The organism is Luteimonas sp. GW821-FHT14E02, assembly GCF_058803905.1.
In genome coordinates this window covers 1-113,396 of record NZ_JBXAPK010000006.1, presented here as the reverse complement: position 1 = coordinate 113,396, position 113,396 = coordinate 1, and the positions used below count along the sequence as shown (strand labels likewise).

The following is a 113,396-nucleotide window of genomic DNA, read 5'->3' as shown; positions in this document are numbered from 1 at the left end:
CGCGCTGGCTGCGATCATGTTCCTGATCTTCCAGGCGGTGTATGCCTGGGCCACGCCGGTGATGGACCTGATCGATGCCGGCACCGCCGCGCTCGGTGCCTGGGTAAGCAGCACGCTACCGGAAGGGCCGCTTTCCAGTTTGCTCAGTAAGGGCATCATCGCCGGCCTTGGCAGCGTGATCGTGTTCCTGCCGCAGATCCTGATCCTGTTCGCCTTCATCCTCGCGCTCGAGGAATCGGGCTACCTGCCGCGGGCAGCATTTCTGCTCGATCGCATGATGTCTTCGGCCGGTTTGTCCGGGCGTTCCTTCATCCCGCTGCTGTCGAGCTTTGCTTGCGCGATCCCGGGCATCATGGCCACGCGCTCGATCCAGGACCCGCGCGACCGCATCGCCACGATAGTAGTTGCGCCGCTCATGACCTGTTCGGCGCGACTACCGGTGTATGCGCTGCTGATCGGTGCCTTCATTCCACAACGCACGATATGGGGCGCGTTCAATCTGCAGGGGCTGGTGCTGTTCGCGCTGTACATGGCCGGCATCCTCAGCGCGCTGATGGTGTCGTTCGTGATGAAGAAGTGGCGCCGCGACAAGAGCGAGCATGCGCTGCTGCTGGAGCTGCCCTCGTACCGCATGCCGCATCCGCGCGATCTGCTGATCGGCCTGTACGAGCGCGCCGCGATCTTTCTCAAGCGCGTCGGCGGCATCATCCTGGCGCTGACGATCCTGCTGTGGGTGCTGCTGTCGTTCCCCGGCGCGCCGGAAGGCGCGACCGGCCCCGCGATCGACTACAGCTTCGCCGGCCGCATCGGCCATGCGATGACGGCGATCTTCGCACCGCTCGGCTTCAACTGGCAGATCTGCATCGCGCTGATCCCGGGACTGGCCGCGCGCGAGGTCGCCGTGTCTTCGCTGGCGACCGTGTACGCCTTGTCGGCAGCCGACGACGATGCCGCCACGCAGGCGCTGACGCCGATCATCACCGATGGCTGGTCGCTGGCGACGGCGCTGTCACTGCTGGTCTGGTACATCTATGCACCGCAGTGCATTTCCACCTGGGCGACGATCAAGCGCGAGACCAATTCGTGGAAGACGATGGTGCTGACGGCGGGGTATCTGTTCGCGCTGGCTTATCTGGCGTCGTTGGTGACGTATCAGGTTGCGGTTGCGTTGGGTGGTGGCTGAGGAGGCTTTGCCGATGACCGTCTCGCTCGCGTTGCAGTATGTCGTGATCGCGCTTGTCACGCTGGTGAGCGTGTGGGGGGTGATGAAGAAGCAGTTTCCGGGTGCTGCGCGGCGGGTGCGGGTGGCGGTTGCGGTGCCGATGGTGAGGGAAGGGCGGCCGGGCTGGATGCGAGCGCTTGGGCAGCGGATTGCGCCGCCGGTGGTTGGCGGCTCTGATGGGGCGTGTGGCGGCTGCGATAGTTGTGCGCCGTCGGGGCGGAAGTAGTTTGGTTTTTTGAAGATCAAGAGCGTTTCGTCCGCTACGCGGCCGAGTTCATTTCTTTTGATAAGCGTCACTGCACGCGCAGGAGCGCGTGCGAACGGCGCAGCCGGCCCCGAAGGGGTGAGCGCCATGGATGGCGCGAATCAAAGAAACGAACCAAAGAAAAACGCTTTTCCCGACGAAGCAGCCCCAGGGCTTCATTGCTATCAGGATTTTTCGACTCGCCATCCATGGCTCGGTCGAAAAACGGCGCACATCCCTGTGCGCCGCCCTCCGGGTCTCCGGGGGCTAAGAGCGCTCAAGCATTTTTAGAAGCGAGAGGCGGAGCAAAGCCGAGCAAAGCCGAGCAAAGCCTTTGCTCTTGGCTGCTAAACCTTGCGAGCCGCGATTCCATCTAGACCCGAAGGGCGGCGGGCAGGATGCCCGCCGTTTTCCGACCGAGCCATGGATGGCGAGTCGGAAAATCCTGAGGTGCTCTCCGCCATGGGATTGCTGTGTCGAGAAAAGCGTTTTTCTTTGGTTCGTTTCTTTTGGGGCTTACCAAAAGAAATGAACTCGGCCGCGTAGCGGACGAAACGCTTTTGCTTTCAACGGAATGACCAAAGGCCAGAAACAAAGGTCAATGTCGCCGCCCCCCCTTAACAGCAGGCGCAAACATCTCCACCGCCAACGAAAACGTCCGCTGCTCATTCGGATGCAGCGCACCAACCCCAACAACATGCCGTGACACTTCGTCACCACGCTCATCCCGCACGGTGATCACAACCTGATATTCCCAGGACCCGCCATCCGCGGGATGTCGAATGATCCCCTCCACCTTGAGCGGTGAAGGCATCGGCTGTGCAAGCGGCGAGTTGGGCGAGTCGATCCGCAGGTAATGCTTGCATGCGGGACACACGGCCGCGCTTTCGAGGATGCGGGTCTTGCAATGCGGGCAGGTGCGCGTGGCACCTGCCGTGCCCGGACGGGCGTTGCTCATTGAGCTGGGCTCACTGAATCGAAGCGGCTTCTTCCGACTTGGCGGCGGCCGACGCCTTGCCATTGCTCTTCGTGTTCGCGGCCGTGTCCTTCTCGCTCCAGCCGCATTCGACGTTGCCGCGGATGCGCGAGCCGGCGGCGACGGTGAGCGAACCGGCCTTGAGGTCGCCGATCAACAGCGAGGAGGGCAGCAGTTCGACGTTGGAGGCCGATTCGATGTTGCCTTCGAGCTCACCGGCCACGGTGACTTTCTTCGCGCGCACGCCGCCGTTGAGCTTGGCGCCGTTCTCGATGGTGAGGTCGCCCTGGACGTTGACGTCGCCCTTGAACTTGCCGGCGATGCGGACATGGCCGGTACCTTCGATCTTGCCTTCGATGGTGAGATCGGCGGCGATCACCGATTCCTTGGCTTCCGGCTGCGGCGCCGGACGCGGCGCGGCGGGCTGCGCGGTCGGCGGCGTGAAATCGGCGAAGTCGGCGACGGCAGGCGTGGCCTCGCGCACGGGCTGTGCCGGTGGCGTGGACTGTTCGCCGAAGGACAGGGTGTTCTTGGCAGGGTTCGGCTGGAAAATAGCCATGACGCGACTTCCTCGAATTGAAGGGACAGGAACGACGGGGCGAAAGACCAGACTAGCACGGCCTCGATGTGAGGATGGTGTGACGACCCTCACCAAAACCGCTATCGCTCAACGGTTTGCGGGGCGATTACCAACCTGTACGCGAGGTTCCCCGAGGATGATGACGAGGGCGTGGCAATCGGCGACGTCTTCGCGTCATCTCCGCTCTTCTTCGCCTCATCATTTCTGTGGCTCGCAGCGGACCTCGGACTCTACAGGCCGACTGCCGCGAACGGGCCTGCCTAGAGCTAGAGGTCCCCGGACGTCGCGCTGGTGCTCTGGCGACGCGCCAGCCAAGTGAAGGCGAATTGCAGGGCTCTGGGAAATACGCCGAACGTCAGAGTACAGAAGCCGACGGACGCGGCGAAAAGAACCGCCGCATCGCGAGCGTAGAACACCCAATGCACCGGGCCATGACCAAGCGCAATGGCTCTGCCCTGGTCCATGTAGGCGAGAAAGCTGCCGGCCACGAACAGGAGGCCAAAGAGGGCGCCCGCGGCGCCTGTGCTGATGAGCGTCTGCTTGAACTGGGTCATTGACTGGAATGCCGCCAGCTACATCCGGAACACACCAAAGCGCGCCGGCTCGATCGGCGCGTTGAGCGAGGCGGAGATCGCCAGTCCAAGCACGCGGCGCGTGTCGGCGGGATCGATGATGCCATCGTCCCACAAACGCGCGGTGGCGTAGTAGGGATTGCCCTGGGATTCGTACTGGGCGCGGATCGGCGCCTTGAAAGCGTCTTCCTCTTCCGCCGGCCAGCTGCCGCCCCTGGCCTCGATGCCGTCGCGCTTTACCGTCGCCAGCACGCTCGCGGCCTGTTCGCCGCCCATCACGCTGATGCGCGCGTTCGGCCACATCCACAGGAAGCGTGCCCCATAAGCCCTGCCGCACATGGCGTAGTTGCCGGCGCCGAAGCTGCCGCCGATCACCACGGTGAATTTCGGCACGCTGGAGCAGGCCACCGCGGTGACCATCTTCGCCCCGTCCTTGGCGATGCCGGCGTTCTCGTATTTCTTGCCGACCATGAAGCCGGTGATGTTCTGCAGGAACACCAGCGGGATGCCGCGCTGGTTGCACAGTTCGATGAAGTGCGCGCCCTTGAGCGCGCTTTCCGAAAACAGGATCCCGTTGTTGGCGACAATGCCGACCGGATAGCCGTGGATGTGGGCGAAGCCGGTGACGAGCGTCTTGGCGTAGCGCGCCTTGAACTCGTCGAATTCGCTGCCGTCGACGATACGGGCGATCACTTCCTTGATGTCGAAGGGACGGCGCGTGTCCTTCGGCACGATGCCGTACAGCTCCTCGGCCACGTACAGCGGTTCGCGCGCCTCGCGCACGGCGAGCGGCAGCACTTTCCTGCGGTTGAGATTGCCGACGAGGCTGCGCGCGATCTGCAGCGCGTGGCGATCGTCCTCGGCGAAGTGGTCGGCCACGCCGGAGACCGAGGTGTGCACGTCGGCGCCGCCCAGCGCTTCGGCATCGACGACTTCGCCGGTGGCCGCCTTCACCAGCGGCGGGCCGCCGAGGAAGATCGTGCCTTGTTCCTTGACGATGATCGACTCGTCGCACATCGCCGGCACGTAGGCGCCACCGGCGGTGCAGCTGCCCATGACGACGGCGATCTGCGGGATGTTCTCCGCGCTCAGCCGTGCCTGGTTGTAGAAGATGCGGCCGAAGTGTTCCTTGTCCGGGAATACCTCGTCCTGCAACGGCAGGAAGGCGCCGCCGGAGTCGACGAGATAGACGCAGGGCAGGCGGTTCTCACGCGCGATCTCCTGCGCGCGCAGGTGCTTCTTCACCGTCATCGGGAAATAGGTGCCGCCCTTGACGGTGGCGTCGTTGGCGACGATGACGACTTCCTGTCCCATCACGCGGCCGATGCCGCAAACGATGCCGGCGGCGGGCGCGGCCTCGTCGTACATGCCTTCGGCGGCGAGCGGCGCGATTTCGAGGAAAGGCGAACCCGGATCGAGCAGGGCGGTGATGCGATCGCGCGCGAGCAGCTTGCCGCGTTCGGTGTGCTTGGTGCGGGCCTTCTCGCCACCGCCGTCGGCGGCGCGCGCGAGGCGGGCTTCGAGTTCCTGCGTCAGCGCGCGGTGGTAGGCGGCGTTGTCGCCGAACTCCTGTGAGCGCGGGTCGAGTTGCGAAGTCAGTTCAACCATGCCGACGGCACCGAAAACGAAAGTGCAAGGATACCTGTCGCGGCCTGCGTCGATGCGCTCGGCGAAGCGCCGTCGTCATCGACCGGAGCGAAGCATTCCTGGAAAACGACAAACTCCGGACACAAAAAAGCCCGCTTGCGCGGGCTTTTTTGCATCGTGCGAGACGATATTACTTCTTGGCGGCCTCTTCGACCTTCTCGGCGCCTTCCTTCACGGCACCAGCGGCAGCAGCCGTGGCGTCCTTGGCGGCGTCGGCGGTAGCAGCGGCGGCGTCCTTGGCGGCATCGCCAGCGGCAGCAGCGGCGTCGCCCGTGGCGGCGGCGGCGTCGGCAGCGGTCGCAGCGGCGGCGTCGCCGGCAGCGGCAGCGGCCTCACCGGTCGCAGCGGCGGCATCGGCGGTGGCGTCAGCAGCAGCGGCGGTGGCATCGGCAGCCTGGTTGGCGGCGTCGGCGGTGGCGTCGGCAGCGGCGGCGGTGGCATCGGCAGCCTGGTTGGCGGCGTCAGCGGCCTGGTCGGCCTGCTTCTGGCAGGCGGCGAGGGCGAAAACGCTGGCGGCGAGCAGAACGAGGAACTTGCTGTTCATTGGGGCACTCCGTTAATCGAGGGTGATGTTACGTTGAAGGGATCGTTGTTCTTACACTTATTTGTAGCACACATCGGTGAAGCTAGGTCTGCAGCCGTCTGTCACAACGGAAAAAGTCGCCGGCGAACCAGCGACTTCTCCTTTTGCAACTTTTGCTTGAAGCCTGATTACTGCTTGGGAGCTTCTTCTTTCGCTGCGTCCTGCGCGGCGTCCTTCGCCTGCTCGGCGGAGTCGGCGGCCTTGTCGGCAGCAGTGGCGGCGGCGTCGGCAGCGGCGTCGGTCGCGGAAGCAGCAGCAGCGGCGTCGGCAGCGGCCGGAGCAGCGGCAGCGGCGTCGGCGGCGGTGTCGGCAGCCTGCTGAGCAGCGTCGGCCGAAGCGTCAGCAGCGGGAGCGGCGGCCTGGGCATCAGCAGCCGCGTCGGCGGTGGCAGCCGCGTCTTCGGCCTGCTTCTGGTTGCTGCAAGCAGCCAGGGCAAAACCCAGAGCCAGGGCCAGCAGCGCCTTGTTGATCGTCATGTCAATCTTCCTCGTCGTTAAAGTTTGGCAACGCGCATAAATGCGCGCGGATACCATGATGACAAGCCCTTTTCGGCTGTCAAGCGGTTAGCCGGCTTTTTTTGTAAAGAACTTATTAAAGCATAGCAATCATTCAACTTGATGCTCAAGTCAGTTCATCAAGTCGACTCTGCCCTTGAGACGTCTGAGACGTCGGCGCTCAAACCAGTTCGATCGCGATCGCGGTGGCTTCGCCGCCGCCGATGCACAGCGACGCGACGCCACGCTTGCCGCCACGATCGCGCAGGGCATGGATCAGCGTCACCACCAGACGCGCGCCGCTGGCGCCGATCGGGTGGCCGAGCGCGCAGGCGCCGCCGTTGACGTTGAGCTTTTCGTGCGGCACGCCGAGGTCCTTCATCGGTGCCATGGCAACGCAGGCGAAGGCTTCATTGACCTCGAACAGATCGACGTCGGCGACTGACCAGCCCGCTTTCTCGAGCACGTTTGAAATCGCTTTCACCGGCGCGGTGGTGAACCATTCCGGCGCCTGCGCATGGCCGGCATGCGCGACGATCCTGGCCAGCGGCTTGAGGCCGCGCCTGGCCGCTTCGTCGGCGGACATCAGCACGGTGGCGGCGGCGCCGTCGGAGATCGGCGAAGACGAGGCGGCGGTGAGCACGCCCTCCTTGCCGAAGGAGGGGCGCAGGGTCGGAATCTTCGCGGTGTCGATCCTGCCGGGCTGTTCGTCGGTGTCGACCACGACCTCACCCTTGCGTGTAACCACTGTCACCGGAACGATTTCGTTCTTGAACTTGCCGTCGGCGATGGCCTGTTGCGCACGACGGGCGCTTTCGGCCGCATAGGCATCGGTCTGCTCGCGAGTGAAGCCGTACTTGGCGCAGGTGGCATCGCCGAACACGCCCATCGCCTTGCCGTCGTAGGGGTTGGTGAGGCCGTCCCAGGCCATGTGGTCGAGCATTTCGGTGCTGCCGTATTTGATGCCGGTGCGCGAACCGTTGAGCAGGTGCGGGGCGTTGGTCATCGATTCCATGCCACCGGCGACCACGACTTCGGCCGAGCCGGCCTTGATCAGGTCATGGGCGAACATGATCGCCTTCATGCCGGAGCCGCAGACCTTGTTGATGGTGGTGCAGCCGACGGCGTCGGGGATGCCGGCCCCGCGCGAGGCCTGGCGGGCGGGCGCCTGGCCGAGGCCGGCCGGCAGCACGCAGCCCATGATCACTTCGCCGACCTGGTCCGGTGCGACGCCGGCGTGTTCCAGCGCGCCGCTGATCGCGGTGGTGCCGAGGGTGGGCGTGGGGACGCCGGTGAACTGACCGAGGAAGGAGCCGATGCCGGTGCGCTTGGCGCCGACGATGACGATGTCGCTCATGAGATTGGGAACTCCGAAGGCGGGCCAGAAACGGCGCCAGGAAAACCCGAATTATGCGACTCGTGCTGCGCTGCGGCAAACTTGGGCCGACTTAGGGCGCGGCGCCCGCAGAGGGCGCATGATCGCTGGCTTGCGGGATTTTGCTTCGGGTAGATGCGGGCTGCCGTCCCTGGCGTGGCCTACTGGCTTCGGAACGTCCCGCCCGACCATCCTTGGCCGGGCGCTCGCCTAAGCATGACCCGCTTGTGGCGGGTCATAAGCGCTTAGGCTCGCCCTTCGAACAGCTCCCGCCCGATCAGCATGCGCCGGATCTCGTTGGTGCCGGCGCCGATGGCGTAGAGCTTGGCATCGCGCAGGATGCGGCCGGTGGGATATTCATTGATGTAACCGTTTCCGCCGAGTGCCTGCACCGCTTCCAGCGCCACCTGCACGGCGGCTTCGGAGGCGTGCAGCAGGCAGGAGGCCGCGTCCATGCGCGACTTGTGCCCGGCGTCGTAGTCGCGCGCCACCTGATAGGCGAAGGCGCGGCTGGACTGCAGGGCGGTGTACATGTCGGCGATCTTGGCCTGCATGATGCCGAAGGTGCCGATGGCGGCGTTGAACTGCTTGCGCTCGCGCACGTAGGGCAGGGCGGCATCGAGCGCGGCCTGCATCAGGCCGATCGGGCCGCCGCTGAGCACCAGGCGTTCGGTATTGAGGCCGGACATCAGCACCTTGACGCCGCGATTGACGTCTCCTAGCACGTTCTCGGCCGGAATCTCGCAATTCTCGAACACGAGTTCGCAGGTGTTGGAACCGCGCATGCCGAGCTTGTCGAGCTTCTGCGCGGTGTGGAATCCCTTCATGCCGCGCTCGACGATGAAGGCGGTCATGCACTTGCTGCCGGCATCCTTGTTGGCGGTGCGCATGTAGACCACCAGCACGTCGGCCTCGGGGCCGTTGGTGATCCACATCTTGTTGCCGTTGGCGATCCACACGCCGTCGTGGAGTTCGGCGCGGCAGGACATCGAGCCGACCACGTCGGAACCGGCGCCCGGCTCGCTCATCGCCAGCGCGCCCTTCCATTCGCCGCTGCACAGCTTCGGCAGGTACTTCTCATGCTGCGCCTGCGTGCCGTTGGCGTAGAGGTTGGACACGCACAGGTTGGAGTGCGCGCCGTAGCTCAGGCCGACCGAGCCGGACGCGCGCGAGATTTCCTCCATCGCGACGAGATGGGCGAGGTAGCCCATCTCGCTGCCGCCGAACTCGCCTGGCACGGTCATGCCGAGCAGGCCCATCTCGCCGAGCTTCGGCCACAGGTCCTGGGGGAAGGCGTTGTCGTGATCGATCCGCGCGGCGCGCGGCGCGATCTCGGCGGCGGCGAAGCGCTGGACCGCCTCGCGCAGTGCGTCGATCTCTTCACCCAGGGGAAAACTGCGCATATCAGCCCTCGTAACGAATCAGTGGCCGCCCGTTGAGCGGTTGGATCTGGCGGTTGTTGTGGCGGTAGTGGCTCAGGAAGGCGTCGATCTGCGTCTTCGACATCGACACCGGCTCGGGCAGCACGTACCACTCGACATTCTCCGTCAACGGCGGCGTGGTAAGCGAGCCCAGGTAGTGGTAGTAGCCGAGTTTGTGCGGGAGCAGGGCGGCGATGTCGATCTGCGGCTGCGGCAGCTTGCCGCCGGCGGCGGCAAGGTCGTCGAGCAGCACCTGCACCGCCGGATTGGCGGCACCTTCGCGGTACATCACGCCGATCACGGCCAGGCGGCCGTCCTGCGCCTTGAACACGAAATGGCCTTCCAGCGGGAAGTGCTTGCCGTCGAGCGTGTGCTCGCTCTCGGCGTGGAAGTGAAACTGGTTGAGCGTGAAGTGACGGCCGCGGATGTCCGCCTCGGTGGCGTGCGAATCCACCTGCACGGCATGGCCGTTGTCCTCGACCTTGTCGACCTGCGCGCCGGTGAGGTGCTGCAGCTGCAGCGCGAGCGGCTCGTTGAGAGCTGCTTTCTGCGCGTCCGTGGTGACGATGTCGATCGGCGATTGCGCGTGATCGAGCGTGCCTTTCCAGGTGCTCTGATGGTCGTAGTCGAGGTGCCCTTCCTGGTGGGCTTCCTTGACCTGCGCGCCGGCGACGAGGCTCAGCGTGACGGCGGTGGCGAGGAGTGTGGCGATGACGGTCGTGCGCACGGGGGAATCTCCGGTGTTTCTGCAAGGCAATGGGGGAAGTGCGCGAAGCGGCTTTCGCTTCCGCGACCCCCGTATACAACAACGGGGCTCCTCGCCCCGTCGTCGTGCCATGTCAGTGGTTGCGGATCCGGCCCTTGAAGCGCGGCGTGTTGCGGCCCATCGGCAGCTTGAGCTTGCCGATGGCGGCGATGCGCTCCTCGGCGAGGCGGTCGGCGGCCTGGTAGGTGGGGATGCCGTCGCGCTCGGAGATTTCGTAGATGCGCGCCAGGTTGTGGTAGATCGTGCGCATCATGCGCATGGCGCGTTCGCGGTTGTAGCCGTCCAGCTCCAGCGCCACGTTCATCACGCCGCCGGCGTTCACCGCGTAGTCGGGCGCGTACAGGATGCCGCGCTTGACCACCTCGTCGCCGATGGCGTTGTTGGCGAGCTGGTTGTTGGCCGCGCCGCAGATCACCTTGGCCTTCAGGCGCGGCAGGGTGTGTTCGTTGACGGTGCCTCCCAGCGCGCACGGGGAGTAGACGTCGGCGTTGACATCGTAGATCTCGTCCGCGCCCACGGCTTCGGCGCCGTATTCGGTGACGGCCTTGTCGATCAGCTGCTTGTTGATGTCGGTGACGAAAATCTTGGCGCCGCGTTCCTTCAGCAGCTTCACGAATTCCATGCCGACGTGGCCCAGGCCCTGCACGGCATAGCTATATTTGCCGACTTCCTCGTCGCCGAACTTGCGGTTGAGCGTGGCCATCAGGCCCTGCAGCGTGCCGTAGGCGGTGAACGGCGAGGGATCGCCGGAGCCGCCGTGCACCTGGTGCACGCCGGTGACGTATTCGGTTTCACGGAACACGTATTCCATGTCGTTGACATCGATGCCGACATCCTCGGCGGTGATGTAGCGGCCACCCAGCGATTCGACGAACTGGCCGAACGCGCGGAACAGCGCTTCCGACTTGTCGGCGGCGGGATCGCCGATGATCACGGCCTTGCCGCCCCCGATGTTCAGGCCGGCAACCGCGTTCTTGTAGGTCATGCCGCGCGAGAGACGCAGCACGTCGTTGAGCGCGTCCTGCTCGGTCTTGTACGGCCACATGCGCGTGCCCCCCAAGGCCGGACCGAGCACCGTGTTGTGGATCGCGATGATGGCCTTCAGGCCCGCGTCCTTGTTGTGGCAGAACACGACCTGCTCGTGGCCGTAGGTGTCGAGGTGTTCGAAGATCATCGAAAAACTCCGTGCATGGCACCGGCCGCGCTGGCGGGCGACGCTTGCGATGTGAAAGAGGTGTATGTGGTAAGTGATTGACTTATCTGGCTTCAACGCGCGGAGCGGGGGCGTGCCGGCGTCGAAGGCGCGGTATTTTACGCGTCCCTTCCCCTAAAAGCCCGTACAGCACAGTAGGGCTCTGTAGAGCGCCGCAATGCGACTTGTGCGGCAGCGCGGCGTGCGGGCTCGGGGCTGGCATGGCGCGAGCCGCGCAGAAGGGGGGCTCTGCTCGCGCCCGCGGTCGCCCAGAATCCGTGCCCGGAGTGCTGGGAACGCGAACGTCAGTGCCTGGCCAACGGCACCGATCCGGCGGTGTGCGAATACCGCCTCAATCAATGCCTGAAGCAACACAACTGTCCGTTCTGAGGATGGCATCCCTCGCATGGGCGACACGAAAGGCGGCCACTGGCCGCCTTTTCAACGACAGTCGACGTGTCAGGCCCGTGCCGTCCTTCACGTTACATAGAACATGTGTCCGCCGGTCGCTGTCGGCGAGACGCTTCCCGGGCATCCTATCGTTTCCACACCGTTTCGTCGTCCGCATTTCGGACGCGCCACCCAAGCTCCAGGAGCATCGCCATGGCAGCCGCCAAGAAGAAGACGTCCGACGCACCGCTATCGTCGCGCCTGCTCGACGCACGCCCCGACACCGCGGACTTCCGTGACCGCATGTTCGAGCCGACGCTCGTGGACGTGCCCACGACCATGCCGCTGGAGCGCCACATGGCGCTCAAGGTGCCGGTGTTGAACCAGGGCAACGAAGGCGCGTGCACCGCGTTCGGCCTGGCGACGGTGGCGCACACGCTGATGCGCACGCGCGGCTCCGGCGCCGAGAAGGAACGCGTCAGCACGCGCATGCTCTACGACATGGCGCGCCGCTACGATGAGTGGCGCGGCGAAAGCTATTCCGGCTCGAGCTGCCGCGGCGCGATGAAGGGTTGGCATCGCCACGGCGTGTGTTCGGAAAAACTGTGGCCGTACAAGCCGGGCGAGAAACTGGAGCCCTACACCGACGAACGCGCGAAGGATGCGCTGCGCCGTCCGCTCGGCGCGTACTTCCGCGTCAACCACAAGGATCTGGTTGCCATGCACGCGGCCTTCGCCGAAGTCGGCGTGCTGTTCGCCTCGGGCTCCGTGCATGAAGGTTGGTGGGATCCACCGTCCGACGGCAAGATCATCTGGCGCGGGCAGGACGAGGTCGGCGGCCACGCCTTCGCCATCGTCGGCTATGACGAGGATGGTTTCTGGATCCAGAATTCCTGGGGCCCCTCCTGGGGCCATCGCGGCTACGGCCACATCAGCTACGACGAATGGCTGCAATATGGCGACGACGTCTGGGTGGCGCGGCTCGCGGTGCCCGTGCATCTGCAGCGCGCGGAATCGGCGGCGGTCAGCACCTCGCCGCTGGGACGCCAGTCGGCCGGCTACGCGCAGGCCAGCTTGCGCCCGCACATCATCAGCCTCGGCAACAACGGACGGTTGCGCGAGAGCGGCCGTTTCGGCACCACCGCCGACGATGTGCGCAACTTCATCCGCGAAGACATGCGCCAGACCATGCAGGGTTGGAAGAAGAAGCGCGTACTGCTGTACGCGCATGGCGGCCTGGTGCCGGAGGATTCGGCGATCCAGCGCGTCGCCGATTACCGCGACGCCTTCCTGCGCCAGGAAATCTATCCGCTGTGTTTCGTCTGGAAGACCGACTTCTGGACCACGCTCGGCAACATCCTGCGCGACAGCGCGCGTCCGCGCAGCGAGGGCGCCTTCGATCGCGTGCGCGACCTGCTGCTCGACCGTCTCGACGACACGCTCGAACCGCTCGCCCGCGCCGCCGGCGGCAAGGCGTTGTGGGACGAGATGAAGGAGAACGCACTGCTCGCCACCACCGCCGTGCAGCGCAATGCCGAGGGCGGCATGCAGGAGGCGGGCGGGGCGTCGCAGGTGGCGCGGCTGCTGCACGAATGGATGCAGCAGGATTCGTCCGTGGAACTGCATCTGGCCGGGCACAGCGCCGGCTCGATCCTGCTGGCGCCGCTGGTGCAACTGTTCACCGCGCAAGGGCAGGTGATCGGCGGACCGGCGCACGGCATGCAGGGCATGGGCGCGAAGATCACCAGCGTGAACCTGTGGGCGCCGGCGATCGCCATGGACTTGTTCATGATGACCTATGTGCCGGCGATCGAATCCGGCGCCATCGAACGCGCCGGCCTGTTCACGCTCACCGACAAGGCCGAGAACGACGACCATTGCGCGCGCATCTACAACAAGTCGCTGCTGTACCTGGTCGCGCACGCCTTCGAGACGCAACCGCGCAGCTGGATCGACCGCCGGCTCAGCCAGGGCACGCCGCTCGCCGGCATGGCGCGCTTCATCGCCGCGAAGAACACCGAGGATCAGGCCTTCGGTTACGAGCGCGTGCACAAGCTGATCAAGAGCGGGCGCCTCGACTGGATCCTGTCGCCGACCTCCGACCAGTCGCAGGGTTCGGCGCATGCGGCCAACGCCACCACGCACGGCGGCTTCGACGACGATCGCGCAACGCTGGAGGCCACCGCCGCCCGCATCCTCGACAGGAAGCAGGCGTCCGAGCGGTTCGACATCCATCGCTCCAAGGCGGGATTGCGCGATCGTTGCGCGGAATTGATCAGTGCGCTTGATGCATAGGGCGCTCAAGCGCCTGCTGTTGGTCGCAGTCGTCGTTTTCGTCGCCGGCCTTCTGCTTCCGGAACGCGCCATCGTTCCGGTGCAAGACGCCGGTCCGAAGGATTGGAACAGGCAATCGTTCTGGTACGAACCCTGGGGCGTGTCCGGCGTGCACAAGGGCATCGATATCTTCGCGCCCGAAGGCAGGGCGGTGCTCGCGCCGGTGTCCGGGCTGGTCGTGTTTCGCGGCCGGCTGGGGATCGGCGGCAATGTCGTCGCCGTGCTCGGTCCGAAATGGCGATTGCATTACTTCGCGCATCTGCGTGCATCGCAGGTCGGCGCGCTGTCGTTCGTCTCGAAGGGGCGGCGAATCGGAGAGGTGGGTACTTCGGGCAATGCGGCGGGCAAGCCGCCGCATCTGCATTACGCCATCGTGTCGCTGTTCCCGCGCCCCTGGCGGTTCAGCACCGAAACACAGGGATGGAAGCGGATGTTCTTCGTGAATCCGGATGCGGTGCTCACGGAGGGCAGGGCGCGCTGAGCTGTGGCGGGCGACATGCGCTTCGATCAATTCGCGATGCCATCCATGGCGAAACATCGCCGGCATCGGATCGTCCGGTCCGGCCTTCCATGGCCGGTCGTTCGGAGCGCAATCGATGCCGATAGGGCATCGACTAAGCGCGCCCTTCACCCGCGTGCCCAGTACCCGCCATGGAAGCGCCAGTCCGGCCCATGTCGATACCACCGCGCCGGCCGATAGACATAGCCCGCGCGAACCGGCACGTAATAGCCGGCAACCCAGACGTGCCGGCGGCCGCTCCAGCGCCAATAACCGGGCGTCCACACATAGCCCGGACGGACCACGACACGCTCATAGCGCGGAGGCGGCGGCGCCACGCGCACGCTGACACCGATGAACCCGGCCGCCTGCGCCTCGCCGCTGTGCAGACCGCCGCCGAGCGCGGCCAGGCCGATCACCGCCGACAACACCAAAGGACGCAACATCATGACGCTCTCCTCGTATCCGGTGCCCATGCACCGTTCGAGGATGGAAACGTCACGGCCAGCTGCCTGTTGACCGGGGCATCGGCGATGTTCAGGCGCCGGCCATCCATCCGGTCGCGCACGGTCCGCCGGCCACGCCCACAAGCGCGGCAACGAGGGCACCACCGGCCGCACGCTACAATTGGCCCATTCCTGTAGCCGTCCGGAGCGCGCGATGAGCACGCCAGCCACAAACCTTCCCGAAGCCCAACTCGACGCCTCGCCGCTGCGTTTCGTCACCGCCGCCAGCCTGTTCGACGGCCATGACGCCGCCATCAACATCATGCGCCGGTTGATCCAGTCGCAGGGCGCGGAAGTCATCCACCTCGGCCACAACCGTTCGGTCGAGGACGTGGTGCGCGCCGCGCTGCAGGAAGACGCCGACGCCATCGCGCTCTCGTCCTACCAGGGCGGCCACGTCGAGTACTTCAAGTACATGGTCGACATGCTCAAGGAGCGCGGCGCCTCGCACATCCGCGTTTTCGGCGGTGGCGGCGGCACCATCACGCCGGAAGAAATCCGCGAACTCGAAGCCTACGGCGTCGAACGAATCTACCACCCCAACGACGGCATGAAGATGGGGCTGGTGGAAATGATCCAGGACGTCGTCAAGCGCGCCGCCGACGCGCGCGACGCCGCGGCGCGGGCCTCGGACAAGAACGACGCTCCGGGTATCGACGACGAGATCGCCATCGGCCGCGTCCTCAGTGCCATCGAGGACGGCAGCTATTCCGAAACCGAACTGTCCCGCCTGCGCAAGCAATGGCAGATCGCCAGCGGCAAGACGCCGGTCGTCGGCATCACCGGCACCGGCGGCGCCGGCAAATCGTCGGTGACCGACGAACTGCTCAACCGCTTCCTCGCCAGCTTCCCGAAGATGCGCATCGCCGTGATCTCGGTTGATCCCACGCGTCGCCGCACCGGCGGCGCGCTGCTCGGCGATCGCATCCGCATGAACTCGCTGCGCAGCCACCGCGTCTACATGCGCTCGATGGCCACGCGTCGCCAGAACGTCGCCACCAACGCCGTCCTCAAGGATTGCATCGGCTTCCTCAAGGGCTTGGGCTACGACCTCGTCATCGTCGAAACCGCCGGCATCGGCCAGAGCGATTCGGAGATCGTCGACCTCGTCGACTTCCCGATGTACGTGATGACCAGCGACTACGGCGCGGCCAGCCAGCTCGAAAAGATCGACATGATCGACTTCGCCGAACTCATCGTGCTCAACAAGTACGACAAGCGCGGCGCCGAGGACGCCCTGCGCGACGTGCGCAAGCAATGGAAGCGCAACCGCGTGGCGTTCAACGTCAAGGATGAGGACGTCCCGGTCTATCCCACCATCGCCAGCCAGTTCAACGACCCCGGCATCAGCTGGATGTTCACCAACCTGTGCCGCCTGCTGAGCGACAAGCTGCACCTGCCCAAGGACGCCTGGACGTCGCGCCTCGACACCACGCTGAAGGAACCGCGCGCCACCGTGCTGATTCCCGGCGCGCGCGTGCGCTACCTCGCCGAGATCGCGGAGCAGGGCAGACGCATCAATGCGTCCATCGAGAAGCAGGCCGAAGCCGCCGATCGCGCGCAATCCTTCTGGCAATCGCTGCACGAAATCGGCGACGCCAAACTGCCGAAGCAACTCGATCTCTACGACGCCGACGCCCTCGGCGAAGGCACCGACAACTCGCTCAAGACCCTGCGCCAGCGCTACAACGACGCCATCCAGTCGCTGACTTCCGAATCGCTGAAGCTCCTACGCGAATGGCCGCAGCGCCTGAAGTCGATCACCGACGCCGTCACCGAATACGAAGTGCGCGGCAAGGCGATCAAGGTCGAAAACTACCGCGAGTCGCTCAGCCATCAGCAGATCCCCAAGATCGCCGCGCCCACCTACAAGAGCTGGGGCGAACTGCTGACCTTCCTCGGCAAGGAAAACCTGCCCGGCAGCTATCCCTACACCGGCGGCGTCTACCCGTACCGTCGCACCGGCGAGGACCCGATCCGCATGTTCGCCGGCGAAGGCACGCCCGAGCGCACCAACCGCCGCTTCCATTACCTCAGCGTCGGCCAGCCGGCCGCGCGTCTGTCCACCGCCTTCGACAGCGTCACCCTGTACGGCGAGGACCCGGCGCCGCGCCCGGACATCTACGGCAAGATCGGTAACTCCGGTGTCAACATCCCGACGCTCGACGACATGAAGAAGCTGTACTCCGGCTTCGACCTGTGCGCGCCGACCACGTCCGTCTCGATGACCATCAACGGCCCCGCGCCGATCATCCTGGCGATGTTCATGAACACCGCCGTCGATCAGCAGGTAGAGAAATACCTCAAGGCCGATCCGCAGCGCTGGGCCGAAGCCGAAGCGAAGATCGCGGCTCTGTTCGAAGGCCGCGAGCGTCCGCGCTACCACGGCGACCTGCCGCCCACCAACGACGGCCTCGGTCTCGGCCTGCTCGGCGTCTCCGGCAATCAGCTCGTCGACGCCGACACCTACGCCCGCATCAAGGCCGACACCCTCGCCACCGTGCGCGGCACCGTGCAGGCCGACATCCTCAAGGAAGACCAGGCCCAGAACACCTGCATCTTCAGCACCGAGTTCGCCCTGCGCATGATGGGCGACATCCAGCAGTACTTCGTCGACAGCAAGGTGCGCAACTTCTACTCGGTGTCGATCTCCGGCTATCACATCGCCGAGGCCGGCGCGAATCCGATCTCGCAGCTCGCCTTCACCCTGTCGAACGGTTTCACCATCGTCGAGTACTACCTCGCCCGCGGCATGAAGATCGACGACTTCGCGCCCAACCTGTCGTTCTTCTTCAGCAACGGCATGGACCCCGAGTACACCGTCATCGGCCGCGTCGCCCGCCGCATCTGGGCGCGCGCCATGCGCGAGCGCTACGGCGCCAACGAGCGCAGCCAGATGATGAAGTACCACATCCAGACCAGCGGCCGCTCATTGCACGCGCAGGAAATCCAGTTCAACGACATCCGCACCACGCTGCAGGCCCTGTACGCCCTGTTCGACAACTGCAACAGCCTGCACACCAACGCCTACGACGAAGCCATCACCACGCCGACCGAAGAGAGCGTGCGCCGCGCCGTCGCCATCCAGATGATCATCAACAAGGAACTCGGCCTCAACTTCTGCGAGAACCCCTGGCAGGGCAGCTTCATCGTCGACAAGCTCACCGACATCGTCGAGGAAGCCGTCTACAAGGAGTTCGAAGCCATCAGCGAGCGCGGCGGCGTGCTCGGCGCCATGGACACCATGTACCAGCGCGGCAAGATCCAGGAAGAGTCGATGTACTACGAGCACAAGAAGCACGACGGCTCGCTGCCCCTGGTGGGCGTCAACACCTTCCTGCCCAAGGAACACGGCGGCGAGATCGCCACCGAGATCGAACTGATCCGCTCGACCGAGGAGGAGAAGGGGCAGCAGATCGCCAATGTGCAGGCGTGGCAGCAGTCACGGAATGTCCTGGCGCCGGTCGGGGAGACTGAGCATGGGCATCTGGCAGCTTCGGACGAGGAGCAGGATTTCGTCCATGATGGGCATGGGCTGGCCTACCTGCAGGCGACCGCCCGGGAGCGCCGGAATGTGTTTCAGGCGTTGATGGAGGCGGTGAAGACGCATAGTCTGGGGCAGATCAGTCATGCGTTGTATGACGTGGGTGGGGAGTATCGGCGGAATATGTAACTGCTCGTGCGTGCGCTCCGCGTGCCATGTTCACAGGGAATGTCTATGAAAGTTGCAGACCTTAACCACAGTAAATTCTCAAAAAACCACCTGAAGTATTACGAGAAGCGAGCGCCGGATTTCTCTGGCCGATTTCTCAGGTGGTTTTTGGAGCATATCTACCGCTTGGAAGAGGCTGATGCGGACGACGCCTGTGTCGATGCTAAACATGACAAAGGTGTTGATGCCATCTATGTAGATGATGTGTCAGAGACGGTTTTCATTCTTCAAGCGAAGACGAAAACTAAGGCTGATGCTGAATTTGGAGACAAGGACCTCAAAGAATTCTTCGGGACCCTTAAGCAGTTTGATAGCAAGAAGAAGATCGATGAGGTTCTCAAGGAGACAAAGAACGAAAAGCTAAAGCAGACCATTATTCGGACTGATTTGGCTGAAAAAGTTGACGCTGGCTACGAAGTGCGTGGTGTTTTCATTAGTAATGCAGCGGCAAACAAGGATGCGAAAGCGGTGCTTTCTAAGCTTCCGAAAATCGATCTATTTGACGCTGAGGCAATTGCCAATGAGTACGTCGATCTGGATGTTGATGGTGGAATAAAGGGCAGCTACTTCTTCGATGTTTCAGACTCTGATGTTATAGAGTATGAAGCGGGAGGGGCTGCGGCTAGGCTATTTTTAGCTCCCGCACTCAACCTCTTGAAGATGGATGGAATCAGTGATGGGCGTTTATTTGAACAGAACGTCCGATTGGCCTTGGGTAATACTAAAGTTAATAAGGGTTTAAGGGCTAGCATTCGTGAGAAGAGTGAACACAAGAATTTTCCACTCTATCACAATGGAATTAATGTCCTCTGCAGAAAGATCATTTCAGAGGGGGAGGGGCGAGTCGAGGTTGAGGACTATGTTGTTGTCAATGGGGCGCAAAGCCTCACCTCTCTCATGGCTGAGAAGCCAAAGATTACTGAGGATTTGAAGATTCTGGTTAAGCTGATTGAGACTAAAGGCGATATTGCTCTTTCTCAAAGAATTACGACAAACAGTAATAATCAGAATGCGATCAAGCCGCGAGATCTCAAATCTAATCACAACATCCAGCAGCGCCTAAAGGCTGAAGTTGCGTTTGCCAGTAAAAATACCGTTGCTTATGAGATCAAGCAAGGCGAGGTGAATAAAGGCAAGCAGATTCTTGCCAATGAATTAGCTGGCTTGATTTTGCTCGCCATGGACCTGGAGCAGCCGTGGAGCTGTCACCAGAAGTACAAGGTGATGGATGATCTTCATTCGGACATATTTGGTAGGCCCGATGTCACAGGTGCAAAGGTTCTCGGTTTCTGGAAGTGCTTCTGCGCTGTGGAGGCTGAGTTGGAGTCGATTGAAGACAAGCATTTCGCCTATTACAACCTGACGAAGTTCTTCTTGGCCTATTCGGTTGTTCGGTTGATGCGGACAGATGCCGCCGGAGCGAGAACGCTTGGGAATATCGAGGTGATTATGTCTTCTGGGAACTTGCCGAAATTAGAAGTGGTCTTTGGCAGTCTGGCAAGCTCACTCGCACTGGATCTGAATGCGGAGATCGTGGGTGGGGACGAGGATGAGGTTGCCTTTGACTACAAGAACGATCTTAAGAGCCCAGCTTGGTGTAAGAGGATTTCGGCAAGATTGGTTGCTCAATACGCAAAAGATGTGAAAAGAAAAAAGGCTGATTCAATCGAAAAGCTTTGCGCGAGCCTTGGCTAAGCCCGGCAAAACAGGGGTCAGAGTCGACTTTCCGCCTCTGACGCCTCGGGTTCTACGATCTTTCGTGGCCTACCGATCTTCCTTGGGCCCAACGAGCGCCCAAGTTGCGCTTCGATTGCCCGACGGAACCGGTCTGGTCCATAGAACTGTTGGCGCTGCAGGTACAGGCGGATGGCGTCGGTTTCTTCCGGCGCGACAGCCTCCAGGGCCAGGGCCCGGTAACGGCGTCTGCGTTCATCGGAATCGGGGGCCAGGCGCGTCAGCGCGGGATGGGTGGTGATAAGCGGGGCAGGGGTGCCGAAGGCGTGGTGTCGATGGCTGGACCACGGATAGTCGGCGGGGTCGGCCACCATCCGCGCGCGCATGGGATTGAGTTCGATGTAGCGATGACAGTGGAGGAGATACCGGTCATCGCCGACCAGGCATGCCTTGTAGCGTCCCTCCCAGAGCGTGCCCGTTCGATGATAGCGGTCGTTGACATAGCGGACGTAGCGTCGCCCCAACCCGTGTAAGGCGGGCCAAGGCCCGCCCTACGCTTTACCGCGATGTGCTGTTTTGTCGTAGGGCGGGCCCTGGCCCGCCGCTGGGCGGCCGCAGACCACCTATTCGGAATTGTCCGAAAGCACGATGCGGCATCCGCCGATTCCCGGCAACCGCGCGGGACGGCACGCTGGGCGCATGCCGAACTATCGACGTGTCTGGGTGCCGGGCGGCACCTATTTCTTTACCGTGAATCTGCTGGAACGCCGTCGTCGGCTTCTAGTAGATCGGGTCGATGCGCTGCGCAAGGCCTTCCATGCGACGCGGTCGGTACGGCCGTTCGTGCTGTTGGCGTATGTGGTGCTGCCCGATCACCTGCATTGCGTGTGGCGTTTGCCGGAAGGCGACGTGGATAACGCCAGTCGCTGGGCGCAGATCAAGGGTGGCTTCTGCCGGCAGGTGCCGGCCGACGAACGCCGATCCGCGCGCCGGCTCGCGCGGCGCGAACGTGGCATCTGGCAACGGCGCTACTGGGAGCATTTGATCCGGGATCCCCGCGACTTGCAGCAGCATGTCGATTACATCCACTGGAATCCGGTGAAGCACGGTCATGTCGCGCGGGTTGCGGATTGGCCGTATTCGTCGTTCCGGGATTGGGTTGGACGTGGGGCGTATGCGCTGGATTGGGCTGGGGAAGGGGGTTCGTTTTCAGGGCGGTAGGCTGGGGGCGGATAGGTTGGGATGGCGGGCTTGAGCCCGCCCTACGCCTTGCTAAGGCATGACGCGGCATCCGTCTGGGTGGCACCGGATGTCCCGTTATCCGCTGCCGCCCTGGATACGTTGCACGCGTTTGCGGTACTCACCCACGTTATCGCCATCGATCCGCGTCTCCCGCGTCCCGGTCACCGTGTCGACCTTCCTGTCCGAGCCGGTCACCGGCTTGGCCTCGACCGTTGTTTCGCGCTCGAACGCATGCGATTTGTCGGTATTGCGGTAATACCTGTACAGGGCCCAGTACAGCGCGGTCGCGCCGGCCGGACCGAGAGCAAGCAGCCAGAGTCCGCTGTCGTCGCTCATATCGAGTTCCCCACGATCAAGAGTGCAATGCCTTCGAGGAAGGTGCCGACAGTGATGGCGGCCAGCAGCAGCTTCCACTGCTGCACGGGCACGCTGCCCATGGTCTCGCCGGTGCGGCCGTTCACGGCGATGTAGTGCAACAGGCCGCCGTTGCGGCCCGGCTGGTGGTACGAGTAGAGCCAGACCGGCAGGTACATCGACACCCAGCGCGTCCCGTGCACGTCCAGGCGTTCCTGTTCCCAGCGGACGCCGCGATCGTAGCGATCCACCGATGGCTCGACCTGGGCGCGGGCGATCGACAGCAGCTGGTCCTCCAGGCGCGGGCGCAGGCGCTCGACGTCCTGGTCGCGCTTCTCCGAGGTGAAGCCCGACAGGTAGGACGCGTTCCATTTCACCGCGTTCTTGGTGTCGAACGGCAGGATGGTGTTGATGATGTTGTTGGTGTTGACGCGAGTGTCGAGGTTGCCGCGTTCGGTGGAGGATTCCAGCGGCAGGTCGTCGACGGTGAAATCCACGTGGCGCTGCACCTGGTACACGTCGGCGTCGTAGTAGGTCTTCTTGTCGTTGCCGCTGCCGCGCGTGTAGCGGCGCGTCTCGATCTCGCCATGGCCGGCGACATCGGCGCTCGCCTTGCCATCGACGATCATGTAGGGCAGATAGACGCCGACGACGTTCTCGGGCGTGAACTGTTCCTTGAATTCTTTCAGCGCGAACAATCGCCGCTTGTTCACGAACTGGCGGATGCGCGCGACGGCGTCGTCCTTCTTGATGTGGAAGGGCAGCAGCGCGTCGGGGACGGCGCCGTTGTCCACCTGCTCGTTGACGCCGAAGACATGGCGGCACCAGTGGCAGCGCGCGGTCATCGCGTTTTCGGTGTTGATCGTCACCTCGGCGCCGCAGCCGGTGCACTTGAAGGTCATCAGGCTGGCGGCGTCGGCGGCGATGTCGCGCGCGCCCGAGGCGATGATCGTGCCGCTGAGTTGATCGAGGCCTTCGCCGAGCCCGAATTCCTCCTCCACCCGCGCGCCGTGCCATTCGTTTCGGCAGTACAGGCAGATCAGCAGGTCGCTGCCCGGCTTGTGGCGGATGTCGGTCGACCCGCATTTCGGGCAGCGGTTGAGGCCGTCCTTGAGTTCGTCGGAGGACGTGTCGATGGCGACCGGGTCGGGCGCCTCCAGTTCGTCGCGAATGGGTTTGGGCAGCGTCGCCGGGTCGAGCGGCGAACTGCCGGGCAATGGCGGGACGTCCTGCGGCGATCCGGGGCGGGTGGGAGCCGCCGGCGGCAACGGCGGCGGAGTGTTGGCGTTGGACATCGTCGTCGTGCGATCCGCGGCTTACAGACCCAGCGCCTTCGCTTTCACCGCGTCGTAGTCCGCTTGCGTGATCAGGCCCTGGTCGAGCAGTTCCTTCGCCCGCTTCAGCTTGGCGACCGGATCGTCGGCGGCGGGCGCGGCCGGCGCAACGGGTTGCTGCAGGCTGCCGAGGCCGCCGACCATGCCCGACGCCATCCCCACGCCGACGAGGCCCGCCGCGCCGCCGTTTTCGCCGGCCGACTGGATGCCCGCCGCGACACTCGCCTGCAGGTTGGAATTGCCGCGCGAGCCGGACAGCGCGTCGGCACGCTGCACGGTCTTGAGCAGTTCACGCGTATTGGCGTCGTATTCGATCGACACGATGGCGGTCTTGACGATGGCCAGGCCGCGATCGGATTTCCACTGATAGGCGTTCTCCACCGCGTCGGACAGGCTCTTGGCGAAGCCGATCGAATCCTGCTGCAGCTTGGTGATGCGATTACCCTTGCCCGGATCGTTCGAGTACAGGCTGAAGGCCGGCGCGAGCGAGCCGACCACTTCGTTGAAGAGCTGGCCGGCGGCGGCGTTGTCGATGTCGGTGAAATCGAAGACCTGGCCGGGCTGGAGATACGAGGCCGGCACGAAGTTCTTCACAAACAGGATCGGGTCGACGATCTTCAGCGTGTAGGAGCCGCGCGTCACCGCGCCGACCTGTGTGTTGAGGAAGCCGTCATCCCAGTAGATTTCCGATTGCGTGCCGAACCGGTTGTCCGGCAGTTCCTTCAGCGAGACGAAGAAGGCGGCTTGCTGCGAGCCCGGCTGGCCGCCGAACTTGAAGCGCTCCCAGCTCTGCTTGATGAGCGAACTGACGAGGCCGTCGCCGGCGAAGACCGACTTCGAGTTGAGGTCGTCCGATCGCCATTCGTAACCGCCCGGCTCGGCGGCGAAGCCGGTGATCGCGCCGTCCTGGAACAGCAGCAGCCCGTAGCCTTCGGGGACGACGATCTTCGAACCGTTGGTGATGATGTTCGAGGAGCCCTTCGTATTCGAACCGCGCCCGGCATTGGTGCCGCGCGGCACGGCGGCGAACAGCGCCGCGGTCGCCGGCAAGCCGTCCGGCACCGTGTAGAAGTCCTTCCACTGATCGGCCAGCACACCGCCAACCGCACCCGCCACCGCCTGCACAAGACCCATGACATCACTCCGCGATTCGTGGCCGGATACCATTCCCGCCATGCGGGACGCACTATACATTCCCGGCGGCACGCCGAAGGCGGGGCGCCGGGAAAACATACAGAAAGGCGGAACAGAAACGGGCTCGGGCTCGCTTGCTCCATGGGGCGGGTTGGTGCGGCCTTTGCATACGCCCGCGTCGGAGAAGCGGGGTCTCTTGGCTTCGACATGTCGAGGAAGCCGTTTTGACCCAGGGGGCTGCGTCATGGACACAAGGGCCTGTCGCTGGCTGTCATCTACGTTTTATCTGTTTTTAACACTGCCTTCTTGGAAGGCTGGCAGGGTGCGGGTCTAACCCGAAGCATGGAGCATGCGATGAAAAAGTGGTGCCTTTCCGCCTCGTTGGTCCTGACCGTCGCCTACAGCGCCGCCGCGCTCGCCGACGTCCATACTTTCCAGGTCATCGGAGAGTCCTACGGACACACCAGCGAAGAAGCGATCGACAACGCCCTACGCGTGGCGGACGAGAAGTGCTACCTGAGTTGGGGACGTTCTTCGCAGGACTACACGGTCCTGGCCCAGTGGGTCGATCAGGAAAGCGGATATCCGGCCGCCCGGGTGTCGCTGGAGTGCACGACCGAGGACTGATCCGGCTCGGTTGCGATATCCGGTGCTGACAACCAGCCCGTTTCTTCGTTTTTGCTGGACCACGCCGGATTCACTTTCCAGTAGAACAAGTTCAAAGTAAGTCCCTGGAGCTTCACTCTCGGCGCCAGGGGCTAACATGGAGACGGATGGCCTAAAGCAGGTTAGGAATCGCCGCCACGATGCCTTGGCGAGGGTGCGTTGGGATCGATTGGAAGCGCTATTGGCGGACTATTACGCGGCGCACGGCTATCGCGTGGAGCATGTCGGTACCGGCGGTACCCGCCGCCGGTTCGATGGGGGCATCGACCTGAAGTTGCGCAAGGACGATGAATACATCCTCGTCCAGTGCAAAGGCTGGAATGCCTATCAGGTGCCTCATAACGAAGTGCATCAGCTGATCGGGTTGATGGTTAATGAAGGTGCAACGGGCGCCATTCTAGTGACGGCTGGCGAATTCACCCGCGCTGCCATCGAAGCAGCTGCGCGCGGTGGTCACGTACAGCTGGTGGATGGCGACGACTTGCGCGAGATGCTAGGTCCGCTACCAGAGGATGTACTTGAAACATTACCCTCGCTTGATGCGGGTAGAGGGCGATCGGAAACGAACGCGGTTCAGAGGATCGCGGCGACGGCGGGGGATCGTCTGCTGTCCGCTGCGGAAGATCGAATTCGTTATGGCCGTGGCAAGGCTGGTGGCGTGGGGCGCACCATTGCTTTCGGTTTAGGGATCAAGCTGATCATCCAATTTCTGGCGTTTCTGTTCTTTGTGTTGATCCTGTATTTCGCAGGTAGGGTTTTTCTCAGTGCGGTGAATTCATTGTCACTAGCAAAGGTGAGCCCACCCACACAACAGACGGCGAAGCCCCAACCCATCATTCCGGCGCCGAGCAGCGAGCTTCCTGCTTCCGCCGAGCCCCAAGTTGCGCTACCGCCGCCACGTGAGCCAACGCGTGAAGAGATTCGCCGTGCACAGAGCCAAGCGGATGATGCAATGAAAGTGATTCAGGACACCACACCGGAGATGTAGCAGATTCTGCGTTCGGCCTTACTTCTTCATCCGATATCCAGGACTACTCCGTTAGTGCAAATTCTTTTTTGGTGAGAAATTGCTATGAAGTCCGCCGTGGAAGGATGGCTTCCACGCGCCGGTTCTTGGCGCGGCCGTTAGGATTGTCGCTGCCGTCAGGCTGTTGGTTGGGCGCGACTGGATCGGCTTCACCGTGACCGGCGGCATCGAGGCGTTCGGCCGGTATACCGTTTGCCACCATCCATGCCTTCACCGCATCGGCACGACGCTTGGACAGGCCGAGGTTGTAGGCATCGTCGCCTTTTGCGTCCGTGTAGCCCTTGAGTAGCACCGTGCCGTGGGTTTTGCCGATCAGCTCCGCCAGCTTGCGCAGGTTCGCTTCCGCGGTGGGCAGGATGTCGGCTTTGTCGAACTCGAACAGCGTGTCGGCGGGCAGGGCGACATAGATTTCGTGATCGCGAATTTCGCCGCCGAGCGCGTCGACGAGACCTTGCAATCCCGAGACCTGGCCGGTCAGGCCGCTGACATTGCCGCTCAGGGCGGCCCCACTGTTCTGTGCCGGAGGCGCGGGCGCCGTTGCGGGAACGGCCGATGTGCTCGCTGCGGGCGGCGCATGCGGGGTCTGCTCCTGCGCCGCTGGCTGCTCACGCGCGCAGCCGAGGGCGAACATCACGCCGATGATGCCGGCGATGCGCTTCATCGCTGCACGGTCACGCCGTCGAACGGGCCCACCTCGGGAATGTTGATCGAGACGGTGGCGGAACTGGCCGGCGGCGCCGGGAACTTGAGCCAGACCACGCCTTGCGACCCGCGACCAATGTTCAGATGCAGCACTCTCCCTGTCGACGCGACCGGGGAAGCCATCGGTTTGCCGGTGTCGTCCTTGAGAACGCTGTAGCGCTGCGATGTGGTGTCGTCGACGACGCTGATGTCTTCGATCTTCTGGTCGATGAAGAACAGGTTCTTGTCGGCGGCGGGTTTCACCGCGAACTGCACGGTGAGCAGATTGCCGGTGACGGCGGCTTTGGTGAGATCCCATTGCGAGCCTTGAGGGCCGGGCTGACTGGCGATCGATGTCGATGCGGGAGCAGGCGCGGGAGCCGGCTGGGCAATTGTCGGATTCGCCGTTTCCGGCGCGGGACTGGCGGCCGTTGGTGCGGCCGGCGTATTCGCGGTTTCGGTGGGCGGAGTGGGCTGCGTGCACGATGCCAGCAGAATGATGGCGACAAACGATGCAGTACGGGCAATGATCATCGGACCGTATCCGGCTTCGGGAGCTTGATCGTAGGCGTTGCAAGCAAAGGACGGCAACCTGAGGTGTGCCCTAGGTCACGCTTGATTTGTTCGTTGATCGAGGCGTTCCGGCGCTGATAACCGACGATCCGGGCTGTTGGTGACAATCTGCCGATGGCGTGGAGTGGCGTGGAATAGTGGATATGCCCTCTATTTCACGACTGAATGGAGTTGGATTCGAATCGCGGCGACAGCAGGGAGGCACCAGATGAGCCTGCGCGATCGCGCGTGCTACGCCATAACACCTAGAATGGCGTTCACATTCCTCAGGCATCTCCATGGCACTCAAAGCCACCGTCCTCAAGGCCGAGTTGCAGATCAGCGATATGGATCGGCATTACTACGCCACTCATCCGCTGACGCTGGCGCAGCATCCGTCCGAAACCGATGAGCGGTTGATGGTGCGGTTGCTGGCATTCGCGCTGTACGCCGATGAGCGGCTGGAGTTCGGCCGTGGCCTGAGCAACGAGGAAGAGCCTGATCTGTGGCGACGCGATCGCGTCGGCGATATCGAGCAATGGATCGATCTGGGACAGCCGGACGAGAGCCGGATCCGCAAGGCGTGCGGGCGCTCGCGGCAGGTGATCGTGGTGAATTACGGCGGTCGCGCCGCTGATTTGTGGTGGAGCAAGATCGCCGCTTCGCTGAGTCGCCTGAAGAATCTGACCGTCGTCGACATCCCGGCGGATGCGGTGGAGGCGTCGGCTGCGCTGATTCAGCGCGGCATGCGTTTGAATGCGCTGATCCAGGATGGCGAGCTGCAACTGATGAGCGACACGGCCACCGTGACGCTGCGGCCCGTGCTGCGCATGGAGGCGGCCGGTGTTGCCGCCTGACAAAAACGGGGAAAGTTCAATTCCCCGATCGAAGCGTCAATCTGGCTTATTCGATGGCCGGGCTGGCTTTCGCGCCGCGAGCCAGCGGTCCAGCTGATTGGCGAAGGCCTGCCGGTCGCGCGCATGGAACACCGCCGGCCCGCCGGTCTGCACGCCGGCGCCGCGCAACTCATCCACGAAGTTGCGCATCGACAGGCGCTCGGCAATGGTGTCTTTGGTGTAGCGCTCGCCGCGTGGATTGACGGCTTCCGCGCCGCGTTCGAGCACGCGTGCGGCCAGCGGAATGTCCTGGGTGACCACCAGATCGCCGGGCCGGACCCGCTCGACAATCGCGTCGTCGGCGGCATCAAAGCCGCCTTGCACCTGCAGGGCGCGTACATGGGGCAATGTCGGAGTGCGCAGCCATTGGTTGGCGACCAGGGTGATTGCGACCTGCGTCCGTTCGGCGGCGCGGAACAAGATGTCCTTGATCACCGCAGGGCAGGCATCGGCGTCCACCCAGATTTGCGGGTTCGGCTCCGCGTCGTTCATTTAACTGTGTCTGGCGGCGGCGTGGCCGCTGCCTTCGCCGCTTCGCGCTCGGCGCGCTTCTTGGCGTCTTTCTCGTCCTGTTTCTTCTTCTTGGCGATTTCGCGCTGGCGTTTTTCGAATGAATAGTTGGGCTTGGCCATGGAGGAGGAGTGGGGGGCGGCTGTGTAGTGTACGGAAAAGATCGGCAATGCAAGAACGGAGCCTGGTTCGTTGTTACGGGGCCGATGCAATCCCGGGCCGTTCCGGAAATTCAAGTAGATATCGTTTTGTTCAGGAACCGGCACGGCCCCATGCCAGGACAATACTGCCTGGGTTTCAATAATCTTGTCCGGAGACACGCCGATGGCGCGTCCTGCCTCGCCCCAGGGCCCCACGGGATAGAGATAGACTGTTTTCGTAGAATCAGGAAAGCCGAATTGTGAGCTGTTGTGTGCCGATCCCTGAGGAGGTCGTATGAAAGGGTGTTTTGCCGTCTTGCTGGTCGCAGCCTTGATCCCGTGCACACCGACGCTTGCACGCTCATCTAAGGCGTCCCCCTTGATTGGCAGCTGGGCTGTGGATGTTTCACGCCTGCCGATGCCGCCTGAAGCACGGCCGAAGAGCGTCACGATCACGTTCGGCGACGCGAGCGGCGGGAAATGGACGACACAGGTCGACATCGTCGATGGCGGTGGCGCGAAGAGTCACGCCGTCAGCACCGCCGCGCTCGATGGTACGGCTGTCCCCATCACAGGCAGCACCGAGGCCGACATCGCCGCCTTGAGGATGCCCACCCCCAATGTCCTGGTGATGGCGCTCGGCAGGGGAGGCATTCCGGCATCGACCCGCATCTACGCGGTCGCTGCGGATGGCAAGACGATGGTCGAGACCGCTACCTACTTCGGCGCCAACGGCCAGCCAATCATGCGGACGAACTATTTCACGCGCGCCAGGTGACTGATGCGCTGATGAGCGCCGATGACAGGTGGGCATGATGGTTCATCAGTACGCATGCGTGCGGTGGTGGTCTCGGTAAGTCATAAGTGGATGCCGTAATGTCGCGCGGGAAAGTGAACTCGCCCAGGTTTTGGCTTTCGTCGTCTGTACGGCTTGTTACGGCTGAACTAGGCTAGACCCCTTGGGCAACGGCCGCACACTTGCAAGCCGATGTCGTTCACTTGCGAGGGACGGGATGCTACGAGGGCTTGGGGCGTGTCTTGTTGTCGCGATGGCCGCGATTGCATTCAACACCGCGCGTGCCGCGGATCAGGCCGATACGAAGGTCGTCGGTGCCTACTATCCAGCCGGCTCCGCCTCGCGTTACCCCATCGAGCGGATTCCCGCCGACAAGGTCACGCATCTGTTCTACGCCTTCGCACGGATCGAGGATGGCCGCTGCGCGATCGGTGAGCAGGCGAGTGCCCATATCGAGGCGTTGGCCAAGCTGAAGCGCGAATACCCGCGTCTGCGGACGCTGATCTCGATCGGCGGTTGGAGCGCGGGCGGCTTTTCGGATGCCGCACTCACCGCCAAGACCCGCAAACGTCTGGTGGCATCCTGCCTGACGTTGTTCTTCGACAAACATCGCGGCAGTTTTGATGGCGTCGATATCGATTGGGAGTTCCCGGTCTACGGCGGGCCGCCTGAGTTGACCGCGCGACCGGAAGACCGACGCAACATGACGGCATTGGTGCGCGAGTTCCGTCGCGAGCTGGATGCACTAGGACGGCAGCGCAAACAGGCGTATCTGGTGACCGCCGCGCTGCCGGCGGGGCGGATGGAATCCACGGGACCTTATGATCCGGCACGCAGCTTCGAGCTTGGCGAGCTGGCCAAGTTGCTCGATTTCATCAATCTGATGACCTACGACATGGGGACGGTGTTCACTCCCGTGGCGAGTTTCAATGCGCCCCTGCGCGAGGTGGCGGAAGATCCGCTCGATCCGCAGCTGCGCCGCTGGAACAGCGTGGAAGGTGGCGTCGATTACTACGAGCGCAACGGTGTGCCGGCGAACAAGCTGGTGCTGGGCGTCCCGTTCTATGGTCGCGGGTATCGCGTGAAATCCGACGCCCAACATGGCCTGTATCAGCCTTACAGCGGGACGTTCCCGGTCGGCGATTACCGCGACATCAAGCGCAAGCTGTTGAGCGATCCGCAGTGGCAGCGACACTGGCATGCGGTGGCGCAGACGCCGTGGCTGTTCAATCCCAAGGAACACGCGTTCGTCAGCTATGAAGATCCCGAGTCGATCACCATCCGCGCCGGTTTTGCCAAGAAGCGTGACCTGCTTGGAGTGTTTACGTGGGAACTGACCGCGGATGACGATGAGCAAGCCTTGCTCGATGCGATGGTCAAAGGGATGAAATGAGCGGAATGGCTCCGCCGACCGGCGACCGTGCTCCAGCCGTATTCGCAAGGTTTCGTTCTCTGGTTGTTTCGTTTTGCCATGAAAACGGGGATGAAAACAGGATGCGACTCGCTGTTCCAGAATGACTTTTCGGCAAGAGGATTTGTGGAAATGTTTGTGGAACACATTTCACAGTCCCCTTACTCAAATTTTACTGCCGCCTTCCTGTCGCGTGATCGAATCCGCGAGTTGGACCAACACTGGGAGGATGAGAATGAAGAAGCACGGCATCGCAATTATTTTGGCGTTTCTATTGCCCATCGGATCGGCCTTGGCCGCGGTGGTGCATGTCTCCGGCAGTGGGCAGAGCTATGACCCCGGTATCGCGCTGGAGGATGCCCGCGCCGATGCCATCAGCAAATGCGAGGCGCAGGGAGGAACACCGATTGAAGAGGTGTACAACCACGTGAGCCGGAACAACTACTGGTCCGCGTCCTCGATCTGGACATGCGACGTGCCTGACGGGCAGTAGGCTGGAACAATCTGGACACACGCTCAGGCTCCGTGATCGGAGCCTGATGCGTATGCGGAATCGGTCGCAGGCGGTCCGATGTCGTGAGCGGATGGGCGTCATGATTCGTCGGTATGCGTGCGGAGGGCGGCCGCGACGTCGCGAAAATTACGTCTGGCCTGTTTCAAGCCTCGTTTCAGGCGGTTACAGTGTCGGGCCTTTCCGCCAGCCACGCAGAGCGAGCAACACGATGACCAACCCGGCCCCATATCCGATCGGCACGCCTGGACAACCCTGGGGCGACACGGAGAAAGCCGAATGGCTGTCCCGGCAGACGCGCAAGCGCAGCTACGAAGCCGATGTGCTCAGCGTGATCGATCGCCTGCGCGCACGCTTCGACGCGACGGAATACGGTCATCTGGACTATCCGCCCGACAGCTATCCATTGATCGCCGTCAAAACCCGTGCATGGCGCGATGATCTGCCTGTTGCGCTGGTCACAGGCGGGGTGCACGGTTACGAGACCAGTGGTGTGCACGGAGCGCTGAAATTTCTCGATCTGCATGCGTCGCAGTACGAAGGACGGATCAACCTGGTCGTCGCGCCTTGCGTCAGTCCGTGGGCCTACGAACGCATCCATCGATGGAACCCGCATGCGATCGATCCGAATCGCTCGTTCCGCGAGGGCAGCCCCGCGCAGGAGTCGGCCGCGCTCATGCGCATGGTCGCGCCGCTGCACGATCGCGTGCTGATGCACATTGACCTGCACGAGACCACCGATACCGACGAGTCCGAGTTCCGCCCCGCGCTGGCCGCGCGCGACGGCAAGGCATCGAAGCAGGGCGGGATTCCCGACGGTTTCTATCTGGTTGGCGATAGCGAGAACCCGCAACCCGAGTTCCAGCAGGCGATCATTGCGGCGGTGGCGGAGGTCACGCATATCGCGCCAGCCGATGAGAAGGGCGAGATCATCGGTTCTGTCGTGGTCGCGCAGGGCGTCATCAATTATCCGGTCGAGCAGCTCGGTCTGTGCCCCAGTATCACGGGCGCCGCCTACAAGACGACCACCGAGGTCTATCCGGACAGTCCGCGCGCAACGCCCGAGCAGTGCAACGCAGCACAGGTGGCGGCGATACGGGCGGCTCTCGATTTCGTTCTGACGCGCACGAAGACCGGCTGAGATCCCGCCGTCACATTTTCCTGTGCGCTGGCGCTCTGGCCCGGCGACGGTCCTCGTTGCGATCCATTACCGGAAGCACATGGCGCGGACGACCGGCCCGATCACACTGCGTGTCTTCGTCGCAAGGGAATCTGCCGTGACCGCCTGCATTGTTCAGCATCAGCCTGATTCCGCCGCGAATCGTTTTCCCGCGATGCACCTGCGTTGGCTGGCGCTGGCGGCGCTTGCCGCAGTCGCCTCCGTGCAGGCGCGGGAGCCAGTCGCGCCGAATCCGCTCGCCGCACTCGACAACGGCTTGCGACCCAGCGCGATCGCGCCGGACGAAGCGATGCCGCACTGGTCGCTGGCCGAACGCATGCGTCACTACAAGGTGCCCGGAGTGGCGGTCGCGGTACTGAAGAACGGCGAGGTGGTGCAGGCGTCGGGCTTCGGCGTGCGCGAGGCCGGGACGCAGGACAAGGTCGATGGCGACACGCTGTTCTCGGTCGGATCGATCAGCAAGGTGGTGACGGCGGCGACGACGCTGCGGCTCGTCGCGGAAGGGCGGCTGGATCTGGATCGCAATGTCGACGATTACCTGAAACGCTGGAAGCTGCCGGCATCGACTGAAGTGCCGAAGCCGCAAGTGAACCTGCGCATGCTGATGTCGCACACTTCCGGCCTCGGTGTGCATGGGTTTGCGGATTACCAGCCTGGCGAGCCGTTGCCGACGCTGGGGCAGATACTCGACGGACAAAAGCCGGCGAAGGGCGAGGCGGTGCGGTTCAAGCACGCGCCCGGACTGGTCAACGATTATTCGGGCGGCGGCGTCACCGTGGAGCAGATGGTGATCGAGGACGTTGCCGACATGCCGCTGCGGCAACTGGCCGAGCAGCAAGTGTTCGTGCCATTGGGCATGCGTCGCAGCACGTTTGAAAGCCCGCTATCGGTCGCGCGCGGCAACATCGCCAAGGCGCACAACGGCGAAGGTGCGCCGAACGCACTGCCGCGCGGCTGGGAAAGTTTTGCCGAGGCGGGGGCGTCGGGCTTGTGGACCAGCGCGAACGATCTGGGCAAATTCGTCGGCGGGTTGATCAAGAGTTATCAAGGCCGTGCCGACTTCCTGTCGCAGCCGTTGACGCTCGCGATGATGACCGAGGTATCGCCTGGTCCGTTCGGTCTGGGGCCACGCCTGGGCGGTGCGGGACCGGGGCGATATTTCTTCCACGCGGGCGCCAACGAAAGCTATCTGGCCTTCATGGAAGGCTATCCGGAAACGGGCGACGGCTTCGTGATCCTGACCAACGGCAGCAATGGTGGCGAGTTGTCCTTTGAGATCCGCAACGCGTTGGCCGATGCGATCGGCCTGGGCGCGCATCCGCCGATGCGCACCGTGGCGCTGCGCCTGCCGCCATCCCCCGATTACGCTGGCCGTTATCGGCTCGATACGTCCGTGCCCATGGATTTGCGTCGGGCATCGGCGGACAACTTCGATTTCGACTCCCTGCAAGTGAGCGTCAAAGGTGATGTGGTCGAACTCGTGCTACCTGGCCGGGACAAGCCAACGCCGCTCCTGCCGCTGGGGCCGGCGCAGTTCGTGCATGCTGGTCTGTATCTGTTCGTGTTCGAATTCCGCCGGGACGCCTGGGGCAAGGTGCGCGGGATTTCGCTGTCGATTCCCGAGGCGGATGCGGTGGCGTACTACGCACGCGAGTGAATTCAGGCCCCGAACCCCGACTTTCGCCATACGCGCGCACAGGTCCGGAAGTGTAAGAGTGTCGAGAGTCTGGCGAGACCTGCTGCAAGGGCAGCGGCTGCCGGGACGCCCGCCGACAGGAGACATCACATGCCCACCCGCCGCGAACTGCTCAAACTCGGCGCCCTCGCCACGGCCGCGAGCGCACTGCCGTCCCTCACTTCCGCTGCCGCGTCTGCGCCTGTGGGCAAGGCCGCCAAGCCCCTGAACATCCTGATCCTGGGCGGCACCGGCTTCACCGGTCCGTTCCAGGTGAACTATGCGCTGGCGCGCGGCCACAAGATCACATTGTTCAATCGCGGCAAGAAGCCTTCGCCGGAATGGCCGGGCGAGGTCGAGCAACTGCACGGCGATCGCAACACCGGCGACCTGAAAGCGCTGGAAGGTCGCAAGTGGGACGTGTGCATCGACAATCCCACCAGCCTGCCGATGTGGGTGCGCGATGCGGGCAAAGTGCTGAAGGGCAACGTCGGGCATTACCTCTTCATCTCCACGATTTCGGTTTATGCGGACGGCAGCAAGCCCGGCATCACCGAGGATGCACCGCTGGCCGTCTACAAGGGCAAGGACGCGATGGCCGAGACGCAGGAAACGCTGCGCGGCGACATCGAGAATCTCTACGGCCCGCTGAAAGCGCTGAGCGAAGCCGAGGCGCACAAGCAGTTCGGCGAGCGCGTGACCATCGTGCGCCCGGGCTACATTGTCGGGCCGCGCGATGAGACCGACCGTTTCACTTACTGGCCGCACCGCGTAGCGCAGGGCGGAGAGATGCTGGTGCCAGGCGATGGCGCGGATCCGGTGCAGATCATCGACGGTCGCGATCTGGGCGAATGGATGATCCGTCTTGCGGAAGCGGGCACCACCGGTACGTTCAATGCCGTAGGCCCGAATTATTCGCTGGGTATGGACGCGATGCTGTATGGCTGCCAGGCCGTCACGGGCGGACCGGTGACGTTCACCCATGTCACGCCGGCATTCGTGGAGGAAAAGAAAGTCGATCTGCCGATCTGGGTACCGGCGCGTGACAATCCTTTCGCCGGTTATGGACAGGTGAGCAATGCGCGTGCGATCCAGGCGGGGCTTACCTTCCGCCCACTCGCCACGACCGTCACCGATCTCCTGGCCTGGTTCCACAGTCTACCCGCTGATCGCCAAGCCAAGCTGCGCGCGGGCATCACGCGCGAGCAGGAGTCGGAATTGCTCAAGGCCTGGGGTTCGCGCAAGGGCGCATGAACTGACTCGCCACATCAAGGATCAAATCGTGCGAAATTCAACGCTCAAGCGTGTATTGGCGGGCTGTCTGTTGTGCGTCACGGGCCTGGCGACGTCCGCCCAGGCCGAGATGAAGGCTTCCACCAACGAAGTGCATTGGGTGGCAGCCTGGGGTGCGGCACCCGTATCGGCAGGCGACGAGTTGAAGGCGCAGACGGTGCGGCAAGTAATTCGCACCAGCATCGCCGGGTCCGCCGTGCGTATCCGTCTCTCCAATCTGTATGGGACGACGCCAGTGACGATCGGGCCGGTGCGTGTGGCCAAGTCCGCGGGCAAGTCGGCTGTCGAGGTCGCTACGGATCGCGCGGTGACGTTTGGCGGCAAAACGACCGTGATCATCGCCAAAGGCGATAGCTTGCTCAGCGATCCGGTGGCGCTGCCCGTCACCGCGCTCGAACAGCTCGCGGTGAGTTTGTATCTGCCCAAGGGCGCGAAGCAGCCGACCGTGCATGGTGCCGCCGGCCAGGACGCGTTCTTCGCGAACGGCGATGCCACCGCGGTAGCGGAGTTTCCTGCAGGCGAGCCGGAAGACAGGCGTTATTTCCTGACGGATGTTGAAGTTGCGGCAGATCCCGGGGCGCGCGTGATCGTGATCGTTGGCGATTCCATCACCGACGGCGTTGGTTCGACCGAGAACCGGAATGCGCGCTGGCCCGATGCATTGGCTGAAAGATTACAAGCCGATTCGGCATTGGCGGACATTGCCGTCGTCAATTCGGGTATCGCCGGCAATCGCATTGTTAACGATGGGGCGGCGCCGTATCGTGGCCCAAGCTCTCTTTCGCGTTTCGATCGTGATGCCTTGAGTAAGCCGGGAGTGCGCTGGGTACTGCTGTTGCAGGGCGGCAACGATATTTCCGCCTCGGATGTGTTGAAGCAGCCGGAGCAGAAAGTGTCGGCGCAACAGATCATCGATGGCATGAAGACGCTGATTGCCCGCGCGCATGCGAAGGGCATCAAGATTTTTGGCGCGACGCTGCTGCCCAGGGGAGGCACGGAATTCCCGGCGCCCCCCACGCCGGCGGCGCTGGCCAAGCGCGAGGAGGTCAATGCCTGGATCCGCGATTCCGGTGCTTTCGATGTCGTGGTCGACTTCGACAAGGTGATGCGCGATCCCGCGCGCCCCGATCGTCTGCGGTCCGACTACGACAGCGGCGATCATTTGCATCCGAACGATGCCGGCTACAAAGCGATGGCCGCAGCGATCGATCTGGCGTGGTTTGCGGAAGGTAAATAGATTCGCATCGAATAGGCCGGCGCGGACTTGCCGGCCCTAACGATTGATGGATGGGCCGTTTACTCCGATATAGCCGTTGGCGCAGCCGGTGGTGCAGGTCGTGGACAGCATGTTGTAGAGGATGCGCCCGGCATTGTTCTTGGAACGAAAGTGGCCGACACCACTGCTGGTATCGCCGCCTCCCGCGTTGTAAGGCATGCCGTCGGCCCAATCCCAGTCGTAGGCATATGCGCTGCTACCGAAGCCGATGTCGACCTGTGCCTTGACGTTATTCGCGGCGTTGAACAGGGCGCCACTGCTGCAGCCGGCCGCGTAGCTGGTGGTGAAGCAGTGGACCTGGTCGTACAGGCCTGCGGTGATGGTGTAGAAGGACACGGAGGAGAACATCGACGGCAGTGCGCGCATGCCGTCGCTGCCGCTTCCGGTCCAGCGGTTGTAGCCGTAGTAGGGCACGCCGGTGCTGGGATAGAAGCCGAAGGTATAGAAATCGTATGGCCAGACGTAGGCCTCGGCGTTGCAGGTCGGCGCGTAGGGCGACTGGTAGCCGGAGGCGTAGCAGGTGTTCAGGCCGCGCAGCCCGCCACCGATGTTGACGAAACGGCGCACGCTGCCCTGGTTGCCGTGGTAGCGCATCATCGCCAGCGCCATGCTCGCGCCCATGGAGTGGGCGACGATGTCGACCTGGCTGCGTCCGGTGTAGGCCTTCACCTTGTCGATGAAGGTCTTGAGGATCTGGTATTTGGCTGGCTCGTGGTAGTTGTACTGTGGTGTCGATCGTTCGTCGGCATCGAGATAGGTGATGCCGAACAATTCGCAGTCGTTGTAGCCGCGTGATTTCAGTTCGTCGTACACGGAAAGCGATGGCGTCGTGTAGCCCGATACGGTGCCTGGCGGCATGTCGAAACTGATCGCGCTGTCGCCATTGCCGGGAATGAAGACCACCGGGGTGCGCGTGGCCGTGCAACTGCCGCCGCCGAAGCCGCCGTTGCCGACACCGGGGCTGAAACCACCGGCGTACTGCGAGGCGGCACCGGTGCAGACAAAGCCATTGTTGCTGCCACAATCGAGCGCCCACGCGGGCGTGGATGCGATCGCGGTGAAAGCCAATAGTGCGGCCAGCAGGAAGCGCCGTATGGGAGAGCGGCTCGATGCAACGAGGGATTGAGAGAAAAGGCTGCGTGCCATGTCGATCTCCAGGCGGATGGTGGAACCGGGGAGACAGCCTGTTGATAGTGAGAGCACGCCGCTAAGGCGGCCATTGCACGAAAGGGCATGATGCGCTGCGGCAATGCCGGACATTCGCGCGTATCCGCGCTGATGCGCCAGACATCATGCGAAGCATGTGATCACGGGGCGGCTATAATGTGCGGGTCCTCACTATTTCTTCCCCGATCCGATGTCCGACGCTCCAGCTTGCCCACTTTGCGCACTTGATCACACCTACATGGACGGCACGCTGTGGGTCTGCCCCGATTGCGGACACGAATGGAGCGATGGCGACGCCCCGACGGAAAATGCCAAGGTGGTGCGCGATTCCAATGGCAATCCGCTCGCCGAAGGCGATACGGTCGTCGTCATCAAGGACCTGAAGGTCAAGGGAAGCTCGATCCCGCTCAAGCAGGGCACCGTGATCCGCAATATCCGGCTGGTCGAGGATGATCCGGAGCACATCGAAGGTCACTCCGACAAGATCAAGGGCCTCGTGTTGAAGACCTGCTTCCTGCGCAAGGCGTAACAAGGCGTCACGACGCCGCCGCACGGAACACTTCGCGGTCGTAAAGGTTGACTGCGCAGGCAAAACAGTTTCAGATCGCTTCGACATCAGGCGAGGAGCGTGATCGAGGGCATGGCGCGAATGGCGCATGCGCGATCTCCGAACCGGGGCATCAGGGGGTGATGCGCGATTAGCCGAATGCGTCGGAATCGACGCGTTCCGGCATCGAACACCAATCTGAAGCTGGCTGCCCGCACGGGCAGGGGAGAGGGCATGATGACGATTCGCAAGACGATGCTGTCCGCAGGTATCCTCGCCGCGCTGGCCGCGGCTACGCAGGTCCAGGCACAGGAAGCCGCCAACGCGGCACAGGAAACTCCCGCGCCGCAAGGCACGCAAAATCCCACCGAACTCGACAAGGTGGTGGTGCAGGGCATCCGCGCCAGCATGCAGAGCTCGCTGCAGACCAAGCGCAACGCCGATGCAGTGGTGGAAGCGATCACCGCGGAAGACATCGGCAAGTTCCCGGACAAGAACGTCGCCGAATCGCTCTCGCACCTCACCGGCGTCACCGTCGATCGCAATTTCGGGCAAGGCGAGCAGGTCAGCATCCGTGGCACCGAGCCGTCGCTCAACCGCACGCTGCTCAATGGACAGACCATCGCCTCGGCGGACTGGCAGATCCTCGACGGGCCTGGCCGCACCTTCAACTACACGCTGCTCTCGCCTGAAATTGTCGGCCGGCTCGAAGTGTTCAAGTCACCGGAGGCCCGCATCGACGAGGGCAGCATCGGCGGCACCGTGATCGTCTATACGCGTCGTCCGCTCGATCTGCCCAGCAACACGATCAATGGTTCACTCGGGCACGCCTACAACGACCGGTCCGGCGACGGTTCGCCCAGCATCTCGGGCCTGTACAGCTGGAAGAATTCGAGCGAGACGTTCGGCTTCCTGTTCTCGGCGCTGTATTCGAAGGAGGAACTGCGGCGCGATGGCGTCGAGGTGTTCAGCTATCCGACCGTGGCATCCACCAACACCACAGGTGATCCGCCCCCGCCCCGGGGATTCCCCACGTTGGACGGCAACGATCGCAATGCCACGTTCCCGAATGCCATCAATTCTGCCCTGTTCCAGCAGGAGCGCACGCGTCGCAGCTTTACCTTTGGATTGCAGGCCAAGCCGAACGATGCTTTCGAACTTAATCTGACCGGCGTTTACATCAAGGGCGAATACAACAACTACAACCAGAGTCGCTACGCTTTCAACAACTGCCCCGCCTCTGCGTATATAGCCAATAAGTGTTCGAGCTACGTCACTTCTGCAACCATCCGCAGCGGTGTAGTGACGGATGCTACATTCAGCAATGGTCTTACTTTGCTCGATGCCATTGACCGCGAGGCAGAGGTGAAGACCTATTCACTAGACCTGCGCGCCGATTGGCGCGGCGACGGCTGGAACGCGAGCGCCGAAGTGGGCACGACCAAGGCCGATGGCGGCACGCAGCAGCAGCACTTCCTCGAATTCGAAGGATACGGTGGCTACACGTACCACCTTGGGGAAAAATCGGCGTCGGTCGATTTCGACAAGGATCCCGCTAATCCGGCCAACATGGAGAGGATCGGCCTCGGCGAACTGCGCCAGCAACCCACGCGAGACAAGGAACGCTACGTGCAGGGCGATTATTCGCTCAGTGTCGACTGGGGCCCCGTCAGCCAGTTGCAGTTCGGCGCCAAGTATCGCGATCACGAAACCGGGCAGACCGATCGCATCGCCGCTGTCGATCCGAGCAGATTGGCCGGTCTTTCGCTCGCGGACTTCGACGGCGGCGCCACGCCGGAAGATTTCCTCGACGGTATCGACGCCGATGGCGGCCTGACCGGCTGGTCGACGGCCGATCGTCTGGCATTGCGCGATTTCCTGCGCGGGGTTCCCGAGTACGGCAATCTGCAGGAGAGACCCGAAGGCAGCTTCGATATCCAGGAGAAGATTCAAAGCGCCTATACGCAGGCGAATTTCGGTTTTGGCGCGGTGCGGGGTAATGTCGGCATACGTTACGTGCGTACCGAGCAGACAAGTGTGGGGCAGACTCGGACGCCGCAAGGACTGTTCCCAAACAAGTTCGAGAAGACCTACAAGAACTGGCTGCCGAGCCTGAATCTGGCATGGGACGTTCACGACGATGTGGTGCTGCGCCTGGCTGCCTCGCGCGCGTTGTCGCGCGCGAACTTCGATGATCTTTCCTCGTTCATCGTGCTGCGCGATACGGTGAACACCGGGAATGGCGGCAATCCGGATCTCGAACCTTACCGGGCCAAGAACTACGATCTGTCCGGTGAATGGTATTTCAGTGATACCGGCCTACTGGCCGCCACCGCGTTCTACAAGGACATCGACACCTTCATCGTCAATCAGTCGGCGAAGGAGTTGCAGTTCAACGTGACCGACAACCAGTTCGAGATCTACGACATCACGCGTCCCCGTAATGGCCGCGGCGGCCGGCTGTACGGACTGGAGCTGACATTCCAGAACACCTGGGATTCCGGCTTCGGTGTGCAGACCAATTACACGTACTCCGAAGGGAGCACCAGCGAAGGCCTGGAAGTGCCGTTCAACTCGAAGAACGTTTTCAACATCACGCCGTTCTACGAAAATGACCGCTTCAGCGCGCGTGTGACCTACAGCTGGCGCGACAAGTATTTCCGGGCGATCGGTGTCGACGGCGTGGTGACGACCAACGATGCGTACACGCAGGTCGACGCCAGTCTTGGGTTCAAGGTCAACGAGTACCTGGAACTGACCCTGGAAGGGCTGAATTTGCTGGATGAAACGCAATACCGCTACGCAGGCACCGAAGACCGGCCGCTTGGCATCTGGCGCAACGGGCGACGCTATTTCCTCAATGCTCGCGTCAAATTCTGAGGTGGTGCCCGGACAGTGGAGTAGCGTCGTCCCGGTCCACGCCGGGGCGACGAGATTAGCCGTAGAGTTGTCGGCATGAGCAAGGCAAGTCGCGTGTCCTGGACATCGCATCAGCGTCGTGTGCCGATTCTCGCGGCTGCGGGTCTCCTGTTTGCATCGGTGGTCGGTACCGGGTCACGGCCCGGGATGGCAGCCGAACCGGAGACGCACAGCCCCGTCCCCCAATCTGAAATCCTGCGGGAGCTGCCGGCGGCGGATCGGGACTGGGTCGAACGAACCTTTGCCGGCCTCGATCTCGATCACAAGGCCGCGCAGCTGGTGTTCGTGAAGACCGAGGCCCGGCCGCGTCCATTGGATTCACCACAGACCGTGCAACTGCTGGAGCAGGTGCGTGATCTCGGAATCGGCGGCCTGGTGTTGTCGCGTTCCGAATTCGACACCGTCGTGCCTTATCTCGATCGCATGCAGTCGGCGGCCAGGATCCCGTTGCTGGTGTCGGCCGACTTCGAGCGTAGCGTCGGATTCCGGGTTGACGAGGGATCGGTGCAATTGCCGGGCACGATGGCGATCGGAGCGCTGTCGTCGGGCGCCGAGGAAGCGGCGCGCTTTGTAGGTGAGTTGACGGCACGCGAATCACGTGCGCTGGGAGTGAATTGGGTGCTGGCGCCAGTGGCCGATGTCAACGTCAATCCGGCCAATCCGGTGATCAACACGCGTTCGTTCGGCGAGGAGCCCGAACGGGTCGGAAAGCTGGTCGCCGCTTTCATCAAGGGCGCGCGCACGTCGCATTCACCGGTCATGACTTCGGTCAAGCATTTTCCGGGACATGGCGACACCGCTGTCGACAGCCATCATGGCTTGCCGACGATCACCGGCGACCGTGCACGCTTGAATCGCGTAGAGCTCGTCCCGTTCCGTGCCGCGATCGCTGCGGGTGTCGATTCGGTGATGCTCGGGCATCTGCAGGTGCCGGCATTCGATGCCAGTCTGGCACCGGCGACGTTGTCGCGCACACTCACAACGGGATTGCTGCGCGACACATTGGGATTCCATGGCCTGGCGGTGACGGACGCGATGGACATGCGTGGTGTCGGCGGCGTCTGGGTCGGCGCGGCGGCGGTGCGTGCCATCGCCGCGGGCGCCGATGTGTTGCTGATGCCGCCCGATCCGCGCGTGGCCGCGCAGTCGATCGCGCGTGCGGTGCGCGAAGGACAACTGCCGGCCGCGCGTCTGGATGAGGCGGTGCTGCGCGTGCTCGCCGCCAAGGCACGATTGGGGTTGCAACGCCAACATCTGGTGGATGCCGAGGCGGCGCGCGAGCGGGCCGGACGCAGCGACGATCAGGCGCGCGCCGACGCGATCGCGCACGAGGCCATCACGTTGGTGCGCAATACCGGCGATGTCGTGCCGCTTTCGGTCGAACGGCGCCTGCGCATCCTGCACCTGGTGGTGGCCAGCGACGGGATCGACAATCCGTCGGAGTTGTTCGATGCCGAGCTCGATGCGCGCCGCATTCCCCGGGAAACGCAGCGTCTCTTGATACGGCTGTCACCGGATGAGCGCGCTGCCCTGGTGGCACGAGCGAAAGACGAATTCACCCACGTCATCGTGTCGCTGTATTTGCGGGGCGGTGGTCAGATCGAAGCGAGTCAGGCGGAGCTGTTGAACGCACTCGGCGCATCCGGGGTCCCGGCGGCCGCGATCGTGTTCGGCAGTCCGTACGTGGCGATGCAGCTTCCACAGATGCCTGCGTTGCTGTGCGCATGGGGGCCGTGGTCTCCGAATCAGCGCGCCGCAGTGCAGGCGTTGTTCGGCGAGAGCGCGATCGAAGGGCGGTTGCCGGTCACCCTGCCGGGGGTGGCCAAGGTGGGCGAGGGATTGCGGCTTCCGCGCCGTCAGCTCGGGTTGGCGGTTGCAGCGGACGGAAAGAAAGCCGCGATCGCTGCGGGCTTCAGGCCCGAAGGCTTGGATGCGGTGGCGCGGCTGCTCGACAAGTCGGTGGCCGACGGCGCCTTCCCGGGCGGTGTCATTGCCGTCGGTCATGGCGGCAGGCTGGCGATGTTGCGTCCGTTCGGCCATCTCTCGTATGACAAGAATGCGCCCGCGGTCGCGGCTGACACGATCTACGATCTCGCCAGCCTGACCAAGGTGGTCGCGACCACGACGATGGCGATGATCCTGGTCGATCAAGGACGATTGGATCTCGACGCCGCGGTGGCGTCGTATCTGCCGAAGTTCGTGGATGCGCCAGGGCAGGGGGCAGGCAAGGACAGGATCACCATTCGCCAGTTGCTGACTCACTCCGCTGGATTGGAAGCCTCGGCACCTCTGTTCAAGGAGATCAAGGGCAAGCAGGCCTATCTTGAACGCATCGAATCCATGCCGCTGGCATATGTGCCGGGCACGGAGACCCGGTATAGCGATCTTGGCGTGATCCTGCTCGGGGAAATTCTGGAACGCGTCGCCGGTGTGCCGCTGGATGTCTTCGTTCGCGAGCAGGTATTCGAACCGCTCGGTATGCGGGAGACACGATTCTTTCCGCAACCTCCCGCACCAGAACTCCTTGCGCGCATCGCGCCGACAGAGCAGGACCCATGGCGAGGCCGGCTCGTTCGTGGCGAGGTGCATGACGAGAACGCTTATGCGCTCGGGGGTGTGGCGCCGCATGCGGGGCTGTTCTCCACGGCGGGCGATCTGGCGCATTTCGCGCAGATGCTGCTCTACGGTGGCGTGTTCGAAGGCCACCGCATCGTTTCCCGCGAGACGGTCGAATTGTTCACCCGTCGTGCCGATCTCGTGCCCGATTCGAGCCGGGCACTCGGCTGGGACACGAAATCACCGGTTGGGTCGTCCGCGGGACATCTGTTCTCGGCCCATGCCTACGGACACACCGGGTTCACCGGCACCTCGATCTGGATCGATCCCGAACAAGATTTGTTCGTGATCCTGCTGACCAATCGCGTGCATCCAACGCGCGAGAACAATCAGATTCGCACGGTCAGGCCAGCCGTCGCGGACGCGGTGATCGAGGCGCTGGTCACGCTGGATCGGGGTTCGGGCGCATCGCGACCGCATTGACGTGAAAAAAGGAACGAGAGCATGAGCCAGGTGTTCAAGCGAGTGCAGAACCCGATTCTGACAGCGCTGCTGGTGGTCGTCGCCGCCTGCGCAAGCATGCCGCCGCAGGAGTTGCCTGCCGCGGGCAAGCAGCAGGATGTGCTGACGCTGCTCGGTATCTCTCCCTCGGAGGAGTCGGTCGATTACGTTCGGAACAAGACCCAGTTCCAGCTCCATACCTTGTTGACCGAGCAGCGGCATCAACGCACCTGGGATCTGAGCGAACGCATCTCGCGAGAGACCGCGGAAGGGTTGCGGATGCTGTTCTCGGTGGACGACGACATCACCGCGCGGCTGGAAAAACTTTCGCGGGAACCGGCGCCAGCGGCGCTCTCGGATGCCATCGAGCAGGCGCTGCTGCAGCGCAGGAAGATCTACATCTACGGGACTGGCGCCACGGGGCGTCTTGCCAAGGAGATGGAAAGCACGTTCTGGCGCCCATTCTGGCGTCGCGCGCTCGCCGATCCCGTAATTCGGGCGAAGCTCAAGCCGCATCTGTCCACCGATATCGAATCGGAGTTGATCGGTGAGATGACCGGCGCCGATCGTGCCCTGATCAGTTCGCTCGAAGGTTTCGAGGATCTGCAGCTGATCGGTCGCCTGCAGCTTGCCGATCACGACATCCGCAAGGGCGATGTCGTGATCGAGGTGACGGAAGGTGGGGAAACCTCCGCCGGCATCGGCACCGTGCTGGGCGCGCTCGATCAGTGGAAGTTCGTCGAGGGCGAGGGCGGGAGCAAGCCGGTTGCGGACTACGATCCGGCCGAGGCCGCCAGGCATCTGTTCTTCGTCTACAACAATCCGGATTCCGTGTTGCTGCCGTTCGAGCGCAGCCGGCAGGTGATCGAGCAGCCGGGCATCACCAAGCTCAACCTGACCACGGGGCCGCAGGCCATCACCGGTTCGACGCGGATGCAGGCGACGACCATCGAGACCTTCGTCATCGCGCACGCGGTGCAGGAAGCGGTCGGGCGTGTGCTCGAGCGACTTCTCGATGCCGAAGAGTTGGCCCGGCTGGGCTTCGAGCGCGGCACCTCGCTGCAGCAACGCTTCGCGCGATTCCCGGAAGTATTGTCCGCGGTCAAGGCCACCGTGCCGGATCTTGCCAAATTGACGGATCTCGAATCCGACACCTATCGCGATGGACATTTCTCTACGTACTTCGCCGATCGCGGCCTGATCACCGTCTTCATTGACAGCACCGAGCGCAGTCCAACGTTTCGTCTCTTCCCGCTGGATACCGTCAACGAGCCGCAGCGCAAATCCTGGATACAGGTGTGGACTCCCGCGCGGGACACGCAGGAAGCCTGGCGCAAGATGCTCGGACGCCCGTTCCTTGGTTTGCAGCCGGAACGTTATCGCGAGCCGTTCGCGACGCGGATCGAGGATCCTTACCTTCGCAATGCGGCGCTGGAAAGCCTCAAGCGCGCGGGCGATGAACAGCAGTCACTTTACGACTTCTCCTTCGCAGCCGGTCTGAAACATCGTGGTCCGCAGCCCGGCGATCTTGGCGTGATGGTGGCGATGGGGGACGAATCCCCGGGGCTTGCCAATCGCGGATCCGCGTTCGCCCGCTTCGGTGCCGCGTTTGAAGAGCGCGATGCGCGGCTGGGCATCGTATACGTCGGCACCGAGCAGGCACCGGCGTGGCCTGGTGCTGACGCCACTGTCCATGTCGCGGTCGGAATGCGGGACGATCCGTTCGGTGTCGATCAGCAGATCGCGCTCAAGATGCTTCTGAACGCGCATTCGACCGCCGTGATGGCGCGCCTGGACAAGGTGGTCGGCAACACGATGACCAACGTGAGCCCCAGCAACCTCAAGCTCATCGGTCGCGCGACCTATTTGATCCAATCGCATGTCAACGATGTGCTCGCGAGCGAGGCCTGGACGCGGCGATACGGCAAGCAGGCGCCGGTCACGTATGCGCAGGCCAATGCCGTGCTGTTCGACACGATCGGATTCGTCCGGGAAAAGAAGAAGGCGGGGGATCAGGCGTCGGCGGAGGTGTCGCTGGCGATCGTGCGCATTCTGGAGTCACTGCGCCTGCAGCGAGCGGTTTCGTATGACGAGGCCCTCGCGCTGCTAAAAACCGGCGGGTTGAACGGATACCTGGCGAGCCTCAGAACCCCGTGAGCTGACATGCCCGAGCGGCGGCGGTTGACCGTTTCCCCTGGAAAATGGCCGGATTTGACGCCAGCCACTTATCTGACTAAAGTCAGAGAATGGATTTGGAGCAGATTCAGCAAGTTCGCAGCTTCAACCGTTCGGTTACGCGGCGGATCGGGGTGCTGAACGATAGTTACCTGGGCCGTGGCCGACCGTTGAGCGAGGCGAGGCTGCTGTTCGAGATTGGCAGGGAAGGGGCAGAGCTCCGCGATCTGCGCGCGCGGCTGTCGCTGGACTCCGGCTATCTCAGCCGCCTGCTGCGTTCGCTGGAAGCGCAAGGGTTGGTGACGTCGCAGCGTGCTTCCGACGATAGCCGGGTGCGGCGAGCGGCGCTGACGCGCAAAGGGCTGCGTGAGGTGGAAGAACTCGACCGCCGTTCCGAGGAGTTCGCGACCTCGGTGCTCGCGCCGCTCGGCCCGTCGCAGCGCGATCGCCTGGTCGCGGCCATGGCGGAGGTGGAACGGCTGATGCGGGCGTCGGCCGTCACCATCGAGGTCGTCGACCCCGGCAGCGCGGACGCACGCGCATGCATCGCGGCGTACTTCCGCGAACTGGATGAGCGTTTCGACGCCGGATTCGATCCGGCGCGCAGCACGTCGGCCGATCCCGATGAGCTGACGCCGCCAGCGGGATTGTTCCTCATCGCGCGTCTGGATGAGCAAGCCGTCGGCTGCGGTGCGTTCAAGGTGAAAGACCACGGGGTCGGCGAAATCAAGCGCATGTGGGTGGCGCCCTTCGCACGCGGGCTCGGCATTGCCCAGCGCATTCTGGATGCGCTCGAGGCGCACGCGGTCGAAGCCGGCCTGAGCGTGCTGCGGCTCGACACCAACCGGACGCTCAAGGAAGCGCAGGCGCTCTATGCCAGGAACGGGTATCGGGAGATCGCGCGCTACAACGACAATCCTTACGCGCACCACTGGTTCGAGAAGGCCGGGCTGCAACCGGCAAAGAAGCGGCGGGACGCAAAAACGTCTCCCAAGCCGAAAGGTGCCGGCAAAGGTGCCGGCCGCACCGGCCGCTAGCGCCAGCACGAACAGTCACGGGCAGCAGCGCGAACGCTGCTTCTACCGTCGCTCCTACTTCGGCGGCGCATCCCGATAGCGGAACGTTAGCCAGATGCCGACCGCGACCGCGTAGCAGAGATTCGGCACGTAAGCGCGGTCCAGCGTGGTGACGTGCGTGGAGATCGCCATGAAATTGGTGTACGCCGCCTGCGAAAGCGTGAAGGCGGCGACCATCAGCATGAGGCGGATCGGAACCGGGTTCCCCATCTGGATGGCGATGATGGTGGCTTCGGAAACCAGAACGCCGATCATGAAAGGAAGCAGTCCGCCGATCAGGACCAGGCTGATCAGGTTCTCCTGCACGCGCGCCAGCAGCATGAGGTCGGCGAAGGTCAGGCCGAGAGGGCGGGAGATCAGGAACAGCAGCAGGCCGCTGCAGAAGGCCATGATCCGCACGTACTGCTCGGCGCCGGTGGCATTGAGGATGACGCGGATCGCGATCCAGATCTGACTGGAGATCGTCAGGAGGATCAGCAACTGCTCAAGAATGGTGAAGACGTCCCACTTCATGCCGGTCCGTGGAGGGAGGGTGTGACGGGCAAGGATACAGGCCCTCGCAGTTCGCGTCTTCTGCACCCGGCTACGCGCCAGGATCCGTCCGCCAGGGCCCCTTGGACGCCACGCCATGGCGGTGAACCCCCGCGTCAAGCTCGGGAGCGCCCCAGCCTGTCTTTTATCGGCCGTGGAAGTACGCTTGAACCGGGTGAGCGATGGGGTGCCGGCCATGATCGAATCCTCCCGGGTGTTGTACGCACGGGAAGCGGGGCTGGATGTCGCCGAATTCCGGCGCGTTCTGGTGGAGTCCGGTCTCGGTGCGATTCGTCCGGTCGACGACGAGGCGCGGCTCCGGATGATGTTGTCGGCGGCGAATCTGATCGTGACGGCACGATTGAACGAACCTGGAAACCCCTTGGTGGGTGTCGCACGTTGCGTCACCGATTTTTCCTGGTGCTGTTATCTGTCGGAACTCGCGGTCTGCGCTTCGGCGCAGAAGCTCGGCATCGGCAAGGGGCTGCTCGATGAAGCGCGGCGCCAGTTGGGGCCGAGCGTCAGCTTGATCCTGGCTTCGGTGCCGGATGCGGTCGGATTCTACGAGCGGGCAGGCATGGCGAAACTGCCCGATGCGTTCTGGTACAAACGTGAATACTGATCGTTCGTGGTTCACGGGATGACAGTTTTCACGGCAGCGAAAACCGTACGCCGGGCGATGGCCGAATGGTGATGGAGTCGCGCTTCTGGCCTACGGCATTTATGCAAAGTGTGCGCGCCGCTTGGGGTTCGCAGTAGCGGCGTCATTCGATCGTTCGACCAGGGGAGTTCACTAGTGAGCATCAACCAGCATGCGCTGCTTTCCCGTCTTGGGAAGCCGGCCAAGTTCTTATGCGTTTCCGTATTGGTTTTTGCTTCGGGCCTTGTCGCGCCCGTTGCCGCCACCCGTCAGAGTGTCGCGGGTGTGATTCGCACCGAAGCGAGTTTGTCATGGCCGGCCGAGCCGCCGGCGCAGATCTGCGGCAACACGGTATTGCTGGATGGGCCGGCGACGGCCCCGGAGGGTGCCATCGTCGTGCCGGCCGGCAGCAACAGCGGTTTCAATTTCAATCAGCCAGGCGCCACGTTCTGGTTCGAGCCCGGTGTGCATACGCTTGGCGATGACGTCTACGGGCAGATCATCACGCGCGACAATACAACCTACATCGGCGGTCCCGGCGCGATCATTGATGGCCGCAATCTGAACCTGTATGCCTTCACCGGCAACGCGCTGAACGTGACGATCCGCCATCTCACCGTCCGCAATTTCGGCCGAGGCCTGGACAACAACAACGAGGGCGTGGTGAACCACGATGCCGGCGACGGTTGGCTGGTCGAATACAACACCATCATCAACAACGACGGTGCCGGCGTTTTCCTCGGCAGCGACAATACCGTGCGCTACAACTGCCTCAAGGACAACGGGCAGTACGGCTTCAGCATGTTCAAGATGCCGGTGGAAGGGGATTCGGCGATCAAGAACATCGTCCTGGACCACAACGAGATCGCCGGCAACAACACCGATGACTGGGAAACCCGCGAGCCCGGCTGCGGCTGCACCGGCGGCGGCAAGTTCTGGGATGTCAACGGCGCGCGCGTCACCAACAACTGGGTGCACGGCAACAAGAGCGTCGGGTTGTGGGCCGATACCAACAACATCGATTTCCTGTTCGAAGGCAACTACATCGCCGACAACGAGGACGAGGGCATCTGGTACGAGATCAGCTACAACGCCACCATCCGCGGCAATACCTTCCTCAACAATGCGTGGATGAAGGGCCAGCGCAACCAGGGTTCGCCAGCGCCGGCGATCTACCTGTCGGAATCCGGTGGTGACGCACGGCTGGCCAGCACCGTGTCCGGCGCCGCCAAGATCCGGATCTACGACAATTATTTCGAGAACAACTTCTCCGGCGTGTCGATCTACGAGAACGCCAACCGCTTCTGCAACTCCAACGGCAATACCAGCAAGGGCTACTGCACGCCTTTCGTGCCTCCCACGCTGATTCCGGAGCCGCACGACTACGACTATCTCGATCCGATCAGCGCCACGCATCCGTGCTACACGCAGGTGAGCAGCGAGCCGTATCGCACGGATTGCCGTTGGCGTTCGCGCAACATCGAAGTGACCAACAACGAGTTTTATTTCGACCCGGCGGTCGTCCCCTGCGCAGGAGCGGACTACTGCGGCGTGCAGGCCCTGACGGCGACCGGTGCCGACAACCTTCCCTGGTCGCCTTATACCGTGGCGGGCATCCAGGACGAGGTGATGTTCAACGCCAACAACAAGTTCACCAACAACCACTATTACGGCCCGTGGCAGTTCGCCAAGCGCTGGGGCGAACGCATCAGTTTCTCGGCCTGGCAGGCGGCGCCGTATTTGCAGGATGCGGGGAGCACCAGTGACCAGGGCGGCGGCCCGGGGCCGGTCGGCAACCTGATCGACGGCGACACCTCGACGCTGGAAGGTTCCGTTGGCTACTGGGGCGGCTGGTACAACGCCAACGTCTCGCGAAGCACGGAGCAGGCGCATGGCGGCAGTCATAGCCTGCGCGTGGACATCACCGACTCGTATTGGGGCGTGGAGGTTGCCAACTATCCCGGTTATGTCGCGGGCTCCGGCCCGAAGAGCGTCAGCTTCTGGGTCAGGGGCGGGGGGGGTGTCCCCGGCAATCCGAAACTGGTCCTGGAGTGGCGCGGTGATTCCGGGCAGGTCCTCGCTTCCAATGCCATCGCCTTCCCGGCCTTGACCGCGGACTGGCAGCAGGTGACCGCCTCGGCCGATGCCCCGGCAGGCACCAGCAGCGTCCTGATCACCCTGGTCGGCTCGGGGAGCAGTGGCGTCTCGTTCTACCTCGACGATGTGGTCATCGAAGAGGCGCAGGACTGAACGACTTGAGTTTCAAGGCTTCCGGCATCGGGCGGCTTGCCCATGCCGGAGGCGATTCCTGCCGATCCTGCGTATGATCCGTTCCCGGCGGCGCCTGGGGACGCGCTGGTCGGAGAAGAGAATGCGAACGAACCGGCTGCGCGTTGCCACGGGTATCGCCTGGATGTTGCTGTCGTGCCTGATCGCGGGAACGGCGCAGGCGCGCATGAAGAGAGTGGATCCCGGCGAGGTCGCGACGCTGGAGGCGGACGAAGGTTTCGTGCTGATGGCGGTGGACACCGACATCAATCTGTCCAATATCCGCTTGAACAGGCAAGGGCGCGATTTCGGTTCGGGCTCGATGAACAGCATCAAGGTGGGCACGTCCTATCGGCTGTTCGTCGCACCGGCTGGCGATTACCAGTGGCGGCGCATCGACCCGCTTCCGTCGCTGACATACTCCCTGCGTGACGATCCGGAGTTCAAGTTCAAGGTCGCGCCTGGCGTGATCACCTATGCGGGCGATCTGCTGTTCCGGCCGAAAACGGTCTGGCGCGCCGATATCGCGATGGTGAACCGCAGTCTCGCCGCGATCGACTGGATGGAACGCACGCATCCAACTATCCAGGGGCGCTATCGATTCGAGTATTCCGGGCATTATCCGGACCCGTTTCCGGCGTTCTACAAAGAAGCTCGCGCGCGTCACCTAGGCACGAATCCATCCGCCGAAGTGGCCTTGAAGCCGCTGCCGCCACCTGGCGCGTTGCCGCTGCCCATCAAGACGCTATGGCGCCAGGATCGCATTCGTGGCGTAGAGATCAATCCGCGAGGTGATCTTCTCGCGATCCTGGTCCGGGAGGCGGACAACGATTGGCATGTCGATCTGATCGACCTTCGTGAAAGCACTCTCAAGCGCATGGCCAACAGCGCGGCGGAGTTCGATCAGATGCATTGGGCAGGCGAGGATGCCTTGCTGGTGTCCAGCAAGATTCCGATGGTGAAGCGTGTCTCGCAGATTCTTCGTTTTGGCGTCGATGGCAACGGGAAGCGCACGGTGGCCGTGCTCAAACTTCCGGAGGAAGGATATGTCACGGATCCGCTGCCGCAGGATCCCGAGCATGTGCTCTTCGCTTCCCGGGCCAATGACGGGTCCCTCCTGATCCATCGCATGGCGATCGATTCACAGAAATCGATCGATCGGACGCCGCTCGGCAAGTCGGCACGCCTGAACGTCGGCGTGAAGGACGACGTGCTGTGGTTCACAGACGGTGCGGGAAATCTGAGTCTGGCGCTCGTCAAGCGCGAGGACGATTACGTACTCGTGCACCGGAGCGGGGATGTCTACCAGGATGTGATGACATTGGCGGACGATGATGATGAATTCAATCCCGTTGGAGTTTCTTACGATGGACGTGAGATCTACGCCCTGACGGACAAGGATCGCTCACAGCGCGACCTCGTCGTCTACGATATTGAGCAGCGCAAGATGACGCGCACGCTGTTTTCCAAGCCCGATGTCGATGTCGACAGGGTCCTGTTCGGTGACCGGCGCGCTCCGATCGGCGTGTCGTACTTCCAGGGCGGGCGTCGCCTGAACGAGTATTTCGACGATTCGGGAAACCAGCTGGAACGACAGCTGCAGGCTGCCTTTCCTGGGCGCAACATCGCCATCGCCGACCGCAGTCAGGACGGAAAACAGGTCATCCTCTGGGTCGATGCGGGCGATCAGCCGCCGCAGCTCTATCATCTCGATCGCGACAAGCGCCAGGCGAGTCTAGTTGGTGAAACGATGCCCTGGTTGCGCGATATGCGCTTCGCCCCGACCGAGCTCGTTCGATTCAAGGGAGTCGATGGCCGCATATTGGATGCTTTCCTGACGCTGCCACCGGGAGATGGAAAGCCCCCGCTCATCGTATTCCCGCACGGTGGGCCGGTTGGTGTCGCCGATACGCTGGCTTTCGATCGCGAGGTGCAATTCATCGCATCCCTGGGCTATGCGGTGTTGCGCGTCAATTATCGGGGCTCGGCCGGGTATGGGAAGGCGTTTCGCGAGGCGGGATATCATGCTTACGGTACTGCCATCGAGGACGATATCGATGCGGCGATCCGCGAGGTGCTGGCCAAGTATCCGGTCGACGAGAAACGCATGTGCGCCGTCGGGAGCAGCTACGGGGGTTATTCCGCGCTGATTCTGTCGATGCGATGGCCTGACAGGTTCCGCTGTGCCGTGTCCATCGCCGGTGTCAGCGATCGCATCCTTTTCTTCACCGCCAGCGATAGCGCGCACAACGAGAAGGGTCGCAAGCTCATGGAGCGCATCATCGGCGATCCAAACAAGCAACTGGAAGAGATGAAGAAGACCTCTCCGCTGTATCGGTTCGACGAGATCCGGGTGCCCGTGATGCTCGCTCACGGTCGTGAAGACCGCCGAGTGGATTACGAACATATGCGCCGCCTGCTGCGCATGCTGGACATGGCGGGACACACGCCCGTCGGCGTAGCGTTCGACAAGGAGGGACACGGCGTGGACGATGAGAAGAACGTCGAGGTGCTGTGGAACGGCGTGGCGGGGTTCCTGCGTCAGTATCTCGGTGACGGGAAGACGGTGTCTTCTTCCGGCGCAAGCGCGCCCGCGGCTGTACCAGGCGCTGGCGGATAGCCCGGTGCCGTACTGATGTTGGGTTCATGCGGCAGCGTTATCCTAGAGCCAGACACGATTCTCTGATCGGGAGAACTGACATGGCCACCGGTTGGGCAGGTGACGGTGCCGTCCAGGACCAGATCGACGCGACCGTCAAGGATGCGATCAAGCGTGCGCGCAGCCAGTTGCCGCAAGGACCTGGACTGACGCACTGCGAGGAGTGCCATGCGGAAATTCCCGAGGCGCGGCGCAAGGCCGTGCCGGGTGCGCGTCTGTGCATTTCCTGTCAGGAGGCGCGTGATCAGGAGCAGGGCGGCTTCACCGGCTACAACCGACGCGGCAGCAAGGACAGCCAGCTTCGCTGACAGTGTTTTGCTTCTTCAGGCGTTGATCGAGAATCGCGCGGTTCGCACCGCGCGATTTTTGTCGGAGCGATTCATGCCGCGGCACGTTCCAGCGTCGCGAGATCGATCTTTTTCATCTGCATCACCGCTGCCATGATGCGGCCTGCCTTCTCGGCGTCAGACTCGCTGAGCAGTTCGGAGATCTGGCGCGGCACGACCTGCCAGGACAGGCCGAACTTGTCCTTGAGCCAGCCGCATTGCTGCGAACGTTCGTCACCGCCAGCGATGAGGCGATTCCAGTAACGGTCGATTTGCTCCTGGTTTTCGCAGTTCACCACGAACGACACCGCTTCGTTGAACTTGAAGTGCGGCCCGCCGTTGATCGCGGTGAAGCTTTGTCCGTCGAGTTCGAAGGCGATCGTCATGATCGATCCTTCGGGCCTGCCCGTGGCTTGCGCGCCATCCTTGGTGTAGCGGGTGGTGCTCACGATGCGGGAGTTGTCGAAGGCCTCAATGTAGTAGGCGACGGCTTCTTCAGCCTGATCGTCGAACCACAGGAAGGGAGTGATGCGTTGCGCGATGGCCATGATGCTGTCCTCGGTTGCTGTATGCGGGAAAGGGGCCGCGAACGACCACGGGAAGGGCTCCGGTCACGAGTCCTTGAAATCTAGACGAGTGGATTCGGGCGAAATCGACACGAGGATCGCGTTCAAGCTGAATCGTTCATCTTTTCCTGCGGGGGTTTTGCATAGGCTCTTGACGCTCCAGGGTTCATGAGATAGATAATTAAGTAATTTCTTAATTAAAGAACTGCTATGGATCGCGTCTTTGAAGCCCTGGCCTCCACCGCGCGCCGAAAGATCCTGGCCTATCTCAACGAAGGCGAGCTGACCGCCGGCGAGATCGGCGCCAGGTTCGACTTCAGCAAGCCGGCGCTCTCCGGCCATCTGCGGATCCTGGAGGAGGCCGGCCTGATCGCCCGCGAGAAACGCGGACAGTTCGTCTATTTCCGGCTCGTGCCGGATCGGCTGGCCAATACGTTGTTTGCCTGGGCGGCGGAGGTGTGTCCGGTGGCCGGGCCGCTGAAACGCGAAAGCCGCGCACGGGCGCGCGGGAAGACACCAACGACCGCCGGTTGAACGGCCTGACAAGGAAGAAGAGGGGCTCCATGCTGACGACCACGAAAGTCATCCGTACCTTTCCGAGCGTGCGTATCCGTCCGCATGCCGGCGGCCTGCCGATCGAAGTGTCGCTGATCGCGCAGCTCGGGCTTGGCGGAGGCGACCAGCTCATCGAAAGCGCATCGGGGCGGCAGCGCGGCCACGAGGCCTTCATCGACGAACTCGATGAGCCGTCGGCACGTCTGGGTGGCGTCGATCTGGCGAACGGGGATGTGACGTCGCTGTATTCGTTCACGGTGGGCGCGAACGGGCATCCGTTCCACCGTCATGCCGGCCATCGCGTGTTCACCGCGGTGTCGGGCAGTGCCGGAACGCAGTTGCGCTTCTCGAACGCGTCCATGGAAGAAATCGCGGAGGATCCGCAGCGGTTCGTCTCGTCGCTGCATCACGTCAACATTCCACCGGATTGTCTGTTCACCGTTCGCTTCGGCGGCGGGACGTGGCATCAGTTCGTGCCGTTGCAGGGGCGTGCGTCGCATCCGGCGATGTTCGCCTTGTCCTGTCACACCAACGAACTGGGTGGCGATCTTCCGCAGGAACTGCGCCAGCGCGTGATCGACAATCGCGCCGACATCCCGGCTTTGACCGAGGTGTTGCCGCCGAACGTGCGCGACCTGCTCGACAGCGAATCCTTCGATGCCTCGCGCGTCCCCACGTATGCGCTGTCGCTGGACGCGGCGCCCGCATCGGCGCTCGCGCGTCTGTGCGCATGGACGCGTGGTGTGCTCGGTCGCGTGCGCGGCGCGTGGGGGCGCTGGCGCGGACCGAGCGGGTTCCTCGCCGATAACGGGGGAGGCCGGTTGGTGGAAGAACTCGCCGCGCCACCGGCCGATTCCCTGTTGCGCACGCAGTTGGATGGCAGGCAGACGCACGAGGACACGTTCGAACTCACGACGGTCGCGGGCGAATTCGGAAACGCGTCCGCCAGCGCGATCCTGGGCGCGATGCTGGGAGGATTCCTCGAGAACCGGCCGTTGGGTGTGTCGCAGCTGATGGCCTTCCGCAATGTACTGGTGAGGCCGCTGGGACTGCGCACCTCGCCGCTGGGTTGCCCGGCCTCCTCACTGCTGTCGACGACGTCGGAAGGCTGGTTCGCCGGCCGCTATCCCGTGCAGGCGCAACGCGTCGACGCCTCGGGCGGACGTGCCCAGGTGATCCTCGGCGCGGACGACAAGCATCTCGTGTTTCGTTCGTGCGTCGGTGTCGAACTGCTGCCGGACGGGCGCGTGAAGTGCACGCTGGGCACGCGCGTTCGCACGCGCAACCTGTTTGGCCGTTTCTACATGGGCATCATCGACCGCATGCATCGCGGTTACATCTCGCCGACCATGCTGCGGCTGGCGGTGGATCACGCGGTGCGGGAACTGCGCGAAGCACCGCAGAGGAATGCCGTGCCGATGATCGGCGCGGACGTTCTCGGCTGCCTGCCTTCAGTGCGCTGACGCGGACGCTTTCGACCAGCGCCGCAGGCTGTCCATCTTGGCCTGATAGCGGTTGCGCATCACCGCGTCCTCGCTGCTGAGGGCCAGGGCGCGGCTGAGTTCGCGCCGGGCGCGCTCCATGTCGCCGGAGAGGAAGTACACGCGAGCCAGGCCGAAGTGGAACTGGTGCACCTTGTCGTACAGGCGGATCGCGCGGCGATAGTGCGTGGCGGCGATGGCATAGTCGCCGCGCTTCTCGGCCTGATCGGCCTGCAGGAACTGATAGAACGGATCGCCAAGCTGGGCTCGCCGCAAGCGGTGCATGTAGGTGTCGACCTTGGCCTCGTCGCCGGTGAATTGATACAGGTTCACCATGTTCGACAGCGCCGGTGCATAGGACGCATCGCGCTGCAGAGCGGCGAGGTAGTCGCGTTCGGCCAGGCCGGGCTGGTGGTTGCGCATGCGCAGCACGCCGAGATTGTTCCAGGCCGGTGCGAAACCGGGGTCTTGCGCCAGAGCGGCGTCGAAGTGCGCCTTGGCCGCGACGATGTAGCCGTCCTGCATCAGTTCGGAGCCGCGGTTGTTGTAGAAATGCGCCAGCGCGCGCTTGTCGGAAATGCGCTTGGGGCCGCCGCGCGCGAGCAGGATGTTGCGGTCCAGGTCGACGGTGCCCTGATCGGTGCCGAGCTGGATGCCGACGTTGACGTGTCCGGCGTTGTAGAGCGTGTTCTCTTCCTGATACCAGGAGAGCGCCTGACCCACTTCCTGCACGTAAGCGCTCACGCCGGCTTCCCGCGCGAGCGTCACGAACAGCAGGGTGAACGACATGCAATTGCCCTTGCGGTCGCGGAAGGTCTGCTCGACGGTGCGGGTGACCGAGGAGTCGTACTCCAGACCGAGACCCTGCTTGCTGAAGATGTAGTCGACGAGCAGCTTCATGCGCCGCTCGCGCGAGTAGCTCTTGTTGATGACGTTGTCGCGCAGCTGCTTGAGCAGTTCCGGTGGAACCGTCGTGATCTGCCGCGGGTTGGGCACGGCAATCGGCACGATGTCGGCGGGAACCGCGAGCGGTTCCGTCGTCGTCACAAGTGCAGGGTTTGCGATGTCGGGAGCGGCCAGCGCCGGCGCGGTCGCGCCGTGGACGGCCATGCAACATCCCAACGTGGAGGCGGCCAGCAGGGCCGCTGCGGTACGGGGAATCATGTCGAGCCCTCCATCATGTGGGAGGCGATGTCGCCATGCCGAGTCTATCCCTTTGCCACGGCGCCGGCGCAAGAATTTTTTGGATCGTCGCGGGGGCGAGGACATTGTCCGGAAACGGCGATTTCGCGGCCGCCGGACGCAACGAGAGACGGTGGCGAATACGCCCACGAGGGCTTTCAGTGGCCTTGCAAGTAACGGCTGGGAGCGGCGCCGAGCGTGCGCCGGAACGCGGAGGTGAAGGCGCTGGCACTGCTGTAGCCAAGATCGGCCGCGACCTGCGTGATCGAGTCGCCCAGGCCGAGCCGCGTCAGTGCCGCCAGCAGGCAGGCCTGCTGACGCCAGAGGCCGAAACTCATGCCGGTCTGCTGACGAAACAGGCGGGTGAAGCTACGCCGGCTCATGCCGGCCTTGTGCGCCATCATGTCGATATCGATTTCGAGGGCCGGTGCTTCCATCAATGCGCGGCAGATGCGGGCCAGTCGTGGATCACGTGGCAGTGGCGTGTTGAGCGCCAGTGTCGGCATCACCGCGATCTCATCCACCAGCAGCGCCATCAGGCGGCCGTCACGGCCGTCCAGCGCATATTCCGCCGGCAGATCGACCGCTTCCAGCAGCAGCGCGTGGAGCAGGGTGGACACGGCGATCACTTGGCAGTGTGTCGGCAGGCCAACGGCCTGCGCGGCTTCGGGGCGGACAAAAGCGCTGCGCGTGGACACCGCGCCACTCATCCGCACCTCGTGCGCGACGCCGGGCGGAATCCACAGCGCGCGTCGTGGCGGCACCACCCAACTGCCTTCATCGGTGATGGCGGTGACCACACCGGCCGAGGCATACAGCAGTTGTCCGCGCTTGTGCGAATGCGCCGGAAGCACGTAGTGCGGCGGGTATTCGTTGCCAGTGGCGACCACATCGCGAGGCGTGTCTTCGTAGAGGCTGGCGCGGGTCTGGCGCATGGGATCTGATGTCGATCCAGGACTGGCCCGGATTCGATATAAGTTGGCCCAATGATTCGGGCAGGCCGATGCCGGCAACTCTAAAGTGGCGCCGCTGCCGTGGCAAGGCGGCAAGCCCCCACGCTGGAGTGACCGCCATGCAAACCCGAGTCGAAGACGCCGCCATCGATGGCGCGATGGAGAGCGCCATCGCGGTGCCGTCCGCGCCTGCCGAGTCCTCGCCAGCCGAAGAACGCACCGCCTATACGGTGTTGGGTGCGATCAGTTTCTCGCACCTGCTCAACGACATGATCCAGTCGCTGATCCTGGCGATCTATCCGATTCTCAAGAGCGGATTCAATCTGAGCTTTGCGCAGATCGGTCTGATCACGCTGGTTTATCAGCTCACCGCGTCGCTGCTGCAACCCGTGGTGGGCATCTACACCGATCGTCGACCGCTGCCGTATTCGTTGCCGGTCGGGATGGGCTTCACGCTATGCGGGCTGTTGCTGCTCGCATGGGCGCCGAATTTTCCGCTGCTGTTGCTGGCGGCGGCGCTGGTGGGAACGGGATCCTCGGTGTTCCATCCGGAATCCTCGCGCGTGGCGCGCATGGCCTCGGGCGGGAAGCATGGGCTGGCGCAGTCGCTGTTCCAGGTTGGCGGCAATACCGGCGCGTCGCTGGGGCCGTTGCTGGCGGCGTGGATCATCGTGCCGCACGGGCGCGGCAGCGTGGCGTGGTTCTCGCTGGCGGCGCTGCTGGCGATCGTGGTGCTGCTGCAGGTTGGCCGCTGGTATGCGGTGCGTGGCAAGCCGGCGACGAAGAAGCGCACGGTCGGCGAATCGCTGTCGCGCGGCCGCATCGCCGCCGCGTTGCTGATCCTCGGCGTGCTGGTCTTCTCCAAGTATTTCTACATGGCCAGCCTCAGCAGCTACTACACCTTCTATCTGATCCACACTTTCGGCGTGTCGGTGCAGAGCGCGCAGGCGCATCTGTTCGCGTTCCTGGCCGCGGTGGCGGCCGGTGCGCTGATCGGTGGGCCGGTGGGTGATCGCATCGGACGCAAGTGGGTGATCTGGATCTCGATCCTCGGCGCGGCGCCGTTCACGCTGCTGCTGCCGCACGCGAACCTGTTCTGGACCGGCATCCTGAGCGTGGTGATCGGTCTGGTCCTGGCCTCGGCGTTCTCGGCGATCCTCGTGTACGCGCAAGAGCTGCTGCCCGGCCGTGTGGGCATGGTGTCAGGGCTGTTCTTCGGTTTCGCCTTCGGCATGGGCGGTGTCGGCGCGGCCCTGCTCGGCGAACTCGCCGACGCGCGCGGCATCGATTTCGTCTATCAGGTCTGTGCGTACCTGCCGCTGATCGGCGTGATCGCGCTATGGCTGCCCGATCTGAGCGGGCGGCGGACATTCAAGAAGACGTCCATGCCGGCAGTGGCATCGACAGGTCGGACAAAGTGATGAGCAGCCGCCCGCCATGCATGTGGCGGACGGAATCGCGACCGTTCTACTTCGCCTTGCCCTGATTCGCCACGGCTTCGGCGGCGCGCTTGGCCGCTTCGGGATCGCCGAGATACCGGAATGACTGCACGGCCAATTGTTCGTCGAGTTCAAACAGCAGCGGAATCCCGGTGGGGATGTTGAGTTCGAGGATGTCCGCGTTGGAGATGTTGTTGAGGTACTTGTAGAGCGCGCGCAGCGAATTGCCGTGCGCGGTGACCAGCACCGTCTGGCCGGCCTTCAGTTGCGGCGCGATGGCGTCGTGCCAGTAGGGCAGCACGCGGTCGAGCGTGGAGGCGAGCGATTCGGTGGCGGGCAGCACGTTGCGATCGAGGCCGGCGTAACGACGGTCGTGCATCGGATGTCCGGGATCGTCCTGCGCCATCGGCGGTGGCGGGATGTCGTAGGAGCGGCGCCAGATCTTGACCTGTTCTTCACCGTGCTTGGCGGCGGTCTCGGCCTTGTCGAGGCCTTGCAGGCCGCCGTAGTGGCGCTCGTTCAGGCGCCAGCTCTTGTACACCGGCAGCCAGTCCTGATCGAGTGTCTTCAGCGCGCCCTGCAGCGTGTGGATCGCGCGCTTGAGCACCGAGGTGTGGGCGACGTCGAACTGCAGCCCTTCCTCGCGCATCAACTGACCGGCATTGGCGGCTTCGTTGCGGCCCTGTTCGGTGAGGTCGACGTCGACCCAGCCGGTGAAGCGGTTGTCGAGGTTCCACTGGCTCTGGCCGTGGCGCAGCAGCACGAGGCGATGGGTCACTGCGAAGCTCCGTTGCACGATCGCGATGGGGAGCGTCGATTGTAGCGGGTTGCGCCGTCGATGCGGACCGGGCCGTGGGCAAATCGCGGATAATCGCGGCGACGGAACTGGATGAGGATGTGTGGTTTGAATCGTTCTGGCACGAGAAAATCCGGCACGGATCTGCCTGACGTACAGCAGTCGCTCGACGGGTTCGGCCTGCAGGAGCCCATCGGCAACCTGTTCTTCGCCGTGAAGCCGGATGCGGCTGCGATGACGCGGATTGCGGCGGTTGCGCGATCGCTGCGCGCGGAGCACGGCCTGCGCGGACGGCTCATCGACGAGGATCGGTTGCACGTCACGTTGCAGTACCTCGGCCAGTTCGCCGGGCTGCCCGCCGACGTGTTGGCCGCGGCCAGGCATGCGGGCGAGGCATTGTCGATGAGCGCGTTCGAATTGACGTTCGACAGCGTGGCGAGTTTCGGCTCGGGACGTGAGCGACGGCCGCTGGTGTTGCGGGGGCAGGGCGTTGCGGTCGCCGCGATGATCGCATTGCACGATGCGCTGGCGATCCGTCTGGCGGCTGCGGGGCTCAAGCCGGATGCCCGCCATGAGTTCGTGCCGCATCTGACCGTGCTGTACGACGAACATGCGATCACGCCGCGACCGATCGAGCCGGTCGGCTGGCGGGTGCGCGAAATCCATTTGCTGCGGAGTTTCGTCGGGGCTTCGAGGTACGAGACGCTCGCCAGCTGGCCATTGCAGGAGTGAGCATGCGCGAGATCGAACGACAATCCATCGCGGGACAAGATGCGGTTCCCGTTCGTGCTGGAACAACCGGACGGGCCGTGGGCTTCTGCGGCATCGCCGCGCTTGCCGCGATCCTGTGCTTCGCGAGCGCCGCGCTGGCGCTGCAGTTCGCACGCGAGGATCTCGATTGGGTCCGGACGCCGCTCAGCTTCTATCTGATCGGGCCGCATGGCGTCTGGTTGCAGGCGGCCTATTGTCTGCTCGGCGCCGCGTTGGTGTTGCTGCCACTGGGACTGTACTTCGCGTTCGTGCCGCAGGCGCGCAGCAGTGCGCCTGTGCTGCTGTTCGTCATGGCGGCGGTGGCGCTGGTGGTGACGGCGTTCGCGCATACCAATGTTCCGGGGCGCGCGCCGACGTTCGAAGGCTGGGTGCATGGAACCGCCGCGCAGGGTGCCTTCCTGTGGGTAACGACGGCGATGGTGTTGCAAGCCTGGCGCTTCCGTGGCGATCCGGTCTGGCGATCGCATTTTTGGTTGGCGTTCGGCCTTGCCATCGCCTCGTTCGCGGCTGTCTGGATCCTGTCGTTGTGGCGCAGCGCGCCACGCGGGCTGACGCAGAAGTTTGTGATCGCGATGATCGTGTGTTGGCTGGTGATGGTCGCGATCTGGTTGTGGCAGGCAGTTCGAGGGCGACGGCGATCGGACGTATCGCCGACGGACGCCTCGCCACCTGGACGGTTGTCATGAACTCCGAAGCTTCCATCGAAAGCCTTGCCGCGTTCGTGGTGCCGGAACAGTGGGCGGCATTGCGCGCCGCATACGCGACGCCGCCGCGCGCATATCACAACTTCGAACACGTCGGCGAAGTCATGCGCCATTGCGAAACCGTCGCGGCTGGCCCGGGCTGGTCACAGCCGATGGAAGTGCGATTGGCGGTGCTGTATCACGATGCGATCTACGAGGCGGGACGCAAGGACAACGAAACGCGTTCGGCCGAACTGGCGGCTTCCGAGATCGCGCGCTGGATGCCGGACGCCGGCGCGGACGTCGCGCGGGTGGTGGAACTGATCGAGCTCACCGCGCGTCACGGCCAGTTCTCGCCCGACGATTTCCCGCGCGACCCGCGTGGTGACGATACCCGCCATTTCCTCGATTGCGACATGGCGATCCTGGGCGCGCCGCCAGCGATCTTCGATACCTACGACCGCGGTATCGCCGCCGAATATCGTGGACATGTGCCCGGCTGGCTGTTCAAGCTCAATCGCCGCCGCTTCCTCAAGGCGCTGTTGGCGAAGCCGCGCATCTATCTCAGCGAATTCTTCCACGAGCGCCTGGATGCGCAAGCCCGTCGCAACCTGCGCCGCGCGGTGAGCGAGAAGCGGTAGCCGCGGATTTTGGTGTCGCTGCCGCGCGGGCTATGATGCGGCCATGGCGAAGCTCCTGCTCAATCTGCGCATGGTGCCGGAGGACGAAGCGGACGACGTTCGCGCGTTCCTCGACGCCAACGACATCGGCTGGTATGAGACCAAACCGAGCCGTTGGGGGATTTCGCATGGCGGCATCTGGGTCGGGCGCGACGAGGACATCGCGAAGGCCAAGGCGTTGATGGCCGACTATCAGGCGCGCCGCCGCGATTCGGCGCGCGCCGCCCACGCACAGGCGCAGCGTGACGGCACGGCGGAAACCTTCGCCGACGTGGTGCGCGAATCACCGCTGCGGGTCTTGTTGACGCTTCTGGCGATCGTATTCCTGCTAGGGTTGGTGGCGCTACCGGTATGGCTGCTGCACAAGTGACTAGATGACGGCGGAGGTGCAGTCGATGCGTTCCAAACATGCTGTCAGACAAGGGCTGGCATGCCCGGATTGAAAAGGCAGCGCATGAAAAAACAGCGCAAGGTCGAGTTTCCGGATCGTCAGGCCTATCGCCGGCGCCAGCGCAGCGGTGCGTGGGTGGCGCTGTTCGTGGTGATCGTCGCGATGGCGGGATGGATCGGTTTTCGCATCTACCAGAATTTCGCGGCGCACAAGCCGCCGCCGCCGAAGCCCGCGCCGATCCTCAAGCCTCCGCCGCCCAAGCTGCCGCCGAAGCCGCCGCCTCCCGATCCGGTTGTCACGCGCGCCGCGCGCATGGCCGCGGTGCATGAGGCGATGCAGCGTGGCGACGAGGTCGCGATGCAGCAGCAGGTCGATGGGATGCAGGACGATTTCCGCAAATCGATGCGCTTCGTCGATCCCGATCGCGTGGCCGATTACGAAGCGGCGCGCACGTCCGCCTGGAAGGTGGCGGGCGTGCGTTCGCTGGCGTGGCTGGATCGCGTCAACCTGTATGTCATCCTCGATACGCCCGAGCATCGCAGCCAGGCGACGATCGACGCCATCTGCGGCGCGGTGCAGGCGCTGAGCCGCAAGCCGGACGAGAAGCCCGATGTCATGGTCGATCTCCAGGTGGACTATCGCGGCCAGGAGCCTTCGGAGATGCTCAGCCGCAACTGTCGCGCCGCGCCCGTTGCCAGCGCCATCACCGGAAAAGGCGACAAGGACGGGAAGACGCCGGAAGAGGCGAAGGACCCGTCGGAAGAAAAGCCGGAGGAAAACGCCAAGGACCCCGTCCGCGAGGAAAGCCTGCGCATCCTGCGCGATACCACGCCGGAAATGTGAGCGGGCCGGCCGCATCAAGCCGGTTGTCCAAAACAGGCCGCTCAAGCAGGTTGTTCGAGCAGGCAGTCCAAGCAGGCTGTCCGAACGGGCCGTTCAAAGCGAACCGGATTGCATTCAAAGCCGGCCGCATTCAGAAGTGAAGGAAGCCTAACGTTTGTTGAACAGGTGATGCTTATGATGTTCGGTTTGAATAACCGTTCGGGGAATTCCGTACATGACTTGTGACCGCGTTCGCAAGGGCTCCGCAGTTGCCGCGCTGGCAATGGCCATCGTGCTGGCGGCGGCGTGCAAGCCGGAGCAGGCACCGAAACCAGAGCCGGCTGCCCAGGCGCCGTCCGCGCCGGCGGCAGCGCCGCCGTCCGTTCCCGAGCCTGATCCGAGCACGGCGACCTACGAGCGCGCCGCGCCGCCGACGCTGCAGCCGGTGGTGCTCGGTGATTTCCAGCCCGGCGATCCGGTCGGCGAATCCAGCACGGGCGCGATCAAGATCGAGGACGGCAAGATCACCGGTGCCAATGGTGCGACCTTCGTCACCGAACGTGTCGCCCTGGTCAACGGCGACGACCAGTACGCGCCGAACGAGCGCTACGCCGACGCGATGATGATCGAGCCGCGCCAGCAAGTGGAACTGCGTCACATCGTGCAGCAGACCGCGCCGAGCAAGATCCCCAGCAACGCCTTCTGCGGCAGCACCGCTGATGCCAGCTATCTCGCGCTGGCCAAGGTCATGGAGGACGAGAGTGAGGTGGTGAAGCTGATCGCGCTCAGCGGCAAGGCCCTGCCGGCGGCGTCCGCCCAGGACGTCAAGCTGTGCGCCGCCACGCATTATTTCTCGAAGAAGAAGTAAGGCCACGCGCGTCGCGCGCCCGGACGTGCATCACGTCCGGGCGCGCGCCTGTTCCGACTTCCGCCGCAGCCAGGCGACCGCGCCGTCGCCGGCGCGCTTGCCGCTAGCGAAGCAGGCGGTGAGCAGGTAGCCGCCGGTCGGGGCTTCCCAGTCGAGCATTTCGCCCGCGCAGAACACGCCGGGCAGGTCGCGCAGCATCAGGCCGTCGTCGAGGGCTTCCAGGCGCACGCCACCGGCGCTGCTGATGGCTTCGGCGATCGGGCGCGCACTGTGTAGCCGCAACGGGAGTCGCTTGATGGTGCTGGCGACCAACGCGGCGTCGCCGAGCGCGGCGCGTCCCAGCACTTCGTACAGCAGCGCGGCCTTGGCGCCGTCCAGGCCGGTCTGCCGGCGCAGATGCTCGCTGGCGCTGCGTCGCCCGCGCGGTTTGGCGAGCGCTTCCCGCAATTTGGTGGTGTCGCGGCCGGGGGCGATGTCGAGATGAAGCAGCGCGGTGCCGTCGCGCGCGATCGCCTCGCGCAGTGTCGCGGACAAGGCGTAGATCAGGCTGCCCTCGATGCCGGTGGCGGTCGCCACGCATTCGCCTTGCAGCGCGTGTTCCTCGCCGTGCTCGTCGCGCCAGTGCGCGATCACCGGTTTCAGCGGCGCGCCGGCATGACGCTCCGCGAAGTGAGTGCTCCAACCGATGTCGAATCCGCAATTGGCCGGTTGCAGCGGCGCCACGTCGATCCCGCGCGTGCGCAACACCGATTCCCAGGTGCCGTCGGAACCGAGTTCGGGCCAGCTGCCGCCACCGAGGGCGAGGACGGTCGCGGCGGCATGGACTTCGCGCTCTCCCTCCGTGGTCGCGAAGCGCAGCGCGTGGTCGTCGTCGCCCCAGCCGAGCCAGCGGTGGTGGACGTGGAAGCGCACACCCTGATCGCGCAGGCGCCGCACCCAGCCGCGCAGCAGCGGCGCGGCCTTGAGGTCGGTGGGAAACACGCGGCCGGAACTGCCTACGAACGTGTCCACGCCGAACCCGCGCGCCCATGCGCGCAATTCCTCGGCGCCGAAATCGTGCAGCCATCGCGCCACGTCGTGCTCACGTTCGCGGTAACGGCGGGCGAAGGCCGGCATCGGTTCGGAATGCGTGAGGTTGAGGCCGCCCTTGCCGGCGATCAGGAATTTCCGTCCGACCGAGCCCTTGCCATCGTACAGGTCCACCTCGAAACCGGCGGCGCGCGCGGTTTCCGCCGCCATCAGTCCGGCCGGGCCGCCGCCGATGACGGCGAGTGCATTCGTGTGAGGTGGGGGAGCATCCATCGGCGACAGGGTAGTGAATGCCCGCCCGAGGAGGAAGGCGTGCTTGTGAAGGCATGTCCGGGAAGGCATGCGGACTCGGCGCGGCATCTGTCATGATCGGCGCGCCCCTCATCGCGGATGCATTGCATGAATTCCGTTGTCGCCGCCCCGAAGAACCCAGCGGGACGCGTCCTGTTCGCCAGCCTGATCGGCACCACCATCGAGTTCTTCGATTTCTACATCTACGCCACCGCGGCGGTGCTGGTGTTTCCGAAGTTGTTCTTTCCCGCCAGCGATCCCGCCTCGTCGACGTTGCAATCGCTGGCGACGTTCGCGCTGGCATTCTTCGCGCGGCCGGTGGGTTCGGCGCTGTTTGGCCATTTCGGCGATCGCGTCGGCCGCAAGGCGACACTGGTGGCGGCGCTGCTGACGATGGGCATCTCGACGGTGGTGATCGGCGTGCTGCCGACCTACGCGCAGATCGGCGTGGCGGCGCCGCTGCTGCTGGCGTTGTGCCGGTTCGGACAGGGGCTGGGACTTGGCGGCGAATGGGGCGGGGCGGTGCTGCTCGCCACCGAGAACGCGCCGCCGGGCAAGCGTGCCTGGTACGGGATGTTTCCGCAGTTCGGCGCGCCGATCGGGTTTTTGCTGTCGAGCGGCGTCTTCCTGCTGCTCACCGAGCTGATGGACGACGCGCAGTTCTTCGCCTGGGGCTGGCGCATTCCGTTCCTGGCCAGCGCGGTGCTGGTGCTGGTGGGCCTGTGGGTGCGCCTGCGCATCGAGGAGACGCCGGCCTTCCGTCGCGTCCTCGCCAGCGAAGCGCGCGTGAAGGTGCCGATGCTGACGGTGCTGGCGCGGCATCCGCGCATGCTGCTGATTGGTACGTTCGCGGCGGTGGCGACGTTCGTGCTGTTCTATCTGATGACGGTGTTCGCGCTGAGCTGGGGCACCTCCTCGCTCGGCTATACGCGCGAGAAATTCCTGTTGCTGCAGATGCTGGCGGTGCTCTGTTTTGCGGCGACGATCCCGTTGTCGGCCGTGTACGCAGACCGGCGCGGCCGGCGCGCGGCGATGATCTGGTCGACGGTGGCGATCATCGTCTTCGGCCTGTGTTTCGCGCCGTTGTTCGCGTCCGGCAGCGCGATCGGCGTGTTATTGTTCCTGGCGCTGGGGCTGGCGGCGATGGGGCTGACCTATGGGCCGCTCGGGACGATCCTGTCGGACCTTTTTCCGACCGAAGTGCGCTATACCGGCGCCTCGTTGGCATTCAATTTCGCCGGCATCATCGGCGCCTCGCTGGCGCCTTACGCGGCCACGTGGCTGGCAAAGAATTACGGCCTGCAATACGTGGGCTACTACCTGTCGGCGGCGGCCGTGCTGACGTTGCTGGCGCTGCTGTCGATTCCGAAGTCGGCGGAAAACGAGACCGCCGTTCCGGTCGGCGAGCGGGCCTGACTCGTTCGTCAGGCCGGTCGCCGACCCGATGCGCGCGGCTCAGGTGGCCGTGGTCAGAAGACGGCCGCGAAGCGCTTCTGGTATTCCGCTTCAAGCGGCGCGTGCAGCTTCCAGAAGTTCGGCGGCGCGCGGCCGTTCAAGCGATCGGCGAGCACGTCGAGGTGCGCATGCCAGCCGCCGGAGTACTGCACGAGCTTCTCCTGGCTGGCGATGCGGGTGTGCGTCAGGGTGAGCAGGACGTCGCTGCCGCGTTCGGTCAGTTCGAAACGGACTTCGTCGTCCTCACCGAAGATGTAACCCAGCAGGCGCGGCGGGTCCCAGGCGGTGACGCGGGATTCGTGGCGAAAGCCGTTGGGTTCCATGTCGGCGTAGCGCGGCGGCGGCGCACCCGGTTCGTCCGAAAGGCGCGAATGCAGGAACAGCAGTTCGACCTTCCCGCCGACGCGCGGCTCGATCGTGCCGGAGGCGAACCATTGGCCGCGCTTTTCGTCCTCGGTGAGATAGGCCCAGACGCGTTCGATGGGGCCGGGCAGGATGCGTTCGATGCGCACGGTGTCGGGAGCGGTGCGGACCGCGTAGGCGTTGGCGTTCATTTGAATTTCCTTGATCGGTTGGGGCGGGTGGGCGAAGACGTGCGCGGGATACGGACGAGAGGAGGTCAGGCGGCCGCTCATCGTCGTTTCCCTTTGGCCGAGGGCTTTAAAAGTGCCTTCGCGACGGGTTCGCTTGGTTTCTTCTTGGCGGCGGCATCTTCCGCGCGGAGCAGGGTTTCCAGTGCATCCAGGCGCTGGTTCCAGAAACGCTCGTAATGCCGCAGCCATTCCATGCCGGCATGCAGCGGCTGCGCATGGAGGCGGACGCGATGCGTGCGACCAAGCACTTCCCGCTGCACCAGACCGGCGTTTTCCAGCACCTTGATGTGCTTGGAGGCGGCGGCCAGTGACATCGAGAACGGGGCGGCGAGCTCACCTACGCTGCGTTCGCCTTCGGCCAGCCGGGCCAGCATTCCGCGGCGGGTGCTGTCGGAGAGGGCGGCGAAAATACCGTCGAGAGCGGAGCCATCCAGATCGATGGGACCGAGGGGCTGATATTCATCCATATGGTTGAATATATCCTCAAAAATACGATTGTCAACTATTTGGTTGAATATTGCGCCCGGTAGAATTGGCGGATGGTCACCAACCTAGCCGCCTACCACTTCACCGCGATCGACGCTCCCGACGCCCTGGCCGCCGACTTGTCGGCATGGGCGCAGCGCGATGGCCTGCTCGGCACCGTGCTGGTCGCCGGGGAGGGCATCAATCTGTTCCTCGCCGGTACCGATGACGCGATCTCGGCGTTCCTCGCATGGCTGCGCGCGGATGCGCGCTTCGCGGATCTGCGCGTGAAGCTCAGCTACAGCGCGACGCAGCCCTTCGCGCGCCTGAAGGTGAAGGTGAAGCCGGAGATCATCAGCTTCCGTCGTGAAAATGCCTCGCCGCTGCGCGAGCGGGCGCCGGCCGTCGCGCCACGCGATCTGGCGCGCTGGATCGCCCAGGGCCACGACGACGATGGCAAGCGGCTGGTGCTGCTGGACACGCGCAATCGCGAGGAAGTCGGTTACGGCAGCTTCGCTGGTGCGTTGTGCCTGCCGATCGACAACTTCACCGATCTGCCCGACGCGCTGGCGCCGCATCGCGATGCGATCGCCGACGCCACCGTGGTCAGCTTCTGCACCGGCGGCATCCGCTGCGAGAAGGCGGCGTTGTGGATGCGCGCGGACGGCATGGACAACGTGCTGCAGCTTGATGGCGGCATCCTCGGCTATTTCGAGGACGTGGGCGGCTACGGATACGACGGGCGCTGCTTCGTGTTCGATGATCGCGTCGCGCTGGATGCGGAGCTGCAACCCCTGTGCGCTACGATGTCCGAAAAGGAGAGTGTGCAGGCATGAGCTGGGTCGGCGTGATCTTGATCGTGGTAGGGGCGTACCTGGCCTTCAAGGTGGTCAGCTTCCTCTTGAAGGTGGCGATGTGGGGCGTGGTGCTCGCGGGCATCTACTGGGTGGTGGCCCCGATGGCGGGCTGGCCGCCGTTGACCGAGCTTTTTGCCGGATAAGCAACCTGCTTTTCCCTTCTCCCTCCGGGAGAAGGTGCCCCGCAGGGGCGGATGAGGGAGGGGGAACTCCGTCTCACGAGGAACGTTTCCCGGCAAGTGATTCCTCGCCCTCATCCGACGCTTCGCGCCACCTTCTCCCAGAGGGAGAAGGAAAAGCATTCAGGCGAACTCGCGTGACGGCAGCGTGTAGCGCTTCTGCGGGCGCCCGATCAGATCGAGGAAGTTGTTGAAGACACGATTGGCCTGCGCCTGCATCGCACCGATGTGCGCATGGGTTTGCGCGCGAATCGCCTCGGCATCGTGCGGCAGGCCGGAGCCGGCCAGTTCGTCGCGGTAGGCCGGCGTCGCCAGCCAGCGTTCGATCAGCGGCTGGTCCATTTCGAGATGAAACTGGAAGCCGTAGGCGTTGTCGCCCCAGCGGAACGCCTGCTGCGGGCAATCATCGGAAGCGGCGAGATGCGAGGCCCCGTCCGGAATCTCGAAATGGCAGGCGTGCCATTGAAACACCGGAGCCTGCTCGCCGAGCGGGGACAGCACGGGATCGGCTTGCCCGGCTGTCGTGGTGCGCAGCGGATACCAGCCGATTTCCGGCACCGGCCTGCGGCGCACCGGCGCGCCGAGCACGTGCGCGAGCAACTGCGCGCCGAGGCAGATGCCGAGTACCGGCCGCCCCAGTTCGAGCATGCGTTCGATCGCGCGCAGTTCGGTGACCAGATGCGGGCGCTGTGCCTGATCTTCGACGTTCATGGGACCGCCCAGCACGATCAGGCCGCGATAGCGATCGACGTTGGGCTGCGCATCCGGATCGCGTTCGAAGTTGGCGAAGCGGATGCGATGGCCGCGACCACGGATCAGCGGGTCGAGCGTGCCCAGGGGTTCGGCGGCGACGTGCTGGAAGACGAGCAGGCGGGACATGTCCCGATTCTAGGTCTGGAGAGCGGGATTCTTGAAGTCTCTTCTTATGCCCGTCATTCCGGCGCAAGCCGGAATCCAGTTTTTCGTTCCGTCGCCGGATGTTTGTGGCTGCCGGGAGCAGAAAGCTGGATTCCGGCTTGCGCCGGAATGACGAGGCTGGACTATCGCGGCTTCTTGGGACCAGGCCTGTGCGCGGCGGGTTTCCCTCGTGGCTTTCCCGAGAACGGACGCTTGCCACGAGGCGGCGGCGCGCTGGTGTCGCTGTCGTCGGCGCGGCGCATCCGTAAGGGGAGGCCGGCGACGCGCACGCGCTTGAGGTGTTCCAGCAGCTCGCGCGGCATGCCTTCGGGCAGGTCGACCAGGCTGTAGTCGTCGCGGATGTCGATGCGGCCGATGTAGCGGCTTTCCAGATCGGCTTCGTTGGCGATGGCGCCGACGATGTTGCCGGGTTGCACGCCGTGCGCGTGGCCGACCTCGATGCGGAAGGTTTCCATCGGGAAGTCGGAGGCGGGCGGTGCATCGGCGCGGCGTTCGCGTGGGCGCTGCGGCTCGGCGGCGAACATCGCTTCTCCGGTTTCGGCGTCCAGGCGTGGCGGCGTCGATCGCCGTTTGGCGTCGTGCTTTTGGGGCGCATGCTTGAAGCCCGGCGCGTCTTCGCGATGCGTGCGGCTGCCTTTGCCTGCATGACGGTTGTCGCGGTCATCGTGGCGCGAAGGAGCAGGTTCAAAGTCTCGATGCTTGTGTTCCGCCGGCGCCGCCAGCAGCAGCGGCGAATCACCCTGTACGAGCTTCGCCAGCGCGGCGGCGATTTCCACGGCCGGCACGTTGCGTTCGGTCTCGAAACGGCTGACCAGGTCGCGGAAGACGTGCAGGTCCTCGCCCTCCAGTGCCGTCGCGATCTTGTCGAGGAAGCGCGAGACGCGGCGTTCGTTCACCGTCTCCACGCTGGGTAGAGCCATCGATTCGATCGGCTGGCGCGTGGCGCGCTCGATCGCGCGCAGCATGCCGCGCTCGCGCGGCGTGACGAACAGGATCGCCTCGCCCGCGCGCCCGGCGCGGCCGGTGCGGCCGATGCGGTGCACGTAGCTTTCGGTGTCGTAGGGGATGTCGTAGTTCAGCACATGGCTGATGCGCTCCACGTCCAGGCCGCGCGCGGCGACGTCGGTGGCCACCAGCACATCGATGCGGCCGTCCTTGAGTTGCTGGATGGTCTTCTCGCGCTGCTTCTGGTCCATGTCGCCGTTGATCGCGGCGGCGGCGAGGCCGCGCGCGGCGAGCTTCTCGGCCAGTTCCTGGGTGCCGAGCTTGGTGCGCGCGAACACGATCATCGCGTCGAACGGTTCGGCCTCGAGGATGCGGGTGAGGGCATCGAGCTTGTGCACGCCGCTCACCGACCAGTAGCGCTGGCGGATGTTGGCGGCGGTGGTGGTGGTCGACTTGATCGCGATCTCGACCGGATCCTTCAAATACGTTTGCGCGATGCGCTTGATCTGCGCCGGCATCGTCGCCGAGAACAAGGCGACCTGGCGCGTGTCCGGCGTCTTCTTCAGCACCGCCTCGACATCGTCGATGAAGCCCATGCGCAGCATCTCGTCGGCTTCGTCCAGCACCAGGCGGCGTAGCTGCGACAGGTCGAGCGAGCCGCGGTCGAGATGATCGATCACGCGTCCCGGCGTGCCGACCACGACATGCACGCCACGCTTCAACGCGCTCAGCTGCGGCGCGTAGCCCTGGCCGCCGTAGATCGGCAGCACGTGGAAGCCGGGCAGATGCACGGCGTACTTCTGGAACGCCTCGGCGACCTGGATGGCGAGTTCGCGCGTGGGCGCGAGCACGAGTGCCTGCGGCTTCACCTGCGCGGGATCGATGCTGGCCAGGATCGGCAGCGCGAACGCGGCGGTCTTGCCGGTGCCGGTCTGCGCCTGGCCGAGCACGTCGCGGCCGGCCATCAGAGGCGGAATCGTTGCCGCCTGGATCGGCGAGGGCGATTCGTAGCCGACGGCGGTCAGCGCGCGCAGCAAGCTCTCGGGCAGGCCGAGATCGGTGAATTTGGGGGAGGAGTCGGTGGGGGAAGGCAGGTCGGCGCTCATGCCGGACTTCTTGCAGCGCCGGGCGGGCCGGTCAGGACAGCACAGTTTACCGGGTCGCATGGGAAATGATTGGTTTCTAGCTGCAACGGACAGCTAATCGAAGGATTGCGGAGGGATGCGCAATACTGCACAATTGTGCACGATTATTAACGATTTTGTGGGGTTCCGATGGCGGCCGAGGAATTGCTGCCGCAGCAGCGGCATGCACTGATTCGCGACCGGTTGCTCGCGCAGGGGCGAGTGATCGCGGTCGATCTGGCGCAGGAACTCGATGTCTCGCACGACACCATTCGTCGCGATCTGCGCGAGCTGGCGGCTGCCGGCCAGTGCCAGCGCGTTTACGGCGGCGCGTTGCCGCCGGCGCCCCGCAACGGGCCGATCTCGGCGCGCCTGAAACAGGATTCGACACGCAAGGAGGCGCTGGCGCGCGCGGCGGTCTCGCTGGTGAAGCGAGGAGATGTGGTCTTCCTCGACGCCAGTTCGGTCAATCACGCCATCGCGCGCGTGCTGCCGCGCGAGCAGGGCCTGACCGTGGTCACCAACGCGCCCGCGATCGCGGCAGTGCTGGCCGGACGCGCGGATGTGGAGTTGATCGTGATCGGCGGCCGGGTCGATCCGCACATCGGCGCGAGCCTCGGGGCGGGCGCGATTCGCGACGCGAAGGCGCTCGGCAGCGATCTGTATTTCGTCGGCGCCTGTGGCGCGGATTCGGCGGCCGGGATCTCCGCGCAGGATTACGAGGACGCGCAGTTCAAGCAGGCGGTCGCCGCGGGCAGCCGCGCGACGGTCGCGGCGGTCACCAACGAGAAACTGGGGACGTCCGCGCCATTCTCCGTGCTGCCGATCGACGGGCTGCATGCGCTGGTGGTCGAACGTGATGCCTCCGCAGCGCAGGCCAAGGCATTCGCGCGGAGCGGTGTGCGCGTGTTGCGGGCGGAAGCGGCCGCGTGAACACGACATTGTGAGCACGGCATTGCACGGACACGCCGCGACGATCGGCGCGAGCGAACGGCTGTCGACGCGCATCGTCTTTTTCGCCGCCGGCCTCGCGATGGCGGCATGGGCGCCGCTGGTGCCCTATGCCAAGACCCGCATCGGAATCGACGAAGGCGCGTTGGGGCTGCTACTGCTCGCGCTCGGCGCCGGATCGCTGGTGGCGATGCCGCTGACGGGAGCGATCGCCGCGCGCTACGGCTGCCGGCTGGTGATCCTGGCCGCGCTCGCGGTGGTCTGCGCGATCCTGCCGTCGTTTGCCTATCTCTCCAGCTGGATGACGATGGCGCTTGCCCTGTTCCTGTTCGGTGCCGCGATCGGCACCGTCGATGTCGCGATCAACATTCAGGCTGTGATCGTGGAGAAGGCGAGCGGTCGCGCATTGATGTCGGGGTTTCACGGCTTCTTTAGCCTTGGCGGCATCGCCGGCGCGGGGCTGGTCAGCATCTTACTGCGGCTGCATTGGTCACCATTAGGTGCGGCGATTGGCGTGACGGCGTTGCTGGTGCTGCTGGCCTTGGTCAGCAGCCACGGACTGCTGCGCCAGGGCGACGGCAGTCACGGCGATTCGCCGTTCGCGCTGCCGCACGGCATCGTGGTGCTGATCGGCGCATTGTGCTTCGTGGTCTTTCTGGCCGAAGGCGCGATGCTGGACTGGAGCGCGCTGTTGCTGGTCACGCAGCGCGGCCTGCAGCCGAGCTTGGGCGGTGTGGGCTACGCGGTATTCGCGCTGGCGATGACCCTCGGCCGCTTCAGCGGCGACCGTGTCGTGCAGCGATTTGGACCACGTCCGATCATGGTGATCGGCGGGGCCTGTGCCGCCGCTGGATTCGTGATCGGCGCGATGGTGCCGTCCACGGCGGCGACCTTGCTGGGCTTCGCCCTGATCGGCCTGGGTTGTTCGAATATCGTGCCGGTGCTGTTCACCGCCGCCGGCCGGCAGCATGCGATGCCCGCGGGAGCTGCGGTTTCGGCGATCAGCACGCTGGGGTACGCCGGCATTCTCGCCGGGCCGGCGGCCATCGGCTGGATCGCGCACATGAGCAGCCTGCCGCTGGCGTTCGTGATGCTTGGCGTGGCATTGATGGCCGTCGCGGCGAGCGCGCGGTTCGTGGTGGCGAGCAGGTAAGGCATCGTCCGGCCATATCCTGTCGTGATGTCGGTCACGCTACCATGTCGGCTTCCCACCGGGACGCACGCCATGATCAAGGTTCACCACCTCAACAATTCCCGCTCGCAGCGCGTGCTGTGGCTATTGGAGGAACTCGAGATCCCCTACGAGGTGGTGCGCTATCAGCGCGATCCGAAGACCTTGCTGGCGCCACCGGAACTGCGTTCGATCCATCCGCTCGGAAAATCCCCGGTGGTGGAGATCGACGGCAAGGTGCTGGCCGAATCGGCGGCGATCATCGAGACGCTGATCGAACGTTACGATCTCGCTTACCGATTCTCGCCGCCGCCGCAACCGCAGGATGCCGACGAGCGACTGCGTTATCGCTATTGGCTGCATTACGCAGAAGGCTCGGCGATGCCACCGTTGCTGTTGAGCCTGGTGTTCTCGCGCATCAAGCACGCGCCGATGCCGTTTTTCGCCAAACCCATCGCGCGCGGCATCGCCGACAAGGCCCTGTCGAGCTTCGTCGGGCCGCAGGTGAAGCTGCATCTGGATTACATCGAGAGTGAACTTGCCAGCCATGCCTGGTTCGCGGGTGACCGGTTCACTGCGGCGGACATCCAGATGAGCTATCCCGTCGAGGCCGCCGCGGCGCGTGCCGGCAGCGGGCGGCCGCGGCTGAAGGCGTTCCTGGAACGCATCCACGCCCGGTCGGCGTATCAGCGGGCGTTGGAGCAGGGCGGGCCGTATTCGTTGCTGGGTTGAGTTGCAGGCTTCACCGAGTTCGTTCCACCGAGCTTGTTTTTCTGCGATCGCGACGGAACCTACTCGGGATGCATGCACTGAATTTCGACAATGCCTTCGTGCGTGAGCTGGCCGGTGATGTCGAAGCCGGTCCGCGCATCCGTCAGGTGCATGGCGCGCTGTGGTCGCCGGTCGATCCGACGCCGGTGGCCGCGCCGCGCCTGATCGCGCATTCGGCGGAAATGGCGGCGACGCTGGGATTCGATGCCACTGCGCTTGCCAGTCCTGAATTCGCGGCCGTCTTCGGCGGCAACGCGCTGCTCGAAGGCATGCGCCCATACGCCGCCAATTACGGTGGTCACCAGTTCGGTCATTGGGCCGGGCAGCTTGGCGATGGACGCGCGATCTCGCTGGGCGAAGTGATCGCCGCGGACGGTGGCCGCTGGGAATTGCAGCTCAAGGGCGCTGGCCCCACACCGTATTCGCGCAGTGCCGACGGACGCGCGGTGCTGCGTTCCTCGATCCGCGAATTCCTGTGCAGCGAGGCGATGCATTATCTCGGCGTGCCCACCACGCGGGCGCTGTCGCTGGTCGCCACTGGAGAGACCGTGGAACGGGACATGTTCTATGACGGTCATCCGCAATGGGAACCCGGCGCCATCGTTTGCCGGGTGGCGCCGTCCTTCATCCGTTTCGGCAATTTCGAGCTGCCGTTCTCGCGTGGCGATACGGTTCTGCTCCGGCAGCTGGTGGATTTCACTATCCGCCGTGATTTTCCGGCATTGCGTGGGACCGGAGAGTCGCTTTACGGCGACTGGTTCGCGCAGGTGTGCGAACGCACCGCGGTGATGGTCGCGCACTGGATGCGCGTGGGCTTCGTGCATGGCGTGATGAACACCGACAACATGTCGATCCTCGGCCTCACCATCGATTACGGGCCATATGGCTGGATCGACGACTACGATCCCGACTGGACGCCCAACACCACCGACGCGCAGGGACGCCGCTATCGTTTCGGCTGGCAGCCGAAGATCGCGCACTGGAACCTGATGCGCCTGGCGCAGGCGGTGTCGCCGCTGTTCGGTTCGGCCGAACCCTTGCAGGCGGGACTGGATCGTTATGCCGAGGCCTACACCCGCGCCGATCGCGACAACATCGCCCGCAAGCTGGGCCTGGGCGAATGCCGCGACGAAGATGTCGAACTGATCCGCGACCTGCATCACCTGATGCAAGACGCCGAGGTCGACATGACGATCTTCTTCCGAAGCCTGGCGCTGCTGGATGCGGAGGCGCCGACGCTCGACCCGCTGCGGGACGCGTTCTACGACGAGGCCAGGCGCGATGCCGCCGAGCCGGAGTTCACGACCTGGTTGCAGCGCTACGTGGCGCGATTGCGCGACGATCCTTTGCCGCCAGAGCAACGCCGCGAGCGCATGAACGCGGCCAATCCGCGTTACGTGCTGCGCAACTATCTCGCCCAGCAGGCGATCGACCGTGCCGAAGCCGGAGACGAGACCGGCATCGCAGAATTGATGAACGTGATGCGCAGGCCTTACGACGAACAACCGGGCCGTGAGGCGTTCGCGCGGAAGCGTCCGGATTGGGCGCGCACCCGGGCCGGATGCTCGATGCTGTCGTGCAGTTCCTAGCGGGCTGCCAACAAAGCTTATCGATCACCCTGGCGGGCCGCGTGCCTGATCGCCTGTGCACCGCTCTGCGACGCTGATCGAGGCGGCGATCCGGCCGGCAGGCAACCAATGCTGCGCCGCAACTTGGCAATTCGTATATGAAGCTTCATTTTGTGAATGAAGAATTGTGGCTGTGCGGCCTGGATTGAACCAGGCAAGCCGCGTTCGTTTTGCCTGGCGGTGGCGTGAAGGATCGACGTTTGGCGCGAACGATTGCCGGTTCCCGCTCGGCGCGGGTCCACTGATAGAGGCTGTTGTGTGACGACCAATCCCCAGCGTATGCGTGAAGCCGCTTCGCATGCGTCCTCCCCAACAAGCGTCAGGTTCGGCCCGGCGAAATCGGATGCCGGACTCCGATGGCGCAATCAGATGGACGCGCGAGACGCGGGTCAGGTCGATCTCGGCGGGACCGACCCATTGGCATGTGTGCAGGTCACGAATCTCACTGTGGAGCAGGGGGCTTCCACCGCCGCTCCGCGCGATTCAGCGACCCAGGCCGGCGGCGAGATGCTGGCGGCGAAGCCCAGGGGCGGAAAAAGAGAAAGCCGGCTTACTTGCCGGCTTTCTTTTCCTTCTTCGCCGCACGCTTTTCCTTCAGCGTCTTTTCCGGCTTTTTCTTATCTTCCTTCTTTCTATCCATACCTTTCGACATGGCGGTCTCCATTGGCAGTGGGGCTGTTGCCGTGCGAAATGTACTGCAGTGTCGGTTCGCCGCCTAGTGGAAGACGGAAGATAGGGGCGGCGATGCAGCCGTCAGACATCGACCGTTTCATGGAGGGTGAGGCGCTGTGAATCCAACAACACGCAGGCGGTTTCTCGTGCAGTCGGGCTGGCTGAGCGCGGCCGTGGTCACATCGGCATGGACGATGCGGGACGCACTCGCCAAGCCTGTCGATGCCCCTGTCGGCATCCAGCTGTACACGGTGGGCGAGTCCATGCGACAGGACGCCGCCGGCACTCTCAAGACACTCAGGAAGATCGGATTTCGTGAAGTCGAGTCCGCGGGATTCGGCGCGCATTCCGCCAAGCAGTTCCGCAAGCTTTTGGACGATGCCGACCTGACTTGTCCCAGCGCGCATCTGAGCTTCGACCTCGGAGATCCTGGTCCAGCCTTCGAGGATGCGCATGCAATCGGCGCCAAGTATGCGGCCAGTTCGATGCTGCATGCGCTTATGGCCGATTCCAAGCCGGCCGGCAAGAACGAAAAGCTCGCGATGAGCCTGGACGAAGCCAAGCGCACGGCCGAATTCGTGAATCGTCTTGGCGAGAAGGCCAAGCGTGCAGATCTGCAATACGTCTATCACAACCACGCTTTCGAGTTCGTCGATCAGGGAGACGGCGTGACCGGCTATGACGTGCTCTTGCGGGAAACCGATCCGGACTTGGTCAAGTTCGAAATCGATTGCGGCTGGATGGTATCGGCCGGGCGCAATCCGATCGATTATTTCCAGGCTCACCCGGGCCGGTTTCCGCTGATCCACGTCAAGGACTTCTTGCCGAAAACCGGCGCGGATACCGACGAGAAGATGCGCGGTGCCGAACTCGGTCGCGGCGTGATCGACTACAAGCCGATTCTCGCCGCCGCCAAGCAAGCCGGCCTACGGCATTACTTCGCGGAACAGGAAGGGCCATTCGTGCGCATGAGCCAGCTCGAAGCCGCCAAGGTGGCTTATCGCTATTTACGTTCCATCAGTTAAGGCGGCGCGAGCGCGCCGCCACATGCGAGTCTTGATCCTTTTGGTGCAACCCGGACAAACGATCCGAGCAGGAGAGGGCGGTGGAGTCTGAAAGTTACGATGCAATCGTGGTGGGATCGGGCATTTCCGGTGGTTGGGCGGCGAAGGAGCTGACCGAGAAGGGGTTGCGGGTCCTGCTGCTGGAGCGTGGACGCAACGTCGAACACGTCAAGGATTACGTCAATGCCTTCAAGGCGCCCTGGGAATATCTGCACAGGGGCCGAAAGACGCAGGCCATGGCGGCGGCGTACCCGGTGCTCAATCGCGACCTGCTCAATGAGACGAACCTCGACTTCTGGGTCAACGAAAAGGAGTCCCCGTATACCGAGGTCAAGCGCTTCGACTGGTTCCGCGGCTATCAGGTCGGCGGCCGTTCGCTGATGTGGGGGCGCCAGAGCTACCGTTGGAGCGACTTCGACTTTGAGGCCAACGCAAAGCAAGGCATCGCCGTCGACTGGCCGATCCGATACGACGAACTCGCGCCGTGGTACGACCATGTGGAAAGGCACGCGGGCATCTCCGGTTCGCGTGAGGGGCTGGCACAGCTTCCGGATGGACAGTTCCAGCCGCCGATGGCGCTCAACTGCGCCGAGGAAATGATCGCCGGCAGGATCAAGACGGTGTACGGCGGCAAGCGTCGGCTCATCATCGGGCGAACGGCGAACGCCACGCAGGCGCTGGAAGGACGCGCGCCGTGCCAATACCGTGGCGCGTGCTGGCTGGGCTGTCCGTATGGCGCCTATTTCAGTACGCAATCCAGCACGTTGCCTGCGGCGGCCAAAACCGGAAAGCTGACCTTGAGGCCCTGGTCGATCGTGACGGAGGTGCTTTACGACAAGGATCGTCAGCGTGCGAGTGGCGTGCGCGTGCTCGATGCCGTCAGCGAAAAAACGATCGACTACACGGCCAAGATCATTTTCCTATGCGCATCGGCGCTCAACTCGACCTGGCTGCTCATGCGTTCGGCGACGGATGTCTGGCCGGGCGGGCTCGGCAGCAGTTCCGGCGAGCTCGGTCACAACCTCATGGATCATCACTTCCGGATCGGTGCGAAAGGGCGGATCGACGGGTTGACCGACAAGTACACCTATGGCCGCCGCCCGACCGGTTTCTACATTCCACGCTACCGCAACCTGTTTGGCGACAAGCGCGATTACCTGCGCGGATTCGGCTACCAGGGCGGCGCGAGCCGCGAGGACTGGACACGCGCGGTGAGGGAACTCGGAATCGGCGGGGCGTTCAAGGACGAGATGGCGATGCCAGGTCCGTGGCGGATCGGCGCCACCGGATTCGGCGAAATGCTCCCCAATCATGCCAACAAGATCGGGCTCGATGAGAGCAAGCGCGACAAATGGGGATTGCCTGTGCTCAAGATCGATTGCGCCTTCGGCGAAAACGAACGGCTGATGCGCAAGGACATGGCCAACGACATGGCGCAAATGCTCGAAGACAGCGGCGTGAAGGAAGTGGAGACATTCGACAGCGGCTGCGCGCCGGGCATGGCGATCCACGAGATGGGCACGGCGCGCATGGGGCGCGATCCGAAGACATCGGTGCTCAACGCGCACAACCAGGTCTGGGACGCGCCGAACGTCTTCGTCACCGACGGTGCGTGCATGACGTCGTCGGCTTGCCAGAACCCTTCGCTCACCTACATGGCGCTCACGGCCCGCGCGGCGAACTTTGCCGTCGACGAGCTCAATCGCCGCAATCTTTGACGAGACACCATGGACAAGTCATCCGGCACAGAAGAACGCATCCGTGTCGATCGGCGCGAGGCCGTTCGTCACATCATCGCCTGGCTCGGCGGTGCCGCCGTCGCGGGTAGCAGCAATCTCCTGGCGGCGCTGGAGCGGCCGGGGCCGGTTGCCAAGGGCACGCCGGGGGCGTTCAAGGCCGCGGACGTCGCCTTTCTCGATGAGATCGCCGAAACGATATTGCCCGAGACGAAAACACCGGGCGCGAAGGCGGCCAAGACCGGTGCTTTCATGGCGCGAATGGTCACCGACTGCTACACCCCTTCGCAGCAGCGCGTTTTCCGGGATGGCATGCGCAAGGTCGACGAGGCATGCCTGGCCGCACATAAGGTCTCGTTCATGAAGGCAACGCAACAGCAGCGGCTCGCCGTGCTGGAGGCCTTGGATCGTGAGCAGAAACTGGAGATGGACGCCCGACTGGCCAACGATCAGGTGCCTGTCAAGGAGGATGAGCCCGTGCATTATTTCCGCATGATGAAGCAACTCGCAGTGCTCGGTTATTTCACTTCCGAGATCGGTTACACGCAGGCGATGCGTTATATCGAGGTGCCGGGGCGCTTCGATCCCTGCGCTCCCTACACGCCGGGGGAAACCATCTGGGCAGCGCACGCTTGAGGTGATCGATTGCCCGGCCGGGCATTTCCGGGGCGGGGCATGCGTCATACTAGAAGGTCGTCTGGCGTCGTTGCCGCACGGATAGCACCAAAGCGCTCGCGACCTGAGTAAGTTGAAGCCCGTATGCCCCTGATCACTATGAATGCCGTCGACTACAGCGTCGGCGGCCCACTCCTGCTCGAACGCGTCAACCTGTCCATCGAGGCCGGCGAGCGCATCGCCCTGATCGGCCGCAACGGCGCCGGTAAGTCCACGTTGATGCGCCTGCTGTCCGGTGAACTGAAACCGGATGGCGGCGAGATCCGCCGCGAGGGCGGCGTGCGCGTAGCACGGCTCGAACAGGAGGTGCCCGCTGGCGCGGGCGGCACGATCTTCGACGTGGTCGCTGACGGGATGGGCGAGCTTGGCGCAGCGCTGTCTGAGTACCACCACCTGATCCATGCCGGGCACGAGGGCGAGATCGACACGGCGGCGCTCGCCGCGGCGCAGGCCCGCATCGAGGCGGGCGGCGGCTGGGCGCTCGATCAGCGCGTGGCGGAAACCCTGTCGCGGCTCGGGCTCGACGGCGACGCGGGCTTCGAGCGCCTGTCCGGCGGCATGAAGCGTCGGGTGCTGCTGGCGCGGGCATTGGTCTCGGCGCCCGATCTGTTGCTGTTGGATGAGCCGACCAACCACCTCGACATCGCCGCCATCGACTGGCTGGAAGGGTTCCTCAAGGCCTGGCCCGGCGCGCTGGTGTTCGTCACCCACGATCGCCGGTTCCTGCGCGCGCTGGCCACGCGCATCGTCGAGATCGATCGCGGGCAGGTGACCAGTTGGCCCGGCGACTGGGGGAATTACATGCGCCGCCGCGAGGAACGACTCAATGCGGAAGCGCAGGAGCAGGCCCGCTTCGACAAAATGCTGGCGCAGGAGGAGGCCTGGATCCGTCAGGGCATCAAGGCGCGACGCACGCGCGACGAGGGACGCGTGCGGCGGCTGGAAGCGATGCGCGTGGAGCGCGCGCAGCGGCGCGAACTGGCCGGCAATGTGCGCATGGAAACCGCGCAGGCGGGAAATTCCGGCAAGAAGGTGATCGAAGCCAAGCACGTGGACTTCGGTTGGGGCGATACGCAACTGGTGCGGAATTTCTCGACCACCGTGTTGCGCGGCGACCGCATCGGCCTGATCGGTCCGAATGGCAGCGGCAAGACCACGCTGCTGAAGCTGCTGCTCGGCCAGTTGCCGCCACAGGCGGGTGAGGTGCGCATCGGCGCGCAGTTGCAGATCGCCTACTTCGACCAGTACCGGACCACGCTGCGCGAGGACTGGAACGCGCTGGAGAACGTCGCCGAAGGACTCGAATTCATCGAAATCGGCGGCAAGCGCAAGCACATCATCGGATACCTGCAGGATTTCCTGTTCACGCCCGAACGTGCCCGCGCGCCGATCACGCGCCTGTCCGGCGGCGAGCGCAACCGCTTGCTGCTGGCGAAGCTGTTCGCGCGGCCGTCGAACCTGCTGGTGATGGACGAACCGACCAACGATCTGGACGTGGAAACGCTCGAGCTGCTGGAGGAATTGCTGGCCGACTACCCGGGCACGCTGCTGCTGGTCAGCCACGATCGCGATTTCCTCGACAACGTGGTCACCTCGACCCTGGTGATGGAGGGGCAGGGACGTGTCGGCGAATACGTTGGCGGCTACAGCGATTGGTTGCGCCAGGGGAGACCGCCGGCAGAACCGCAGCGACCGTCACCCGCCGTCGCGAAAACGGAAACGGCGCCAACCCGGCCGTCATCCCCCGCGCCCGCGCAGAAGCGCAAGCTCAGCTACAAGGACGCGCGCGAACTGGAGCAATTGCCGGGACGGATCGAAGTGCTGGAAGCCAGGCTGGCGGAACTGACCGCGGCGATGCAGGACACCGGTTACTACCAGCGCGACCATGCTGCGGTTGCAGCAGATACCGCGGAGCTTGCCGACGTCCAGGCTCGCCTGGATGCCGCCTTCGCGCGTTGGGAAGCACTGGAAAGCAGCGATCCTGGCGAGTGACTTGCGGGCGCGGCGCCGTTGCCAGTAAAACGGTGGCCGCTTCATGGAAAACCATCGCATGCACCGAACTGGCCCATTGCCGCTTGTGTTCGCCCTGTTGGCGTCACTCGCGTCGCCGTGGGCTTCGGCGGCGGTGGCGGATGCCACGGCATCCGGATTCACCATTGAGAATTCCCGGGAGGTTCCGGTCGATGCCGCGACGGCGTGGAAGGCGCTGGTCGAGGACATTGACCGCTGGTGGCCGAAGGACCACACCTGGTGGGGGAATGAGTCCACATTGAGCATCGATCCGCGCGCGGGCGGCTGTTTCTGCGAACGCGCCCGCAAGACGGGCGACGGGCGGGAAGCCCAGCACTTGATCGTGACGTTCGTCGAGCCGGGCAAGTTGATGCGCATGGTCGGCGGGCTGGGGCCGTTGCAGGGCATGGGCCTGCACGGCGCGCTCGAATGGCGCATCGTCGCCACGGGCGAGAGCGCGACGAGAATCACCCTTTGGTATCGCGCCGGTGGCTATGCGCCGGACGATCTGAGCAAGCTGGCGCCGGTCGTCGATCGCGTCCAGGCGGCGCAGCTGGGCGCGCTCGCGGATTTCCTCGCGGCCAGGAATGGCAAGAGGGAAAAGCGATAACAGGCGTAAACTTTTACATCGTCGTCCGCGCACTGCGGTCCCGCCAGTGCATGCTTTGACAGGTGCACGCTTTGACAGGTGCGTCAGATGGCCGAGAGATGGGATCGTGACGGCATGCCAAGCCAAACGGGATCGGGAAACGTAGGCTGCCGTCGAAATGTCTGAACAGGGGTGATTATCAACGCCGCGACACTACCACCCGCCCCGGATTCCAGCGCACGCGCCCGCATGGTCGAGGTCGTCGATCGCAATCATTGGATGCGCACGTTGGGGATGGGGCTGGCCGCGCTTTCCGTGGCGTCGGTGCTCTACGAAAACGGTGCCGGGTGGCCGACATGGCTGATCCTGGGGATCAACGGCTTCGTCTGGCCGCACGTCGCCTGGCAGCTCGCGCGGCGCAGCCGCGATCCGTTGCGGATGGAATTCCGCAACCTCCTGCTCGATTCCGCCATCGGCGGTGCATGGATCGCGGTGATGCAGCTCAACCTGCTGCCGAGCGCGCTGCTGATCGCGATGCTGACGATCGACCGGATCGCGGTGGCCGGTATGCGCTTCTATCTGCGCACGCTGGCCGTGCTGATGGCGACCTGCCTGCTGGTGTGGGGGCTGCTCGGATTCCCGGTGCAGCTGCATACGACGACCTTCAGCATCGTGATGTCGCTGCCGTTCCTGTTCGTCTACACGGCCGCGCTCGGCATGCTGGTGCGCGGGCTGACGGTGCGGGTCGGTGCGCAGAACCGCATGCTCGAACGCTTGAACCGCATCGATGCGCTGACCGGTCTGCACAACCGCCGCCATTGGGAAGAGGTCGTCAGCAGCGAACTGTCACGCTTCCTGCGCACGCGTCGGCCGGCCGTGGTGATGCTGATCGACGTCGACAATTTCAAGATGGTCAACGACCGGCACGGCCATGCCAGCGGCGATCGCGTGTTGTGCTGCATCGCCGATGTGCTGCGCGAGTCGCTGCGCGAGATCGACGTGCCTGCGCGCTACGGCGGCGACGAGTTCGCCGTATTGTTCGCCGAGACCGACCTGCGCAACGCGCGCGAGGTGGCCGAACGCATCCGGCTCCTGTTCCTGGAGCGTCGCGGGCCGGATGCCGAGCAGCAGCGCTGCACGCTGAGCATCGGGCTGGCGGAGGCGGATCGGTTGCTGGTGACGGTGGACGACTGGGTGCGGCATGCGGATGCCGCCATGTATCGTGCCAAGGAAGCTGGGCGGGACAGAATCAATGCTGCTTGATCTGGCGTAGGCGCCAGATCAAGCCCCAAAGTTTGCTACGCAAACTTCGGGCCCCAGGCGCATGACTCCCACAACCCCGCCGCTGTTGCGGCGCCCCCTTGACTCAAGGGGGCTTTCCTCCAGCAAGTGAGTTGAATTTGTAGAAGCGCGGCGAAGACAGAGTTCCTCGACTCCAGGCGTGAGCAATGCCTGTCATTCCCGCCTTCGTGGGAATGACGGGCAAAAGCGCCACTGTGGGTCATCTGTCTTTGCGCCAGGACTATTCGTCCAGCCAACTGCCACAACCACGATAGGTCTTGCCCCCCACGGTGAACTCGGCGCGCGCATCGAAGCCGGCGCCGCTCATGTCGTCGCTGCAGGGTTCGCGATAGATGCGCAGCAGGACGTCGGTGCCGTCGGCGCTCTTGCCGCCGAAGCCGAACGTGCTGCTGATGCCGATGGCTTTCGCGACTTCGATCTTGCGTTCGCCGTAGTCGAGCTCGGCGCGGATCACCGGCGGATCGGTGTCGGTGACCTCCACCCACCAGCCCGGTTCGTTGCCGACCGCGCGGAAGGCGACCCCGCGCTTGCGGGCTTCGTCCCAGACCGGGCTGGTCTTGCCGCCCTCGGGCGGTGCGGCCGAAGGGGAGGCCGCACCATGGACCATGGTCATGACGAATTCGCCGACATCGTCCTTGCCGGGCGTGTAGGGGATGCGGGTGTCCGTAACGAACAGGAGGCTGCCGTCGGCACCGCGCAGGCTGGCATGCAGGCCGTAGGTGCCGTCCGCGCGCAGCTTCGCCGGATCGTAGGGCAGTTCGAACGCATACGGCGGTCCCGCCACGTCCTTCAGCGTGGCCTGGGCCAGCACCGCGTCTGGTGTGTCGGCGAGGCGGTTGTCGATCAGCTGCACGGTGAAGGAGGCGCCCGGCGCCATCTTGATGCGCTGCAGGTAGGTCGCCTTGCCACGGATGACGGGCTGCGCGGCTGTCGCGGCGGAAGGTGTCGCGGTGCTGGAAGTGGAATCGTTCACGGCGCCTCCGGCGGGGGATTGGCATGCCGTCAGCATGCACAGCAGCAACAGCGCGGGGATCGGGATGTGGTGCATGTCGTCCGGCTTCCTGTGGCGGAGACCGCAGGATAAGCGCAGCCGCCGGAACGCATCGGCAACGGCGGCGGAGGGATTCAGATCGCCGCCACGATTTCGCGTGTCCGCCGCCACAGGTCGCCGGGCGCGGTCGTGCACAGCTCCGGATGCAGGCTGCGCAGGCGCGCGCCGTCCGGACGCGGTGCCAGTGGCGCCGGGGCAGGGGCGGGGTCGAAGCGTGGCTCGATCCCCAGCAGGCCGGCGATGTAGCAGGCCCATTCGGATTTGCTGATCCCATCCGAGCCTTCCGCGTGGAAGACACCGCCGGATTCGGGATCAGCGATCAGACGCCGGGTGACCGCGACGACATGGTCCACGGACACCGGATAGCGCCGCCGTTCGTCGCGTCGCAACGGCCGCCCTTCGCGCAATGCCTGCACGGTGGAGGCCACGAAGTCACGGCCGGGCACCGTGGCGCCGAACAGCAGCGGCAGGCGCAGCACGAGATGCGCCGCGTTGAAGCCAAGCAATAACTGTTCCGCCTGCCGCTTGTGCCGGCCGTAGGTCTGCAGCGGCGACGTCCTGGCACGCTCGTCGTACTCGCCGGCGCTGCCGAAGACGTAATCGGTGGAGTAGTACAGGACGCGGCTGCCTTGCGCGCGCGCATGACGCAGCACGTGGCCCAGGCCGTCGAGATTCACGCGCTTGCTCAGATTCGGGTCGCGCTCGCACGTATCGGGATCGGCGATGCCCGCGGCATAAAGGATGTAACGCGGCGCCACCGTTTCGATCACGCCGCGCAGCGCCACTTCATCGTCGACGTCGACCGCGATCGTCGCGCCGGTGCCGGAGCGGGTCGTGCCGACGGCATCCAGATCCGCGAAACCCGATGCCAGCGCGGTCCCCAGGCCGCCGCCGGCCCCAAGGATGAGGATTTCGTGGTTCGTCGGCATGCTCGTCCTGGATCGCGGCTGCGTCAGGAATCCAGCGCGGACGGCGGACGCAGCTGACGCAGGAAATCCTCGAGCGCGCCGGAGCCAGGACCATCGAGATACACGTTGGCCGCGGTGCGCGCCCGCGCACTGGCCTCGCCGACAGCCACGCCCAATCCCGCATGCGCCAGCATTTCCGCATCCGAATCGCTGTCGCCGAAGGCAGCCACTTCGTCCAAACCGATCTGCAGGTGCTTGCACAGGGCCGCCAGTGCCGCGTGCTTGCCGGCCCGCACGGGATGGATGTCGTAGTAGTCGCGGCCGCTGGAGAGCAGATTCAGCTCCTCCTGCGCCGCGAGCAGTTCGCGTACTTCGCCCAGGTGTTGTTCCTGGCCCTGGCAGAGCGCCTTGAACAGCGGCGTTTCAATGTCGCGGGTATCGATCATGGTCGTACGATAATGCACGCGGACGCCGACGATGCGTTCTTCCTCCTCGACCCGCCCGCGATCGCCGAACGCGATCCAGCGATGCATCTGGTCATAGAGATGCACGGTGCCGCCGCGCTGCTGGTAGCGCTGCAGGGCGGCGAGCAACGATGCATCGACGCGGAAGGCTTCCGTCATGATGTCGTCGCCGCGCAGGTCCTCGGTGTAGGCGCCGTTGTAGGCGATCCGGTACATCGGCAGTGCGATGATGTCGGCGATCACGTCCAGCGCCGCGGCCGGGCGCGAACTCGCCAGTGCCAGGGAGATACCCCGGCGGTACGTGTCGTGCAGCGCCGACATGGTGCGTGGCGATAGCGGTTGCCCGGTATGGAGCAGGGTACCGTCGATATCGAAGACCGCGAGCTGAACTCGCATGGATTGCATCGTTACCCCTCGAAACGCCAAGGCTTGCCGCCGGCTTCGTGCAGCCGCTCCAGCCCCTTGCTGTGCAATCCGGCGCAGGCAGACAACGGGTCGATGTCCAGTTCCTCCAGCACCTCGACCAGCAGCAGCGCGCCCGTGGCGTAGATCGGTACGGCCACGCTCGGCGTGGCGTTGGGATGGATGTGGAAGGGCATGTCCGAGCTGAAGTGCATCGCCTCGTTGAAGCGCACCCGCAGCTCGGTGTCGCGATCGCCGAGCAATTCGCGCACGACGATGCGCATGCGGTCGTTCAGTTCGCGGTAGATGCCCACCAGCGTCCCTGAATTGAATCGGAAGTCGATGTGGACCACGGAGTCCTGGATGCGGCAATGGGCTTCATGACGTCCTTCGTGCAGCAGGTCGTAGTGGCTGTTGTAGCTGTGCGCCAGCTTGCCGAGATCGTAGAAGATGTCGCAAACGGGATATCCACGCGGATCGACCAGCCAGAAATCGCCGCTGTCGAGGTCGCAAAGGATGTTTTCCAGATGCAGGTCGGCGTGGATGTGGCGCGACACCTTGTCCGGCAGCAGCCGCTTCTGTGCCGCCTGGTTGCGTTCGAGCGCATGCAGCATCGCCGGAAGATTGGGAATGTATCGGCCGTTGATGCGCAGCCACGGTGTCGCGATGAGATCCTTGAACATCGGATCCATCTCCGCCGACAGCGCCATGCGGCGCCAGACGCGGTTGAAGTGGTAGTCCTGCAGGTAATTGTCCGGTACCGGTTGCGCATGGGCGAGGCAGGCCTGGCCGTATTCGTATTCCAGCACCGAGCGCAGCAGTTCGGTGGCCTGCGCCGGCGTGATCTGCAGGTTGAGCAACAGGTCGCGCAGGTTGGGGAAGGCCTTGTACTCTACGCCGAAGGTGGTTCTGTCGTCCGCGTATTCGTGGAACAGCAGTTCCGGATAGCGATGACGCAATGTTTCCGGCAACTGCCGGTAGAACTCGACCTCGTTCCGCAGCTTGATCGCGCCGCGGCCGCTGGCCTGCTTGAGGAAATGCTTGCGCACGCCCGACTTGGAGAACGAGTCGCCGATGCGCAGCACATCGGCGCTGACGAACTCGTGCACGGAATATTCCTGGAGCGCGCCGGACGCGCTCAGCGCGCGCACGGCCTGCTCGATGCCGGTTTCATCGTGGAGGCGCAATCTGCGCAGACTCGACACCGGCACGCGCGCGGCGACCAGGCGAGGCTGCGGGCTGTCATCCCAGACCGCGAGATGCGAGGGCAGGCGCACGGTATTCAGCGTGAGTCGGCGAATCGCAAGTCCGGAGATGCCAGGATGCGGCCGTATCAGCACGACGTCGCGAATATCGTCGGGGCCGACATGTTCGGCGCTGGTGTCCAGCGCGTTGATCTGCGCATTGTGCGCGTCGGTCGAACTGCGGATGTTATCGATACCGTAGCGCGAGAGCAGGTTCGCCAATGGCTGAGCGGACGTCGTTGCGGATTTTTCTTTGTCGAGAAGGATCGCAAGCATGAATAGTCCTTCGTTGTTTCAACTGCGCTGAGAAAATCTCCCTGGCTGTGCTGCAGTGCAGCATCGTGATGATGAAAACAACGTGAAACCGATCATGAAATCAGTGCGATCGTGTTCAATGAAAACGACCTCCCACATAACGCGGGAGATCGTATTCGTGCGATGACTCAGCCGCCGGGCGCGACGTCGGTGCGCAGCACTGGATAGAGGTTGTAGCGCTCGTCCCAGGACGAGTGGCGCTGATAGAAGAAATCGAGACGCGCCTGCGGATCGTTCTTGAATGCGGAGTCCTCGCGCAAGCGTCGCTCGAACTCCACTTTCACCGCGGGGTCCTTCGCCAGCATTTCGCGGGCGACATCCTCGGCGACGTAGGCTTCCATGCCTTCCTTGCGTTCGAAGGCGTTGTTGAATTCGCCCCACGTGGCGAGCGAATCGGGTGCTTGCGGTTCCAGGATCGCGATGACGAGCCAGGACTTCGGCTGCGCGATGGGCACGAACAGGGCGCCAGCGGCGAGATCGCGCGTTTCCGGTTTCCACGAGCCCTGCAGTTCGAGCGGTTGATGGCCTTCCACCGACCTCGGCGAGAACGTGGCCTTGCGGGCACGGAAGGCCTGCACTTTCGCCTGCGTCAGCGCGGCGTCGAGTCGACGGAACACGATGCCGTGCTGTTTCAGTTTCTCGCCCACCCAGACCGCTTGCGCCGCGGGCACGAGATAGCCGGCCTCAGGCGCGGTGATGCGATGGTCGGGCACGATCTCATCGCGCAGCGGCAGCTTCCATACCTGCGGCGTGTTCTCGTCGTAATGCGTCATCAGGGCGCCGGAGATGTCGGAAGGCGTGCGCGTGTAGGCGTAGCCGAGGAAATCCACAGTGCGTGTCTTGTCGGTGGCCTTGAAGTCGATCGGCACCTGGGTGCCGCCAATCTTCTCGGCATGCGCGTCGGCATCATGCGCCAGCGACAGCCAGTCGTGGCCGTTGTACGCGGTCTGTTCGAGCAGGGCCACGATGGTGTTGCGGGTGATGCGCACGCGCGTCGGGTAGTCCTTCCACGAATGCGTTTCCACCAGTAGCGCGAAGCGGTTGCGGTACATGAAGTAGGCGTGCGAGAAGCGCGGCGGCGCGACGTTGTCGACGAAGCCGGAAGACGGGTCGTCGTCCTTGACGAACGAGGGATAGAACGTCAGCGGCAGCGAACCCTCCTTGCGCACGGCCTCGACGAGTGCCGTGCGCAGCGCCAGCCCGGCCTGGCGCAGCTGCGGATCGCCGGCGTGGACGGGTTCGATCTGGAAGGAGACGTCGTGCCGGAACTTGGCACCGTCGGTGACGTGCAGGTCGGCGGTGAGGATCGGGTCCCAGGCGTTCACCAGGGCCAGCATCGCCTGCATTTCCGGCGCGTCGGCTTTCACGTAATCGCGGTTGAGGTTGTAGTTCTGCGCGGTCGTGCGCCAGCCCATTTCCTCGGGGCCGCGTTGGTTGGGCCGATTCCAGCGGCCGAAGCGTTCATGACCGTCGATGTTGAACACGGGCACGAACAGCAGCACCTGCCGGTCCAGCGCGCCTTTCGCCGTCTCGCCATCGAGGACCTGCCGCAGCGCGAGGAAGCCGGCGTCCTTGCCGTCGATCTCACCGGCATGGATGCCGCCCTGGACCAGCAGCACCGGGACGCGCTTGGCGTGTGCCTGCTCGGGCGTGAACGCGCCGGTGCGCGTCGCGACCAGGGCCTTCATCGGCCGTCCTTCGGGCGTGACACCGAAATCGATGCAGCGCACGGCATCCGGATATTTCTGCGCGAAGGCGCTGCACAGCGCGATCACTTCGTCGTAGCGGCCGGTCTTGAGGAATCCGGAGCGCTCGGAAACCGTGGTGAGCGTGTCCTCGGCCGCACCCGCCCATGGCGGCGTCAGGGCAAGGGCGAGGGCAAGCAGCGGCAGGCGACGAACGAAGCGGGACATGGCGGTCTCACGGGCGGCGGGAAGACGCGGATGATGCCTGTGGCGTTCCGGCAGCCCAAGTGCTGACTGTCCTAATTGACAAGTCGGCACGGACGAACCCTCGATCGTGCCTCCGCAACCTGTGGCACGGGGCAGAAATTGGACGCTTGGGTTAGTCTTCGCGCTGGTCCTAGAAGAGTTCAGTGCCGATGACGACTGCCGCCGCAGCCGCCCCGACCCCTCGCAACAACGGGAGAATGCCCCGGCAGATTCCCTACATCATCGGCAACGAGGCCTGCGAACGCTTCAGCTTCTACGGGATGCGCAACATTCTGGTGTCCTTCCTGGCCAGCAGCATATTGCTCGCCTATCTGCCGGAGACCGACCGCCAGGGCGCGGCCAAGGATGTCTTTCATACCTTCGTCATCGGCGTGTACTTCTTCCCGCTGCTGGGCGGTTGGCTGGCGGACCGCTTTTTCGGCAAGTACAACACCGTCTTCTGGTTCTCGCTGGTGTACTGCGTCGGCCTGGTCTGTCTGGCGGTGATGCCGAATGACCGGACAGGTTTCTACACGGGCTTGTTCCTGATTGCGTTCGGATCAGGCGGCATCAAACCGCTGGTCGTGTCCTTTTGCGGCGATCAGTTCGACCAGAGCAACAAGCATCTGGCGAAGATCGTGTTCGATGCGTTCTATTGGGTCATCAATTTCGGCAGCCTGTTCGGTTCGTTGCTGATGCCGCTGCTGTTGAGCAGTCAGGGGCCGGAGGTGGCGTTCGGCATTCCGGCCGTGCTGATGCTGATCGCCACGTTCATCTTCTGGCTGGGACGAAAGCGATACGTGAATGTGCCCCCCGTGCAGTCCGATCCGGACGCATTCCTGAGCGTGATCCGCACCTCGCTGCTGGCGCGTGTGCCGGGACAGGGGCGGCCGGGCCTGATGGTTGCCGGGCTCGGCGGTGTGCTTGCTCTGGTGGCGTTGCTGCTGATTCCGAAGCTCGGCTTCGTGATCAGCGCCTGTCTCGCGCTCGGGTTGGTGATCGCGTTCGGCGGCGCCGGCGCGTCGATGCAGCTGGATCGCGCGCGTGGCGTGCACGCAGATGTGGCCGTCGATGGCGTGCGCGCGGTGCTGCGCATCCTGATCGTGTTCGCGCTGACCACGCCGTTCTGGTCGCTGTTCGACCAGAAGGCCTCGACCTGGGTGCTGCAGGGCAAGGACATGGCGATCCCGCACGAACTGTGGTGGTGGCCGAGCTGGCTGGTCAAGGAGGCGACACAGATGCAGGCAATCAATCCGGCGCTGGTGATGTTGATGATTCCATTCAACAACATCGTGCTGTATCCGTTGCTGCGGCGTGTGGGCATCGAGCCGACGCCATTGCGGCGGATGGGGACGGGCATTCTGTTCTCGGGCGTCGCCTGGATCGCGGCTGGCATGATCCAACTCGCCATGGATGGCGGCGATCCGGTTTCGCTGGCGTGGCAGATTCTGCCTTATGCGCTGCTGACCTTCGGCGAAATCCTGGTGTCGGCCACGGCGCTCGAATTCGCCTACAGCCAGGCGCCGGGATCGATGAAGGGCGTGATCATGGCGTTCTGGTATCTGGCCGTCACCTTCGGCAATGTCTGGGTGCTGCTGACCAACCTGGGCGTGCGTAACGAAGCCGTGATTTCGCACATCGCCAGTACCGGTTTGAGCGAGAATGCGTTCCTGATGTTCTTCTTCGCCGGGTTCGCTTTTCTCACCGCGCTGGCCTTTGCCGGATACGCGCGTCGTTATCCGATGCAGGACAATTACAGAACGGCGTGAGAGAACTCTTCAGGTGCGGAACTGTCTAAAGCAGCACCACCTAAAACAGAACCGTCTAAAAAATAATCGTCTGAAACTGGAAGCATCCGATGGAATCGCCGGTCACTATTCTCATCATCGTCGCCACCTGCGTGGTGTCGTGGATGGCGTTCAACAATCAGCAGCTGATTGACCGCCTGATCCTGTGGCCGCCGGCCATCGATCGTTCCAAGCAGTACGACCGCCTCATCACGCATGGCTTCATCCACGCCGATTTCGGCCATCTGCTGTTCAACATGCTCACCTTGTTCTTCTTCGGCCGCGCGGTCGAGGAGGTGTTCGTGCAGCGGATCGGCATGATCGGCTACCTGGTGTTCTACCTCGCCGCGATCGTGATCGCGATCCTGCCGACTTACACCCGCCATCGCCATGACAGCCAATACCGCAGCCTCGGCGCTTCCGGCGCGGTCTCGGCGGTGCTGTTCTCCTTCATCCTGATGGCGCCGTGGTCCGGCATCTATCTGTTCTTCATTCCGATTCCGATCCCGGCGATCGTCTATGCCGTGCTCTATGTGGGCTACAGCATCTGGATGGATCGCCGCGGCGGCGACAACATCAACCACAGCGCCCATCTGTGGGGCGCGGGCTTCGGCGTCATGTTCACCCTGATCATGGACCCGTCCGTGCTGTCCCACTTCCTGTCGCAGTTGAGCAACCCGCGGTTCGGGTGAGCGGCTGCGCACGCGTTCAGACTCCGAACCGGATTTCCGACATGACCGACGACCTCCAGATCAGCCACGACACGGGCACCCGACGCTTCGATATGCGCGTCGACGGCCACGAGGCCTATGTCGAATACGAGCGCGAGGACGGCATCGTGACCATCACGCACACCATCGTGCCCTCGGAAATCGGCGGCCGCGGCATCGCCGCCCAGCTGGTGCGGGCGGCATTGGAGTACGTGCGGGCGGAAGGCCTGAAGGTCGTGCCGCAGTGCTCCTACGCGGCGGCCTATCTGAAGAAGCATCCGCAGTACGCCGACCTCGTCGCCTGACATCGGCCGGCCGGCTGTGTCAGCATGCGCGCCCCGCGGCATATCGTCCTGCCGCCTTTGGATGAATGCGCCGCGGTCATGCGCCTGAACAAACACATCAGCGACACCGGATTCTGCTCACGGCGCGAGGCCGACCGCCTGATCGGCGAGGGGCGGGTGACCGTCAACGGCGTTCGCGCCCGTATCGGCGCCGAGGTGGGCGAGGGCGACGAGGTCAAGGTCGACGGCCAGCAGCTGCGCGTGCGCACGGCGGCCAAGGGCAAGCGCAAGCACGTCTATATCGCCCTGAACAAGCCGGTCGGCATCACCTGCACCACCGAATCGTCGGTGCCGGGCAACATCGTCGATTTCGTCGGCCATGAGGAGCGGATCTTCCCGATCGGCCGTCTCGACAAGGATTCGGAAGGGCTGATCCTGCTGACCAGCAACGGCGACATCGTCAACGCCATCCTGCGGGCGGAGAACAAGCTGGAGAAGGAGTACCTGGTGGCGGTGAACCATCCGGTCACCGAGGATTTCCTGCGCGGGATGAGCCGGGGCGTCCCGATCCACGGGGAGACGACCCTGCCGTGCCGGACCGGCAAGCTGGGTCGGTTCGGCTTCCGGATCGTCCTGGTGCAAGGCCTGAACCGGCAGATCCGGCTGATGGCGGCCCACTTCAAATACCGCGTGAAACAGCTGCTGCGGGTGCGGATCGGCAATGTGAAGCTTGGGCATCTGAAGCCCGGCCAGTGGCGGAATCTGACCGATGCCGAGCTGCGGGGGCTGCTGCCCAAGCAGGAGGAGTGGTAGCCCGGTCCCAGAGCGGGGTTTCCGTGTGTCGGGAAATGTTCGAAATTTAACATTTCACCCCGAACTTGCGGTATCGTGCGCGCACTGTTCAAAGCCGGGATCACGGTACATCGTGGTTTCGATGCGGTAGATCACTGTTCAATACAGGAATTCCAAAGAATTTCTGGGCCGATCCGCTCCATCGCTTCGCGTTACCCCTTGCTAGACACAGTCGCGGACCCGCACTTGGCGGGGCGCGTATCCATCCCACTGTTCCAAGGAGTAACTCATCATGTCCGATCGTCAGGTTGGTACCGTCAAGTGGTTCAACGACGCCAAGGGCTTCGGCTTCATCACCCCGGAAAGCGGCCAGGACCTGTTCGTCCACTTCCGCTCGATCCAGGGCACCGGCTTCAAGTCGCTGCAGGAAGGCCAGAAGGTCTCGTTCAAGGTTGTGCAGGGCCAGAAGGGCCTGCAGGCCGACGAAGTGCAGCCCATGTAAGTTGGTGCGTTTAGTTTGACCCGAGCCCCGGACGGCAACGTCCGGGGCTTTTTATTTGCCGATCGGGAAGTGTGAATTGCGTCACGGTGTTAATCTCGGCATCACGCTGGGCTCGTTAAACTGGCGTTATTAGAAGCTTCGGAGTCAAGGAGACCGCCATGCGCCGCCTGTTGGCCTGTTCGTCCATCCTCATCGCTCTCGCCATGCTCGCCGCCTGCAAGCGCGAAGAGCCCGCAGCGCAGGCGCCGGCCCAGGCGGGCCAGGAGCAGCCGGAAACCGCCGCCACGCCACCGCCCGCGCCGGCCGAACTCAAGGACGTGATCGAGCGCGATCCGCGCTACGTGATCGGCATCAGCTACCCGAAGGGCATCGACAAATATCCCGGGCTCGCCGCGGAACTGCGCCAGTATTCCGACGCGGCGCGCAACGAACTTAAGCAGGCGCTCGACGGCCTCGGCACCGAGAAACCGCCGGCGCCCTACGACCTGACGCTCTCCTTCAACACCGTGCTGGAAACGCCGCAGATCGTGGCGGTGTCCGCCGACGGCAGCAGCTACACCGGCGGCGCGCACGGCAATCCGCTGGTGGCGCGTTTCGTCTGGCTGCCGCAGCAGAACAAGGCGCTGAAGATCAACGAGCTGATCGTCGACAAGAACGGTTGGCGCGATCTTTCCGGTTACGTGCGCGAGCAGCTGCACGCGGCGTTGTCGCAGCGCATCGACGCCGACGAAATGCCGCCGGCCGAGCGCGCCGAACTGATGAAGTCGGCGTTGAAGATGATCGACGAGGGCTCCACGCCCGAGGCCGACAATTTCGCCCAGTTCGAGCCGGTGTTGGCGCCGGACAACAAGCTGTCGGCGCTGCGCTTTGTGTTCCCGCCCTATCAGGTCGGGCCTTATTCCGACGGCGTGCAGACGGTGGAGGTGCCGGCTTCGGTGCTGCTGCCGCACGTCGCGCAGGAATATCGTGACCTGTTCGCATCCGCACCCGCACCGTCACCGGCGGCGCCGAAACCGGCGGCGCCGAAACCGGCGCCCGCGCCGGCGGGCTGATTGGTCGCCCTGATCGATCATCCTGATCGGTCGGGCGACGCTGTGTTGCAAGCTTGCACAGCGATGAAGGAATGGCGACTGGAGTAATCTGGAATTGCCCTGTTCGTGTCGACGATCCCCCCATGTCCGCGACGCATCCTTTCCAAGACCGCCTGCAATCCCTGCTTGCGGAGGCTGAAGTCCAGGTCGGCGGCAACCGCCCCTGGGACCTGCGCACCCACGATTCGCGTTTGCCGGCACGGCTGGTGGCCGGCGGATCGCTGGCCCTGGGCGAAAGCTACATGGACGGCTGGTGGGACGTGGAATCCCTGGACGATTTCCTGTTCCATCTGCTCGAAGCCCACGTCGATGAACGCGTGCACGGCATCGGCGACATGCTGCTGGCGATCCGCGCGCGGCTGTTCAACATGCAGGCCGGCCGCCACGCCTTCGACGTCGGCGAGCGGCATTACGATCTCGGCAACGATCTCTACTCGGCCATGCTGGGCAAGCGGCTGGTGTACAGCTGCGGTTATTGGCATGGACGCGACGGCGTCGTCGCGGCGTCGCTGGACGAGGCCCAGGAGGCCAAGCTCGACCTGATCTGCCGCAAGCTCGGCCTGCGCCCGGGCATGCGCGTGCTCGACATCGGCTGCGGCTGGGGCGAGGCGCTGAAGTTCGCCGCCGAGCGTTATGGCGTGAGTGGCGTGGGCATCACGGTCTCGCACGAGCAGGCGGAGTTTGCGCGGGAATTGTGCACCGGCCTGCCCATCGAGATCCGCGTGCAGGATTATCGCGAACTTGATGAGCGCTTCGACCGCATCCTCTCCGTCGGCATGTTCGAGCACGTCGGTGTGCGCAACTACCGCACGTACTTCGAAATGGCACGGCGCTGTCTGGCCGAGGACGGACTGTTCCTGCTGCACACCATCGGTGGCAACAAATCGGTGAATCACAGCGATCCGTGGATCACCAAATATATCTTTGCCAATTCGATGCTGCCGTCGGTGCGGCAGATCGCCGAAGCGACCGAAGGCTTGTTCGTGATCGAGGACTGGCACAACTTCGGCGCCGACTACGACCTCACGCTGCAGGCCTGGCGCGCCAACATCGAGGCCGCCTGGGATCGCCTGCCATCGCGCTACGATCAGCGTTTCCGCCGCATGTGGCGTTTCTATCTCGCCGCCTCGATGGCGAGCTTCCGCGCGCGGCGCATCCAGCTTTGGCAACTGGTGCTGTCGCCGGGTGGTGTGCCCGGCGGCTACGTCGCGCCCAGATAGTGCTCGTCCCGCGTGAACGGGACGAGCCGCGCCGTCGTCATCCGCGCAGCGGCAGGCAGATCGCCGTGCGCCATTCGGTCGGCGGGAGCATGCGCGCGTCGTTGAGGTATTCCTCGATCACCGGTGCGTCCGAGGCCTCCTCGCCGCTGGACGGCAGCCATTCGCCGAACAGCCAGCGATAGGGCCGTTCGAGTTCGGCGTAGGGGCCGACGTGCACCAGTACGGCGTAGCGGCCGCCTTCGATCGTGGCGCGCCGGACCGGAGCCTCCAGCGCGAGATCCTCCGGCGCTTCCACGCAGGCATCCGACAGTAGCTCGTCCTCGGACTTGCTCTCCGGATCGTCGTAGTAGATGCCGAAGGAGCGGGATTGGTTCAGGCCGCGTCCGGCTGCCCAGACGCCGAGCCTTTCGAACGTCTTGCCGATGTCGTGATAGGCGCCGTGATGCCGCAGCGCGGCGACGCTGACGGGCGGCAGTTGCGTGATCTTCACTTCGTACATGGTCGTGTCCTCATCAAGGGTTCGATCGGGGCAGGGCGGAGCGGGAATGCTCGCGTCCTGGCGGCGACGGAATTCCCCCGGAGGCAGGCCATAGCTCTGGGCGAACGCGCGATTGAAGGCGGCGCTGCTGCCATAGCCGCAGCGGTGCGCGATGGCTTCGAGCGTTCGCGTGCCGCGCACCAGTTCGACCGCCGCCCGATGCAGACGCATCCGACGCTGCGTGTCGGCCACCGTTTCGCCCATCAGGCCGCGATAGATGCGGTGGAAGTGATAGGGCGAGAAATGGCCGACGGTCGCCAATTGCTCCAGCGCCAGCGGCTGGTCGAGACGATCGGCCATGTGCGCGACCACCCGCTCGATGCGGGTGGCGTAGTTGCGTTGCGTGTTCGGGCGATTCATTCCGGACTCCGTCGTTACCGCGGTGCGAATGCTGGGCGGTTCCGATTGATCCAGGTTGCGCATTTTCTCCGGCGGCGTCCGCCCGGAGTGGTGACGATCAGGGCTGGCTCGCCAAGCGGCTGTTGCGGATGCCGTAACCGAAATACACCACCAGGCCGAGTGCCATCCAGATCAGGAAGCGCTCGTAGGTGATCCACGGCAGCCCCGAGATCAGCCAGATCGAGAAAGCGATCCCGATCAGCGGCACGAACGGCACCCACGGCGTGCGGAAACTGCGCGGCAGCGACGGCTGGCGCTTGCGCAGCACCAGGATCGAGGCGCAGATGACGATGAAGGCGGCGAGCACGCCCACGTTCACCAGTTCCGCCAGTTCGCCGATGGGGAAGAAACCCGCCGCGAGCGCGGTGATCACACCGAGCAGCAGCGTCGGGCGATAGGGCGTGCCGTAGCGCGGGTGCGATTTCGCGAACCACATCGGCAGCAGACCGTCGCGCGAGAGCGCGTACCAGATGCGCGCGGCCGCCAGCATGAAGGCGAAGACGACGCTGATGATGCCGGTGACGGCGATCAGCGAGATCACCGTGGCGACCCAGTCCAGCCCGAGATCGCGGAAGGCATTGGCGACCGGCGCGCTGTTGCCGAGCGTGGAGTAGTGGGCGACGCCGGTGAGCACCAGCGAGATGGTGAGATACAGCGCCATCGAGATGCCAAGCGACAGCATCACCGCGCGCGGCAGATCGCGTTGCGGGTTCTTGGCTTCCTCGGCGGCCGTGGTCAGCGTGTCGTAGCCGAACACGGCGAAGAACACCACCGCGGCGGCAGTGACGACGCCGTTGAAGCCGAAATGCGAGGCACCGCTCGCATCGACCGTGCGTTCGGGGATGAATGGCGTCCAGTTAGCCGGATCGATGTAGAACACGCCGACACCGATCACCAGCAGCACGCCCAGCACTTTGATCGCCACGATCAGCGTGTTGAAGCGCGCCCCCCATTCGGTGCGCACGGTGAGCAGGACAGCGACCAGCAGCGACACGACGGCGGCGACGAGGTTGAAGACATGGCCTTCGCCGCTGCCATGCGCGCCCTGCGCCCAGACCGGCAGGTCGATGCCGATGCGATGCAGCAGATCCTGCGCATAGCCCGACCAGCCGCTGGCCACCACGGCCACCACCATCGCGTATTCGAGCAGCAGGTCCCAGCCGATCAGCCATGCAGGCAGCTCGCCGAGTACCGCGTAGCCGTAGGTGTAGGCGCTGCCGGTGACGGGAATCATGCCGGCGAATTCGGCATAGCACAGTGCCGCCGCGGCGCTGGCGATGCCGGCGATGATGAAGGCCAGCGCGACCGCGGGGCCGGCATTCGCGGCGGCCTGCTGTCCGGCGAGCACGAACACGCCGACGCCGATGATGCCGCCCAGTCCGATCGCGGTGAGCTGCCAAACGCCGAGCACGCGGCGGAAATCACGGCGTTGCCCGAGCTCGGCCTGGAGTTGCGCGATGCTCTTGGGTCGGATCAGCCGTGCCGTCAGTGAGGGCGGTGCGCTCATCGTTGGGGTCTCCCTGGAGGTGCGGCGATCATAGCCGCTGACGTCTCCGTGGCGAACCCACGAAGCGAAACCCGACAGCACCGATCTCAGGCGAATGCAGCGTGCAGCGTCGTCCCGACGTCGGTATCGAGCTTGAGCGAGGCGAGATCGTCGGCGCGCGTGCGTCCGCGGTTGAGGATCGCGATCGGCAGTCCGGCCTCGTGCGCCATGCGCGCGAAGCGGAAGCCGGAATACACCATCAGCGACGAACCCGCGACGAGCATGGCGTCGGAGGCTTGCAACGCGTCGCGCGCTTGCTCGTAGCGTGCGCGGGGCACGTTCTCGCCGAAGAACACGACATCCGGTTTCAGCGGGCCGGCACAGGCGGGACAGCGCGGCGGAACGAAACGCATGACGGCTTGGTCGTCGATGTCCGCGTCGCCATCGGGCGCGGTGGCGGCATGCGCGGCGTCCCAGTCGGCATTGGCGGCGGCGATCGTTTCCTGCACGGCGCTACGCGCTTCGCGCAGGCCGCAGTCCAGGCAGACGACCGCGTCGAGCGACCCATGCAGATCGACCACGGCGCGGCTGCCGGCACGCTGATGCAGCCCATCGACATTCTGGGTGACCAGCAGCGACAGCGTGCCCGTCGATTCCCAGGCCGCGAACGCGAAATGCGCGCGATTCGGGGCCGCCTGCACGAAGCGTGGCCAGCCGATGGCGCTGCGGGCCCAGTAGCGCTGATACACGGCCGGATCGCCGGTGAAGGACTGGTAGGTGACCGGCGGCTTGCGTTTCCAGGCGCCGTCGGCATCGCGATAGTCCGGGATGCCGGAATCGGTGCTGCAGCCGGCGCCGGTGAGGACGAAGACGCGGCGGAAGGGCGCCAGCCAGTCGCGCAGTCGATTCACGTCGGCGGATTCAACATCGGGCGATCCGACATCGGCCGGTTCAGCGAAAGAGGCGTTCATCGCCGCATCCTAGCGTTTTCCATGGTGAGCCCGTGTTTTGGGCGGCGGAGGGCATTTGCAAGAGCCGTCTCAGTGGTTGAGACGGCTTGCGGCTAGGGTCTGCCTGTCTGATCGGGCACCACGGGTTTGAATTCCGCCTGCGTTGAATTCCAGAGGCTCCGCTCCGATCTTTCGTTCATGCCTTTCCCTTCCCCGGCGTAATTTTCCCAGTACGATCATCCTCACGATGCCGCTGACAGCGTTCCATCCCGCCGTCGCCAACTGGTTCCGCAGCGCGTTCCCGGCGCCCACGCAGGCGCAGATCGCGGCGTGGCCGGCGATCCGCAGCGGGCGCAACACGCTGGTGGCGGCGCCGACCGGCTCGGGCAAGACGCTGACCGCCTTCATGACCGCGATCGACGGCCTGGTGCGGCAGGGCCTGGAGCAGGGCACGCACGATCTGTTGGGGCAGTCGACGTCGGGTCTGCCCGATCAGACCGTGGTGGTCTACGTCTCGCCGCTGAAGGCGCTCTCCAACGACATCCGCATCAACCTCGAGGCGCCGCTGGCGGGCATCCGCGCCGAACTCGAACGCATGGGCCTGCCGGACATCGAGATCCGCACCGCCGTGCGCACCGGCGACACGCCGCAGGCCGAGCGCGCGCTGACGCGGCGCAAGCCGCCGCACATTCTCGTCACCACGCCGGAATCGCTGTACGTCCTGCTCGGTTCCGAATCCGGGCGGGCGATGCTGGCCACCGTGCGCACGGTGATCGTCGACGAAATCCACGCCGTGGCCGGCAGCAAGCGTGGCAGCCATCTGGCGCTGTCGTTGGAGCGTCTGGAAGCCTTGTGCGGCGACCGGCTCACGCGCGTCGGCCTGTCGGCGACGCAGAAGCCGATCGAGGAAGTGGCCCGTTTTCTGGTTGGCGCGGCCGCGGTGTCGAAGCATGGCGTGCCGGATTGCGAAATCGTCGACATCGGCTACGTGAAGCAACGCGATCTAGCGCTGGAACTGCCGCCGACGCCGCTGAGCGCGGTGATGTCGAACGATCAGTGGGAACAGGTCTACGCACGTGTCGCCGAACTGGTCACGCAGCACCGCACCACGCTGGTGTTCGTCAACACACGCCGCATGGCCGAGCGCGCGGCACGACATCTAGGCGAGATCCTGGGCAAGGAGGCCGTCGCCGCGCACCACGGCAGCCTCGCCAAGGAACTGCGACTGGATGCCGAGCAGCGCCTGAAGCGCGGCGAATTGCGCGTGCTGGTGGCGACGGCTTCGCTCGAACTCGGTATCGACATCGGCGATGTCGATCTGGTCTGCCAGCTCGGCTCGCCGCGCTCGATCGCGGCGTTCCTGCAGCGCGTCGGTCGCTCCGGACACCATGTCGGCGGCGTGCCGAAGGGCCGGTTGTTCCCGCAGACGCGCGACGAACTGGTCGAATGCGCCGCGCTGCTCGATGGCGTGCGCCGCAGCGAACTCGATGCCCTGATCATGCCGCAGGCGCCGCTGGACGTGCTGGCGCAACAGATCGTCGCTGAAGTGGCGAGCCGCGAATGGGACGAGGACGCGCTCTACGACTGGTTCCGTCGCGCCTGGCCCTATGCCGGACTGTCGCGCAAGGATTACGACGCCATCGTGCGCATGCTGGCCGAAGGGTTCACCACGCGACGCGGCCCGCGCGCGGGCTATCTGCATCGCGATGCGGTCAATCGCAAGCTTCGCGGCCGCAAGGGCGGCCGCATGACCGCGCTGATGTCGGGCGGCACCATTCCCGACACCGCCGACTACAGCGTGGTCCTGGAGCCGCAGGCGCAGAACATCGGCACGGTGAACGAGGATTTCGCGGTCGAGAGCCTGACCGGCGACATCTTCCAGCTCGGCAACGCCAGCTATCGCATCCTGCGCATCGAGCCGGGGCGCGTGCGCGTGGAGGATGCGCAAAGCGCGCCGCCCAACATCCCGTTCTGGCTGGGCGAGGCGCCGGGGCGCACCGACGAACTGTCGTTCGCGGTGTCGCGGCTGCGCGAAACGGTGGCCGAACAGATCAAAGGGCGGGGTGTCGAGGCAGCGCTCGCCTGGTGCGTCGGCGAAGTCGGCTTGCCGTCGGAAGCCGCGCGGCAGCTGATCGATTACCTCGGTTCCGCGCTGGCATCGCTCAACGCGATGCCGAGCCAGGACACCATCGTCCTGGAACGTTTCTTCGACGAATCCGGGGGCACGCAACTGGTGATCCACACGCCCTACGGCAGTCGCGTCAATCGTGCCTGGGGCCTGGCGCTGCGCAAGCGCTTCTGCCGCAAGTTCAATTTCGAACTGCAGGCGGCGGCGACCGAGGACGCCATCGTGCTGTCGCTCTCGACAAGCCACAGCTTCCCGCTGATCGAGGTGGCGAGCTATCTGCATTCCAATTCGGCGCAGGACGTGCTGGTCCAGGCACTGCTCGACGCGCCACTGTTCGGCGTGCGCTGGCGCTGGAATGCGACCACCGCGCTGGCGCTGCCGCGTTTCGTCGGCGGCAAGAAAGTGCCGCCGCAGTTGCAGCGGATGAAGTCGGAGGATCTGCTGGCAACGGTGTTTCCTGATCAGGTCGCCTGTCTGGAGAACATCGTCGGCGAACGCCAGGTGCCGGATCATCCGCTGGTCGCGCAGACACTGCACGATTGCCTGCACGAAGCGATGGACATCGACGGCTGGCTGCGCCTGCTGCGCGCGATGGAATCCGGCCAGGTGCGGGTGGAGGCGCGCGATCTGACCGCGCCGTCGCCGTTCGCCGCCGAGGCCTTGAACGCGCGGCCCTACGCCTTCCTCGACGATGCGCCACTGGAAGAACGCCGCACCCAGGCCGTGCAGACGCGCCGTTACGCTGATCCGCAGAGCGCCGACGATCTCGGCAGGCTCGATCTCGCCGCGATCGAGGCGGTGCGCGAGGAAGCCTGGCCGCAGGTGCGCGATGCCGACGAGATGCATGAGGCGCTGATGGGGCTGGGTTTCGTCACGGAAGCGGAGGCGATGGGCAACGGCGATTGGTTCGGCTGGCTCAAGCGGCTGGCGCGTGATCATCGCGCGACACGGCTTGCCATCGGCGACGGGTTGTGGGTCGCCGCGGAACGTCTGCCGCAATTGCAGGCCCTGCATCCCGAGGCCGCGATGCAGCCGGCGATCGAAGCGCCGGCGGAATTCGTTGCGCAAGCCTGGACGAGCGAGGATGCGGCGGTAGAACTGCTGCGCCTGCGTCTCACGGGCCTTGGTCCGACCCCCGCGACTGCGCTTGCTTCTGCGATTTCGCTTCCCGCTACGGACGTGGACATGGCGCTGTTGCGCTTGCAAGGGGAAGGCTATGTGATGCAGGGGCGCTTCACCCCCGGCATCGACGTCGACGAGTGGTGCGAACGCCATCTGCTCGCGCGCATCCATCGCTACACGCTCAAGCGCCTGCGTCGCGAGATCGAACCGGTGGAGCCGCGCGACTTCATGCGTTTCCTCTTCGACTGGCAGCGCGTGGCGCCCGGTGCGCGCGTCAGCGGACCAGAGGCGCTGGCGGGCGTGCTCGCGCAGCTGGAGGGCTTCGAGGCGCCGGCGGCCGCATGGGAAGCGGAATTGCTGCCGGCACGCGTCAACGATTATTCGATCACCTGGCTCGACGACCTGTGCACCGCCGGCCGCACGATGTGGACGCGCCTGCGCGTGAGTGCCGGCGACAGCAGTGGCTCGCGCGGCAGCACGCCCGTGCGCGCGACGCCGATCGTCCTGCTGCCGCGCAAGCATGCTGTTGCATGGACGCGGCTGGCACCGGAGCAGAGCAACGACGACAGCATTTCTTCGCGCGCGCAGCGTGTCGCCGATTATCTGGGCGAACACGGGGCCTCGTTCTTCGACGAACTCGTGACAGGCGCGCACCTGCTGCGAACGGAACTCGAAGACGCGCTCGCGGAACTGGTGGCGCGTGGCCGCGTCCATTGCGACAGCTATGCCGGATTGCGCGCGCTGCTGGTGCCCGCATCGAAGCGATCGGGCGGCTCCCCTCATCGCCGGCGTCGCGCGGCGCTGTTCGGTATCGAAGACGCAGGCCGCTGGGTGCTGATCCGGCGCAACGTACCGGCGCCGAATGGGAAATCCGATCCGGAAGCGATCGAGCATGTGGCCCGGGTCCTGCTGCGCCGCTACGGCGTGGTGTGCTGGCGGCTGCTGGAGCGCGAAGCGAACTGGCTGCCGCCGTGGCGCGAGCTGCTGCGCGTCTATCACCGGCTGGAGGCGCGTGGTGAAATCCGCGGCGGCCGTTTCATCGCAGGCCTGTCGGGTGAGCAGTTCGCGCTGCCCGAGGCCATCGGACTGATGCGCCAGATGCGTCAGCGCCCGCACGATGGCGCCTTGATCTGCCTGTCCGCGGCCGATCCCCTGAACCTGGTCGGCACCGTGCTGCCCGGCAGCAAACTGCCGCGCCTGACCGGCTCGCGCGTGCTCTACCGTGATGGTCTGCCGCTGGCGACCTTGAACGCGGGGCAGGTCGACTGGCTCGTCACGCTGCCGCCGGAAGAGCAGCGCATGGCCCGCAAGGTGCTGCTGCGCGAGCCTGATCCCGCGTTCTTCGCAGGGCAGGTTCCGGCCGCCGTGCACTGATCCCAGGCTTTGCGTATCGTGGCCGGACGATGTCTGGACGCAGACTGTCAACGGATCGCAATCCTAGTCACCGACCCTGTGCGCGGGCCGGCTGCAGGGGAGTCGGCACGTCCGATCCCCCGACACAGGATTCAAAGCCATGAGTCTGCGCACTAAGCTAATCTCGACGCTGTGCGCCACGGTGTTGCTCGCCGTCGGCGTCCCCGCCTTCGCACAAGAGTCCGCCTTGGCCGCCAAGCCCGCCCGCCATCACGACGATGACCATCACGGGTTGATCGTGATCGGCCATCGCGGCGCCAGCGGCTATCGCCCCGAGCACACGCTCGAATCCTATCGCCTGGCGATCCGCCAGGGCGCCGACTTCATCGAGCCTGACCTGGTGGCGACCAAGGACGGCGTGCTGGTCGCGCGCCACGAGAACGAGATTTCCGGCACCACCGACGTCGCCGATCATCCGGAATTCGCCAGCCGCCGCACCACCAAGACGGTCGATGGCGTCAAGCTGACCGGCTGGTTCACCGAGGATTTCACCCTCGCCGAGATCAAGACGCTGCGCGCCAAGGAACGCATTCCCGCCATTCGTCCGGGCAACACGCGTTACGACGGCCGCTTCCAGATTCCGACCTTCGCCGAAGTGGTGCAGCTGGCCAAGCGCGAGAGCCGCAATGGCCGTCCGGTCGGCATCTATCCCGAAACCAAGCATCCGACCTATTTCGCCAAGGAAGGGCGTCGCATCGACGGCACGCCGATCCATGTCTCGCTCGGCACGAAGCTGATCGAGACGCTGGTGGCCGAAGGCTTCACCGATTCGCGCCGCGTCTTCATCCAGAGCTTTGACGTGGAGAACTTGCTCGAACTGAAGAAGCACATCATGCCGTCGGCGGGTGTTTCGTTCCCGCTGGTGCAGCTGTATGACGACATCAATTCGGCCAAGCCCTACGACATGGTCTACAACGCCACGCACGGCGGCGATCTCTCGGCGATCTATGGCGAGCTGAACCAGCGCATCGAAGGCGGCATCAGCGCGGACACGACCTATGGCGCGCTGGTCAGCCAGTCGGTGTTGAACTGGATGAAGGCGAACTACGCCTCGGGCATCGGCCCCTGGAAATCCAATCTGCTGCCGCGCACCGCGCTCGATCCCAAGGTCGACGCCAACGGCGACGGCAAGGCGGAACTGGCCACGCGCAATACCGGCGCGGTGCATCCGATGCTGGCGCGCGCGTTGAAGGCGGGGCTGCTGGTGCATCCCTACACCTTGCGGGCGGAGGAGAGCTTTTTGACGCAGACGGCGAATGGCGTGTCGCAGTCGGCGCTCTGTGAAGCCGTGCAGCTCTACAGTCTGGGCGTGCAGGGCATGTTCTTCGATCAGCCGGATGTCGGCGTGGCAGCGCGCGAGATCTTTCTCGATCTCAGCAAGCCGTAAGTCATCCAGAAAACGGGGGCTTTGAAAACTCTCGATCTAGACGCACACAAGAGCCCCTCTCCCGCTTGCGGGAGAGGGGTTGGGGTGAGGGCAAGTCCAAAGCCGGCGAGGCATTGTTTTTTCGTTGAATTCAAGGAGGATGGGCGTCTGCGCTTGCCCTCACCCTCGCTCGCTGCGCTCGCATTTCCCTCTCCCGCAAGCGGGAGAGGGGCTGAAATGAAAGTCGGGTAAAAACAGCGCACGTCCTTGTGCGCCACCCTCTGGAGCTCCCGGCGGCGCCGAAGCGCGGCCGCGGGAGCAAAGACAGACTTACTTGCTGCCGCTCACTTCCGGAGCGGATTGCGGTTGGGCTTCCGCGGCCAGGCCACGCTTGACCAGCAGCGGCTGGATGTCCGGGGCGTGCCCGGTGAAGTCGAGGAACAGCTGCGAGGCATCCTTGCTGCCGCCGCGCGAGAGCAGGGTGCGGCGGAAACGATCGCCGTTCTCGCGCTTCAGGCCGCCGTTCTGCTTGATCCACTCCACCGTGTTCGCATCCAGCACTTCCGACCAGATGTAGGCGTAGTAGCCGGCCGCGTAGCCGCCCATGATGTGGCTGAAGTAGGGCGTGCGATAGCGCGGCGGCACCGGCGCGTAGTCGACGCCGTCCTTCTTCAGGACGTCTCCCTCGAAGGCCATCACGCGCGCGGCGGCGGGAATCTGTGCTTCCGGCGCCTGATGGTAATTCTGGTCGAGCATCGCCGCGCCGAGATATTCGGTGGTGGCGAAGCCCTGATTGAACTTCTGGCTGGCCAGCACCTTGTCGAGCAGCGCCTTGGGCATCGCCTCGCCGGTCTGATAGTGCTTGGCGTAGTGGGCGAGGATTTCCGGCCAGTCGGCCCACATCTCGTTGACCTGCGAGGGGAACTCGACGAAGTCGCGCGGCACGCTGGTACCGCTGAAGTACGGGTACTTCACGTTCGAGAACATGCCGTGCAGCGCATGGCCGAATTCGTGGAAGGCGGTGGTCACCTCGTCCCAGGTCAGCAGCGTCGGCTTGCCGGCGGTCGGCTTGGGAATGTTGAGATGGTTGGCGACCACGGGCTTGGTGCCAAACAGTTCGGACTGGCTGACATAGCTGTTCATCCACGCGCCGCCGCGCTTGGACGGGCGCGCGTAGGGATCGAAGATGAAGATCGCCAGCTGCTTGCCGTCGTTGTCGATCACGTCGTAGACGGTCGTGTCCGGGTGGTACTTCGGCAGGTCGGTGCGTTCCTTGAAGCTGATGCCGTAGAGCTGGTTGGCGGCGTAGAACACGCCGTTTTCCAGCACGTTCTTCAGTTCGAGATAGGGTTTCAGCTGCGATTCGTCGAAGTCGTATTGCGCCTGGCGCACCTTCTCGGCGTAGAAGGCCCAGTCCCAGGGCTGCAGCTGGAACGTGGGCTCACCCTTGGCGGCTTGTTCCTTGTCGATGATTGCCTGCATCGCCGCGGCTTCGCGCTTGGCGTTCGCCACCGCGGGCGGGGCCAGCTTGGAGAGCATGTCGTTGACGGCATCCGGCGTCTTCGCGGTTTCGTCGGCGAGGACGTAGGCCGCGTAGGTCGGATAGCCCAGCATCTTGGCGCGTTCGGCGCGCAGCTTCAGCACTTCGGCGACGATGGCGGTGTTGTCGAACTTGTTGCCGCGGCTGTTGCGCGTCACCGACGCCTTGTGCAGGCGCTCGCGCAGCGCGCGATTGGTGAGCTGCGATTCCGGCGGCTGGCCGGTGGTGTTGAGCAGGGTGATGACGTACTTGCCGTCGAGCTTGCGTTCCTTGGCGGCTTCCGCGGCAGCGGCGATCTGCTCGTCGGTCAGGCCGTCGAGTTCGGCCTTCGAATCCACGACGATGGCGGAATCGTTGACCTCGTTCAGCACGTTCTCGCTGAAGTCGGTGCCGAGCTTGGCGAGCCGGGCGTTGATGTCCTTCAGGCGCGCCTTGTCCTGGTCGGAGAGCGCGGCGCCGGCACGCACGTAGTCGGTGTGGTAGCGCTCGATCAGGCGCTTGCCCTCGTCGTCGAGGCCGAGCGAATCGCGCTGGTCGTACAGCGACTTGATGCGCGCAAACAGCTTCGGATTGAGCTGGATGGCATCGCCATGCGCGGCAAATTTCGGCGCGTACTCGCCACGCAGGCGGTTGCGCTCGGGATTGGTGTCGGTGCCGACGAGGTTGAAGAACACGGTCGTCGCGCGATCGAGCACGCGTCCGGAGCGTTCCAGGGCGAGGATCGTGTTGTCGAAGGTCGGCGGCTCGGGATTGTTCGCGATCGCCTCGACTTCCTTCAGTTGCTCGGCCATGCCGGCGTCGAAGGCCGGGGCGAAGTCGGCGTCCTTGATCTTGTCGAACTGCGGGTAGTGCAGCGGCAGCGTGCTCAGGTCGTGGAACGGATTGGATGCGCTGTAGGAGGCGGGGGTGGCGGTGCTGTTCACGGGTGTTTCGGCCATGCTGTAGGCAGGAGCGGCGAGTGCCAGGGCCGCGGTCAGGGCGAGGGCGAGCGGGTGCTTCATGGGCGGGGCGGTCGAGGAATGTGGCGGCCAGCCTAGCCCAAGCGGCAGCATGCCACCTGTGACTTTAGGCAGGGGTGAGGGGCATCGTTGGCCGCGCCCGCTTCCTCGGGGACACGCTCACAGCGTCTCGAACTGGCGCACGATCCATGACAGCTGGTACGCCAGACTCGCGACCGCGAAGAAGGCATGGAAGCGGCGGTTGCTGGTGGCGATCGCCACCAGGCACAACAGCACGTAGGCCAGGCTGCGCAATTCGAGCTCGGGCCCGAAGCTGTCGAAATACTGCCGGCCCTTGATCCAGGTATCGCCCAGGTCCGCGAGGTAGGCCAGCGCCAGCAGGCTGAAGAACCATTTCCGGCGCGAATAGAAATATTCCTCGTAACCGGCATGGCCTTCCATGTTGTCCGGAAAGATGATCGCGCACAGCAGATACAGCAGCAGCGCGTACAGCGCCACGTACAGATAGAGCATGAAGGTCCAGTGGACCGTGTCGGCCAGGCGGAATTCCCACCACCAGAAGTGCAGCAGGTACACGAACATCGAGATCGCCCAGACCATGTGCACCCAGTAGGCGCGCTCGCGCACCGGACGATCGATGGCGCGCGCGAAATGCCGGATCAGATGGGTCAGGCCGAGGCCCACCACCATGCCCAGCAGCACCCGCACGTGCAGGAACAGGTTGGACAGAGCGTCCGGATGGCTGATGGTGGGGTCCACGAGGGGATTGTCACCAGCGCCCCGGATGGCCGCAAGCCGGCGGCCACGCCCCGTCACGGAGGGAACGAGCGGCGTGCCGGAGGTTCGCGGTCAGCGTACCTTGAAGGACAGCAGGTAGCCCGGGATCAGGTCCATGCCGGCCGGGCAGGCGGTGTCGAGCGGCACCTGCTGGCGCGCGCTGTTGTCGGCGTTGACGCAGACATCGAACTGCTCGCCTTCACCGGTCTGGGTGACGCTGTAGTCGTTGTCGCTGCCCACCAGCACCACGCGGCCGCCGAACAGCAGGCGCGGGCCGATGGCCAGGCCTTCCAGCTTTTCCGGCACGTCGGCGCCGACGCGGCGCAGGGCGGCCAGGACGTCGACCTCCGGCTGCTTCGACACCGGAGCCACGCCAGCGGGCAGATCGCCGCGGCCGGCCAGCGACACGTGCTGCACGTCCGTGGCGCCGCGCAGGTCGATGCGATAGATGCGCTTGTGGATCGGCGTGGCGGTTTCCTCGACGCCGACGCCGCGGTTGTCGCGTTCGATCACCAGGAATTCGTGGTCGGACACAGCCTCGATCGCGCTCAGGCCGATGCTGCGGCCCTGGTCGGTGGCCTTGAAATCATCGGCGGTATCGGGATCGATCGCGTTGAGCACGTCGACGGTTTCCAGCGGATACAGGTACTGCGCCGTGCTGGTACCTGATTTGGGATCGAACTCGACGACGCGCACCCAGCGGCTGCGCCGGCCGTCGCTCTTGTCGCCCTCGTTCACCAGCGGGTCCTGCAGCACCGCGTACAGGCGCGTGCGCGAGGCGTTGAAGGTCAGGCCCTCGAAGCCGCGATTGTCCTGGCGGCCGTTGACGATCGTGCCGCGGCCGTCGGTGTAGTTGGACTGGCCGTCGGCTTGCGCCGGACGCAGGTTGGCGGGGATGTCGAAGGCGCGCACGAAGCGGCCGCGACGGTCGAATTCGTACAGGCTCGGGCCGTACTCGTCGGAAACGAACAGATGTCCGTTGCGACCGACGGCGATGCCCTCGGGATCGAAGCTGTTGCCGAGCACGTTCGGCGAACCGTTGAGCAAGGTCGGATTGAGGCCGTTGAACGGATTGCCGTTGCGGTCGGTGAACAAGATGGTACGCAGCACCAGCGGCTTGCCGAGCACGGCGCCGGAAATCGGATGCAGGGGCACGATCATCTGCTGCACGCGCGTGCTGTAGCCGATCACGCCGCCCCCGGGGCCACGGTCGGACAGCGCGAACCAGGTGCCGGTCGACGCGTCGTATTTCAGGTCGGAGAAGAAGCCGAGGCGATTGATGTTGGCGGCTTGTTTCCCCGGCGCGATGCGGTCGACGCTGTGGGCGGAGATCGGCACCACATCGCTCAGCGACCAGTCGGCGGCCTGGGCGGAGAAAACCGGCACGGAGCCGGCGAGAACCAGCGCGCAGGCGCAGGAAAGGCGACGCAGCATCGGAGCGCTCCCGGGGGAATGGAGAAACCCGGCACGTTAGGAACAGCGTGTTGCAGGCAGATGACGCCCGTCACGGAGGCTTGTATTAAGATCGCCGTAACTTCTCTGGGATTTCCGCCATGACCACAGCCTACGATTTCAGTGCGAACGACATCGACGGCGGTCAGCAGGCGCTGTCCCAGTACGCCGGCAAGGTGCTGCTGATCGTCAACGTCGCTTCCAAATGCGGCTTCACGCCGCAGTACACGGGGCTGGAGAAGCTCTGGCAGACCTATCGTGATCGTGGCCTGGTGGTGATGGGCTTCCCCTGCGACCAGTTCGGCCATCAGGAGCCCGGCGACGAGGCCGAGATCAAGAATTTCTGCTCGCTTACCTACGATGTCGACTTTCCGATGTTTTCCAAGGTTGACGTCAACGGTGGTGACGCGCATCCGCTGTGGAAGTGGTTGAAGGAAGAGAAGGGCGGTTTTCTCGGCATCGATGCGATCAAGTGGAACTTCACCAAGTTCCTCGTCGGTCGCGATGGGCGTGTGATCAAGCGTTATGCGCCGACTGACAAGCCGGAATCGCTGGCGGCCGACATCGAGGCGGCGCTCGGCTGATTGTCGTCCCAGCGGAGGCTGGGATCCTTTGGCTTTTGCTGCTGCCGTTGCTTGTTGAAGATCAAAAGCGTTTCGTCCGCTACGCGGCCGAGTTCATTTCTTTTGATAAGCGTCAAAAGAAACGAACCAAAGAAAAACG

98 protein-coding genes and 2 pseudogenes (1 of these 100 running past the window's edge) are annotated in these 113,396 nt (G+C 64.3%); 59 read left to right on the top strand and 41 right to left on the bottom strand.

Annotation, left to right across the window (positions count from 1 at the left end; translation table 11 throughout):
* Together feoB and AC1RNP_RS11535 are read left to right on the top strand one after the other, a co-directional pair.
* A protein-coding gene (gene feoB / locus AC1RNP_RS11540) for a ferrous iron transporter B (protein WP_493051410.1) crosses the window boundary here: on the top strand, positions 1 to 1,183 show its 3' portion. The gene continues 710 nt to the left of window position 1, outside the view; 1,183 of the gene's 1,893 nt are visible here — the last part of the coding sequence; its start codon lies beyond the left edge, outside the window; the stop codon is at positions 1,181 to 1,183.
* A gap of 13 nt (positions 1,184 to 1,196) precedes the next feature.
* On the top strand, positions 1,197 to 1,448 hold the full coding sequence (locus AC1RNP_RS11535) for a DUF6587 family protein (protein WP_493051409.1): 252 nt from the start codon (positions 1,197 to 1,199) through the stop codon (positions 1,446 to 1,448).
* Positions 1,449 to 2,064: 616 nt separating this feature from the next.
* Here AC1RNP_RS11535 and AC1RNP_RS11530 read toward each other — a convergent pair.
* The 10 genes from AC1RNP_RS11530 to AC1RNP_RS11485 form a co-directional block, all read right to left on the bottom strand.
* A complete protein-coding gene (locus tag AC1RNP_RS11530; protein WP_493051408.1) occupies positions 2,065 to 2,424 on the bottom strand; it encodes a hypothetical protein in 360 nt (119 codons plus the stop codon).
* Between the two features lie 10 nt (positions 2,425 to 2,434).
* Positions 2,435 to 3,001 (bottom strand): bactofilin family protein, encoded by a 567-nt coding sequence (locus AC1RNP_RS11525; protein WP_493051407.1) that lies wholly within the window; start codon positions 2,999 to 3,001, stop codon positions 2,435 to 2,437.
* 287 nt (positions 3,002 to 3,288) lie between these two features.
* Entirely contained in the window at positions 3,289 to 3,576 is a 288-nt protein-coding gene (locus tag AC1RNP_RS11520; protein WP_493051406.1) for a hypothetical protein, read from the bottom strand.
* Between the two features lie 18 nt (positions 3,577 to 3,594).
* Complete coding sequence (locus AC1RNP_RS11515) at positions 3,595 to 5,202, bottom strand: carboxyl transferase domain-containing protein (protein ID WP_493051405.1); 1,608 nt, start codon at positions 5,200 to 5,202, stop codon at positions 3,595 to 3,597.
* Positions 5,203 to 5,371: 169 nt separating this feature from the next.
* Positions 5,372 to 5,785 (bottom strand): hypothetical protein, encoded by a 414-nt coding sequence (locus AC1RNP_RS11510; RefSeq protein WP_493051404.1) that lies wholly within the window; start codon positions 5,783 to 5,785, stop codon positions 5,372 to 5,374.
* Positions 5,786 to 5,952: 167 nt separating this feature from the next.
* Positions 5,953 to 6,300 (bottom strand): hypothetical protein, encoded by a 348-nt coding sequence (locus AC1RNP_RS11505; RefSeq protein WP_493051403.1) that lies wholly within the window; start codon positions 6,298 to 6,300, stop codon positions 5,953 to 5,955.
* 199 nt (positions 6,301 to 6,499) lie between these two features.
* Positions 6,500 to 7,675, bottom strand: coding sequence for a thiolase family protein (locus tag AC1RNP_RS11500; RefSeq protein WP_493051402.1), 1,176 nt, complete (start codon positions 7,673 to 7,675; stop codon positions 6,500 to 6,502).
* A 263-nt stretch (positions 7,676 to 7,938) separates the two neighbouring features.
* Positions 7,939 to 9,096: an acyl-CoA dehydrogenase family protein gene (locus AC1RNP_RS11495; RefSeq protein ID WP_493051401.1), complete on the bottom strand. Its 1,158-nt coding sequence runs from the start codon at positions 9,094 to 9,096 to the stop codon at positions 7,939 to 7,941.
* Between the two features lies 1 nt (position 9,097).
* Entirely contained in the window at positions 9,098 to 9,841 is a 744-nt protein-coding gene (locus tag AC1RNP_RS11490; protein ID WP_493051400.1) for a carbonic anhydrase, read from the bottom strand.
* 112 nt (positions 9,842 to 9,953) lie between these two features.
* Positions 9,954 to 11,054: a Glu/Leu/Phe/Val dehydrogenase dimerization domain-containing protein gene (locus AC1RNP_RS11485; RefSeq protein ID WP_493051399.1), complete on the bottom strand. Its 1,101-nt coding sequence runs from the start codon at positions 11,052 to 11,054 to the stop codon at positions 9,954 to 9,956.
* Between the two features lie 621 nt (positions 11,055 to 11,675).
* Between AC1RNP_RS11485 and AC1RNP_RS11480 the strand changes: the two genes are divergently transcribed.
* Together AC1RNP_RS11480 and AC1RNP_RS11475 are read left to right on the top strand one after the other, a co-directional pair.
* Positions 11,676 to 13,757 (top strand): C1 family peptidase, encoded by a 2,082-nt coding sequence (locus AC1RNP_RS11480; RefSeq protein WP_493051398.1) that lies wholly within the window; start codon positions 11,676 to 11,678, stop codon positions 13,755 to 13,757.
* The gene (locus tag AC1RNP_RS11475; protein WP_493051397.1) at positions 13,750 to 14,277 is read left to right on the top strand and encodes a M23 family metallopeptidase; all 528 of its coding nucleotides are present in this window, start codon (positions 13,750 to 13,752) and stop codon (positions 14,275 to 14,277) included. The genes AC1RNP_RS11480 and AC1RNP_RS11475 overlap by 8 nt, the downstream gene beginning before the upstream one ends.
* Positions 14,278 to 14,423: 146 nt before the next feature.
* On the opposite strand, the gene AC1RNP_RS11470 is transcribed toward AC1RNP_RS11475, so the two are convergent.
* Positions 14,424 to 14,744: a YXWGXW repeat-containing protein gene (locus AC1RNP_RS11470; protein ID WP_493051396.1), complete on the bottom strand. Its 321-nt coding sequence runs from the start codon at positions 14,742 to 14,744 to the stop codon at positions 14,424 to 14,426.
* A gap of 211 nt (positions 14,745 to 14,955) precedes the next feature.
* On the opposite strand from AC1RNP_RS11470, the gene AC1RNP_RS11465 reads away from it, so the two are divergent.
* Positions 14,956 to 18,474, top strand: coding sequence for a methylmalonyl-CoA mutase family protein (locus tag AC1RNP_RS11465; RefSeq protein ID WP_493051395.1), 3,519 nt, complete (start codon positions 14,956 to 14,958; stop codon positions 18,472 to 18,474).
* Between the two features lie 45 nt (positions 18,475 to 18,519).
* A complete protein-coding gene (locus tag AC1RNP_RS11460; RefSeq protein ID WP_493051394.1) occupies positions 18,520 to 20,208 on the top strand; it encodes an AIPR family protein in 1,689 nt (562 codons plus the stop codon).
* Between the two features lie 17 nt (positions 20,209 to 20,225).
* Here AC1RNP_RS11460 and AC1RNP_RS11455 read toward each other — a convergent pair whose 3' ends face one another.
* Complete coding sequence (locus tag AC1RNP_RS11455; RefSeq protein WP_493051393.1) at positions 20,226 to 20,711, bottom strand: transposase; 486 nt, start codon at positions 20,709 to 20,711, stop codon at positions 20,226 to 20,228.
* Positions 20,712 to 20,886: 175 nt separating this feature from the next.
* Between AC1RNP_RS11455 and AC1RNP_RS11450 the strand changes: the two genes are divergently transcribed.
* On the top strand, positions 20,887 to 21,408 hold the full coding sequence (locus tag AC1RNP_RS11450; protein ID WP_493051392.1) for an REP-associated tyrosine transposase: 522 nt from the start codon (positions 20,887 to 20,889) through the stop codon (positions 21,406 to 21,408).
* Between the two features lie 96 nt (positions 21,409 to 21,504).
* On the opposite strand, the gene AC1RNP_RS11445 is transcribed toward AC1RNP_RS11450, so the two are convergent.
* The 3 genes from AC1RNP_RS11445 to AC1RNP_RS11435 are packed head-to-tail and all read right to left on the bottom strand — an operon-like array spanning position 21,505 to position 24,251.
* Entirely contained in the window at positions 21,505 to 21,765 is a 261-nt protein-coding gene (locus tag AC1RNP_RS11445; protein ID WP_493051391.1) for a hypothetical protein, read from the bottom strand.
* Positions 21,762 to 23,078: a TFIIB-type zinc ribbon-containing protein gene (locus AC1RNP_RS11440; protein WP_493051390.1), complete on the bottom strand. Its 1,317-nt coding sequence runs from the start codon at positions 23,076 to 23,078 to the stop codon at positions 21,762 to 21,764. The genes AC1RNP_RS11445 and AC1RNP_RS11440 overlap by 4 nt, the downstream gene beginning before the upstream one ends.
* A gap of 21 nt (positions 23,079 to 23,099) precedes the next feature.
* Positions 23,100 to 24,251 carry an SPFH domain-containing protein gene (locus AC1RNP_RS11435; protein WP_493051389.1) on the bottom strand — a complete coding sequence of 384 codons (1,152 nt, stop codon included), beginning with the start codon at positions 24,249 to 24,251 and terminating at the stop codon, positions 23,100 to 23,102.
* A gap of 354 nt (positions 24,252 to 24,605) precedes the next feature.
* Here AC1RNP_RS11435 and AC1RNP_RS11430 point away from each other — a divergent pair, with 354 nt between their 5' ends.
* Positions 24,606 to 24,878 (top strand): hypothetical protein, encoded by a 273-nt coding sequence (locus AC1RNP_RS11430; RefSeq protein WP_493051387.1) that lies wholly within the window; start codon positions 24,606 to 24,608, stop codon positions 24,876 to 24,878.
* Positions 24,879 to 25,014: 136 nt separating this feature from the next.
* Positions 25,015 to 25,905 (top strand): restriction endonuclease, encoded by an 891-nt coding sequence (locus AC1RNP_RS11425; RefSeq protein ID WP_493051386.1) that lies wholly within the window; start codon positions 25,015 to 25,017, stop codon positions 25,903 to 25,905.
* A gap of 82 nt (positions 25,906 to 25,987) precedes the next feature.
* Here the strand turns inward: AC1RNP_RS11425 and AC1RNP_RS11420 are convergent, their stop codons facing one another.
* Both AC1RNP_RS11420 and AC1RNP_RS11415 read right to left on the bottom strand, forming a co-directional pair.
* Entirely contained in the window at positions 25,988 to 26,605 is a 618-nt protein-coding gene (locus AC1RNP_RS11420; RefSeq protein WP_493051385.1) for an OmpA family protein, read from the bottom strand.
* Entirely contained in the window at positions 26,602 to 27,159 is a 558-nt protein-coding gene (locus AC1RNP_RS11415; protein ID WP_493051384.1) for a hypothetical protein, read from the bottom strand. Before AC1RNP_RS11415 ends, AC1RNP_RS11420 begins: the two co-directional genes overlap by 4 nt.
* A 317-nt stretch (positions 27,160 to 27,476) precedes the next feature.
* On the opposite strand from AC1RNP_RS11415, the gene AC1RNP_RS11410 reads away from it, so the two are divergent.
* Positions 27,477 to 28,034, top strand: coding sequence for a YaeQ family protein (locus tag AC1RNP_RS11410; protein WP_493051383.1), 558 nt, complete (start codon positions 27,477 to 27,479; stop codon positions 28,032 to 28,034).
* Between the two features lie 36 nt (positions 28,035 to 28,070).
* On the opposite strand, the gene AC1RNP_RS11405 is transcribed toward AC1RNP_RS11410, so the two are convergent.
* A complete protein-coding gene (locus AC1RNP_RS11405) occupies positions 28,071 to 28,565 on the bottom strand; it encodes a YaiI/YqxD family protein (protein ID WP_493051382.1) in 495 nt (164 codons plus the stop codon).
* Positions 28,562 to 29,224, bottom strand: a complete 663-nt coding sequence (locus tag AC1RNP_RS11400; protein ID WP_493051381.1) for a hypothetical protein — start codon at positions 29,222 to 29,224, stop codon at positions 28,562 to 28,564. The genes AC1RNP_RS11405 and AC1RNP_RS11400 overlap by 4 nt, the downstream gene beginning before the upstream one ends.
* Positions 29,225 to 29,330: 106 nt before the next feature.
* Between AC1RNP_RS11400 and AC1RNP_RS11395 the strand changes: the two genes are divergently transcribed.
* The 7 genes from AC1RNP_RS11395 to AC1RNP_RS11365 all read left to right on the top strand — a co-directional run bounded on the left by AC1RNP_RS11395 (position 29,331) and on the right by AC1RNP_RS11365 (position 36,826).
* Complete coding sequence (locus tag AC1RNP_RS11395) at positions 29,331 to 29,501, top strand: hypothetical protein (RefSeq protein WP_493051380.1); 171 nt, start codon at positions 29,331 to 29,333, stop codon at positions 29,499 to 29,501.
* A 271-nt stretch (positions 29,502 to 29,772) separates the two neighbouring features.
* On the top strand, positions 29,773 to 30,912 hold the full coding sequence (locus tag AC1RNP_RS11390; protein ID WP_493051379.1) for a glycoside hydrolase family 18 protein: 1,140 nt from the start codon (positions 29,773 to 29,775) through the stop codon (positions 30,910 to 30,912).
* A gap of 253 nt (positions 30,913 to 31,165) precedes the next feature.
* Positions 31,166 to 31,423 (top strand): hypothetical protein, encoded by a 258-nt coding sequence (locus tag AC1RNP_RS11385; RefSeq protein ID WP_493051378.1) that lies wholly within the window; start codon positions 31,166 to 31,168, stop codon positions 31,421 to 31,423.
* Between the two features lie 229 nt (positions 31,424 to 31,652).
* Positions 31,653 to 32,582, top strand: a complete 930-nt coding sequence (locus AC1RNP_RS11380; RefSeq protein ID WP_493051377.1) for a M14 family metallopeptidase — start codon at positions 31,653 to 31,655, stop codon at positions 32,580 to 32,582.
* 136 nt (positions 32,583 to 32,718) lie between these two features.
* Entirely contained in the window at positions 32,719 to 34,278 is a 1,560-nt protein-coding gene (locus tag AC1RNP_RS11375; RefSeq protein WP_493051376.1) for a serine hydrolase domain-containing protein, read from the top strand.
* Between the two features lie 129 nt (positions 34,279 to 34,407).
* The gene (locus AC1RNP_RS11370) at positions 34,408 to 35,550 is read left to right on the top strand and encodes an NAD-dependent epimerase/dehydratase family protein (protein ID WP_493051375.1); all 1,143 of its coding nucleotides are present in this window, start codon (positions 34,408 to 34,410) and stop codon (positions 35,548 to 35,550) included.
* Positions 35,551 to 35,731: 181 nt separating this feature from the next.
* Entirely contained in the window at positions 35,732 to 36,826 is a 1,095-nt protein-coding gene (locus AC1RNP_RS11365) for an SGNH/GDSL hydrolase family protein (RefSeq protein WP_493051374.1), read from the top strand.
* A 36-nt stretch (positions 36,827 to 36,862) separates the two neighbouring features.
* Here AC1RNP_RS11365 and phaZ7 read toward each other — a convergent pair whose 3' ends face one another.
* Positions 36,863 to 38,011 carry an extracellular native short-chain-length polyhydroxyalkanoate depolymerase PhaZ7 gene (phaZ7, locus tag AC1RNP_RS11360; RefSeq protein ID WP_493051373.1) on the bottom strand — a complete coding sequence of 383 codons (1,149 nt, stop codon included), beginning with the start codon at positions 38,009 to 38,011 and terminating at the stop codon, positions 36,863 to 36,865.
* 211 nt (positions 38,012 to 38,222) lie between these two features.
* Here phaZ7 and AC1RNP_RS11355 point away from each other — a divergent pair, with 211 nt between their 5' ends.
* From AC1RNP_RS11355 to AC1RNP_RS11335, 5 genes are all read left to right on the top strand, one after another.
* Complete coding sequence (locus AC1RNP_RS11355; protein ID WP_493051372.1) at positions 38,223 to 38,561, top strand: zinc ribbon domain-containing protein YjdM; 339 nt, start codon at positions 38,223 to 38,225, stop codon at positions 38,559 to 38,561.
* A gap of 252 nt (positions 38,562 to 38,813) precedes the next feature.
* Positions 38,814 to 41,459 carry a TonB-dependent receptor gene (locus AC1RNP_RS11350; protein ID WP_493051371.1) on the top strand — a complete coding sequence of 882 codons (2,646 nt, stop codon included), beginning with the start codon at positions 38,814 to 38,816 and terminating at the stop codon, positions 41,457 to 41,459.
* A gap of 75 nt (positions 41,460 to 41,534) precedes the next feature.
* A complete protein-coding gene (locus AC1RNP_RS11345; RefSeq protein ID WP_493051370.1) occupies positions 41,535 to 44,537 on the top strand; it encodes a serine hydrolase domain-containing protein in 3,003 nt (1,000 codons plus the stop codon).
* Between the two features lie 21 nt (positions 44,538 to 44,558).
* Positions 44,559 to 46,712: an N-acetylmuramic acid 6-phosphate etherase family protein gene (locus AC1RNP_RS11340; RefSeq protein WP_493051369.1), complete on the top strand. Its 2,154-nt coding sequence runs from the start codon at positions 44,559 to 44,561 to the stop codon at positions 46,710 to 46,712.
* 89 nt (positions 46,713 to 46,801) lie between these two features.
* Positions 46,802 to 47,767 carry a bifunctional helix-turn-helix transcriptional regulator/GNAT family N-acetyltransferase gene (locus AC1RNP_RS11335; protein ID WP_493051368.1) on the top strand — a complete coding sequence of 322 codons (966 nt, stop codon included), beginning with the start codon at positions 46,802 to 46,804 and terminating at the stop codon, positions 47,765 to 47,767.
* A 54-nt stretch (positions 47,768 to 47,821) separates the two neighbouring features.
* Here the strand turns inward: AC1RNP_RS11335 and AC1RNP_RS11330 are convergent, their stop codons facing one another.
* The gene (locus tag AC1RNP_RS11330; protein WP_493051367.1) at positions 47,822 to 48,535 is read right to left on the bottom strand and encodes a hypothetical protein; all 714 of its coding nucleotides are present in this window, start codon (positions 48,533 to 48,535) and stop codon (positions 47,822 to 47,824) included.
* Here AC1RNP_RS11330 and AC1RNP_RS11325 point away from each other — a divergent pair.
* The 4 genes from AC1RNP_RS11325 (at position 48,534) to AC1RNP_RS11310 (ending at position 54,212) form a co-directional block, all read left to right on the top strand.
* A complete protein-coding gene (locus AC1RNP_RS11325) occupies positions 48,534 to 48,959 on the top strand; it encodes a GNAT family N-acetyltransferase (RefSeq protein ID WP_493051365.1) in 426 nt (141 codons plus the stop codon). The two genes, AC1RNP_RS11330 and AC1RNP_RS11325, sit on opposite strands and share 2 nt — an antisense overlap.
* Before the next feature lie 303 nt (positions 48,960 to 49,262).
* Positions 49,263 to 51,227 carry a right-handed parallel beta-helix repeat-containing protein gene (locus tag AC1RNP_RS11320; RefSeq protein ID WP_493051364.1) on the top strand — a complete coding sequence of 655 codons (1,965 nt, stop codon included), beginning with the start codon at positions 49,263 to 49,265 and terminating at the stop codon, positions 51,225 to 51,227.
* Between the two features lie 121 nt (positions 51,228 to 51,348).
* A complete protein-coding gene (locus AC1RNP_RS11315; protein ID WP_493051363.1) occupies positions 51,349 to 53,865 on the top strand; it encodes an alpha/beta hydrolase family protein in 2,517 nt (838 codons plus the stop codon).
* Positions 53,866 to 53,945: 80 nt separating this feature from the next.
* Positions 53,946 to 54,212 (top strand): DksA/TraR family C4-type zinc finger protein, encoded by a 267-nt coding sequence (locus AC1RNP_RS11310; RefSeq protein WP_493051362.1) that lies wholly within the window; start codon positions 53,946 to 53,948, stop codon positions 54,210 to 54,212.
* A gap of 71 nt (positions 54,213 to 54,283) precedes the next feature.
* Here AC1RNP_RS11310 and AC1RNP_RS11305 read toward each other — a convergent pair whose 3' ends face one another.
* Positions 54,284 to 54,778, bottom strand: coding sequence for a VOC family protein (locus AC1RNP_RS11305; RefSeq protein ID WP_493051361.1), 495 nt, complete (start codon positions 54,776 to 54,778; stop codon positions 54,284 to 54,286).
* Between the two features lie 228 nt (positions 54,779 to 55,006).
* Between AC1RNP_RS11305 and AC1RNP_RS11300 the strand changes: the two genes are divergently transcribed.
* Positions 55,007 to 55,330: a metalloregulator ArsR/SmtB family transcription factor gene (locus tag AC1RNP_RS11300; protein WP_493051360.1), complete on the top strand. Its 324-nt coding sequence runs from the start codon at positions 55,007 to 55,009 to the stop codon at positions 55,328 to 55,330.
* Positions 55,331 to 55,359: 29 nt separating this feature from the next.
* Positions 55,360 to 56,814 (top strand): DUF2867 domain-containing protein, encoded by a 1,455-nt coding sequence (locus tag AC1RNP_RS11295; RefSeq protein ID WP_493051359.1) that lies wholly within the window; start codon positions 55,360 to 55,362, stop codon positions 56,812 to 56,814.
* On the opposite strand, the gene AC1RNP_RS11290 is transcribed toward AC1RNP_RS11295, so the two are convergent.
* A complete protein-coding gene (locus tag AC1RNP_RS11290; RefSeq protein ID WP_493051358.1) occupies positions 56,803 to 57,996 on the bottom strand; it encodes a tetratricopeptide repeat protein in 1,194 nt (397 codons plus the stop codon). The two genes, AC1RNP_RS11295 and AC1RNP_RS11290, sit on opposite strands and share 12 nt — an antisense overlap.
* Positions 57,997 to 58,172: 176 nt before the next feature.
* Entirely contained in the window at positions 58,173 to 58,949 is a 777-nt protein-coding gene (locus tag AC1RNP_RS11285; RefSeq protein WP_493051357.1) for an AraC family ligand binding domain-containing protein, read from the bottom strand.
* Positions 58,950 to 59,086: 137 nt separating this feature from the next.
* On the opposite strand from AC1RNP_RS11285, the gene AC1RNP_RS11280 reads away from it, so the two are divergent.
* Positions 59,087 to 60,388 carry an MFS transporter gene (locus tag AC1RNP_RS11280; protein WP_493051356.1) on the top strand — a complete coding sequence of 434 codons (1,302 nt, stop codon included), beginning with the start codon at positions 59,087 to 59,089 and terminating at the stop codon, positions 60,386 to 60,388.
* A 46-nt stretch (positions 60,389 to 60,434) separates the two neighbouring features.
* Here AC1RNP_RS11280 and gpmA read toward each other — a convergent pair whose 3' ends face one another.
* Positions 60,435 to 61,184, bottom strand: a complete 750-nt coding sequence (gene gpmA, locus AC1RNP_RS11275; RefSeq protein WP_493051355.1) for a 2,3-diphosphoglycerate-dependent phosphoglycerate mutase — start codon at positions 61,182 to 61,184, stop codon at positions 60,435 to 60,437.
* Between the two features lie 126 nt (positions 61,185 to 61,310).
* Here gpmA and thpR point away from each other — a divergent pair, with 126 nt between their 5' ends.
* From thpR to AC1RNP_RS11245, 6 genes are all read left to right on the top strand, one after another.
* A complete protein-coding gene (gene thpR, locus AC1RNP_RS11270; protein WP_493051354.1) occupies positions 61,311 to 61,934 on the top strand; it encodes an RNA 2',3'-cyclic phosphodiesterase in 624 nt (207 codons plus the stop codon).
* 2 nt (positions 61,935 to 61,936) lie between these two features.
* Positions 61,937 to 62,659: a DUF998 domain-containing protein gene (locus AC1RNP_RS11265; RefSeq protein ID WP_493051353.1), complete on the top strand. Its 723-nt coding sequence runs from the start codon at positions 61,937 to 61,939 to the stop codon at positions 62,657 to 62,659.
* Entirely contained in the window at positions 62,656 to 63,297 is a 642-nt protein-coding gene (locus AC1RNP_RS11260; RefSeq protein ID WP_493051352.1) for an HD domain-containing protein, read from the top strand. Before AC1RNP_RS11265 ends, AC1RNP_RS11260 begins: the two co-directional genes overlap by 4 nt.
* Positions 63,298 to 63,340: 43 nt before the next feature.
* Complete coding sequence (locus AC1RNP_RS11255) at positions 63,341 to 63,706, top strand: DUF6164 family protein (protein ID WP_493051351.1); 366 nt, start codon at positions 63,341 to 63,343, stop codon at positions 63,704 to 63,706.
* Between the two features lie 84 nt (positions 63,707 to 63,790).
* Complete coding sequence (locus AC1RNP_RS11250) at positions 63,791 to 64,570, top strand: hypothetical protein (protein WP_493051350.1); 780 nt, start codon at positions 63,791 to 63,793, stop codon at positions 64,568 to 64,570.
* A gap of 214 nt (positions 64,571 to 64,784) precedes the next feature.
* Positions 64,785 to 65,417, top strand: coding sequence for a hypothetical protein (locus AC1RNP_RS11245; RefSeq protein ID WP_493051349.1), 633 nt, complete (start codon positions 64,785 to 64,787; stop codon positions 65,415 to 65,417).
* A gap of 30 nt (positions 65,418 to 65,447) precedes the next feature.
* On the opposite strand, the gene AC1RNP_RS11240 is transcribed toward AC1RNP_RS11245, so the two are convergent.
* Positions 65,448 to 66,719 (bottom strand): TIGR03862 family flavoprotein, encoded by a 1,272-nt coding sequence (locus tag AC1RNP_RS11240; RefSeq protein WP_493051348.1) that lies wholly within the window; start codon positions 66,717 to 66,719, stop codon positions 65,448 to 65,450.
* 126 nt (positions 66,720 to 66,845) lie between these two features.
* Here AC1RNP_RS11240 and AC1RNP_RS11235 point away from each other — a divergent pair, with 126 nt between their 5' ends.
* Positions 66,846 to 68,153 (top strand): MFS transporter, encoded by a 1,308-nt coding sequence (locus AC1RNP_RS11235; RefSeq protein ID WP_493051347.1) that lies wholly within the window; start codon positions 66,846 to 66,848, stop codon positions 68,151 to 68,153.
* Between the two features lie 53 nt (positions 68,154 to 68,206).
* On the opposite strand, the gene AC1RNP_RS11230 is transcribed toward AC1RNP_RS11235, so the two are convergent.
* Positions 68,207 to 68,827, bottom strand: a complete 621-nt coding sequence (locus tag AC1RNP_RS11230) for an SRPBCC family protein (protein ID WP_493051346.1) — start codon at positions 68,825 to 68,827, stop codon at positions 68,207 to 68,209.
* Positions 68,824 to 69,252 carry an ArsR/SmtB family transcription factor gene (locus AC1RNP_RS11225; RefSeq protein WP_493051344.1) on the bottom strand — a complete coding sequence of 143 codons (429 nt, stop codon included), beginning with the start codon at positions 69,250 to 69,252 and terminating at the stop codon, positions 68,824 to 68,826. The genes AC1RNP_RS11230 and AC1RNP_RS11225 overlap by 4 nt, the downstream gene beginning before the upstream one ends.
* Before the next feature lie 72 nt (positions 69,253 to 69,324).
* Between AC1RNP_RS11225 and AC1RNP_RS11220 the strand changes: the two genes are divergently transcribed.
* Both AC1RNP_RS11220 and AC1RNP_RS11215 read left to right on the top strand, forming a co-directional pair.
* Positions 69,325 to 70,086, top strand: a complete 762-nt coding sequence (locus tag AC1RNP_RS11220; RefSeq protein WP_493051343.1) for a sulfurtransferase — start codon at positions 69,325 to 69,327, stop codon at positions 70,084 to 70,086.
* Positions 70,083 to 70,250 (top strand): hypothetical protein, encoded by a 168-nt coding sequence (locus AC1RNP_RS11215; protein WP_493051342.1) that lies wholly within the window; start codon positions 70,083 to 70,085, stop codon positions 70,248 to 70,250. The genes AC1RNP_RS11220 and AC1RNP_RS11215 overlap by 4 nt, the downstream gene beginning before the upstream one ends.
* A 159-nt stretch (positions 70,251 to 70,409) precedes the next feature.
* Here the strand turns inward: AC1RNP_RS11215 and AC1RNP_RS11210 are convergent, their stop codons facing one another.
* Positions 70,410 to 71,165: a type 1 glutamine amidotransferase gene (locus AC1RNP_RS11210; protein ID WP_493051341.1), complete on the bottom strand. Its 756-nt coding sequence runs from the start codon at positions 71,163 to 71,165 to the stop codon at positions 70,410 to 70,412.
* A 161-nt stretch (positions 71,166 to 71,326) separates the two neighbouring features.
* Entirely contained in the window at positions 71,327 to 73,243 is a 1,917-nt protein-coding gene (locus tag AC1RNP_RS11205) for a DEAD/DEAH box helicase (RefSeq protein ID WP_493051578.1), read from the bottom strand.
* Between the two features lie 180 nt (positions 73,244 to 73,423).
* Between AC1RNP_RS11205 and AC1RNP_RS11200 the strand changes: the two genes are divergently transcribed.
* From AC1RNP_RS11200 to AC1RNP_RS11150, 11 genes and pseudogenes are all read left to right on the top strand, one after another.
* Positions 73,424 to 74,206 carry a DeoR/GlpR family DNA-binding transcription regulator gene (locus tag AC1RNP_RS11200; protein WP_493051340.1) on the top strand — a complete coding sequence of 261 codons (783 nt, stop codon included), beginning with the start codon at positions 73,424 to 73,426 and terminating at the stop codon, positions 74,204 to 74,206.
* A gap of 10 nt (positions 74,207 to 74,216) precedes the next feature.
* Entirely contained in the window at positions 74,217 to 75,377 is a 1,161-nt protein-coding gene (locus AC1RNP_RS11195; protein ID WP_493051339.1) for an MFS transporter, read from the top strand.
* Between the two features lie 72 nt (positions 75,378 to 75,449).
* Positions 75,450 to 76,127, top strand: coding sequence for a glutathione S-transferase (locus AC1RNP_RS11190; protein WP_493051338.1), 678 nt, complete (start codon positions 75,450 to 75,452; stop codon positions 76,125 to 76,127).
* 68 nt (positions 76,128 to 76,195) lie between these two features.
* Positions 76,196 to 77,755: a protein adenylyltransferase SelO gene (locus AC1RNP_RS11185; RefSeq protein ID WP_493051337.1), complete on the top strand. Its 1,560-nt coding sequence runs from the start codon at positions 76,196 to 76,198 to the stop codon at positions 77,753 to 77,755.
* An 827-nt stretch (positions 77,756 to 78,582) separates the two neighbouring features.
* Positions 78,583 to 79,491 carry a sugar phosphate isomerase/epimerase family protein gene (locus tag AC1RNP_RS11180; RefSeq protein WP_493051336.1) on the top strand — a complete coding sequence of 303 codons (909 nt, stop codon included), beginning with the start codon at positions 78,583 to 78,585 and terminating at the stop codon, positions 79,489 to 79,491.
* Between the two features lie 80 nt (positions 79,492 to 79,571).
* Positions 79,572 to 81,248: a GMC oxidoreductase gene (locus AC1RNP_RS11175; RefSeq protein ID WP_493051335.1), complete on the top strand. Its 1,677-nt coding sequence runs from the start codon at positions 79,572 to 79,574 to the stop codon at positions 81,246 to 81,248.
* 9 nt (positions 81,249 to 81,257) lie between these two features.
* Positions 81,258 to 81,902 (top strand): gluconate 2-dehydrogenase subunit 3 family protein, encoded by a 645-nt coding sequence (locus AC1RNP_RS11170; protein WP_493051334.1) that lies wholly within the window; start codon positions 81,258 to 81,260, stop codon positions 81,900 to 81,902.
* 123 nt (positions 81,903 to 82,025) lie between these two features.
* A pseudogene (locus tag AC1RNP_RS11165) lies at positions 82,026 to 83,618 on the top strand (ATP-binding cassette domain-containing protein); the annotation flags it as partial.
* Between the two features lie 75 nt (positions 83,619 to 83,693).
* Positions 83,694 to 83,933: pseudogene (locus AC1RNP_RS11160) on the top strand (ABC transporter ATP-binding protein); the annotation flags it as partial.
* A gap of 43 nt (positions 83,934 to 83,976) precedes the next feature.
* Positions 83,977 to 84,561, top strand: coding sequence for an SRPBCC family protein (locus AC1RNP_RS11155; protein WP_493051333.1), 585 nt, complete (start codon positions 83,977 to 83,979; stop codon positions 84,559 to 84,561).
* Positions 84,562 to 84,789: 228 nt separating this feature from the next.
* Complete coding sequence (locus tag AC1RNP_RS11150; RefSeq protein WP_493051332.1) at positions 84,790 to 85,803, top strand: diguanylate cyclase; 1,014 nt, start codon at positions 84,790 to 84,792, stop codon at positions 85,801 to 85,803.
* Between the two features lie 259 nt (positions 85,804 to 86,062).
* Here the strand turns inward: AC1RNP_RS11150 and AC1RNP_RS11145 are convergent, their stop codons facing one another.
* The 5 genes from AC1RNP_RS11145 to AC1RNP_RS11125 all read right to left on the bottom strand — a co-directional run bounded on the left by AC1RNP_RS11145 (position 86,063) and on the right by AC1RNP_RS11125 (position 92,139).
* A complete protein-coding gene (locus AC1RNP_RS11145; RefSeq protein ID WP_493051331.1) occupies positions 86,063 to 86,890 on the bottom strand; it encodes a YbaY family lipoprotein in 828 nt (275 codons plus the stop codon).
* Between the two features lie 77 nt (positions 86,891 to 86,967).
* Positions 86,968 to 87,822: a sugar nucleotide-binding protein gene (locus tag AC1RNP_RS11140; protein WP_493051329.1), complete on the bottom strand. Its 855-nt coding sequence runs from the start codon at positions 87,820 to 87,822 to the stop codon at positions 86,968 to 86,970.
* A gap of 23 nt (positions 87,823 to 87,845) precedes the next feature.
* Entirely contained in the window at positions 87,846 to 88,661 is an 816-nt protein-coding gene (locus AC1RNP_RS11135; RefSeq protein ID WP_493051328.1) for an HAD-IIB family hydrolase, read from the bottom strand.
* An 11-nt stretch (positions 88,662 to 88,672) separates the two neighbouring features.
* Complete coding sequence (locus AC1RNP_RS11130; RefSeq protein ID WP_493051327.1) at positions 88,673 to 90,187, bottom strand: hypothetical protein; 1,515 nt, start codon at positions 90,185 to 90,187, stop codon at positions 88,673 to 88,675.
* 167 nt (positions 90,188 to 90,354) lie between these two features.
* Complete coding sequence (locus tag AC1RNP_RS11125) at positions 90,355 to 92,139, bottom strand: M14 family metallopeptidase (protein WP_493051326.1); 1,785 nt, start codon at positions 92,137 to 92,139, stop codon at positions 90,355 to 90,357.
* 188 nt (positions 92,140 to 92,327) lie between these two features.
* On the opposite strand from AC1RNP_RS11125, the gene AC1RNP_RS11120 reads away from it, so the two are divergent.
* From AC1RNP_RS11120 to cfa, 7 genes are all read left to right on the top strand, one after another.
* The gene (locus tag AC1RNP_RS11120; protein WP_493051325.1) at positions 92,328 to 93,926 is read left to right on the top strand and encodes a POT-type proton-dependent oligopeptide transporter; all 1,599 of its coding nucleotides are present in this window, start codon (positions 92,328 to 92,330) and stop codon (positions 93,924 to 93,926) included.
* A gap of 89 nt (positions 93,927 to 94,015) precedes the next feature.
* Positions 94,016 to 94,636: a rhomboid family intramembrane serine protease gene (locus AC1RNP_RS11115; protein ID WP_493051324.1), complete on the top strand. Its 621-nt coding sequence runs from the start codon at positions 94,016 to 94,018 to the stop codon at positions 94,634 to 94,636.
* A gap of 41 nt (positions 94,637 to 94,677) precedes the next feature.
* On the top strand, positions 94,678 to 94,959 hold the full coding sequence (locus tag AC1RNP_RS11110) for a GNAT family N-acetyltransferase (protein WP_493051323.1): 282 nt from the start codon (positions 94,678 to 94,680) through the stop codon (positions 94,957 to 94,959).
* Positions 94,960 to 94,983: 24 nt separating this feature from the next.
* Positions 94,984 to 95,751 (top strand): pseudouridine synthase, encoded by a 768-nt coding sequence (locus tag AC1RNP_RS11105; RefSeq protein ID WP_493051322.1) that lies wholly within the window; start codon positions 94,984 to 94,986, stop codon positions 95,749 to 95,751.
* Positions 95,752 to 96,022: 271 nt separating this feature from the next.
* Entirely contained in the window at positions 96,023 to 96,232 is a 210-nt protein-coding gene (locus AC1RNP_RS11100; protein ID WP_226468527.1) for a cold-shock protein, read from the top strand.
* A gap of 158 nt (positions 96,233 to 96,390) precedes the next feature.
* Positions 96,391 to 97,284: a DUF3298 and DUF4163 domain-containing protein gene (locus AC1RNP_RS11095; protein ID WP_493051321.1), complete on the top strand. Its 894-nt coding sequence runs from the start codon at positions 96,391 to 96,393 to the stop codon at positions 97,282 to 97,284.
* 122 nt (positions 97,285 to 97,406) lie between these two features.
* Positions 97,407 to 98,543 (top strand): cyclopropane fatty acyl phospholipid synthase, encoded by a 1,137-nt coding sequence (gene cfa, locus AC1RNP_RS11090; protein WP_493051319.1) that lies wholly within the window; start codon positions 97,407 to 97,409, stop codon positions 98,541 to 98,543.
* 37 nt (positions 98,544 to 98,580) lie between these two features.
* Here cfa and AC1RNP_RS11085 read toward each other — a convergent pair whose 3' ends face one another.
* The 3 genes from AC1RNP_RS11085 to AC1RNP_RS11075 all read right to left on the bottom strand — a co-directional run bounded on the left by AC1RNP_RS11085 (position 98,581) and on the right by AC1RNP_RS11075 (position 101,937).
* Entirely contained in the window at positions 98,581 to 99,441 is an 861-nt protein-coding gene (locus AC1RNP_RS11085) for an AraC family transcriptional regulator (protein WP_493051318.1), read from the bottom strand.
* A gap of 97 nt (positions 99,442 to 99,538) precedes the next feature.
* Entirely contained in the window at positions 99,539 to 100,987 is a 1,449-nt protein-coding gene (locus AC1RNP_RS11080) for an amino acid permease (protein WP_493051317.1), read from the bottom strand.
* Between the two features lie 86 nt (positions 100,988 to 101,073).
* A complete protein-coding gene (locus AC1RNP_RS11075) occupies positions 101,074 to 101,937 on the bottom strand; it encodes an NAD-dependent protein deacetylase (protein ID WP_493051316.1) in 864 nt (287 codons plus the stop codon).
* 226 nt (positions 101,938 to 102,163) lie between these two features.
* On the opposite strand from AC1RNP_RS11075, the gene AC1RNP_RS11070 reads away from it, so the two are divergent.
* Positions 102,164 to 106,540, top strand: a complete 4,377-nt coding sequence (locus AC1RNP_RS11070) for a DEAD/DEAH box helicase (protein WP_493051315.1) — start codon at positions 102,164 to 102,166, stop codon at positions 106,538 to 106,540.
* Positions 106,541 to 106,679: 139 nt separating this feature from the next.
* Positions 106,680 to 107,966: a glycerophosphodiester phosphodiesterase family protein gene (locus AC1RNP_RS11065; RefSeq protein WP_493051314.1), complete on the top strand. Its 1,287-nt coding sequence runs from the start codon at positions 106,680 to 106,682 to the stop codon at positions 107,964 to 107,966.
* A 309-nt stretch (positions 107,967 to 108,275) separates the two neighbouring features.
* Here AC1RNP_RS11065 and AC1RNP_RS11060 read toward each other — a convergent pair whose 3' ends face one another.
* The 3 genes from AC1RNP_RS11060 to AC1RNP_RS11050 all read right to left on the bottom strand — a co-directional run bounded on the left by AC1RNP_RS11060 (position 108,276) and on the right by AC1RNP_RS11050 (position 112,655).
* Positions 108,276 to 110,486, bottom strand: a complete 2,211-nt coding sequence (locus AC1RNP_RS11060) for a M3 family metallopeptidase (protein WP_493051313.1) — start codon at positions 110,484 to 110,486, stop codon at positions 108,276 to 108,278.
* Positions 110,487 to 110,603: 117 nt separating this feature from the next.
* Positions 110,604 to 111,203: a hypothetical protein gene (locus AC1RNP_RS11055; protein ID WP_493051312.1), complete on the bottom strand. Its 600-nt coding sequence runs from the start codon at positions 111,201 to 111,203 to the stop codon at positions 110,604 to 110,606.
* A 90-nt stretch (positions 111,204 to 111,293) separates the two neighbouring features.
* Entirely contained in the window at positions 111,294 to 112,655 is a 1,362-nt protein-coding gene (locus AC1RNP_RS11050; RefSeq protein ID WP_493051311.1) for an esterase-like activity of phytase family protein, read from the bottom strand.
* Between the two features lie 119 nt (positions 112,656 to 112,774).
* Between AC1RNP_RS11050 and AC1RNP_RS11045 the strand changes: the two genes are divergently transcribed.
* A complete protein-coding gene (locus AC1RNP_RS11045; RefSeq protein ID WP_493051310.1) occupies positions 112,775 to 113,257 on the top strand; it encodes a glutathione peroxidase in 483 nt (160 codons plus the stop codon).
* The last annotated feature ends 139 nt before the right edge of the window (positions 113,258 to 113,396 follow it).

What these genes read in the sequence shown, in the direction of transcription:
- AC1RNP_RS11530 (WP_493051408.1), bottom strand. Translation starts at nt 2,424, where the DNA reads ATGAGCAACGCCCGTCCGGGCACGGCAGGTGCCACGCGCACCTGCCCG.
- AC1RNP_RS11285 (WP_493051357.1), bottom strand. Translation starts at nt 58,949, where the DNA reads ATGCGCCAGACCCGCGCCAGCCTCTACGAAGACACGCCTCGCGATGTG.
- AC1RNP_RS11525 (WP_493051407.1), bottom strand. Translation starts at nt 3,001, where the DNA reads ATGGCTATTTTCCAGCCGAACCCTGCCAAGAACACCCTGTCCTTCGGC.
- AC1RNP_RS11260 (WP_493051352.1), top strand. Translation starts at nt 62,656, where the DNA reads ATGAACTCCGAAGCTTCCATCGAAAGCCTTGCCGCGTTCGTGGTGCCG.
- AC1RNP_RS11185 (WP_493051337.1), top strand. Translation starts at nt 76,196, where the DNA reads ATGCATGCACTGAATTTCGACAATGCCTTCGTGCGTGAGCTGGCCGGT.
- AC1RNP_RS11495 (WP_493051401.1), bottom strand. Translation starts at nt 9,096, where the DNA reads ATGCGCAGTTTTCCCCTGGGTGAAGAGATCGACGCACTGCGCGAGGCG.
- AC1RNP_RS11050 (WP_493051311.1), bottom strand. Translation starts at nt 112,655, where the DNA reads ATGCTGCGTCGCCTTTCCTGCGCCTGCGCGCTGGTTCTCGCCGGCTCC.
- AC1RNP_RS11465 (WP_493051395.1), top strand. Translation starts at nt 14,956, where the DNA reads ATGAGCACGCCAGCCACAAACCTTCCCGAAGCCCAACTCGACGCCTCG.
- AC1RNP_RS11370 (WP_493051375.1), top strand. Translation starts at nt 34,408, where the DNA reads ATGCCCACCCGCCGCGAACTGCTCAAACTCGGCGCCCTCGCCACGGCC.
- AC1RNP_RS11085 (WP_493051318.1), bottom strand. Translation starts at nt 99,441, where the DNA reads ATGAATCGCCCGAACACGCAACGCAACTACGCCACCCGCATCGAGCGG.
- phaZ7 (WP_493051373.1), bottom strand. Translation starts at nt 38,011, where the DNA reads ATGGCACGCAGCCTTTTCTCTCAATCCCTCGTTGCATCGAGCCGCTCT.
- AC1RNP_RS11340 (WP_493051369.1), top strand. Translation starts at nt 44,559, where the DNA reads ATGAGCCAGGTGTTCAAGCGAGTGCAGAACCCGATTCTGACAGCGCTG.
- AC1RNP_RS11230 (WP_493051346.1), bottom strand. Translation starts at nt 68,827, where the DNA reads ATGAGCGGCCGCCTGACCTCCTCTCGTCCGTATCCCGCGCACGTCTTC.
- AC1RNP_RS11170 (WP_493051334.1), top strand. Translation starts at nt 81,258, where the DNA reads ATGGACAAGTCATCCGGCACAGAAGAACGCATCCGTGTCGATCGGCGC.
- AC1RNP_RS11295 (WP_493051359.1), top strand. Translation starts at nt 55,360, where the DNA reads ATGCTGACGACCACGAAAGTCATCCGTACCTTTCCGAGCGTGCGTATC.
- AC1RNP_RS11140 (WP_493051329.1), bottom strand. Translation starts at nt 87,822, where the DNA reads ATGCCGACGAACCACGAAATCCTCATCCTTGGGGCCGGCGGCGGCCTG.
- AC1RNP_RS11425 (WP_493051386.1), top strand. Translation starts at nt 25,015, where the DNA reads ATGGAGACGGATGGCCTAAAGCAGGTTAGGAATCGCCGCCACGATGCC.
- AC1RNP_RS11485 (WP_493051399.1), bottom strand. Translation starts at nt 11,054, where the DNA reads ATGATCTTCGAACACCTCGACACCTACGGCCACGAGCAGGTCGTGTTC.
- AC1RNP_RS11445 (WP_493051391.1), bottom strand. Translation starts at nt 21,765, where the DNA reads ATGAGCGACGACAGCGGACTCTGGCTGCTTGCTCTCGGTCCGGCCGGC.
- AC1RNP_RS11400 (WP_493051381.1), bottom strand. Translation starts at nt 29,224, where the DNA reads ATGTCGACCTGTGTCGTCCATTTCCCGCCGCTCGCGTCGCCGAACGTG.
- AC1RNP_RS11130 (WP_493051327.1), bottom strand. Translation starts at nt 90,187, where the DNA reads ATGCTTGCGATCCTTCTCGACAAAGAAAAATCCGCAACGACGTCCGCT.
- AC1RNP_RS11450 (WP_493051392.1), top strand. Translation starts at nt 20,887, where the DNA reads ATGCCGAACTATCGACGTGTCTGGGTGCCGGGCGGCACCTATTTCTTT.
- AC1RNP_RS11155 (WP_493051333.1), top strand. Translation starts at nt 83,977, where the DNA reads ATGGAAAACCATCGCATGCACCGAACTGGCCCATTGCCGCTTGTGTTC.
- AC1RNP_RS11505 (WP_493051403.1), bottom strand. Translation starts at nt 6,300, where the DNA reads ATGACGATCAACAAGGCGCTGCTGGCCCTGGCTCTGGGTTTTGCCCTG.
- AC1RNP_RS11355 (WP_493051372.1), top strand. Translation starts at nt 38,223, where the DNA reads ATGTCCGACGCTCCAGCTTGCCCACTTTGCGCACTTGATCACACCTAC.
- AC1RNP_RS11255 (WP_493051351.1), top strand. Translation starts at nt 63,341, where the DNA reads ATGGCGAAGCTCCTGCTCAATCTGCGCATGGTGCCGGAGGACGAAGCG.
- AC1RNP_RS11470 (WP_493051396.1), bottom strand. Translation starts at nt 14,744, where the DNA reads ATGATGTTGCGTCCTTTGGTGTTGTCGGCGGTGATCGGCCTGGCCGCG.
- AC1RNP_RS11300 (WP_493051360.1), top strand. Translation starts at nt 55,007, where the DNA reads ATGGATCGCGTCTTTGAAGCCCTGGCCTCCACCGCGCGCCGAAAGATC.
- AC1RNP_RS11390 (WP_493051379.1), top strand. Translation starts at nt 29,773, where the DNA reads ATGGCCGCGATTGCATTCAACACCGCGCGTGCCGCGGATCAGGCCGAT.
- AC1RNP_RS11380 (WP_493051377.1), top strand. Translation starts at nt 31,653, where the DNA reads ATGACCAACCCGGCCCCATATCCGATCGGCACGCCTGGACAACCCTGG.
- AC1RNP_RS11065 (WP_493051314.1), top strand. Translation starts at nt 106,680, where the DNA reads ATGAGTCTGCGCACTAAGCTAATCTCGACGCTGTGCGCCACGGTGTTG.
- AC1RNP_RS11210 (WP_493051341.1), bottom strand. Translation starts at nt 71,165, where the DNA reads ATGTCCCGCCTGCTCGTCTTCCAGCACGTCGCCGCCGAACCCCTGGGC.
- AC1RNP_RS11440 (WP_493051390.1), bottom strand. Translation starts at nt 23,078, where the DNA reads ATGTCCAACGCCAACACTCCGCCGCCGTTGCCGCCGGCGGCTCCCACC.
- AC1RNP_RS11350 (WP_493051371.1), top strand. Translation starts at nt 38,814, where the DNA reads ATGATGACGATTCGCAAGACGATGCTGTCCGCAGGTATCCTCGCCGCG.
- AC1RNP_RS11265 (WP_493051353.1), top strand. Translation starts at nt 61,937, where the DNA reads ATGCGCGAGATCGAACGACAATCCATCGCGGGACAAGATGCGGTTCCC.
- AC1RNP_RS11415 (WP_493051384.1), bottom strand. Translation starts at nt 27,159, where the DNA reads ATGATCATTGCCCGTACTGCATCGTTTGTCGCCATCATTCTGCTGGCA.
- AC1RNP_RS11080 (WP_493051317.1), bottom strand. Translation starts at nt 100,987, where the DNA reads ATGAGCGCACCGCCCTCACTGACGGCACGGCTGATCCGACCCAAGAGC.
- AC1RNP_RS11335 (WP_493051368.1), top strand. Translation starts at nt 46,802, where the DNA reads ATGGATTTGGAGCAGATTCAGCAAGTTCGCAGCTTCAACCGTTCGGTT.
- AC1RNP_RS11105 (WP_493051322.1), top strand. Translation starts at nt 94,984, where the DNA reads ATGCGCGCCCCGCGGCATATCGTCCTGCCGCCTTTGGATGAATGCGCC.
- AC1RNP_RS11520 (WP_493051406.1), bottom strand. Translation starts at nt 3,576, where the DNA reads ATGACCCAGTTCAAGCAGACGCTCATCAGCACAGGCGCCGCGGGCGCC.
- AC1RNP_RS11535 (WP_493051409.1), top strand. Translation starts at nt 1,197, where the DNA reads ATGACCGTCTCGCTCGCGTTGCAGTATGTCGTGATCGCGCTTGTCACG.
- AC1RNP_RS11235 (WP_493051347.1), top strand. Translation starts at nt 66,846, where the DNA reads ATGAATTCCGTTGTCGCCGCCCCGAAGAACCCAGCGGGACGCGTCCTG.
- AC1RNP_RS11475 (WP_493051397.1), top strand. Translation starts at nt 13,750, where the DNA reads ATGCATAGGGCGCTCAAGCGCCTGCTGTTGGTCGCAGTCGTCGTTTTC.
- AC1RNP_RS11135 (WP_493051328.1), bottom strand. Translation starts at nt 88,661, where the DNA reads ATGCGAGTTCAGCTCGCGGTCTTCGATATCGACGGTACCCTGCTCCAT.
- AC1RNP_RS11410 (WP_493051383.1), top strand. Translation starts at nt 27,477, where the DNA reads ATGGCACTCAAAGCCACCGTCCTCAAGGCCGAGTTGCAGATCAGCGAT.
- AC1RNP_RS11405 (WP_493051382.1), bottom strand. Translation starts at nt 28,565, where the DNA reads ATGAACGACGCGGAGCCGAACCCGCAAATCTGGGTGGACGCCGATGCC.
- AC1RNP_RS11215 (WP_493051342.1), top strand. Translation starts at nt 70,083, where the DNA reads ATGAGCTGGGTCGGCGTGATCTTGATCGTGGTAGGGGCGTACCTGGCC.
- AC1RNP_RS11290 (WP_493051358.1), bottom strand. Translation starts at nt 57,996, where the DNA reads ATGATTCCCCGTACCGCAGCGGCCCTGCTGGCCGCCTCCACGTTGGGA.
- AC1RNP_RS11510 (WP_493051404.1), bottom strand. Translation starts at nt 5,785, where the DNA reads ATGAACAGCAAGTTCCTCGTTCTGCTCGCCGCCAGCGTTTTCGCCCTC.
- AC1RNP_RS11305 (WP_493051361.1), bottom strand. Translation starts at nt 54,778, where the DNA reads ATGGCCATCGCGCAACGCATCACTCCCTTCCTGTGGTTCGACGATCAG.
- AC1RNP_RS11110 (WP_493051323.1), top strand. Translation starts at nt 94,678, where the DNA reads ATGACCGACGACCTCCAGATCAGCCACGACACGGGCACCCGACGCTTC.
- AC1RNP_RS11395 (WP_493051380.1), top strand. Translation starts at nt 29,331, where the DNA reads ATGCCCACCCCCAATGTCCTGGTGATGGCGCTCGGCAGGGGAGGCATT.
- AC1RNP_RS11200 (WP_493051340.1), top strand. Translation starts at nt 73,424, where the DNA reads ATGGCGGCCGAGGAATTGCTGCCGCAGCAGCGGCATGCACTGATTCGC.
- cfa (WP_493051319.1), top strand. Translation starts at nt 97,407, where the DNA reads ATGTCCGCGACGCATCCTTTCCAAGACCGCCTGCAATCCCTGCTTGCG.
- AC1RNP_RS11420 (WP_493051385.1), bottom strand. Translation starts at nt 26,605, where the DNA reads ATGAAGCGCATCGCCGGCATCATCGGCGTGATGTTCGCCCTCGGCTGC.
- AC1RNP_RS11145 (WP_493051331.1), bottom strand. Translation starts at nt 86,890, where the DNA reads ATGCACCACATCCCGATCCCCGCGCTGTTGCTGCTGTGCATGCTGACG.
- AC1RNP_RS11190 (WP_493051338.1), top strand. Translation starts at nt 75,450, where the DNA reads ATGATCAAGGTTCACCACCTCAACAATTCCCGCTCGCAGCGCGTGCTG.
- AC1RNP_RS11325 (WP_493051365.1), top strand. Translation starts at nt 48,534, where the DNA reads ATGATCGAATCCTCCCGGGTGTTGTACGCACGGGAAGCGGGGCTGGAT.
- AC1RNP_RS11480 (WP_493051398.1), top strand. Translation starts at nt 11,676, where the DNA reads ATGGCAGCCGCCAAGAAGAAGACGTCCGACGCACCGCTATCGTCGCGC.
- AC1RNP_RS11070 (WP_493051315.1), top strand. Translation starts at nt 102,164, where the DNA reads ATGCCGCTGACAGCGTTCCATCCCGCCGTCGCCAACTGGTTCCGCAGC.
- AC1RNP_RS11315 (WP_493051363.1), top strand. Translation starts at nt 51,349, where the DNA reads ATGCGAACGAACCGGCTGCGCGTTGCCACGGGTATCGCCTGGATGTTG.
- AC1RNP_RS11435 (WP_493051389.1), bottom strand. Translation starts at nt 24,251, where the DNA reads ATGGGTCTTGTGCAGGCGGTGGCGGGTGCGGTTGGCGGTGTGCTGGCC.
- AC1RNP_RS11385 (WP_493051378.1), top strand. Translation starts at nt 31,166, where the DNA reads ATGAAGAAGCACGGCATCGCAATTATTTTGGCGTTTCTATTGCCCATC.
- AC1RNP_RS11225 (WP_493051344.1), bottom strand. Translation starts at nt 69,252, where the DNA reads ATGGATGAATATCAGCCCCTCGGTCCCATCGATCTGGATGGCTCCGCT.
- AC1RNP_RS11280 (WP_493051356.1), top strand. Translation starts at nt 59,087, where the DNA reads ATGCAAACCCGAGTCGAAGACGCCGCCATCGATGGCGCGATGGAGAGC.
- AC1RNP_RS11515 (WP_493051405.1), bottom strand. Translation starts at nt 5,202, where the DNA reads ATGGTTGAACTGACTTCGCAACTCGACCCGCGCTCACAGGAGTTCGGC.
- AC1RNP_RS11430 (WP_493051387.1), top strand. Translation starts at nt 24,606, where the DNA reads ATGAAAAAGTGGTGCCTTTCCGCCTCGTTGGTCCTGACCGTCGCCTAC.
- AC1RNP_RS11150 (WP_493051332.1), top strand. Translation starts at nt 84,790, where the DNA reads ATGGTCGAGGTCGTCGATCGCAATCATTGGATGCGCACGTTGGGGATG.
- AC1RNP_RS11095 (WP_493051321.1), top strand. Translation starts at nt 96,391, where the DNA reads ATGCGCCGCCTGTTGGCCTGTTCGTCCATCCTCATCGCTCTCGCCATG.
- AC1RNP_RS11240 (WP_493051348.1), bottom strand. Translation starts at nt 66,719, where the DNA reads ATGGATGCTCCCCCACCTCACACGAATGCACTCGCCGTCATCGGCGGC.
- AC1RNP_RS11045 (WP_493051310.1), top strand. Translation starts at nt 112,775, where the DNA reads ATGACCACAGCCTACGATTTCAGTGCGAACGACATCGACGGCGGTCAG.
- AC1RNP_RS11075 (WP_493051316.1), bottom strand. Translation starts at nt 101,937, where the DNA reads ATGAACGCCTCTTTCGCTGAACCGGCCGATGTCGGATCGCCCGATGTT.
- AC1RNP_RS11345 (WP_493051370.1), top strand. Translation starts at nt 41,535, where the DNA reads ATGAGCAAGGCAAGTCGCGTGTCCTGGACATCGCATCAGCGTCGTGTG.
- AC1RNP_RS11115 (WP_493051324.1), top strand. Translation starts at nt 94,016, where the DNA reads ATGGAATCGCCGGTCACTATTCTCATCATCGTCGCCACCTGCGTGGTG.
- AC1RNP_RS11120 (WP_493051325.1), top strand. Translation starts at nt 92,328, where the DNA reads ATGACGACTGCCGCCGCAGCCGCCCCGACCCCTCGCAACAACGGGAGA.
- AC1RNP_RS11125 (WP_493051326.1), bottom strand. Translation starts at nt 92,139, where the DNA reads ATGTCCCGCTTCGTTCGTCGCCTGCCGCTGCTTGCCCTCGCCCTTGCC.
- AC1RNP_RS11220 (WP_493051343.1), top strand. Translation starts at nt 69,325, where the DNA reads ATGGTCACCAACCTAGCCGCCTACCACTTCACCGCGATCGACGCTCCC.
- AC1RNP_RS11460 (WP_493051394.1), top strand. Translation starts at nt 18,520, where the DNA reads ATGAAAGTTGCAGACCTTAACCACAGTAAATTCTCAAAAAACCACCTG.
- AC1RNP_RS11100 (WP_226468527.1), top strand. Translation starts at nt 96,023, where the DNA reads ATGTCCGATCGTCAGGTTGGTACCGTCAAGTGGTTCAACGACGCCAAG.
- AC1RNP_RS11310 (WP_493051362.1), top strand. Translation starts at nt 53,946, where the DNA reads ATGGCCACCGGTTGGGCAGGTGACGGTGCCGTCCAGGACCAGATCGAC.
- AC1RNP_RS11330 (WP_493051367.1), bottom strand. Translation starts at nt 48,535, where the DNA reads ATGGCCGGCACCCCATCGCTCACCCGGTTCAAGCGTACTTCCACGGCC.
- AC1RNP_RS11060 (WP_493051313.1), bottom strand. Translation starts at nt 110,486, where the DNA reads ATGAAGCACCCGCTCGCCCTCGCCCTGACCGCGGCCCTGGCACTCGCC.
- AC1RNP_RS11250 (WP_493051350.1), top strand. Translation starts at nt 63,791, where the DNA reads ATGAAAAAACAGCGCAAGGTCGAGTTTCCGGATCGTCAGGCCTATCGC.
- AC1RNP_RS11500 (WP_493051402.1), bottom strand. Translation starts at nt 7,675, where the DNA reads ATGAGCGACATCGTCATCGTCGGCGCCAAGCGCACCGGCATCGGCTCC.
- AC1RNP_RS11245 (WP_493051349.1), top strand. Translation starts at nt 64,785, where the DNA reads ATGACTTGTGACCGCGTTCGCAAGGGCTCCGCAGTTGCCGCGCTGGCA.